Genomic DNA, 113031 nt, shown 5'->3' with positions numbered 1-113031 from the left:
TCGAGCATCAGCTGGCGCTGCTCCTCGGAGAACTTGCTCCACTTGGTGAGCAGGGTGGACGTGAAGCCCTTGATGCCCGTCAGCGGCGAGCGCAGCTCGTGGGCCACCGTCGCCACCAGGTCGGAGCGCTCACGGTCGGCCTGGTTGCGGATGCGGGCGTTGCGGACGCTCACCACGACCCGCTGCACCGGTCCCCCGCGCTTCTCGCGGACCAGCGTCGCGGTGATCAGGTACTCGCTGCCCTTCGGCGACCACCACGACGCCTCGGAGATGCGGGTGCGGATGTTGAGCCCGTCGTAGGGCCGCATGCTGTCGTACCAGGAGTTGCCGTTGAGGTCGTCGAACGGCACCGCCTCGGACAGGTGCATGCCCAGCATCTCGTCGTCCTCCGCACGCGCCATCGACACGATGCGCGGGTTGACGTACTCGACCAGGCCGTCGGGACCGGCAATGATCACGCCGTCGGGATAGTGGTCGAAGTCTGAGCGGTGGGCGGACTCCATGACGGCTGAATCTAGTACCAATGCGCCACTGGTGACGACTCGAACGGACGACGTGGCTCAGCCGTCGAGACGAGCCCGTGCCGTCGCGTACAGGCAGACGGCGGCCGCGGTGGCGAGGTTGAGACTCTCGGCACGACCGAAGATCGGCACCGCGACGACCCGGTCGGCCAGTGAGCGGACGTCGTCGGGCAGGCCCCACGCCTCGTTGCCCATCAACCACGCCGTCGGAACGCGCAGGTCGAGGTCGTCGTCGAACAGGCCGACGTCGCCCTGCCCGTCGGCGGCCAGGATCGTCAGGCCCGCCGCCTGCAGCGCCGCCAGCGACGTGACGACGTCGCGCTCGATCGCGATCGGCACGTGGAACAGGCTGCCGACCGTCGCCCGGACCGACTTGGGGTTGAAGGGGTCGACGCTGTCGCCGACGAAGACGACGCCATCGGCCCCGGCGGCATCGGCGCACCGGATGACCGCACCGGCGTTGCCGGGGTCACGGATGTCGGCGCAGACGACCACGAAGCCGGGCGACCGGTCGAGCAGGGTGGCCAGCGGACGGTCGAGCATCGCGCACCGGGCGACGACGCCCTGCGGCTGCACGGTGTCGGCGATCGCGGCGACCACCTCGTCGGCGACGACGTGCCACTCGATCTCGCCGCGGCGGGCTGCTTCGACGAGATCGGTGTGCTGCTCGGTGGCCGATGCGGTGGCGAAGACCTCGAGCACCGCTCCCCCGTGGTCGAGCGCCTCGCGGACCGCCTGCGGGCCTTCGGCGAGGAACTCGCGCCGATCCGCCCGGAACGCACGAGTGGCGAGCCTCTTGGCGTGCTTCACACGTCCTGAACGGACGGTGAGCTCGCCGGTCCCGTCACCGGGAGGAGGACTCGCCACTACGTGGGTGCTGCTGGGAGGGCAACCGCGGTCAGGCCGCGGCGCCATCCTTCGACTCGGTCTTCGGAGCGTTGACGTCGGCCGGAAGGTTGTCCTTCGCGGTCTGCACGAGCGCCGAGAACGCGGCGGGCTCGTGAACGGCCAGCTCGGCCAGGATCTTGCGGTCGACCTCGACACCCGCGGCCTTGAGGCCCTGGATGAAGCGGTTGTACGTCATGCCCTCGGCGCGGACCGCGGCGTTGATGCGCTGGATCCACAGACGACGGAAGTCGCCCTTCTTGGCCTTGCGGTCACGGTAGCTGTAGACCAGCGAGTGAGTGACCTGCTCCTTGGCCTTGCGGTACAGGCGCGAGCGCTGGCCGCGGTAGCCCGCAGCCCGCTCGAGTGTCTGACGACGCTTCTTCTGTGCATTGACTGAGCGCTTGACGCGTGCCATCTCAGTTCTCCTTCAAGTTGAGTGGACTAGCTAGTCCGTGGGAGGGGGTGGGACGCGGTCAGAGACCGAGCATCTTCTTCACGCGGGGGACGTCGTTCTTGGAGACGGCCGTGGATCCCTCGAGGCGACGCTTGCGGGCCGACGACTTGACCTCGAGGAGGTGACGACGGTTGGTCTGCTCGCGACGCAGCTTGCCGCTGCCGGTGAGCTTGACGCGCTTCTTCATCCCCGAGTGGGGCTTGAACTTCGGCATTTATGCCTCCATGTCTGGGTCGATGTTCTCGGAACGTCGACGGGGCTTCTTGGGTGCGGCGGTTGCCTGGTGGGCCTCGCGGTGTGCCTTGACCTCGGCCTCTTCGGCCTCCTTCTCGGCAGACTTCTCGGCCATGCTCTTGACCTTCTCGGCCTTGACCTCGGCCTGGGCCTCGGACTTCTTCTTGTGCGGCCCGAGCACCATCGTCATGTTGCGGCCGTCCTGGCGAGCGTTGGACTCGATGAACCCGAGGTCCTCGACGTCGGCAGCCAGGCGCTGCAGCAGGCGGTATCCCAGCTCGGGACGGTGCTGCTCGCGACCGCGGAACATGATCGTGATCTTGACCTTGTCGCCGGCCTTGAGGAATCGGACGACATGACCCTTCTTGGTGTCGTAGTCGTGCTGATCGATCTTGGGGCGCAGCTTCATCTCTTTGATGATGGTGTTGGTCTGGTTGCGCCGGGACTCGCGGGCCTTCTGTGCGGTCTCGTACTTGAACTTGCCGTAGTCCATGAGACGGCAGACCGGCGGACGAGCTGTGGGCGCCACCTCGACGAGATCGAGATCGGCTTCCGCCGCCAGTCGCAGGGCATCTTCGATACGAACGATGCCGACCTGTTCACCGCCAGGACCGACGAGGCGTACTTCGGGCACTCGGATTCGGTCGTTGACGCGCAGCTCTGTGGTGATGGATCCTCCTGGAGTCGTGTGGAGGGCCACGGACTGGAAACAAAAAAAGTGGCCCCCGTACGAAACGGACGCCACCGGCCAGACATTCCCGAGATGTGCACGAGAACACGTAACCACCGTCCTCTTGAACACGGTGTACACCGCACACAAAAAGACTCGTACCCCGTGATCAGGAACCACGCAGGTGGGAGGTGACCTCCACTTCGGCCTCAAGGCTATCAGGGCAAGGCGGGGATCGACAAAACGACACGTTGCCTGCGCGAAACACGATGGAATCGGTGCCGCAAAGTCGCGGGGCCAGGATGGACGCATGCTGTGGCGCGTGCGGACGACCCTCGTGGACAGGCCGGGGATCCTGGCCGAGATCGCGCTGGCCTGCGGCCGCGCGGAGGTCAACATCCTGGCGCTGCAGGTCTTCCCCACCAGCCCGCGCGTGACCGACGAGCTCGTCGTCAGCGCGCCAACCGGATGGACCGACGTCATGGTCGCCCAGCTGTTCGAGGCAGCCGGAGGCTCGGACGTCTCGGCGACCCGGGTCAGCGACGCGTCGGTCGCCGATGCCACCACCCGCTACCTGCGCGGCGTCCACGAGGTGCTCGAGGAGGAGCGCGACATCGCATCGGTGCTGCACGAGCTGCTCGAGACCGAGCCGCCGGACGTCGCCGACTACGCCGGCCACGACGTGATGGTGCTCAACCGGCGCAGCGGATCCGAGCTGAGGATCAGCCGTGCCGTGCCGTTCACCGAGGTCGAGCGCGCTCGGGCCCAGGCACTCGTGTCACTGGTGGGCGATGCCGGGGCCGACGTGCCGCTGATCGTCCCGTCGAACCGCGACGCGGTGCCGCTCCTGCGCGTGGCCGGTCTGACCGACATCGAGGCGGTGTCCGCGATGCACGAGCGGTGCAGCATCGACACGCTCTACGAGCGCTACCAGGTGCCCCTCAAGATGCCGATGACCACGCGGATGGCCCGGCGTCTCGTGGTGCCCGACCACGGCACCGCCCTCGTGGTGCAGGTCGGCACCGACGTCGTGGGCCACGGCGTGCTCGAGCTCATCGACGAGACGTGGACCTTCCAGCTGATCGTCGAGGACGCCTGGCAGAGACGTGGCCTCGGCACCCGGCTGATGCGCCTGGCCGCGAGCCATGCCAAGGACGCCGGCGCGGCCAGGCTGACCTTCGTGACGGCGGGATCGAACGACCGCCTGCTGCGGGCCGTCGGCCGTGCCGGGTTCGTGGCCCGCGTCGAGCGCCACGACGGCAACGTGCACATCACGGTGCCGCTGCGCGAGGTGCGCTCGATCGCGGCTACGGGGAGTGGCTGATCCAGGCCAGGCCGACGTCGCTGCTCACGAGCCGGTGGCCGGCGGCGAGGTGCTGCACGTCGTCGTGCTCGATCACCGAGAACGACGGGGCAGCCAGGTCGAGCAGGATGGCGGACGCTCCTTCGTCGATCGCCGCCAGGGCCGCGTCCTTGCCGAGCACCGGCACGGGACGGGCTTGGGGGTCCCACGCCGTCATGGTGGCGACGCTGGTGAACGCCAACAGTGCCTGACGCCCGTCGGCGCCGGTCATCAGCACGGCTGCCATGTCGGCGTTCTTGTCGCCCTCGGCGGGCACCTCGCCGAGCAGCGGGACGATCGGCACGAACACCCGTGCGCCGGGCAGGGCCTGCAGCACCGCGATGTCGTCGCCGAGGGCGCCGGTCAGCGCGGGGTCGACCGAGCCGTCGTCGCCGGGGAACTGCGGGCTCGCCAGCGATCGGCCGTGGTCGCCGGTCATCGCGGCACCCGCGCGCGCAGGTAGGCCACGGCCTCGCGGGCGTACTTTCCTCCGTCGCTGCCCTGGATGGCGAACAGCATGACGCGGTCGTCGTCGGTGGTGACGAGCGTCGGCCACGGAGCGCCCTCGTTCATCGCGAAGCCCTTGATCTCGTGCCACGAGACGTCGTGCCGGCGGTACCCGTTGACGACCTCGACACCCTCCTCGCCCGCGACGACGACGCTGCGTCCGATGCCGTGCAGCAGCACCAGCACCGCCCCGATGATGATCCACAGCGTGATGGTCTCGGCCGTCGTGAAGTAGATCTCGTCGGGCAGCGCGAAGGCGATGACCGCCGTGAGCACGAGCATGATGACCGCGACGGCGTAGGCGACGATGCGTGCGCCTCCGGGACGGAAGGTCCTCAGGTCCGACATGTCGACGTCAGATCCGGCACGCGAGGATGTCGGTGACGAGGATGCCGCGGGCGCCGAGCCCGTACAGGTCGTCCATGACCCTCTGGGCCGTGTCGCGCGGCACCATCGACCGCACCGCGACCCATCCCTCACGGTGCAGGGGCGAGACGGTCGGCGACTCGATGCCGGGCGTCAGCTCGACGGCCTTGTCGACCTGGCCGACCGTGATGTCGTAGTCCATCATCACGTAGGTGCGGGCGACGATGACGCTGTCGAGCCGCCGCTTGAACACCTCGAAGCCCTCCGGTTCCGGCGCGTCGCGACGTGTGATCAGCACCGCCTCGGACGACAGGATCGGGTCGCCGAACACCTCGAGGTCGGCCTGGCGCAGCGTGCTGCCGGTCTCGACGACGTCGGCGATGGCATCGGCCACGCCCAGGCGGATCGACGACTCGACCGCACCGTCAAGGCGGACGACGTCGGCGCTGATGCCCCGCTCGGCCAGGTAGGTGCCGACGATGCCCTCGTACGACGTCGCGATGCGCAGCCCCGCGAGGTCGTCGACGCTCGTGAGCGCGCCGACCGGGCCGGCGAAGCGGAACGTCGACGCACCGAAGCCGAGGGTCATGTTCTCGGCGGCGTGGGCGCCGGAGTCGAGCAGCAGGTCACGACCCGTGATGCCGACGTCGAGCGTCCCCTCCCCCACGTAGATCGCGATGTCACGCGGTCGCAGGTAGAAGAACTCGACGTCGTTGTCGGGGTCGAGGGTGACGAGGTCCTTGGAGTTGCGCCGCTGCCGGTAGCCGGCCTCGGTCAGCATCAGGGCCGCGGCCTCGGAGAGGGCGCCCTTGTTGGGGACGGCGATCTTGAGCATGGGGTGTCTCTTTCGCAGGATCTGGCTGGTCGGAGCCGCAAGGCTCCTCACGGGGACGGGCGAGGGCACGGACGAGCGTCAGCTGGGCAGCCGTGCCGGTCCGTCACAGATGCGCGTAGACGTCGTCGAGGCTCAGCCCGGAGGCGATCATCATGACCTGCGCGTGGTACAGCAGCTGGCTGATCTCTTCGGCCGTGCGCTCGGGGCCCTCGTGCTCGGCAGCCATCCACGACTCGGCGGCCTCCTCGACGAGCTTCTTGCCGATCGAGTGGACGCCGGCATCGAGCTCGGCGACGGTGCGCGAGCCCTCGGGGCGACGGGCTGCCTTGTCGGCCAGCTCGGCGAAGAGGTCGTCGAAGGTCTTCATCGCAGATGAGTCTATCGGTGCGTCAGCCGAGGGTGCGCAGCACGTTCCAGGTGGACAGTGCCGCCTCGACCGCCTCGCGTCCCTTGTCCTCGCGACTGTCGGCCAGACCGGCCCGGTCGAGGGCCTGCGCCTCGTCGTCGGTGGTCAGCAACCCGAAGCCGATCGGCACGCCCGTGTCGAGCGCGACGCGGCTGAGCCCGTCGGTCGCGGCGGCCGAGACGTACTCGAAGTGGGGCGTGCCGCCGCGGATGATGACGCCCAGCGCGATGACGGCGTCGAAGCCCTGACGCGCGTAAGCCTGGCACAGGATCGGCAGCTCGAACGAGCCCGGCGCCCGCGCGACGGTGACGTCGGTGACCTTGGCCTCGGCCAGGGCTGCCTGGGCACCGGCGATGAGGCCGTCCATCACCTCGGTGTGCCAGCGCGAGGCGACGATCGCGACGCGCGCGCCCTCGCCGTCGACGAAGATCGTGGGTGCTCCATTGCCTGACATCAGATGTTCTCCTCGAGTCCGGGAAGGTCGTGGCCCATCCGCTCGGCCTTGGTCTGGAGGTAGCGCAGGCTGTCCTCCGTGGGGGCGATGACCAGCGGCAGACGCTCGCTGACCTTGACGCCGTACGCCTCGAGCGCCGTCGTCTTGTCGGGATTGTTGGTCAGCAGGCGCGCCGACGTCACGCCGAGATCGCGCAGGATCTGGGCGCCGGCGGCGTAGTCGCGCTCGTCCTCGCCGAAGCCGAGCTGCAGGTTGGCGTCGACCGTGTCGCTGCCGGAGTCCTGCAGCGCGTAGGCCTGCAGCTTGTGCAGCAGTCCGATGCCGCGTCCCTCGTGGCCGCGCAGGTAGACCACGATGCCCGCGCCCGCCCGCGTGATCTCGGTCATCGACAGCTCGAGCTGCGGGCCGCAGTCGCATCGGCGCGAGCCGAACACGTCACCGGTCAGGCACTCGGAGTGGATGCGCACGAGCACGTCCTCGGTGCCGGGATCGCCGTGCACGAGGGCGATGTGCTCCGAGCCCTCGATGCGGTCGCGGTAGCCGTGCGCCTGGAACTCGCCGAACTCGGTCGGCAGGCGCGTCGTGGCCAGCCGCTCGACCTGCGACTCGTGCAGGCGGCGGTACACCTGGAGGTCCTCGATCGAGACCAGCGCGATGCCGTGCTCGTCGGCGAAGGCCCGCAGCTCGGGCGCGCGCATCAGCGTGCCGTCGTCGTTGAGCACCTCACCGATCACGCCGGCCGGCGTCAGACCGGCCAGACGGGCGAAGTCGACCGCGGCCTCGGTGTGGCCGGCCCGCTCCAGCACTCCCCCGGGTTTGGCCCGCAGCGGGATGATGTGGCCCGGCTGGTTGAGCTCGAACGGCTCGGTGGCCGAGTCGGCCAGCACCCGGCAGGTGCGGGCGCGGTCGGTGGCCGAGATGCCGGTCGTGATGCCGTCGCGCGCGTCGATCGAGACCGTGTAGGCGGTGCGCATCTTCTCGCGGTTGTGCGGCGTCATGAGCGGGATCGCCAGCCGGTCGAGGATCTCACCGGTGATGGGCGCGCAGATCAGGCCGCTGGAGTAGCGCACCAGGAAGGCCATGAGCTCGGGAGTCGCCTTGCTCGCCGCGAAGATGATGTCGCCCTCGTTCTCGCGGTCCTCGTCGTCGACGACGACGATGGCCTTGCCGTCGCGGAAGTCGGCGATGGCGCGCTCGATGCTGTCGAGGCGGACGCTGTCGTGCTCGGTCATGAGGGCTGTCCTTCGATCGTGGGGTCCGCCGTCCGGGCGCCCAGCAGGCGCTCGACGTACTTGGCGAGGATGTCGACCTCGAGGTTGACCCGGTCGCCCGGGCCCTTCGTGCCGAGGGTCGTGTCGGCGAGGGTGGTCGGGATCAGCGAGACCGAGAACCAGGCGCCGTCGGGGCCGTCGTCGACGACCTGGACGACCGTCAGCGACGTGCCGTCGACCGTGACGGATCCCTTGTCGACGAGGTACCGGGCGAGGTCGGACGGCACCGACACCCGGACGACCTCCCAGTGCTCGCTGGGTGTGCGGTCCAGGATGCGTCCCGTGCCGTCGACGTGCCCCTGGACGATGTGCCCGCCGAGGCGGGCGCCGGCCTGCGTGGCCCGCTCGAGGTTGACCTCCGAGCCGACCGCGAGGTCGCCCAGCGAGGTCTTGTCGAGCGACTCCTGCATGACGTCGGCACCGAACGTGTCGCCGTCCTGCGTCATGACCGTCAGGCAGCAGCCGTTGACCGAGATCGAGTCGCCGTGCCCGGCGTCCGACGTCACGACGGGGCCGCGGATCGTCAGTCGTACCGAGTCGCCGAGCTGCTCGACCGCGGTGACGGTGCCCTTCTCCTCCACGAGTCCGGTGAACATCAGTCGAAGTCCTCTCGTTGCATGCGCCCTGGGGTGCCGATGATGCGGATGTCGGGGCCGATCATCGTGAGGTCCTCGATGACGATCGGGCGCAGGTCGGCCAGCGTGGTCGCCTCGCCCTCGAGCGCGGCGCGCCCCGAGCCGAGCATCGCCGGTGCCATGTAGCCGATGATGCGATCGATCACGCCGGCGTTCCAGAACGCGCCCGCCAGCCGCGGCCCGCCCTCGAGCCAGATGTGCCGGATGCCGTTGTCGACCAGCTTGGCCAGGACCGTGGCGGGATCGCGCGACTGGATCATCAGCGTCGGCGCGACGCGGTCGAACACGCGGAAGTAGTTGGGGATCGTCGTCTCGCCCACCACGACGCGCAGCGGCTGGCGGTCGAACGGTACGGGCATGTCGCGCTCGTCGCGCACGGTCAGCCGCGGGTCGTCGGCCAGCACCGCGCCAGTGCCGGCCACGATGGCATCGGCCTCGGCACGGAAGGTCTGCACGTCGCGGCGCGCCTGCTCGCTGGTGATCCACTTGCTGGTGCCATCGGGGGCCGCGCTCAGGCCGTCGAGGGTGGCGGCGTACTTCCACGTGACGAACGGACGTCCGGCGGTGACGGCGAACGTCCACTCGACGTTGAGGTCGGTGGCCTCCTCGGCCATCACGCCCGCCTCGACGTCGATGCCCGCGGCCCGCAGCGTCGACGCCCCGCCGGACGCCGTGCGGTCGGGATCGATCTGCGCGAACACGACCCGGGCCACGCCCGCGTCGATCAGCGCCTGGGCGCAGGGCCCGGTGCGTCCGGTGTGGTTGCACGGCTCGAGCGTAACGACCGCCGTCGCACCGCGGGCGCGCTCGCCGGCCTGCGTCAGCGCCTCGACCTCGGCGTGCGGGGTGCCGGCACCGTGGTGCGCGCCGACAGCGATCTCGGAGCCGTCGCCCGCCAGCAGCACGCAGCCGACCCGGGGGTTGGGCAGCGTCCTGTCGGTGGCTCCGGCGGCGTCGAGCGCCCGCCGCATCGCCGCGACTTCGACGTCTGATGCCATGTGGTCCTCCGGGTCGTGGTGTGCGCTCACGTGTCCCGGGGACGGTGGTCAGCACGACCACCAGCGTCGCGGCGCCCGGCGCCACGACGCACGCTCCTCCTATCCGGACTTTAACCGTCGGTGCCGGAGTTCCACCGGCTCAACCGCGCCCCACCGAAGTGGGACCGCGGGTCGCGGACTGTGACCGCCGGCTCGGAATTTCACCGACCCCGGAGCATGCGAGCAAGCTTCTGCTCACGAGAACTCTAGCGCGGTCGATCCAGTCAGTGGACGTGACGTCCGGCATGTGAGCCCTGCGCGCTCGCGCCCAGGGCCCGCAGCCGGCTCACCATGTCGTCGGGGTCGTCGGCACCGAAGACGGCCGATCCGGCGACGAAGACGTCGGCACCGGCATCGGCGCAGCGCTCGATCGTCTCGACGGAGACACCGCCGTCGACCTGCAGCCAGATGTCGCCGCCATGCCTCTTGATGAGCTCGCGGGTGCGTCGGATCTTCGGCAGGCACAGGTCGAGGAACTTCTGACCTCCGAAGCCGGGCTCGACGGTCATGATCAGCACCATGTCGAGCTCGGGCAGCATGTCGGCGTACGGCTCGATGGGGGTGGCGGGCTTGAGGGCCATCGAGGCGCGCGCGCCCTTCGCCCTGATCTCGCGGGCCAGCCTGACCGGCGCCGCGGCGGCCTCGACGTGGAAGGTGACGCTGCTCGCGCCGGCCTCGACGTAGGCCGGTGCCCAGCGGTCGGGGTCCTCGATCATCAGGTGGGCGTCGATCGGCTGGCTGGCGACCTTGGCCAGCGCCTCGATCACCGGCGCGCCCAGCGTCAGGTTGGGCACGAAGTGGTTGTCCATGACGTCCATGTGGAGCCAGTCGGCACCGCTGATGCGGGCCGCCTCGGCCTCGAGGTTGGCGAAGTCGCTGGCCAGCATGCTCGGCGTGATCTGGATGCCCATGGAGGGGAGCCTAGCGACGCCGCATCAGCGCGCAGAACATGGCGTCGGTGCCGTCGATGTGCGGCCACCACTGCTGCGTCGACACGACCTCGACGTCGTCGCGCGCCGATGTCACGGCGTCGACGACGCCGGTGGTCTCGCGCACGTGGGGCGAGCACGTGGCATAGGCCACGACTCCCCCGGGCCGGACCAGCTCGAGCGCCCGCGTGAGCAGCGCCTCCTGCAGCGGCACGAGCCCGTCGAGGTCGGCAGGTGTGCGGCGCCACCGCGACTCGGGGCGGCGGCGCAGCGCGCCGAGGCCCGTGCACGGAGCGTCGACCAGCACGCGGTCGAACGTGCCGGCCTCCCAAGGACCCTCTCGACCGTCGTGCACCGTCACGTCGACGTTGCTCAGCCGGCGCACGCCGTGACGCACCAGCTCGGCGCGGTGCTCCTGCACCTCGTTGGCCGTCAGGTGGGCGCCGCGCTCGGCCGCCAGGGCGCCCAGCAGGGCCGCCTTGCCGCCGGGACCCGCGCAGAGGTCGAGCCATCGGGCGTCCGCGCCGTCGAGGTCGGCCTCGGCCAGCGCGATCGCGACCAGCTGCGAGCCCTCGTCCTGCACGCCGGCGCGGCCGTCGCGCACCTCGGCGAGCGCCCCGGGGTCGCCGCCCTCGTCGAGGATGCGGGCGTACGGCGACAGCTTGCCCGGGGTGCCCGGAAGGCTCTCGGGCGTGCTGAGACCGGGGCGGGCCACCAGCGTCACGCGCGGCGGGACGTTGTCGGCAGCGAGCAGCTTGTCGATCTGTGCGCCGTGACCGCCGAGGGCCTGGTGCAGGGCCTCGACGATCCAGAGCGGGTGCGACGTGCGGACGGCGCGCGCCGCATGGCCGTCGAGGCCCTCGGTGACGATGGTGATCCAGCCGTCGAGGTCCTTCTGGCCGATCTTGCGCAGCAGCGCGTTGGCGAAGTGGACCGGCTTGTGCCCGATCTCGCGGCGCACGACGTCGACGGTGGTCGAGACCGCGGCGTGCGCTGGGACGCGCATGCTCAGCAGCTGGTGGGCGCCGAGCCGCAGCGCGTCGAGCACGGGGGCGTCGATCGACCCGATGCCCTTGCTGGCGACGTGGTCGATGATCGCGTCGTAGGTGCCCCGTCGGCGCAGCGTGCCGTGCACCAGCTCGGTGGCGAAGGCCGCGTCGCGTCCCTCGATGTGGTGCTCGTCGAGCATCGCGGGCAGGACGAGGTTGACGTAGGCGTCGTCGTGGCTGACCGCACGCAGGGCGTGGAAGGCGACGGACCGCACCGGATCGGTCACGCGACGGTCCCCTCCGTCGGCGCCGCAGCGTCGAAAGAGGCCCCGTCGAGCGACGTGCCGCGGCCCCAGTCGGCGGCGGCCATGCGCTTCTTGCCCACGGCCTGGACGTCACCGAGCACCAGGTCGGTCGTGGACGTGCCGACCCGCACCTCGCGCTTGCCGGCATCGATGTGCCCGGGCTCGAGGGTGCTCTCGGCGGCGATCGACGCGGGGCCGATCTTGACCCGCTCGCCCCCCAGCGTCGTCCAGGCGCCAGGGGCCGGGGTGCATCCGCGGATGTGCCGGTCGATCGCGAACGCCGGGCGGTTCCAGTCGATGCGGGCCTCGTCGGTCGACAGCTTGGGTGCGAAGGAGATGTTGTCGTCGGGCTGCGGCACCGCGGCGATGTCGCCGTCCTCGATGTGGTCGACGACATCGACGAGCAGCTTGCTGCCCCAGTCGGCGAGCCGCGCGAGCAGGTCGGCGGTGGTGTCGTCGTCGCGGATCAGCTCGGTGATGGTGCCGAGCACGGGCCCGGCGTCGAGCTCCTCGACCAGGCTGAAGACCGTCGCGCCCGTGACCTCGTCGCCGGCCATGATGGCTCGCTGCACGGGGGCTGCGCCGCGCCATGACGGCAGCACCGAGAAGTGCAGGTTGATCCAGCCGAACGGCGGGATGTCGAGGGCCTCACGCCGGATCAGGGCGCCGTACGCCACGATCGGGACGCAGTCGGGCGCCAGCTCGCGCAGGCGGGCCATGAAGTCGGCATCGGACGGCTTGGCGGGCTTGAGCACCTCGATGCCGTGGGCCTCGGCGGCCAGCGCGACCGGCGACGGCGTCACGGCGCGTCCACGACCGGCCGGCGCGTCGGGCCTGGTCACGACGGCCACGACGTCGTGGCGGCTGGCCACGAGCGCCTCGAGGGACGGGAGCGCCGTCTCGGGGGTTCCTGCGAAGACGATTCTCACCCCGCGAGTCTAGGCCGCAGCCCGTGAGCGGTGCGCCAGCGTCCACCGCGGCCGGCTCAGTGGACGCCAACGCACCGCCCCACGAGGGCGCGGGGCTAGAACGTCGGCGGGTCGACCTGGATGCGTAGGCCCGGCAGCTTCGCAGCGCTGCGCTCGGCCGCCACGGCCGCGAGCTGGGCCGCGAGCGTCGCTCCCTCGCGACGTGGTGTGCGCAGGATCAGGCGCTCGCCGGCGTCGGGTGAGCGTTGGTCGACCGGCACGGGCCCCAGCACCTCGGTGTGGGGCGTCCACGTGCGCCGGGCCAGATCGGTGAGGACGTCGTCGGGGCCGTCGACCGTCACGAGTCGCGCGGCGGGCGGCAGGTGCGTCTCGGTGCGACTCGCGAGCTCGCGGGCTGCGAAGCCGGCCGGATCGGCCCGGACCAGCGCCTGGAGCGTCTGTGGGTCGCCGATCGCGACGGCGCGGCCACCCGGCCGGGCGAGGGCGAGCGCGTTGAACCAGCGCCGGTGCGACTCCTCGTCGACCCGGACGTCCTCGCGGCCCAGCATCAACCACGTGTCGAGCAGGATCACGGCGTCGTAGCCTCCCTCGACGTGCGGCTCGGCGCCGGGCGTCGACAGCACGATGCGACGCCCGGCCGGCAGGTCGTCGAGCACCGACGAGCCGCCCGACGTGACGACCTCGCGGTCGGGGAAGGCGCGAGCGAACTCCTCGGCCGTCCGCAGGGCCCCGACCACCGGAGACCGCAGCGACGTGCCGTGGCAGTGCGGGCACTCCCACGGCGACGCCTCGCGCCCGCACCACCGGCACGCGACCGGCGCCGACGCCGACGGCTGCCCCAACGGGCCTTGGCACTCGGCGCAGCGCGCCGGCTCGCGACACGTCTGGCACGCGAGGACGTCGCGGTAGCCGCGGCGCGGCACCTGGATGAGCACCGATCCCTCCGCCGCGCGGATGGCCCTGAACGCCTGCTGCGGCAGACGGACCGGTGCGGCACCCGCGGTCGAGCCGTCGGTGACCTCGAGCTGCGGCCACGCCCGGCGACGCGCGCGCTGCTCGGCGGCCAGCTCGGTGCACCAGCCGCTCTCGACCAGCGACTGCCCCTCGGCCGTGCGGGCGTATCCGCCGATCAGCACCGCCGTCGCCTGACGGGCGGCGCGCAGCAGCAGCACCTCGCGGGCGTGCGGGTAGGGCGCACGCGGCTCGGCGAACAGGTCGTCGCCGTCGTCCCACATCACGACCAGGCCCAGGTCGGCGACGGGTGCGAGGGCCGCGGCACGGGTGCCGAGGACGACCCGGACGTCTCCACGTGCCGCTGCCAGGAACGAGCGGTAGCGTCGCTCGGCGGGCTGCGCCGCCGTGAGCGCGACGTGCCGGTCGGCGCCCAGCACGTCGGTGAACACCGCGTCCCACCGCGCGACGTCGCGCACGTCGGGGACGCAGACCACGGCTCCCCGGCCGGACGCCAGCGTCGCCAGCACCGCCTCGGCGACGAGGCGGGCCGGGTCGGCACCGGGCACCGCGGTCCACCAGGCCCGCGGGCTCTCGCCGGCCTGCAACGAGGTCACGAAGCCGAGCCCGTGGACGTACGTCTGCCAGCCGTCGAGGCTCGCGACCGAGACCGCGTCGTCGCGCCGTGGGCGCGGTGCCTTCTCGGCCCGGGCATGACGCGGCGGGATCGCGAGCCTCAGGACGTCGCCGAGCACCCCGGCGTACCGGTCGGCGACGATCCGGGCGAGGTCGAGCACCTCGGGCGTCAGCACGACCTCGGACGAGACGACCTTCGCGAGGGGTGCGAGCCGGCCGAGGTGCTCGGTGCGGTCGACGCGCTCGACGACGAAGCCGTCGACGAGTCGCCCCGCGAAGCGCACCTTGACGCGGCAGCCCGGCACCGCCTGCAGGTCGAGGTCGGCCGGCACGGCGTAGTCGAAGGGACGGTCGAGGTGGGCGAGCCCGGAGTCGACCACGACCTTCGCGACGGGACGCACGACGGCGGTCGGCCGCGATTCGGGGACGGGTTCGGCCGCGGGAACGGGCACGAGCGACAGCTGCTCGGCCGCGTCGGCCGGCCTGTCCGTCTCCCCCGTCGTCACGCTGCTGTTCTACCAGCCGCCGCCGACACGACGACGCCCCCACCCGGACGGGCAGGGGCGTCGCGAGGACGTGCGATCAGGCGCCGGCAGCGGCCTTGAGCGCCTCGGCGCGGTCGGTGGTCTCCCACACGACGCCCGGCAGCTCACGGCCGAAGTGGCCGTAGGCGGCAGTCTGGGCGTAGATCGGCTTGAGCAGGTCGAGATCGCGGATGATCGCGGCCGGACGCAGGTCGAAGACCTCGAGCACGGCGGCACGGATCGTGTCGACCGGGACCGTCTCGGTGCCGAAGGCCTCGACGTAGAAGCCGACCGGGTGCGCCTTGCCGATCGCGTAGGCGACCTGCACCTCGACCTTGCTGGCCAGCCCGGCGGCGACGATGTTCTTGGCGACCCAGCGCATCGCGTAGGCGGCCGAGCGGTCGACCTTGCTGGGGTCCTTGCCGGAGAACGCTCCGCCGCCGTGGCGCGCGTAGCCCCCGTAGGTGTCGACGATGATCTTGCGACCGGTCAGGCCCACGTCGCCCATCGGACCGCCGATGACGAACTTGCCCGTGGGGTTGACCAGCAGCCGGTAGTCGGAGATGTCGACGTCGAAATTGGCCAGGACCACGTCGACGACGTGCTTCTTGATGTCGACGGCGAGCGTGGCGTCGAGGTCGATGCCGTCCTCGTGCTGCGTCGACAGCACGACGGTGTCGACGCGGACGGGCTTGTCGTTCTCGTCGTACTCGACCGTGACCTGGGTCTTGCCGTCGGGACGCAGGTAGGGCAGCGTGCCGTCCTTGCGGACCGCGGTGAGCTGCTCGGCCAGGCGGTGCGCGATCGTGATCGGCAGCGGCATCAGCTCGGGCGTCTCGTCGCACGCGAAGCCGAACATCAGGCCCTGGTCGCCGGCACCCTGCAGGTCGAGCGGGTCGGCCGATCCCTCGGTGCGGCCCTCGAAGGCCGTGTCGACGCCCTGGGCGATGTCGGGCGACTGCGCGTCGAGGGTGATCTGCACGCCGCACGAGCCGCCGTCGAAGCCCTTGACCGACGAGTCGTAGCCGATCTCGAGCACGCGGTCGCGCGCGATCTTCGCGATGTCGGCGTAGGCCTCGGTGGTGACCTCTCCACCGACGACGATCAGACCCGTGGTGATGAAGGTCTCGCACGCCACGCGGCTCTTGGGGTCCTGCGCGAGCAGGGCGTCGAGGACGCTGTCGCTGATCTGATCGGCGATCTTGTCCGGGTGACCTTCGGTCACGGACTCGGACGTGAAGAAGCGGCTCACATTTTCTCCTGGGTTGATGTCTGTTCGAGAGTGTAACGAGCGAGATGCCGAGGGGTCTTGGTCAATCCAAGCGCTGGACGACGGCGTCCCAGATGCTGTGCGCCAGGACGCTCTTGCTCGCGGGCGGCACCTCGACGACCGTGCCGTCCGCGCCGAGCAACACGGCCTCGGTGGTGTCGAGGCCGAACACCTTGCCGTCGCTGACGTCGTTGACCACGAGCAGGTCGCAGCCCTTGCGGGCCAGCTTGGCCCGGGCGTGCTCTAGCACCGTGGCGGTCGCGTCGCCCGTCTCGGCGGCGAAGCCCACGATGACCGGCCGAGCGCCGGCGGCGCCTCGCGCCGCCACGAGCTCGACGAGGATGTCGGGGTTCTCGACCAGGCGGATCTCGGGAGTCGTGCCGTCGTCGGTCTTCTTGATCTTGGCGTCGACGTGCTCGGCGGGGCGGAAGTCGGCGGGCGCCGCGGCCATCACGACGGCGTCGGCGCCGGCGCTGGCCGCGTGCACCTGCTGGCGCAGCTCTTCGGTGCTGACGACCGGGACGACGTCGACGCCGGCCGGGACCGGCAGCTCGACGTTGGCGGCCACGACCGTGACCCGTGCGCCGCGTGAGACCGCGGCCTCGGCCAGCGCGTACCCCTGCCGTCCGGACGAGCGGTTGCCGAGGAAGCGCACGGGGTCGAGGAACTCACGGGTGCCGCCGGCGGAGACCACGACGTGGCGACCCGTCAGGTCGCGGGGCCGCGCCTCGAGCAGGTCGCGCGCGGCGGCGAAGATCGCCGCGGGGTCGGGCAGACGTCCCTTGCCGGTGTCGGCTCCCGTGAGACGACCGACCGCCGGCTCGACGACCACGTGGCCACGGGAGCGCAGGGTGGCGACGTTGGCCTGCGTCGCGGCGTTCTCCCACATCTCGGTGTGCATCGCCGGGACGAACATCACGGGGCACGTCGCGGTGAGCAGCGTGGTGGTCAGCAGGTCGTCGGCCAGGCCGTGGGCGGCCTTGGCCAGCAGGTTGGCGGTGGCTGGAGCAACCACCACGAGGTCGGCCGAGCGACCGATGCGCACGTGCGCCACCTCGTCGACGTGCTCGAAGACACCGACCTGGACGGGCTTGCCGCTCAACGCCTCCCACGTCGACGTCCCCACGAAGTGCAGGGACGACTCCGTGGGGACGACGCGGACGCTGTGACCGGACTCGGTGAACAGGCGCAGCAGCTCGGCGGCCTTGTAGGACGCGATGCCGCCGGCGACGCCGAGGACGACTTCGGTGGTCATGGACGTGACCGGGGCGGTGCGGCTCAGGCCTTCTCGGCGGCGGCAGCCGCAGCGGCGGCCTCGGCCTCGGGGTCGATGTCCTCGACGGTCAGCAGCTCGGCGTTGATCTCGCGCAGCGCGATCGACAGCGGCTTCTCCTGGACGCCGGTCTCGAGCAGCGGGCCGACGTACTCGAGCAGACCCTCGCCGAGCTGCGAGTAGTACGCGTTGATCTGGCGCGCACGCTTGGCGCTGTAGAGGACCAGCTTGTACTTGCTGTCCGCCTTCTCGAGCAGGTCGTCGAGGGGCGGGTTGGTGATGCCGATGGCGGTGGAACGTGTCGTGGACACAGAGCCTCACAGAGAGAGAAGAGTGGTGGAAAGACGCGGGCGTTCGCTCACGAACGGGCCCGGCCGGAGCCGGAACGGAACAAGTCTACCAATTCCTCGCACGCGGCCTCGACATCGGTGTTGACGATCGTGACGTCGAACTCCGACTCGGCGGCCAGCTCGGTGCGTGCCGTGCGCAGACGACGCTCGCGCTCCTCGGGCCCCTCGGTGCCGCGACCGACCAGCCGGCGCTCCAGCTCCTCGAAGCTCGGCGGCTTCAGGAAGCACATCAGGGCGTCCGGCATGGTGGTGCGGACCTGGCGCGCGCCTTGCAGGTCGATCTCGAGCAGGGCGGGCACACCGGCCGCCAGGTGCTCCTCGACCTGGGCGCGCGGGGTGCCGTACCGGGCCGCGCTGTGCACGACGGCCCACTCGAGCAGACCGTCGTCGGCGACGAGCCGGTCGAACTCCTCGTCGGAGATGAAGTGGTAGTGCACGCCGTCGACCTCGCCGGGTCGGGCCGGCCGCGTCGTGACCGACACCGAGATCCAGATGTCGGGGTGGCGCTCGCGCACGCAGGCGGCGACCGTGCCCTTGCCGACCGCGGTGGGGCCGGCGAGCACGACGAGGCGGGAGCGTCCTGCGCCTGCCGTGTCAGCCACGGTCGGACCGGTCCGACCGCTCGCCGAACTCGGCCAGCAGCGCTGCGACCTGCTTGGCGCCCAGCCCGCGCAGGCGCCGGCTCTCGGCGATGCCGATGCGCTGCATGATCTCGTGGGCGCGCACCGCGCCGACGCCTGGCATGGCCTGCAACAGGTCGACCACGCGCAGCTTGGCCACCACCTCGTCGTCGGTCGCTCGCTGCAGCACCTCGGCGAGCGACAGCTCGGACGTCTTGAGGCGGGCCTTGACGTCGGCCCGCGCCTGACGTGCCGCGGCCGCCTTCTCCAGCGCGGCGGCGCGCTGCTCGGTGGTGAGACTCGGGAGTGCCACAGGGGTCACCTCTCAGATCGGTACGGTCGCCGGGTCACTTCAGCGTGACGTCGCAGGTCTTCTGGACGTCCTCGACCACGGCCTTGCGCTGCTTGGCCGTGTCGTTGAACCGGGCATAGGCCTTCTGGATCGCCTCGACGTCGGCGTCGTCGGCCTCGGCCCGCTTCTCGGGGTCGTTGAGGCCGTCGAAGGTGATGCCGGCCTTCTTCTGCGCCTTCTGCACGCCGCGCATCGCCGTGTCGATCGTGGTCCAGTCTCGGCCGATCTTCTCGGGGTGGGTCGCCGCGATGCGACGCACCGCCCGGGCCTCCTTGGCGAAGGCGACGTCGGTCGCGGCCGAGCCGAAGCTGTTGAGGGCGCGCTGGTTGTCCTTCACGGCGGCGCAGTAGGCGCTGTCGCCGCCGCACCCGCTCAGCACGGCGGCCGCGAGCAGGGTCGTCGCGAGCGCGGCAGCGGTCTTGGTCGTCCGGTGCCTGTTCATTCGGTCTCCTCGGTCGGGCGGCCCTGGGCGGGCCCTCACGACCCTACAAGTTCGGCGTTGACGCGTGACGCGGCGTCGCGCAGGGCCGCGACGTCGGGGCCGGCGGACAGCACCCCGCGGGACGTCGACGGGATGACCTGGTCGATGACGTCGCCGAACAGCCGGCGGATGTCGTCGACGGTGCCGCCTTGGGCCCCGAACCCCGGCACCAGCAGGGGGCCGTTGATCGCGAGGTCCTCCGACGAGCTGCCGATCGTGGCTCCGACCACGGCGCCGTACGATCCCATCGGCGACGCGCCGGCGTTGAGCTCGGCCAGCTGCGCCAGCACCGAACCGGCGACCGTGCGGTCGCCGCGCACGGCGTGCTGCACGTCGGGTCCCTCGGGGTTGGAGGTCAGGGCGAGGACGAAGACTCCGGCATCGTTCTTCTCGGCCACCTCGAAGAACGGCGTCAGCGAGCCGAAGCCCAGGTACGGGCTGACGGTGATCGCGTCGGCAGCCATCGGGGCGTCGTCGTCGAGATAGGCATCGGCGTAGGCCTGCGCCGTCGACCCGATGTCGCCGCGCTTGACGTCGAGCACCACCAGCGAGCCGGTGTGGCGCAGGTCCTCGATCGTCCGTTCGAGGACCACCACTCCCCTGGCCCCGAAGCGCTCGAAGAACGCCGACTGCGGCTTGACGAACGCGACCTGTCCGGCGAACGCCTCGACACATGTTCTCGCGAAGCGGTCGAGGCCCTCGATGTCGTCCGGCAGGCCCCACTGCTCGAGCAGCGACGGGTGCGGGTCGATGCCGATGCAGGCCGGTCCGTACGCCTGCATCGCGACGTGCGCACGACTGCCGAAGCTCATGTCAGCCCCTCGCCTCGGTGACGATGCGGCCCCAGTCCTGCAGCGAGGTGACGCCGATGCTCCCCTCGATGAGCGCCTCGATGCCCTGCACCGCGGCGGCCAGGCCCTGCACCGTGGTGATGCACGGGATGCCCTCGGCGACCGCAGCCGTGCGGATCTCGTAGCCGTCGATGCGCGGGCTGCCGCCCGAGGTGACGCCGTGCGGGGTGTTGATGATCAGCTGCACGTCCTGGTCGTGGATCTTCTCGACGATCGTGCTGCGGACCTGCCCGTCGAGCGGCTCCTCGTTGAGCTTGCGGATGACCGTGGCCTTGACGCCGTTGCGCGCCAGGACGACGGCGGTGCCGCTGGTGGCCAGGATCTCGAAGCCGAGGTCGGCCAGCCGCTTGACCGGGAAGATCATGTGCCGCTTGTCGCGGTTGGCGACCGACACGAACACCTTGCCCGACGTCGGCAGGCCGTTCTGGGCGCCGGCCTGCGACTTGGCGAACGCCTGGCCGAAGCCCGCGTCGAAGCCCATGACCTCGCCCGTCGATCGCATCTCGGGGCCGAGCAGCGTGTCGACGTAGGTGCCCTCGTAGGTGCGGAAGCGGTTGAACGGCATGACCGCCTCCTTGACCGCGATCGGCGCGTTGTCGGGCAGCCGCCCGCCGTCGCCGGTCGCGGGCAGGGCGCCCGCCGCGCGCAGCTCGGCGATGGTCTCGCCCAGCATGAGCCGGGCGGCGGCCTTGGCGAGCTTGGTCGCGGTCGCCTTCGAGACGAACGGGACGGTGCGCGAGGCCCGCGGATTGGCCTCGATCACGTAGAGGATGTCGGACGACAGCGCGAACTGGATGTTGACCAGGCCCCGCACGCCGACGCCGTGGGCGATGGCCTCGGTGGCCTCGCGGATGCGCTGGATCTCGAGGTCGCCCAGCGTGATGGGCGGCAGGGCGCAGGCCGAGTCGCCCGAGTGCACGCCGGCCTCCTCGATGTGCTCCATGACGCCGCCGAGGAACAGCTCGTGGCCGTCGTAGAGCGCGTCGACGTCGATCTCGATCGCGTCGTCGAGGAACCGGTCGACCAGCACGGGCCGGTCGGGCGAGATCTCGGTGGCCCGGCCGATGTAGTCGGCGAGGGTCTCCTCGTCGTAGACGATCTCCATGCCGCGACCGCCCAGGACGTACGAGGGACGCACGAGCACGGGGTAGCCGATCTCGTCGGCGATCTCCTTGGCGTGGTCGAACGTCGTCGCCATGCCGTTCTTGGGGGCGACCAGCCCCGCCTCGGCCAGCACGCGCGCGAACGCGCCGCGCTCCTCGGCCAGCTCGATCGCCGCCGGCTGGGTGCCCACGATGGGCACACCGGCAGCCTCGAGACCCGCCGCGAGGCCGAGCGGCGTCTGGCCGCCGAGCTGCACGATGACGCCGGCCACGGGACCGGCCTGCTGCTCGGCGTGCACGATCTCGAGCACGTCCTCGAGCGTCAGCGGCTCGAAGTAGAGGCGGTCGGCGGTGTCGTAGTCGGTCGAGACGGTCTCGGGGTTGCAGTTGACCATGATGGTCTCGTAGCCGCCGAGCCCGTTGGGCGCGTCGGACAGCGCCATCGCGGCGTGCACGCACGAGTAGTCGAACTCGATGCCCTGGCCGATGCGGTTGGGCCCGCTGCCGAGGATCAGCACGGCCGGACGCGTGCGCGGCGCGACCTCGGTCTCCTCGTCGTACGACGAGTAGTGGTACGGCGTGGTGGCAGCGAACTCGGCAGCGCACGTGTCGACCGTCTTGTAGACCGGACGCACGCCGAGCGCGTGCCGTACGCCGCGGACGACGTCCTCGCTCATGCCGCGGATGCGTCCGAGCTGGACGTCGGAGAAGCCGTGGCGCTTGGCGCGGCGCAGCAGCGACGGCGACAGCTCGGGAGCGTCGATGAGGTCGACCGCGATCTCGTTGATCAGCGCCAGCTGGTCGACGAACCACGGGTCGATCTTGGTGGCGTCGAAGATCTCCTCGGGCGTCGCGCCGGCGCGGATGGCGTCCATGACCTTCTTGATGCGGCCGTCGTGCGGCACCGCGACCTGCTCGAGCAGGGTCTGCTTGTCGAGCTCGACCCAGGTCTTGCTCCAGTCGAACACCGCCTCGGGACGCTCCAGCGACCGCAGCGCCTTCTGCAGCGCCTCGGTGAAGTTGCGGCCGATCGCCATCGCCTCGCCGACCGACTTCATGTGCGTCGTCAGGGTCGGGTCGGCGGCCGGGAACTTCTCGAACGCGAACCGCGGGACCTTGACCACGACGTAGTCGAGCGTCGGCTCGAACGACGCGGGCGTCTTGGCCGTGATGTCGTTGGGGATCTCGTCGAGCGTGTAGCCGATCGCGACCTTCGCGGCGATCTTGGCGATCGGGAATCCCGTGGCCTTCGACGCCAGGGCCGAGGAGCGCGAGACGCGGGGGTTCATCTCGATGACGACGATGCGGCCGTCCTCGGGGTTGACCGCGAACTGGATGTTGCAGCCGCCCGTGTCGACGCCGACCTCGCGGATGATGCCGATCGAGATGTCGCGCAGCCGCTGGTACTCGACGTCGGTCAGGGTCATGGCCGGCGCGACCGTGATGGAGTCGCCCGTGTGGACGCCCATGGGGTCGAAGTTCTCGATCGAGCACACGATCACGACGTTGTCGGCGGTGTCGCGCATGACCTCGAGCTCGTACTCCTTCCAGCCGAGGATCGACTCCTCCAGGAGCACCTCGGTGGTCGGGCTGAGCGCCAGGCCGGAGCCGGCGATGCGGTGCAGGTCGGCCTCGTCGTACGCCAGGCCGGAGCCCGAGCCGCCCATCGTGAAGCTGGGACGGACGACGACCGGGTACCCGCCGAGTCCTTCGACGCCGTCGAGGCACTCCTGCATCGTGTGGCAGATGACGGAGTTGGCCGACTCCGCGCCCCACTCGGGCGGCAGGGTCGCGACGACCTCCTTGAAGCTCTCGCGGTTCTCGCCCTTCTGGATCGCGTCGATCGAGGCACCGATGAGCTCGACGTCGTACTTCTTGAGCACGCCCGCGTCGTGCATCTGGATCGCGGCGTTGAGAGCCGTCTGGCCGCCCAGCGTCGCGAGCAGCGCGTCGGGACGCTCCTTGGCGATGACCTTCTCGACGAACTCGGGAGTGATCGGCTCGACGTACGTCGCGTCGGCGAACTCGGGATCGGTCATGATCGTCGCCGGGTTGGAGTTGATCAGGATGACCCTGATGCCCTCCTCACGCAGCACGCGGCACGCCTGGGTGCCGGAGTAGTCGAACTCGCAGGCCTGGCCGATGACGATCGGGCCGGAGCCGATCACCAGGACGCTCTTGATGTCAGTTCTCTTGGGCATCAGGCACCTGCCTGGACGTCGGCGCCGGTCTTGTCTGTCTGCATGAGCTCCACGAATCTGTCGAAGAGGTAGGCCGCGTCGTGCGGTCCGGCCGCGGCCTCCGGGTGGTACTGGACGCTGAACGCGGGCTGGTCGAGCAGGGCGAGGCCCTCGACGACGTCGTCGTTGAGGCACACGTGGGTCACCCGCCCGGGGCCGAACGGCGTGTCGAACTGGCCCGCCAGCGGCGCATCGACGGCGAAGCCGTGGTTGTGCGCCGTGATCTCGACCTTGCCCGTCGTCAGGTCCTGCACGGGCTGGTTGATGCCGCGGTGGCCGTAGACCAGCTTGTAGGTGCCTCGGTCGAGCGCCCGGCCGAAGATCTGGTTGCCCAGGCAGATGCCGAAGTACGGGATGCCTGCGGCCAGCACCTGCTTGAGCAGGGCGACGGCGTGGTCGGCCGCGGCGGGGTCACCCGGACCGTTCGACATGAAGACGCCGTCGGGGGCGACCGCGGCGACCTCTTCGAACGTCGAGGTCGCGGGCATGACGTGCACCTCGATGCCGCGCTCGGCCATGCGGCGCGGGGTCATGCCCTTGATGCCGAGGTCGATCGCCGCGACGGTGAACCGCTTCTCGCCCACCGCCGGGACGACGTACGTCTGCTCGGTCGTGACGTCGGCGAGGAAGCTGGCGCCCTTCATCGTCGGCGCCGCGTTGACCCGTGCCAGCAGCGACTCGACGTCGGCCGACGACGAGCTGATCGCGCCCCGCATCGAGCCGCGCTCGCGGAGGTGACGGGTCAGCGCGCGGGTGTCGACGCCGGAGATGCCGACGACCCCCTGCGCCGAGAGCTCGTCGTCGAGCGAGCGGTTGGCACGCCAGCTGCTGCGCACGCGCGCGGGATCGCGCACCACGTAGCCGTCGACCCAGATGCGACGCGACTCGAAGTCTTCGTCGTTGACCCCGGTGTTGCCGATGTGAGGGGCGGTCATCGCCACGATCTGCCCCTTGTAGGAGGGGTCGGTCAAGGTCTCCTGGTACCCGGTCATGCCGGTGCTGAAGACGATCTCGCCGATCGTCTCGCCGATCGCTCCGAAGGACTCGCCGCGGAACACGCGGCCGTCCTCGAGCACGAGAACTGCTTCGGTCATGCGCTGACACCTTCCTTGGACAACGGGGTGACGAGTTCGCCGTCACGGACGGTCGGTCTGCCGCGCAGGAACGTCGCGACGACGGTGCCGGGCAGGGTCAGCCCGGCGTAGGGGGTGTTGCGCGACAACGAGGCGGTGTCGCGCGCGTCGATCGTCCGGCTCGCAGCCGGGTCGACCAGCACGATGTTGGCGGGCTCGCCCACGGCCAGCGGACGTCCCTGGTTCGTCACGCGACCGATCGAGGCGGGCCTGGTCGACATCGCCGCAGCCACCTGCTCCCACGTGAGACGGCCGGTGTCGACCATCGTCTGCTGGACCACCGACAGCGCGGTCTCGAGGCCGATCATGCCGAAGGCCGCAGCGGACCACTCGCACTCCTTGTCCTCCATGGGGTGCGGCGCGTGGTCGGTCGCGACGATGTCGATCGTCCCGTCGGCCAGGCCCTCGCGGACGGCCTCGACGTCGTCGTTGGACCGCAGGGGCGGGTTGACCTTGTAGATCGGGTCGTAGCCCCGCACGAGGTCGTCGCTCAGCAGCAGGTGGTGCGGCGTGACCTCGGCCGTCACGTCGATGCCACGGCTCTTGGCCCAGCGGACGATCTCGACCGATCCGCGCGTCGAGAGGTGGCACACGTGCAGGCGCGAGCCGACGTGCTCGGCCAGCAGGACGTCGCGGGCGATGATCGCCTCCTCGGCGACCGCCGGCCAGCCGACCAGCCCGAGCTCGCCGGACAACGGTCCCTCGTTCATCTGCGCGCCCTCGGTGAGCCGCGGCTCCTGGGCGTGCTGCGCGACGACACCGTCGAACGCCTTGACGTACTCGAGCGCACGGCGCATCAGCACGGCGTCCGAGACGCACTTGCCGTCGTCGGAGAACACCCGAACGCCCGCCGCGGAGTCGGCCATCGCGCCGAGCTCGGCCAGCTGAGAGCCCTGCAGGCCGACCGTCACGGCACCGACGGGCTGCACGTCGCAGTAGCCGCCCTCGCGTCCGAGGCGCCACACCTGCTCGACGACGCCGGCGGTGTCGGCCACGGGCTCGGTGTTGGCCATCGCGTGCACGCACGTGAAACCGCCGCGGGCCGCGGCGCGCGAGCCGGTCAGCACCGTCTCGGCGTCCTCACGGCCGGGCTCGCGCACGTGCGTGTGCAGGTCGACCAGGCCGGGCAGGGCGACGAGGCCCGTGCCGTCGATCTCGTCGTGACCGCTGACCTCGGCGGCGGCGCCCGGACCGACGGCCGTGATCACGCCGTCGGCGAACACGATGTCGACCGGATCGTTGCCGAGGAGCCGTGCTCCCCGGATGACGTAGCTGCTCATGACGTTCCTTCTTCACTTGCTTCGGGCTCGCCGGACGCGCCGCCGAGGAGGAGGTAGAGCACGGCCATGCGGACGGCGACACCGTTGGTGACCTGCTCGACGATGACCGAGCGGACGTGGTCGGCGACATCGGCCGTGATCTCCATGCCGCGGTTCATCGGACCGGGGTGCATCACGATCGCGTGCGACGGCAGGCGGCCCAGGCGGGCCGTGTCGAGGCCGTAGCGGCGCGAGTACTCCCGAGCGCTCGGGAAGTACGAGGCGTTCATGCGCTCGGCCTGCACGCGCAGCATCATCACGGCATCGGCCTTCTCGAGCGACGCGTCGAGGTCGTAGGACGTCTCGACGGGCCAGTGCTCGACCCCGACCGGAAGCAGCGTGGGCGGCGCCACCAACGTGACGTGGGCGCCGAGCGTGTGCAGCAGCAGGGCGTTGGACCTGGCCACGCGGCTGTGCAGCACGTCGCCGACGATCGTGACGTTCTTGCCCGCGAGATCGGTGCCCGTCGACTCGACGAGGTGCCGGCGCATCGTGAAGGCGTCGAGCAGCGCCTGCGTGGGGTGCTCGTGGGTGCCGTCGCCGGCGTTGATGACCGCGCCCTTGGTCCAGCGCGCCTGGGCCAGCCGGTGGGGCGCGCCCGAGGAGTGGTGCCGGATGATGACGGCGTCGGCGCCCATGGCCTGCAGCGTCAGGGCGGTGTCCTTGAGGCTCTCGCCCTTGGACACGCTCGAGCCCTTGGCGGAGAAGTTGATGACGTCCGCGCTGAGACGCTTGGCGGCGGCCTCGAACGAGATGCGGGTGCGGGTCGAGTCCTCGAAGAACAGGTTGACGACCGTGCGTCCGCGCAGGGTCGGCAGCTTCTTGATGGGGCGGCTCGCGACGCCGAGCAGCTCCTCGGCGGTGTCGAGGATGCGGATCGCGTCGGTGCGGTCGAGGTCGCCGGCGCTGAGCAGGTTGGTGATCACGACGAGACCTCCGAGCGTCCGGAGTCGGTGATCGAGACCGCGTCGCTGCCGTCGGACTCGTTCAGCCGCACCTTGACCTTCTCGACCAGCGAGGTCGGCAGGTTCTTGCCCACGAAGTCGGCGCGGATCGGCAGCTCGCGGTGCCCGCGGTCGATCAGCACCGCGAGCTGGACGGCCTTGGGGCGTCCCAGCTCGGTCAGGGCGTCGAGCGCGGCACGGATCGTGCGGCCGGAGAACAGCACGTCGTCGATCAGCACGACGACCTTGCCGTCGATGTCGTCGGGGATCTCGGTGTGCTCGAGCGCACGGGCCGGCTTGAGGCGCAGGTCGTCGCGGTACATCGTGATGTCGAGGGCGCCGGCCGTGATGGTGCGCTGCTCGACCTCGGACATCCGCTCGGCGATGCGACGCGCCAGGTGCACGCCTCGCGTGGGGATGCCCAGCAGGACCAGCCCGGCGGAATCACGGTTGCGCTCGAGGATCTCGTGCGTGATGCGGGTCAGGGCCCGGGAGATGTCGTGCTCGTCGAGGACGGTGCGAGCGGCGTCGCCGCTCTCGTGGTCGCGGGCAGTGCCAGCACGCTCGGCGTCGTCGGACGCAGACATGTCTGACCTCCTTCTCCGCCTCTCGGGACGGCCGTTAAAGGATGTCGATGGAACGCAGCCAGACTAGCAGCGGCTCAGCGGTCGTCCGGACGCGGCTCGGCGGGCCGGCGCTCCCCTGCGCGGACTGCTTGCGCGAGCATCGTCGGGGCTACTTCAGCAGGCCCTCGTCCACGAGCCAGTCTCGGGCGACGATCGCCGGGTCCTCGCCGCCGGTGTCGACCTTGGCGTTCAGCGTGAGCATGACCTCGTTGGTCAGCTTCGGGTTGAGCTGGGCGAAGATCTCCTTGAGCTCGGGGTGCTTCCTCAGCACGTCCGAGTCGATGACCTCCGTGAGGTTGTAGAGCGGGAAGAACTTCTTGTCGTCCTCCAGCACCGTCAGGTTCAGGCCCGGGATGCGGCCGTCGGTCGTGAAGACCTCACCGAAGTTGCACGAGCCCTTCGCCGTGGCCGTGTAGACGACGCCGGTGTCGAGGGTCGTGACCCTGCCGATCGCGTCCTTGCTCAGCCCGTAGGCCTCGAGCATCGGCACGAAGCCGTCGTTGCGGGCGGCGAACTCGCTCTCGACGCAGAACGTCAGCTCGTCCTTCGGCAGCTTCTGCAGGTCCGACAGCTTCGTCACGCCGAGCCTCTTCGCCGCCGATGCGCGGATCGCGAAGGCGTACGTGTTGTTCATGGGGGCCGGCTTGAGCCATGTCAGGCCGTTCTCGCGGTCGGCCTCGTCGACGGCCTTCCACTGCTGCTCCTCGCCCTTGACCGGCTTGTCGTTGCCGAGGTAGTTGATCCACCCCGTGCCCGTGTACTCCGGCGAGATGTTGGCCTCGCCGCCCGTCATGGCCGCGCGGGCTCCGAAGCTGCCCGGGATGTTGCTCAGGTTCGTCACGTCGGCGCCCGCGGCGTTGAGGATGATCGAGAGCATGTTGCCCAGGATCTGCTGCTCGGTGAAGTCCTTGGCCGCGACCGTCAGGCTGACGCCCTCGAGAGATTCGTAGTGCTTGATCTGCCCCGGATCGGCGTCCAGCACCGTCCCGCTGGCCGAGCGCAGGCCGCAGCCGGACGTCGTCGCCAGCCCGAGGACGGCGACAGTCGCGAGGACGATCGTGGTGGTGCGGCGCGCGGTCATGTCAGAGCCCCTTCGGTGCGGCGACGAGCTCGACGAGCCGCGCCAGCCAGTCGATGAACAGCGCCAGCGACGCCACCAGTATCGCCCCGACGACGAGCGTGACGTCCTGCTGCAGCTTGATGCCGGTCGTGATGAGGGTGCCGAGTCCGCCGGCACCCGTGAACGACGCAAGCGTCGCCGTGCCGACGATCAGGACGAGGGCCGTGCGGACACCGGCGACGATGACCCGCAGAGCCAGCGGTAGCTCGACGCGAAGGAGGGTCGAGAACGCCGTCATCCCCATGCCGCGGGCCGCCTCGATGAGCCGGGCGTCGACGCTGTTGAGCCCCGTCACCGTGTTCGCGACGATCGGCAGCACGCCGTAGACGGTGAGCGCGACGGCGGCGCCCCAGAATCCGATGCCGAGCAGCACGGCGCCGAGCGCGATCAGCCCGATCGCGGGCGCGGCCTGGCCGAAGCCGGCGACGGTCGTGACGGGCTTGGCGTACCGGCGCATGCGACCACGGGTCAGCAGGATGCCGAGCGGGATCGCGACGACGCACGTCAGGACCGTCGCGGTCAGGCTGAGCGCCATGTGCTGGCGCAGCAGCGTCAGCAGGGCCGACACGCTGAGCGACCGTCGTTCGGTGTCGGAGACCGAGGCCGTGTGGACGTAGACCAACGACGCCACGACGGCGGCGACGCACAGGGCCGGCTGCAGGAGCCAGCGGGCGCGCCCGGGGCGATCGACGCTGACGGTCGACGACCCGTCGGCCGGCCCGGCGACGGGATGTTCGGCGACCTCCGCCGTCATACGACCGGCTCCGCGTCGTCGGCGGCGGCGCGCAGCTCGTTCATGGCGTCCATGATCGTCTCGACCCGGACGACGCCTTGGTACGCATTGCGCCGTCCAGTGACGACCACGACCCCGTGCGAGGCGGTCAGCATCTCGTCCAGGGCGTCGTTGAGGGTCGAGGCCAGGCTGACGGTCTCCAGGTCGTGGTCGCGCTCGACGGCGCGCAGCGAGCCCGGACGCTCCAGGTCGCGCAGCGACAGCCACCGCTGGGGACGCTGCTGTGCGTCCAGCACGATGACGTGCTCGCGACCGATGGCTCGGGCGTCGGCGATGGCGGCCTGCTCGTCGCCGCCGACCTGTGCCACGGCCGCGTCGTGCAGCTCGACGTCGCGGACACGGGTCAGCGTCAGCTGCTTGAGGGCGGCCCCGTGGCCGACGAATCCGCGGACGAAGTCGTCGGCGGGGTGGCTGAGGATCCGCTCGGGGGTGTCGTACTGGACGATCTCGGAGCCGACCTGCAGGATCGCGATGCGGTCGCCGAGCTTGACGGCCTCGTCGAAGTCGTGCGTGACGAACACGATCGTCTTGTGCAGCTCCTCCTGCAGCCTCAGCAGCTCGTCCTGCAGGCGCTGCCGAGTGATGGGGTCGACCGCGCCGAAGGGCTCGTCCATCAGCAGCACCGGCGGATCCGCGGCGAGGGCCCGCGCGACGCCGATGCGCTGCTGCTGACCGCCCGACAGCTCGCGCGGGTACCGGTCGCGGTACTGGCCCGGGTCGAGGTTGACCAGCTCGAGCAGCTCGTCGACGCGATCGCTGATACGCGACTTGTCCCTTTTGAGCAGCTTCGGGACCAGTGAGATGTTGTCGGCGACCGTCATGTGCGGGAACAGCCCAGCGCCCTGGATGACGTACCCGATGTGGCGCCGCAGCTGGTCGGCGTTGCGATCGGTCACGTCGTCGTCGCCGATGAAGATGCGCCCGCTCGTGGGCTCGATCAGCCGGTTGATCATCTTCATGGTGGTGGTCTTGCCGCATCCCGAGGGTCCGACCAGCATCACGATCTCGCCGGCCGGGATCTCGAGCGTCACGTTGTCGACCGCCGCGCGCTCCTGGCCCGGATACCGCTTCGTGACGCCTTCGAGCAGGATGCGCGCACCGCCGGCGCGAGTCGACTCGGACGTGGTCGAGGTGGGTTCAGACACGGATGCCCCTAGGAGTCGTGAGCCGGGTGAAGACGTTCAGCACGACGTCGAGGATCACCGCGAGGACCAGGATCCCCAGGGTGCCCGCGACGATCGAGTTGGTCGCGTTGGCGCCTCCCGTGCGGGAGATGCCGGAGAAGATGTAGCCGCCGAGGCCGGGACCGAGCGCGTACGCCGCGATCGCGGCGATGCCCATCAGCATCTGGCCGGAGACCCGCACGCCCGTCATGACGACCGGCCAGGCCAGGGGTAGCTCGAGCCGCACGAGCCGGGTCCAGCGCCCCATGCCCATGCCCCGGGCCGACTCGACGAGCGTCTGGTCGACGCCGTTCAGACCGACGACGACGTTGCGCAGGATCGGCATGAACCCGAAGAACACGAGCGTCACGACCGACGGAAGGACGCCGATGCTGACCACGCCGACCAGGACGCCCAGCAGCGCGTAGGACGGGATCGTGAGCCCGACCGCAGTGATCGCGTTGCCGAGCGCGACGCCCCAGCCCGAGCGGTAGAGGGCGATGCCCACGACCAGCGCGAGCAGCGTCGACAGCACCAGCGTCTGCACCACCAGGCTCATGTGCTGGTAGGCCAAGAACGACAGCACCGACCACCGGTCCTGCACGAATTCGAAGAAGCTACCCACCGATCGTCCCCCTAGGCGTTCCGTCGACGGTAGTGACCAGAACACCGTCGGGCTACTCGAAAACGTCCTGGTGAGCGCTCGCGAGGGCTTGTGAGGCGATCGTATGGAGCCAGAAAACAGCTGCCGTTGCAGGGTCTATGGCGTCGCCGCTTTCATCGATCGACCCCGCGAAAGATTGTCACGACACGCCCAGGGCGAGCAGCCGTCAGGTGCGGGAGCGGCGCCAGTAGTGCGGCAGGACGTACTTCACGAACACCGGCAGGCACTCGACGATGTAGCGGCGGAAGAGCCGGCTGGGCTCCTGCACCAGCCGGTAGAGCCACTCGACCTTGGCGGCCCGGACCCATCCCGGTGCCATCGTCGCGTTGCCCGTGACCATGTTGACCGCGCCGCCGACGTTGACCACGACGCCGCGGAAGCCCGCCTTGCGGACCTCCTCGCCGATCATGTCGCCGAATGGCGGCGTGACGGCCACGATCAGCAGGTCGACGCCGTACTTCTCGAGCTTCTTGGCGACCCGCTTGGGCTTCCAGTCGCCGCGGTTACCGTGGTCGCGGAACACGACGTGCAGGCCCGAGCCGTGCAGCTGTCCGCGGAAGTCGTAGCCGGCATGACGGTCGGCGCCGAGGATCGCGGCCTTCGTGCCCTGGAACTGCCGGCCCGCGAGCATCCGCTCGAGGAACTCCGAGCCGGTGACCCGGGCGGGGTCGATGCCACGCGACCGCATCAGCGACACGATCGGCCAGCCGTCGGCCGTGATGAAGTCGGCACGGTCGATGGTGCGGGCGAAGTCGTCGGAGCGGGCCGCCAGGGCCAGGTGGTGCAGGTTGACCGTCTGGATGCGCTTGGACCCGTGCTGCAGCACGACGGCGTCGAAGTCGGCGTCGTTGAGGAGGCACTTCTCCGCCATCCGGTCGATCAGCTCTTCGGTGATCACCGCGCACCCGCTCTCTGCCAGGAGACCTCGAGGTCTCACGGGTGCAGAGCGGGTGCGCGCCGGATCATGACGCGGCGGCGCCGAGGTGTGCGTCTCTCAGGACGTCAGCGACGGCTTGAGCTCGACGATGCGGCTGAGCAGACCGTTGACGAACGACGGCGACTCGTCGGTCGACAGGTCGCTCGCCAGACCCACGGCCTCGCTGACGGCGACGGCGTCGGGCACGTCGTCGACGTAGAGGATCTCGAAGGTCCCGATGCGCAGCAGGTTGCGGTCGACCGCGGGCATGCGGTCGAGCGTCCAGTCGTTGGCATTCTCGGCGATGATCTCGTCGAGCCGGTCACGGTGCGCGACGACGCCCTCGATCAGGAGCACGGCGTACTCGTTGACCGGGTAGTCGCCCTCGGCCTGCCGGTCGGCCAGCGTGCCGCCGGTCGGCAGGCTCTGCGCCTCGGACTCGAAGAGGATGTCGAGCGCGCGCTTGCGTGACTTGGTGCGGGCTGACATCAGGACGACACGCGACCGAGGTAGCTGCCGTCGCGGGTGTCGACCTTGATCTTCTCGCCGTTGACGATGAAGAGAGGAACCTGGATCTCCTTGCCGGTCTCGAGGCGAGCCGGCTTGGTGCCGCCGCTCGAGCGGTCGCCCTGCAGGCCCGGCTCGGTGTACTCGACGAGCAGCTCGACCGAGGCCGGCAGCTCGATGTAGAGCGGCACGCCCTCGTGCAGCGCGAGCATCGCGTCCTGGTTGTCGAGCATGTAGTCCTTGGCGTCGCCGACGACGGCCTCGGACACGTTGAGCTGGTCGTACGTCGACTTGTCCATGAACACGTACGAGTCGCCGTCGTGGTACAGGTACTGGAAGTCGCGCTTGTCGACGTTGGCGGTCTCGATCTTGAGGCCCGCGTTGAAGGTCTTGTCGACGGTCTTGCCGCTCATGACGTTCTTGAGCGTGGTCTTGACCATGGCTCCGCCCTTGCCGGGCTTGTGGTGCTGGAACCAGACGACGGACCACAGCTGTCCGTCGAGGTCGAGGACCATGCCGTTCTTGATGTCGTTCGTGGTGGCCATCAGCCGATCTCCAGGAGGTCTTTGGTCATCGTGGTGAGCACCTCGGGGGCACCCGCGGTCACGAGGACGGTGTCTTCGATCCGCACTCCCCCACGACCCGGCACGTAGATGCCCGGTTCCATCGTGAGGACGGTGCGACTGGACAGTTTACCTGCGTGCGAGGCCGCGATGAACGGGTCCTCGTGGATCTCGAGCCCGACGCCGTGCCCGAGGCCCGTCGTGAAGGCGTCGAGCCAGCCGGACGCCTCGAGCGAGGCGCGCGCCGCGACGTCGGAGGCGGCCACGTCGGCGCCGTGCCGGAGCAGGTCGACTCCCGCCTGCTGCGACGCGCGGACGGCCGAGTAGACCTCGCGCTGCCAGTCGTCGGCACGGCCCAGCACGACCGTGCGGGTGCAGTCCGCGTGGTAGCCGTCGACCCGCGCGCCGAAGTCGATCTTGAGCAGGTCGCCCTGGGCCAGGACGCGGTCGGTCGGGTGGTGGTGCGGGACGGCGGTGTGGTCGCCGGTGGCCAGGATCGTCTCGAACGCGATCGCCTCGGCGCCCAGGTCGAGCATGCGGTTCTCGAGGTCGCGGCCCACCTGCCGCTCGGTGCGTCCGACCAGCGGCCCCTCGAGCAGCTGCTCGAGCGCCCGGGTCGAGATGTCGCAGGCGCGGGTGAGCGCGTCGACCTCGTCGTCGTCCTTGACCTCGCGCAGCGACTCGACGACCCGGTCGGCGCCGACCAGCTCGACGCCGTCGAGGCGACCGGTCAGGGACCGGTGGGCGTCGACACTGAGCGTGTGGGTCTCGGCAGCCCATCGGCCGGACGTCATGCGGTGCGCCGCTCCGCCCACGAGATCGCGCCCGATGACGTGGTCGACGTCAGGCAGCTCGATGGCCGCCTGGTCGCGGTAGCGACCGTCGGTGAAGAACACCGGCTCACCCGACGTCGGCACCAGCAGCGCGCCGTTCGATCCGGTGAAGCCCGTCAGGTAGCGGACGTTGACGAGCGTCGTGACGAACACGCCCTCGAGGTGACGCTCGGTGAGCGCGGCGACGAGTGCCGCGCGACGGTCTGCGGCGCTCACGACGCCACCGCCCGGTACGCGTCGAGCAGCAGCGACTCGTCGGGACCGGCGAGGATCACCGGCTGGGCCAACGACTCGAGCACCACGAACCGCAGCTGGTCGCCGCGGGTCTTCTTGTCGAGCCGCATCGTGGTGGCCAGCGCCTCCCAGATGCCGGGCCGGTACGTCGTGGGCAGCCCGACGAGCTCGAGGATCGACCGGTGCCGGTCGAGCAGGTCGCGGTCGATCATGCCCGCTCGGTGGGCCACCTCGGCCACGAAGACCATGCCGATCGAGATGGCCTCGCCGTGCCGGACCCGGTAGTGCTCGAAGCGCTCGACGGCGTGCCCGAAGGTGTGGCCGTAGTTGAGCGCCTCGCGACCGATCGAGCCGTCCGAGCCGGTCTCGCGCAGGTCGCCGGCGACGGTGCGCGCCTTGACCGAGATGCCCTTGGTGATGAGCTCGGCCACGATGTGCGAGGTCGGATCGGCGATCGCCGCCGGGGCGGCCTCGACCAGGTCGAGGATCGACGGATCGGCGATGAAGCCGCACTTGACCACCTCGGCCATGCCGCTGCGCAGCTCGCGCGCCGGCAGGTCGGCCAGCACGTCGAGGTCGCACAGCACGCCGACCGGCTCGTGGAACGCACCGACCAGGTTCTTGCCCTCGTCGGTGTTGATGCCCGTCTTGCCGCCGACCGCCGCGTCGACCATGCCGAGCACCGTCGTGGGCACGTTGACGAAGCGCACGCCGCGCAGCCAGCTGGCGGCGACGAAGCCGGCCAGGTCGGTCGTCGCTCCCCCGCCCAGCCCCACGATGACGTCGGAGCGGGTGAAGCCCGCCCGGCCGAGCACTTTCCAGCAGAACGCCAGCACGTCGGTGGTCTTGGCCTGCTCGCTGTCGGGCACTTCGATGAGGTGCACCTCGAGGTGGTCGGACACGAGCGGCTCGCGCAGCCGGGCCGCCTGCGCGGCCATCGTCGGGGCGTGGATGATCGCGACGCGCATGACACCCATGCCGAAGCCGACGAGTCCCCGCAGCTGTTCGTGCACCCCGTGCCCGATCACGACGTCGTAGGGCCGTGCCGTGGGCACGGTCAGGCGGGTGGTCATGCGGGGTCCTCCTGGATCAGCTGCAGCGCGCGGTCGGTGACCGCGGCGGCGTCGAGGGTGTCGGTGACGATCGTGTAGGTGGCGACCTCCTCGTAGAGGGGACGACGGTGGTCCATCAGGGCCTTCAGGCGTCCCCGGACGTTGCCGAGAAGCAGGGGTCGGTTGCCGTTGACGCCGGCGCGCTTCACGCCCGCCGCCAGTCCGACGTCGAGGAACACGACGCGGTGCCGCTTCAACAGCTCGCGCGTCGCCTCGCTCAGCACGGCTCCTCCGCCGAGCGCCAGAACACCCTCGTGCTCGTCGAGCGCGCGCGCCACGGCCTGCTCCTCGAGCGTCCGGAAGTGCGCCTCGCCGTGGTCGACGAAGACGTCCTGCACCGAGGTGCCCACGTGCTGCTCGATGTCGTGGTCGGTGTCGCGGAAGCCGACCCCCAGCCGCTCGGAGAGCCGCCGGGCGACGGTCGACTTGCCCGCGCCGGGCGGGCCCACCAGGACGACGACCGGACCAGGACGGGTGGTCGTCAACGCAGCCTCAGGTTGGCGAGGTAGCCCTCGACGTTGCGACGGGTCTCCTCGACCGAGTCGCCGCCGAACTTCTCGACGAGGCTGTCGGCCACGACGAGCGCGACCATCGCCTCGGCGACGATGCCGGCCGCGGGGACGGCGCACACGTCCGAGCGCTGGTGGTGGGCGCGCGCCTCCTCACCGGTCTGGACGTCGATCGTGCGCAGCGCGCGGGGCACGGTGGCGATGGGCTTCATCGCCGCGCGGACGCGCAGGAGCTCGCCGGTCGTCATGCCGCCCTCGGTGCCACCGGCGCGGCCCGAGACGCGTCGGATGCCCTCGTCGGTGGGGACGATCTCGTCGTGGGCCAGCGAGCCGCGGGTGCGGGCCAGCTCGAAGCCGTCGCCGATCTCGACGCCCTTGATCGCCTGGATGCCCATGAGCGCCTGCGCGAGCCGGCCGTCGAGGCGCTTGTCCCAGTGCGTGTAGGAGCCGAGGCCGGGCGGAAGTCCCTCGACGACGACCTCGACGACGCCGCCGAGGGTGTCGCCCTCCTTGTGGGCCAGGTCGATCTCGGCGACCATGGCCGCGCTCGTGGCGGCGTCGAAGCAACGCACCGGATCGGCGTCGAGGGCGTCGACGTCGGCGTGACCCGGGATCGCGCCGGCCGGCGCGCGGACCGTGCCGAGCTCGACGACGTGCGACACGATCGTCGCGCCGGTGGTCTGCTGGATGAACTGGGCCGCGATCTCGCCGAGGGCCACGCGAGCGGCGGTCTCGCGGGCGCTGGCCCGCTCGAGGACGGGGCGCGCCTCCTCGAAGCCGTACTTCTGCATGCCGGCCAGGTCGGCGTGGCCGGGGCGGGGACGGGTCAGGGGGGCGTTGCGCTTGAGCCCCTCGAGGATCGCCTCGTCGACGGGGTCGGCCGCCATCACCTGGTCCCACTTGGGCCACTCGCTGTTGCCGATGCGCAGCGCGATCGGGCTGCCCATCGTGGTGCCGTGACGCAGGCCGCCGACGATCTCGAGCTCGTCGGCCTCGAAGGCCATGCGGGCACCGCGCCCGTAGCCGAGCCGGCGACGCGCGAGGGCGGCCTGGATCTCCTTGCTGGTCACCTGCACGCCGGCGGGCAGCCCCTCGAGGACGGCGACAAGAGCGGGGCCATGGGACTCACCAGCGGTCAACCAACGAAGCATGTCGATGATTCTCCCATGCCAGGACGGCCGGCCCGCCACGCGTCCGGCGCAGGGCGCACCGGCACGGCTCAGCGGTAGATCGCGGGTCCGAAGGCAGCCCCCAGGACGGCCCCGGCGACCATGTACGGGCCGAAGGCGAAGCCCTGGGGGTCGACGATGCGCAGCCTGGAGAGCACGACGCCCAGCACGGCACCGAGGATGAAGCCGGCATACATCCCGACCAGCACCTCGTCGGTGCCGAGGGCTCCGAGCGCCGGCGCGAGCACGCCCGACAGACGCACGTCGCCGTAGCCGAACGCCCCGCCCGCGAACCGGTTGCCGGCCCAGTGCAGCAGCCGGAACACGCCGTAGACGACGACGTTGGCCACGAGAGCGTGCACCAGCACGTCGCGATCGTCGAGCAACAGGGCGCCCAGCCCGACCAGGGCGATCGTCACGACGTACAGCGGTGCCACGATCAGGAACGGCAGCAGCCGGGTGTGCCAGTCGACGAACGACAGCAGGGCGCCGACGCCCGCCACGACGACCCACACGGGAAGCAGCTCGGGCTCGTCGATGCGCCAGGCGACGACCGCTGCCATCGTGGCCGCGGCGGCAGCCAGGCCGAGCCGGAGCAGACGGAACTCGGCCAGCACGGCGTACGGCAGCTTGTCGTCGTCGGGCACCGGCGGCTCAGGCACGCGCCGCAGGATCTCAGGACCCAAGGCACCGATGAGAGCCGCGCACAGCGCGGCGACGACGATGGTCACGAGCCGACCCTAGCGAGACGCGAGCGCACCGAGCGCGGCGTCGCGCAGCAGCTGTGGAGGGACCGACGAGCCGGTCATCAGCTCGACCTGCAGCGCGCCTTGGTGGGCCAGCAGGTCGATGCCCGACACGACCCGGACACCGGCTTCGTCGGCGGCGTGCGCCAGCGGGGTGGGCCACGGGTCGTAGACGACGTCGAAGACCGCCGCGCAGGCGTCGACCAGCTCGTACGCCCGCGAGCCGACGGCATCGCCCGGCACGGTCGAGACCAGCAGGTCGACGCGATCGATCAGGGGCTCCTCGAGCAGCCGGACCGTCACGCCGATGCCGCGACCGCGCACGACGGCCTCGGCCTCGGCCGCGCGCGCCGCGTCGCGGACGACGAACTCGACCTCCTCGACCCCCAGGCGCACGAGTGCCAGGGCCATCGACGCCGCCGTGGCGCCTCCGCCGAGGATGCGCGCCGTGACGGGGGCGCCGACACCGCGCTCCCCCAGAGCCGCGACGGCTCCGGGCACGTCGGTGTTGTGCGCCGAGATCAGGCCGTCCTCGACGACGAGCGTGTTGGCGACGCCCAGCACCTCGACGTCGCCCGTGCGCTGGTGGCCGACCTGCGCGGCCTCGCGCTTGAGCGGTGCCGTGACCGACAGGCCCCGCACGTCGTCGCCGAGCGCCCCGACGAACTCGGCCAGCGCACCCTCCGCGACCTCGACCGGCTCGTACGTCCAGTCGAGGTCGAGCTGTGCGTAGGCGGCCCGGTGCATGACCGGCGACAGCGAGTGGGCGATCGGCGAGCCCACGACGGCACAGATCATCGACGCGATCCGCTCATCCGCAGACGCCCTCGGGCGCCGTCTTGCAGTACTCCCGCAGCTGGGCGACGGCACGGTTGTGCTCGGCCAGGGTGTCGGAGAACACCGTCTTGCCGGTCTCGAGGTTGACCGCCACGAAGTACAGCCACGTGCCGTCGGCCGGGTTGAGGGCGGCCTCGATCGTCTTCTCGCCCGGCGAGCCGATGGGTCCCGGAGGCAGGCCCTGGTTCTGGTAGGTGTTGTACGCCGACTCGGCGTCGCGCTCCTCGGGCGTCGTGAAGACGTCGCCCTTGCGGCCGCTGACGTACGACACCGTCGAGTCGAGCTGCAGCGGCATCCCCCGGTCGAGGCGGTTGTAGAGCACGCGCGCCACCTTGGCGTAGTCCTCGTCGTTGTTGGCCTCGTACTCGAGGATGCTGGCGACCGTCAGGATCTGCTCGCCGGTGTAGCCAAGCGCCTTGGCCCGGGTGCTGATGTCGAGGTCGGACGCCACGGCGACGGTCTTGGCCGCCATCTGGCGCAGCAGGTCGAGCGCCGTCGTGCCGGGCGGGACGTCGTACGTCGCCGGGAACAGGTAGCCCTCGGGGTTGCCCTTGGCGACGGCCGGCAGGTCGAGCTTGCCGGGGTCGTCCAGCACGGCCTGCAGATCAGCCTTCGTGATCTTGGTGTTGGCCGCGATGATGTCGACGACCTGGTCGAGCCGCGCGCCCTCCGGGATCGTGACCTTGCCCTCGACCCGGTTGCCCTTGTCGACCAGCGCGCCGAGAGCGGCGTCCGACGACATCTCCTTGCGCAACGCGAAGTTGCCGGCCTGGACGGCGGCGAAGCGATTGTCGTTGAGGCTCAGCTGGTAGAACGCCTCGGCACTCTTGACCACGCCGGCCTTCTTCAGGATGTTGGCGATCTGCTGGCCACCCGCGCCCTCGGGGATCTGCACCGTGACCGAGCCGGAGCCCTGGCCGGTGTAGTCCTCGGCGCTCGAGAAGAACCGGTCCTTGACCTTGCCACCCACGACGACGACCGCGGCGACCAGGACGACCACCACGACCAGCGCGACGATGCGCCGGCCCCACGGCTTGCGGGGCGGGGTGTCGGCGCGCCGACGCCCTGGGCCCCTCGGTCCCTCGGGCTCGCCCATCACCAGATCGAGTCCGCTATCAGTCATGCCATGTCCTCACACGCTCTCGCCGGGGGCTGACCCGCGGGTTCGTTCGGCATCGAGTGCCGTTTGAAGGATCACCGTAGCGGCAGCCTGGTCGATGATGCTGCGCTTGCCCCGTGCGGAGCGCCCGCTGTGCCGCAACATGGCGTCGGCCGACACCGTCGTCATGCGCTCGTCGAACAACCGGATCGGCACCGGGTCGATGGCCTCGCCGAGCTCGGCGCAGAAGGCGCGCACCTTCACCGCGGCCGGGCCCTCGCGCCCCGACAACCCCATCGGCAGCCCGACGACGCACTCGAGCACCTCGTGCTCGAGCACGAGGGCCGCGAGGCGTCCGATCGCCGACGGCCCGGCCGCGACCGTCTCGACCGGCGTGGCCAGGATGCCGTCCGGGTCGCTGACGGCCACGCCGATACGGGCGTCGCCGACGTCGACACCGAGTCGGCGTCCTCGCCTCATCGCGCCAGGGCGGCCTCGACCGCGGAGAGCGCCGCGGGGATGCCTGCCACGTCGGTGCCGCCGCCCTGCGCGACATCGGCCTTGCCGCCGCCCTTGCCGCCGATCTGCGCTCCCACGACCTTGATGAGGTCGTTGGCCGACAGCCCGCGCTCCTGCGCGGCCTCGTTGAGGGCCACCACCGCGGCCGGCTTGTCGCCGGCGTCGCCGATGACGACCACGACGGCCGGACGATCGGCGAGCCGCTTGCGGATGTCGAGCGCGATCGTGCGCACGTCTCCCCCGGCGGCACCGGCGGCGTGGTGACCGACGTAGGCCACGCCACCGACGTCGCGCGCGGACGCGGCGACGTCGCCGGCCGCGCCCAGCAGCTGGGCGGCCTTGATCTTCTCGGCGGCCTTCTCGGCGGCCTTCAGGCGCTCGAGCAGGTCGTTGACGCGTCCGGGGACGTCCTCGGGCTGGGTCTTGAGCAGGTCGGTGAGCTGCCGGACGACGTCGCGCTCCTTGGCGAGGTACTGGAAGCCCTCGATGCCGACGAGCGCCTCGACGCGCCGGTTGCCCGCGCCCACCGAGCCGTCGGACGTGATGACGACGGTGCCGATCTGCGACGACCGGTCGACGTGCGTGCCACCGCAGAGCTCGCGCGACCACGGGCCGCCGATCTCGACGACGCGCACGTCCTCGCCGTACGTCTCGCCGAACAGCGCGAGCGCACCCCACTCGCGCGCCTCGGGCAGCGACATGGTCTTGGCCGTGACGGGCAGGTCGGCGCGCAGCGCCCGGTTGGACGCCTCCTCGACGCCGTGCAGCTGGTCGGGCGACAGCGCGCCGCTCCAGCCGTAGTCGAGGCGCAGGTAGCCGGGACGGTTGTACGAGCCCGCCTGCAGCGCCGTGGGTCCGAGCACCTCGCGCAGCGCGGCGTGGACGACGTGGGTGCCCGAGTGGGCCTGGCGGGCGCCGAGACGCCACTCGGCGTCGACGACGGCCTCGACCGGCGCGTCGAGCGTCAGCTCACCGTCGAGCACACGCACCTGGTGGACCACCAGCCCGCGCACGGGGCGCTGGACGTCGAGCACCTCGGCGCGGCCCCCATCCCACTGCAGGTGTCCGGCATCGGCGTGCTGGCCGCCCGACTCGGCGTAGAACGGGGTGCGGTCGAGCACGACCTCGCCGACCGAGCCCGCGCCGAGCACCGGGACGGTCGCGCCGCCGGCGATCAGCGCCTGGACGCGCGACTCGGTGGTCAGGGTCGTGTAGGCCTGCCAGTCGGTGGGGCCGTTGGCGTCGAGCGCGGAGCGGTAGACCGTCGTGTCGGCGTGGCTGCCCTTCTTGGCCTTCGCGTCGGCCTTGGCGCGGGAGCGCTGCTCGGCCATCAGCGAGCGGAAGCCCTCCTCGTCGACGCTGAGGCCCTTCTCGGCAGCCATCTCCAGCGTGATGTCGATCGGGAAGCCGTACGTGTCGTGCAGGGTGAACGCGGCCTCGCCCGACAGGCCCGAGCCTCCGCTCTCCTTGACCTTGACGGCGGCGCTCTCGAAGATCTGGGTGCCCTTGCCGAGCGTCTGGCGGAACGCGTCCTCCTCGGCGTACGCGATCTGCTCGATGCGCGGGAAGTCGGCCTCGAGCTCGGGGTACGACGCCTTCATGCGCTCGAGGCTCACCGGCAGCAGCAGCGGCAGGGCCGGGTCCTCGAAGCCGAGCAGGCGCATCGACCGCACGGCGCGGCGCAGCAGGCGACGCAGGACGTACCCGCGGGCCTCGTTGCCGGGCGTCACGCCGTCGCCCATGAGCATCAGGCCGCTGCGGACGTGGTCGGCGACCACACGGAACCGCACGTCGTCGGCGTGGTCCTTGCCGTACGTGCGACCCGAGACCTCCGAGGCCTTCTCGATGACCGGGAAGACCTCGTCGATCTCGTAGAGGTTGCCCTTGCCCTGCAGCAGGTAGGCGACCCGCTCGAGGCCCATGCCGGTGTCGATGTTCTTGTTCGGCAGCTCGCCGATCACGTCGAACTGGTCCTTGGCCCGGACGTTGGCGATCTCCTCCTGCATGAACACGAGGTTCCAGATCTCGAGGAAGCGGTCCTCGTCGACGACTGGGCCGCCGTCGGGGCCGAACTCCGGCCCGCGGTCGACGTAGATCTCGCTGCACGGGCCACCCGGGCCGGGCACGCCCATGTGCCAGTAGTTGTCGAGCAGCCCGCGGTCCTGGATGCGCTCGTCGGGCAGCCCCGCGACGCGCCTCCAGATCTCGCGCGCCTCCTGGTCGGAGTGCAGCACCGTCACCCAGATCTTGTCGGCGTCGATGCCGAGACCGCCGTCGGCCACGGAGCCCGTGATGAGCCGCCAGGCATGCGTGATGGCGCCTTCCTTGAAGTAGTCGCCGAACGAGAAGTTGCCGTTCATCTGGAAGAACGTGCCGTGGCGCGTGGTCTTGCCGACCTCCTCGATGTCGAGGGTGCGCACGCACTTCTGGACGCTCGTGGCGGTCTGCCACGGCGGCGTCTCCTGGCCGAGGAAGTAGGGCTTGAACGGCACCATGCCGGCGTTGACGAACAGCAGGTTGGGATCGTCGAACAGCAGCGGCGCCGAGGGCACGACCGTGTGTCCTGCCTGCTCGAAGTGGTCGAGGAAGCGGCGGCGGATCTCCGCAGTGTGCATCAGGTGGCCTTCGGATCGGGGTGGGTCACATCGGGACGGATGGTCTCGGGGAGCTCGTGGTCGGGTCGGGCCTCATCGAGGCGAAGCGCATCGGCGGCCGGGGCGTCTGCGAGCTGGCGGGCGATCTGCCGCTCACGGGCGAGCATCCCGTCGCGCACCTCGGCGCTGAGCTCGCGCCAGCCGAGGCCGAGGGCAGCGGCCTGGTCGACGACGCCCGGGGCCGAGAGGCGGTAGGCCGCGCGGCGGGCCTTGGCAGCGGTGTAGACACCGGCCGCCGACCCGGCGACGAACCAGACGAGACGAGACCTCATGAGCCCAGCCACTGGTCGGACGGCGGCGTGGGGCGCGTCGAGCGCACGGCGCGGCGCCCGGCCTGCAGCCGCTCGCGCCGGCGCCTGCGGAACTCACGGCGCATCAGGGCGGTGATGCGGTCGCGGCTCTCGGCCCGCAAGGCGTACGTGACTCCGTGCAGCGCGATCGACAGGCGGACGCCCGGGCGCCCGAGGGCGGCCTGCACGACCTGGTGCTGGGTGGGCGGCACGACCAGGCGGCCCTCGACGACGCGGGGCTCAAGCTCGGTCGGCAACGACGTGACGACGGCCTCGTGGACGATGACGTCGGCGGACGGTGCCGGCGCGTCGCGGGTGGCGGGGGTCGCGGGATCCTCGACGGGCTGGGTGGCGATCGTCCCGACCCGGCGCACGGCGCGGACGGCGATGACGGCAGCGCAGATCGCGACCACGGCCAGAACCGCGGTCGCCGCGAGGATCCACACCTCTGTCGACATGACGTCGAGCCTATCGCGGGGGCGGTCGGACGACCTGCGTGGCCGGGGCGGTCAGCGGTCGCGCAGGATCGAGCGGATCATCGCCAGACGCTCGCCCAGGCGGGCCTCGAACCCGTGCTCGGTCGGCTCGTAGTAGGTCGAGCCGTCGACGTCGTCGGGCGCGTACTGCTGCCCGACCACGCCGCGGGCGTCGTTGTGCGGGTATCGGTAGTCGTGGCCGTGGCCGAGCTTCTTGGCGCCCGAGTAGTGGGCATCTCGCAGGGCCGGCGGCACCGCACCGACCTTTCCGGCCCGTACGTCGGCCAGCGCGGCGTCGATCGCGGTGATGACGGCGTTCGACTTCGGGGCGGCGGCGAGATGGATGACCGCCTGCGCCAGGGGGATGCGCGCCTCGGGGAAGCCGATCATGGCGACGGCCTGGGCCGTGGCGGTGGCCAGCGGCAGCGCGGTGGGATCGGCCATGCCGATGTCCTCGCTGGCGTGGATCATCAGGCGGCGGGCGATGAACCTCGGGTCCTCGCCGGCCTCGATCATGCGGGCCAGGTAGTGCAGGGCGGCGTCGACGTCCGATCCGCGGATCGACTTGATGAACGCGCTGATGACGTCGTAGTGCTGATCGCCCTGACGGTCGTAGCGCACCGCCGCCTTGTCGACGGCCAGCGCGGCGTCCTCGACGTCGATCGCGTGCTTGCCCTGGCTCGTGGCCGCCCCGGCCGCGGCCTCGAGGTACGTCAGCACGCGGCGTCCGTCACCGCCGGCGAGCCGCACGAGGTGCGAGCGGGCCTCGTCGGTGAGGGTGACGACCCCGGCCAGGCCGCGCTCGTCGGTCAGCGCGCGGTCGACCAGCACGCCGATGTCGTCGTCGGTGAGGCTCTCGAGCGTCAGCAGCAGGCTGCGGCTCAGCAGCGGCGAGATGACGCTGAAGTGCGGGTTCTCGGTGGTGGCGGCGACCAGCGAGACCCAGCGGTTCTCGACGCCCGGCAGCAGGGCGTCCTGCTGCGACTTGCTGAACCGGTGCACCTCGTCGACGAACAGGACGGTCTCGACGCCGCTCTGGGCGAGCGCGCGTCGTGCTCCGGCGATCGTGTCGCGCACCTCCTTGACCCCGGCCGACACCGCGGAGACCTCGACGAACCGGCGGTCGGTGTGCGCGCTCAACAGGCTCGCGATCGTCGTCTTGCCGGTGCCGGGCGGACCCCACAGCAGGATCGTGAGCGGCTGGTTGCCGTCGATCATCTGCCGCAGCGGCGACCCCGGTGCCAGCAGGTGCTGCTGGCCGACGAGCTCGTCGAGCGTCCGGGGTCGCATGCGCACGGCCAAGGGCGCGGAGGAGTGCGTGTTTCCGCTCAGCGAGCCCGAGCACGACCCCGTGGATACGACGGGATCGGGGATGTCGAACAACCCGTCAGAGCTCATGGGTCGAGCCTATCCGCCCGTCCCGACGCCGCGGTTTACCACGCCGGGAGGGCAAACTCGGTCCGGACGCGGACGGCTTGCCGCGCCGGGATGAGGCCTGCCCTGCCGGCGTGGTGAACCGACGATCTGGAGCTCAGCCGGCCTGGCTGACTCCCCCGTCGGGCGCATCGCCGTCCGGGAGCTTCTCGGCCTTGGGCTTGGCATCGACGCCGGCGTCACGACGCTGCTCGGGCGTGATGGGCGCGGGCGCGGCCGTCAGCGGGTCGTAGCCGCCGCCGGACTTCGGGAACGCGATGACCTCGCGGATCGAGTCGGCACCGGCCAGCATCGCGCAGATGCGGTCCATGCCGACGGCGATGCCGCCGTGCGGCGGGGCACCGAAGGTGAAGGCGTCGAGCAGGAAGCCGAACTTCTCCTGTGCCTCCTCCTCGCCGATGCCCATCAGCGCGAACACGCGCTTCTGGACGTCCTCGCGGTGGATACGGATCGATCCGCCGCCCAGCTCGCTGCCGTTGCAGACGATGTCGTAGGCCCAGGCCAGGGCGTTGCCCGGATCGGCGTCGAAGCCGTCGATGTCCTGGGGCGACGTGAACGCGTGGTGCACCGCGGTCCACGCGCCGGCGCCGACCGCGACGTCGCCGGAGGCCACGGCGTCGCCGGACGGCTCGAGCAGCGGGGCGTCGACGACCCACACGAACTCCCAGGCGTCCTGGTCGATGAGTCCGCACCGATCGCCGATCTCGAGACGGGCCGCACCGAGCAGCGCGCGGGTCGACTTGGTCGCGCCCGCTCCGAAGAAGATGCAGTCGCCGGGCTGGGCGCCGACGTGGGCGGCGAGGCCCTCGCGCTCGGCATCGGTCAGGTTCTTGGCCACCGGACCGCCGAGCTCGCCGTCCTCACCGATGGTGACGTAGGCGAGTCCGCGGGCCCCGCGCTGCTTGGCCCACTCCTGCCACGCGTCGAACTGACGACGCGGCTGCGACGCACCACCCGGCATGACGACGGCGCCGACGTACTCGGCCTGGAACACGCGGAACGCCGTGTCCTTGAAGTAGTCGGTGCACTCGACGAGCTCCTGGCCCATGCGCAGGTCGGGCTTGTCGGAGCCGAACCGGCGCATGGCGTCGGCGTAGGTCATGTGCGGGATCGGCGTCGGGATCTCGTAGCCGATGAGCGCCCACATCTTCTTGAGGATGTCCTCCATCAGCGCGACGATGTCGGCCTGGTCGACGAAGCTCATCTCGATGTCGAGCTGCGTGAACTCGGGCTGACGATCGGCCCGGAAGTCCTCGTCGCGGTAGCAGCGCGCGATCTGGTAGTACCGCTCCATGCCGCCGACCATCAGCAGCTGCTTGAACAGCTGAGGGCTCTGCGGCAGGGCGTACCAGCTGCCCGGACGCAGGCGCGCCGGCACGAGGAAGTCGCGCGCGCCCTCGGGCGTCGAGCGGGTCAGCGTGGGCGTCTCGATCTCGACGAAGTCCTTGGCGCCGAGCACCTCGCGGGCCGCGGCGTTGACCTTGCTGCGCAGGCGGATCGCGGCAGCCGGACCGCTGCGGCGCAGGTCGAGGTAGCGGTACTTGAGGCGGGCCTCCTCGCCGACGGAGCCGGCCGATGACGAACCGGCGTCGTCGATCGGGAACGGCAGGGGCGCCGCGGCGCTGAGGATCTCGACGTCGTCGGCGATGACCTCGATGTCACCGGTCGGGATGCCCGCGTTCTCGTTGCCCTCGGGGCGCTTCTGCACGGTGCCGACGACTTTGATGCAGTACTCGGCCCTCAGCTGGTGCGCGACCTCCTCGCGGACGACGACCTGGACGACGCCCGAGGCCTCGCGCAGGTCGATGAAGGCGACGCCGCCGTGGTCTCGCCGTCGCGCGACCCATCCGGCGAGCGTGACCTGCTGACCGATGTGGTCGGGGCGCAGGCTTCCGGCGTCATGGGTGCGGATCACGAGAGTTGCTCCTTGGTGAGAATGGTCGGGGTGAGGTCTTCGAGGGGTGGTGTCCACGTGGTCGGGTCGGCGTCGACCTGCTCGCCCGACCGGATGTCCTTGACCGACGAGGGCGGGAACCAGACGTACGGGATGCCGCGCTTCTCGGCGTACTGGATCTGCTTGCCGAACTTCGCTGCCGCGGGGGCGACCTCCGTCGGGATGTCGCGGTAGCGCAGCGCCCCTGCGATCGTGTCACTGATAGAGCGGGACTCCTCGGCGTCGACCGCGACGAGCACTGCCGACGGCACCGAGCGGGACGCGGCCAGGGCCAGCGGCACGAGCAGGCGGGAGACGCCCAGCGAGATACCCACGCCGGGATAGGTCGAGCGACGGTCTTTCGCGAGCTCGTCGTAGCGTCCGCCCGAGCAGATCGAGCCGAGGTGCTCCCACCCCTCGAGGCGGGTCTCGAACACCGTGCCGGTGTAGTAGTCGAGGCCGCGCGCGATGCGCAGGTCTGCGGTGACGGTGACGCCGTCGACGTCCGAAGCGCCCTTGACGACCTGGGCGAGCTCGGCGAGTCCTTCGGCCAGCAGCTCGTGCTCGACGCCGAGTGCCTCGACCCGCTGCACGAACGAGGTGTCGGTCGTGACGATCTCGGCCAGGGCGAGGATCCGTTCGGCCTGCGGGGCGTCGAGGCCCTGCTCGAGCAGCAGCTCGCGGATGCGCTCGGCCGGCACCTTGTCGAGCTTGTCGACGACCTGCATGACGGCGGTCGGATCGGCCACGCCGAGCCCCAGGTAGAAGCCCTCGAGGATCTTGCGGTTGCTGATCTGCAACGTCGCCCGCGGGATCGGCAGCCCGGCCAGCGCCTCGGCCATGACCCGCGCGACCTCGACGTCGAAGTGGAACGGCAGCACGTCGCGGGCCACGATGTCGATGTCGGCCTGCGTGAACTCGCGGAAGCGTCCCTGCTGCGGACGCTCGCCGCGCCACACCTTCTGGATCTGCCAGCGGCGGAACGGGAACTCCAGCTTGCCGGCGTTCTCGAGCACGTAGCGCGCGAACGGCACGGTGAGGTCGTAGTGCAGGGCCAGCTCGGCCGGCTCGGCGGGATCGGCGGCCAGCCGCTTGACGGCGTAGACCTCCTTGTCGATCTCGCCCTTGCGCAACAGGACGTCGAGCGGCTCGACGGCACGGGTCTCGACGTTGGCGAAGCCGTGCAGCTCGAAGGTGCGGCGCAGGTGGTCGAGCACCTGCTGCTCGACAATGCGCTCGCGTGGGAGGAACTCCGGGAACCCCGACAGCTTCTTGCTCATGAGGCGACCTCAGCCAGGAACGGGTTGGTGGCACGCTCGCGACCGATCGACGTCTGGCCGCCGTGCCCGGGCAGCACCACGACGTCGTCCGGCAGCGGCAGGACACGGTCGCGCAGGCTGGCCTGCATCTCGTCGTGCGAGCCGCCGGTGAGATCGGTGCGGCCGATCGAGCCCGCGAACAGGAAGTCGCCGGAGAACATGATCTGCGAGACGTCCTCCGGCCCGTCGTAGTCGACCCGGTAAAACACCGTGCCGGGGGTGTGGCCGGGCACGTGGTCGACGGTGAACGTCAGCCCGTCCACCTCGATCTCGGCCCCGTCGACGGCATCGCGGACGTCGGCGGGCTCGGCGAACTCAGGCATGTCGGTCATGCCCAGCTGTGAGCGCAGCATCGCGGCCGACTGGCCTGAGATCGCGGCCATCGGATCGCTCAGCAGGTGGCGATCGGCCGGGTGGATCCACACGGGGCAGTCGTACTCGGCCGCGACGTCCTGCGCGTTCCACATGTGGTCGAAGTGGCCGTGGGTCACGAGGACGGCGGCGGGCCTCAGGTTGTGCTCGGCCACGACCTGGCGGACGCCCTCGAGCGCATCCATCCCGGGGTCGACGATGGCGCATCCGGCTCCGGGGCCACGCGAGACGAAGTAGCAGTTCGCCTGCAGCGGACCGGCCGGGAATGACGTGAGAAGCACGTCCGCCAGGGTACGCGAGACGGGCGGACGCCCTCCATGCAGTCGTCGCCCCGGTCGTCGCCCTAGACTGTCGCCCATGAGTTCTGCGCCCACGAACCCCTGGGGTCGTGTAGACGACGACGGCAACGTCTACGTCAAGACCACCGACGGCGAACGACTGATCGGCCAGTGGCCCGGAGGTGACCCCGCCGAGGCGATGTCGTTGTACGTCCGCCGCTTCGAGGGCCTCGAGACCGAGGTCGGTCTGCTCGAGGCGCGGCTGAAGGGCGGCACGGTGTCCCCCGACGACGCCGCCAAGGCCGTCACCAAGGTCCGCAACCAGCTCGTCGACGCCCAGGCGATGGGCGATCTCGCCTCGCTCGTCACGCGCCTCGACGCGCTGCAGCCGGCGATCGACGCGCAGCGCGAGCAGCGCAAGGTCGAGCGTGCGGCCAAGGTCGCCGAGGCGCAGACCGCCAAGACGCGCATCGCCGAGGACGCCGAGAAGATCGCTGCCGGAAACGACTGGAAGAGCGGCGCCGACAAGCTGCGCGCGCTGCTCGACGAGTGGAAGGCGCTGCCGCGGCTCAGCAAGTCCGCCGACGACGAGCTGTGGCACCGCTTCAGCTCCGCGCGCACCACGTACACCCGACGTCGCAAGAGCCACTTCGGCGAGCAGTCGACGCTGCGCGACGCGGCGAAGGTCGTCAAGGAGAAGCTGATCGTCGAGGCCGAGGCGCTGTCGACGTCCACCGAGTGGGGCCCGACGGCCGGCAAGTACCGCGACCTCATGACGGAGTGGAAGAAGGCCGGCTCGGCACCCCGCAACGTCGAGGACAAGCTCTGGAAGCGCTTCCGCGCCGCTCAGGACGCATTCTTCACGGCTCGCGACGAGGCCAACAGCGCGCTCGACGCCGAGTATGAGGTCAATGCCGAGAAGAAGATCGAGATCCTCGCCGAGGCCGAGAAGCTGCTGCCGATCACCAACGTCGACGCCGCCCGCAAGGCGTGGCTCGACATCGCCGACCGCTGGGAGGCCGCCGGCAAGGTGCCGCGCGGCCGGATCAGCGAGCTCGAGGGGCGCATCCGCAAGGTCGAGCAGGCCATCAAGGACGCGACCGACAGCATCTGGAAGAAGACCGATCCCGAGAAGTCGGCGCGCGCCGACGACATGATCGGCAAGCTCCAGCGCGCGATCGACGAGGTGCAGGACAAGCTCACCGTGGCCGAGGCCAAGGGCGACGCCAAGAAGGCCAAGGACCTGCAGAAGGACCTCGAGTCCAAACAGGCCTTCCTCGAGATGGCCAAGAAGGCCCAAGCCGACTTCTCCTGACGCTGACGCGTGGGTTGCGCCCCGCTGACGCGTGGGTTGCGCCCCGCTGACGCGTGGCTTAGGCCCCGCTGACGCGTGGGTTGCGCCCCCCTCACGCGTGGGTTGCGCCCCGCTGACGCGTGGGTTGCGCCCTGTCGCCGCGTGGTTGTGGACGAACGGTTCGACGCCAGCCCCCGGGCGCTCTTTGATCGGTGACGTGTCTGAGCTCGTCAACGACGGATATCCGTTCACCGTGCTGCAGGGCCGCGATCTCGGGCTCCACCCGAAGCACCTGCGGTCCATGTTCGCCCTCGGCGCCCTCCGCCGAGAGTTTCGCGGCGTGTACGTCGACGCTCGCGTTCCCGACTCCCGCCGGGGCCGCATGCGGGCACTCCGCCTCGTGACGCCGTCGAACGCGGTCGTGTGCGATGAGACGGCTGCGTGGGTCATGGGTCTGGACGTCTTCGCGCCCGGCGACAGGCACGACTTCACCCCCGCCATGGTGCTTCAGCACGGTGGATCGCGCATCGTCCGACCTGGGAGCCGCGGCAGGCAGGCCATCCTGCGCTCGGAGGACATCGACTTCGTCGATGGCATCCACCTGACCACGCCGCTGCGCACGGTGTCGGACCTTCTTCGCTCGATGTACCGGCCGTACGCACTCGCCGCGGCGGACGCCTTCGCGGCAGCCGGGCTCGTTCGCGCACCCGAGGTCGTCGACTACGTCGCGCGCCTCAACGGGTATCGCGGCATCGTGCAGGCGCGGAGCCTGGCGGCTGTCATCGAGCCCAAGACACAGTCCCCCGGCGAGTCGTGGCAGCGCCTGCGAATGCTCGACGCGGGGTTCCCGCCGCCCGAGGCCCAACACGAGGTGGTCGACGACTTCGGGCGAACCTTCTTCATCGACCTGTCGTACCCGGAGCGCCTCATCGGCAGCGAGTTCGACGGTCGGGAGTTCCACACCGATGCCGGCCACCGACAGCACGACGACGACCGGCGCGGATACCTGACCGACGTGTACGGGTGGCGTTGGATCAATGCCACTCGGGGTCGGATCTTCGGCGCCGACACCTCGTTCGAGGACGAGCTCGGCGCCGCGCTCGGGATGACACCCTTGGCCCGTCGCTGGGGAGCTCGCGGCTGAGGTAGGGCGGAACCCACGCGTCAGTGGGGCGGAACCCACGCGTCAGCGTTACTGGGTGAGGCGGTAGACGTCGAAGACGCCCTTGACCGTGCGGACGGCCGACAACACGTGGCCCAGGTGCTTCGGATCGGCCATCTCGAAGGTGAACTTCGACTTGGCGACCCGGTCGCGACCAGTGCTCAGCGACGCCGACAGGATGTTGACGTGCTGGTCGGAGATGACCCGTGTGATGTCGCTGAGCAGGCGCGGACGGTCGAGGCCCTCCACCTGCACGGCGACGAGGAAGGTGCTCTTGCCCGTCGGTGCCCACCGGACGCCGACGAGCCGCTCGGGCTGGCTGCGCAGCGACAGCAGGTTGACGCAGTCGGTGCGGTGCACCGAGACGCCGTCGCCGCGTGTCACGAAGCCCTGGATGTCGTCACCCGGCACCGGCGTGCAGCACCGGGCCAGCTTGATCAGGACGTCACCGTCGAGACCGTCGACGATGACGCCGGCGTCGCGGTTCTCGTTGCGCGGGCGCCGCGCCCCGATGCCCGGCAGCGTGGTGGCCTCCGCGAGGTCCTCCTGCGCCCCCTCGCGCCCACCGGCCAGGTCGATGACGCGCTCGACGACGCTCTGGGGCCCGACGTTGCCCTCGCCGACCGCGGCGTACAGCATCGACACGTCGGGAAGGTGCAGCTCTTGGGCCACCGTCGACAGCGTCTCGTGCTTGAACAGCCGGTGGAGCGGCAGCCCCTCCTTGCGCATCTGCTTGGCGATGAGGTCCTTGCCGCGCTCGATGGCCTCTTCGCGCCGCTCCTTGGTGAACCACTGGCGGATCTTGTTGCGGGCGCGGGGGCTCGCGACGAAGTCGAGCCAGTCGCGGCTCGGCCCGGCGTCGGCCGACTTGGACGTGAAGATCTCGACGACGTCGCCGCTCTCGAGCGTCGACTCGAGCGAGACCAGCCGTCCGTTGACGCGCGCGCCGATGCAGGCGTGACCGACCTCGGTGTGCACGGCGTAGGCGAAGTCGACCGGTGTGGCCTCGGCCGGCAGCTGGATGAGGTCGCCGCGCGGCGTGTAGGCGTAGACGCCCGCGTTGTTGATCTCGAAGCGCAGCGAGTCGAGGAAGTCGACGGAGTCCTCGGTCTCGGACTGCCAGTCGAGCACCTCGCGCAGCCACAGCATGTCGTTGCCGTCGGAGCCCTTGGCACCCCTGCCGCCGGCGGTCGCGTCTTCCTTGTACTTCCAGTGCGCGGCGACACCGTACTCAGCACGACGGTGCATCGCGTACGTGCGGATCTGCAGCTCGACGGCCTTGCCCTGCGGGCCGATCACCGTGGTGTGCAACGACTGGTACATGTTGAACTTCGGCACCGAGATGTAGTCCTTGAACCGTCCCGGGATGGGGTTCCAGCGCGCGTGCAGCACGCCGAGGACGCCGTAGCAGTCGGCCACCGAGTCGACCAGGATGCGCACGCCGACGAGGTCGAAGATCTCGGAGAACTCGCGGCCGCCGACCAGCATCTTCTGATAGATCGAGTAGTAGTGCTTGGGGCGGCTCGACACCGTCGCCTTGAGCTTGACGTGCCGCAGGTCGGACTCGACCTCGCTGGTCACCCGCTCGAGGAACTCGCCGCGGGACGGCGCGCGGTCGGCCACAAGACGCACGATCTCGTCGTAGACCTTGGGGTGCAGCGTCGCGAACGCGAGGTCCTCGAGCTCCCACTTGATCGTGTTCATGCCGAGCCGGTGCGCCAGCGGGGCGAAGATCTCGATGGTCTCGCGTGCGATGCGCTCCTGCTTGTCCTGACGCAGGTAGCGCAGGGTGCGCATGTTGTGCAGCCGGTCGGCGAGCTTGATGACGAGCACGCGGATGTCGCGGCTCATCGCCACGACCATCTTGCGGATGGTCTCGGACTGCGCCGAGTCGCCGTACTTGACCTTGTCGAGCTTGGTCACACCGTCGACGAGGTGCCGCACCTCGTCGCCGAAGTCGGCCGTCAGCTGCTCGAGCGTGTAGGGCGTGTCCTCGACCGTGTCGTGCAGCAGGGCCGCGCACAGCGTCGGCGAGGTCATGCCGAGCTCGGCCAGGATGGTCGCGACGGCCAGCGGGTGCGTGATGTAGGGGTCGCCGCTCTTGCGCTTCTGGCCGTCGTGCATCCGCTCGGCGATCTCGTACGCCTTCTGGATGGCGGCGACCTCGCCCTTGGGATGCGTCGCCCGGTAGACCTTGATCAGCGGGTCGAGCACGTCGACCGAGCCGGCGCGGCTGCCGCCGATGCGCGCCAGGCGATTGCGCACGCGCGCAGATGTAGGCACCGAGTCGGTGTTCTTCGACTCGACCGACGGGGTCTCGATGCGATCAGCCACGCGCTCTCCTCACTGTCTGCTCAGTCTAGTCGGACGGTGTGCACGGTCGTTCGGTCAGACGAGCTCGCCGAGCAACGTCGCGGCGGCACCCAGCACGAGGATCGCCACCAGGACGAGTGCGACGACGCGGACCTGTCGGGGGTTCATGCGGTCTCGATTCGGTCGGTGGGAGGGATTCAGTAGCTGCGAAGCGACTCGCAGCCGGCGGCGCCGATGCGCTCGCGGCCGCCGAGGGCGGACAGCTCGATCAGGACGAGGTTGCCGGCCACGCTCGCGCCCGCTTGGGCGACGAGGTCGGCCGCTGCCAGCAGCGTCCCGCCCGTGGCCAGGACGTCGTCGACGACCAGCACCCGGGCGCCCGGGACGACGGCGTCGACGTGCATCTCCATGGTCGCCGAGCCGTACTCGAGGTCGTACGACGTCGACAGCGACGTGGACGGCAGCTTGCCGGCCTTGCGCACCGGCACGAACCCGACGCCCAGTCGCAGCGCGATCGACGGGCCGAAGATGAAGCCTCGCGCCTCGACGCCCAGCACGGCGTCGACCGGGCCGGCTTTCTCAGCCAGGAGGACCAGACCGTCGATCACGGCCTCGAAGGCGACGGGGTCGGCCAGCAACGGGGTGATGTCGCGGAACGTGACGCCCGGCTCGGGCCAGTCGGCGATGGGACGTACGAGTCGGTCGATCGCGGCGTCTAGCTCGGTCACGAAGATCCTTCCGGGTGGGCGTGCTGTCGGGGCGACCCGCGGGGCGGGGTCTGGTGGCGTCAGCCTGCGCCGAGCTCGACGCCGCACACGTCCTTGGCCTGCTTGCCGATCTCGGTGCGCGCCTCGGCGAAGGTGTCGTTGTTGAGCTTCTGCAGGTCGGCCGCGAAGGCGGTCAGCTTCTCGACGCTGACGCCCTCGGGCAGCTTGCCGGCCTGGATGTCGGGCAGGTCGTCGAACGTCAGTCCGGCCTCCTTGAGCTTGTCCTCGACCGAGTCGGCAGCGTCGTCGAGCACCTTCCACTGGTCCTTCAGCTCGTCGGGCGCCTCGTCGGCCAGCCGGTGGAAGGTCGTGAACCCCTTCTCGAGCTCGGACAGATCGCCCGAGGCGAGGGTCTCGAAGGTCGGCTTCGCGGCCTTGATGTCCTTGCAGTAGCTGCTGCCCGCGTCGTCTCCCCCGTCGCTGCTGCCGCTGCAGGCTGCCAGGCTCGCGCCGATGAGGACGGCGCCGACCAGCGCCTGAGAGATCTTCACGTGTGCTCCTCGTGCAAGGGGTGCGGAACCGGCCCGCGCCGCCGACCAAGTGTCGTCAGCATGATGTCACGCGCCGGTGACCCCCTCGGTCAGGAACCCCCCTTGCCCCGCTGCGAGCGAGGCTTGCGTGAGGGCTGCGCGCGCTTGGCGGCCCCCGACGACTGCACGGGCCTCGCCGGCGCCGCGGGCGCGGACGCCGCGGTGGTGACCAGGGCACCCTCCTTGGCACGCCGGGCGAGCACACGCTTGGCCTGGGCCTGCATGGCCGGCTCGTGCTCCTTGAGCTGCGAGACCAGCGGGGTCGCGATGAAGATCGACGAGTAGGCGCCGGCCGCCATGCCGACGAACAGCGCCAGGGCGAGGTCCTTCAGCGGGCCGGTGCCGAGCACGCCGGCTCCGACGATCAGCAGTGCGCCGACCGGCAGCAGGGCCGTGATCGAGGTGTTGATCGAGCGCACGAGGGTCTGGTTGACGGCCAGGTTGGCCTGCTCGGCGTACGTCTTGGACGTCGACGACAAGATCCCCTTGGTGTTCTCGCGCACCTTGTCGAACACCACGACGGTGTCGTACAGCGAGAAGCCGAGGATCGTCAGCAGGCCGGTCACGGTGGCGGGGGTGACCTCGAAGCCCGACAGTGCGTACACACCGGCGGTGATCACGAGGTCGTGCACGAGCGCGACGATGCCGGCGACGGACATCCGCCACTCGCGGAAGTAGGCCCAGATGAACAGGACGATCACGACCAGGAACACGATCAGTCCGGTCAGCGCCTTGGTCGCCACCTGCTTGCCGTAGGTGGGACCGATCAGGTTCTGGCTGACCTCGGTGGCACCGGCCTTCTCGAGCGACTTCGAGACCTTCGTCGCCTCGTCCTGCGAGAGGGCGCGGGTCTGGATGCGGATCAGGTCGGAGCCGGACGTCTGGACGGTCGGATCGCCCGCGTCGGGCGCCCCGGAGTCCTCGACGGCCTGGGTCAGGCGGTCGGACGTCTCGCTGTTGGCGACCTTGACCGTCGCGGTGAACTCGACGCCACCCTTGAACTCGACGCCGTAGTTGAAGCCTCGCACCATGAACGCCAGGGCAGCGAGCACGACGATGCCGGCCGAGATGGAGTACCAGAGCTTGCGCCGTCCGACGAAGTCGAAGGCGATGCGCCCCTCGTAGAGGTGCTGACCGAATGTGCTGATGCGACCCATCAGATGGCCTTTCCGGGGGTGCTGGGCTTGGCGGCGCGAGCGATCTCGCTGACCTTGCGGCCGGTGATGCCGAGGTGCGACGCGTCCAGCCCGGAGAGCTTGTGGCCCTGGCCGAAGAACTTCGTGCGTGCGAGCAGCGACACCAGGGGCTTGGTGAAGAAGAACACCACGAACACGTCGATCAGCGTGGTCAGGCCCAGTGCGAAGGCGAAGCCGCGCACCACGCCGATCGCGAAGATGAACAGCGTCACCGCGGCGATGATCGACACCGCGTCGGCGGCGAGGATCGTGCTGCGGGCGCGCACCCAGCCCGCCTCGACGGCCAGCCTCAGCGACTTGCCGTCGCGCACCTCGTCGCGGATGCGCTCGAAGAACACGATGAACGAGTCGGCCGTGATGCCGATGGCCACGATGAGTCCGGCGATGCCCGGCAGCGTCAGCGTGAAGCCGACGCCCTGACCGAGCAGCAGCACCATGACGTAGGTCAGCGCCGAGGCCACCAGCAGCGAGCCGATGATGACCAGGCCCAGCCCGCGGTAGTAGAGCAGGCAGTAGACGACGACGAGCAGCAGGCCGATCGCGCCGGCCGCGAGGCCGGCGTTGAGCTGCGTGCCGGCCAACGACGGCCCGATCTCCTCGCTGCCGTTGACGCTGAACGTCAGCGGCAGGGCGCCGAACTTGAGCTGGTTGGACAGCTGCTTGGCGGTGGTGGCCGTGAAGCCGCCCTGGATCGACGACTCACCGTTGGTGATGGCCGCCTGCGAGGCCAGCGTCGAGATGGTCTCGCCGTCCAGCACGATCGCGAACTGGTTCTGTGCCTTCGACAGCTCGGTCGTGACGGCCTTGAAGGCTCCCTTGCTGTCGCCCTTGAGCTTGACGGCGATGGTCCACTGGGCGCGCTGGCTGTCGTACTGGGGCTCGGCCTTGGCGATGTCGGAGCCGGGCACCACCGTGGGGCTGAGGATCTGGACGTCACCGGTCGACGTGTCGCACGTGACCAGGGGCTTGTTCGCGACGTCGTCGACGTCGACGCCCTTGGGGTCGCACACGAACCCGGCGGCTTCCTCCTGCAGGGCCTTGATGGCGGGCTGCACGTCGGCGGGCAGGGTCTGCAGGCCCTGCGTCTCGGCCGTGATCATCTGGTCGAGGCTGACCTTCGACCAGTCCACCTTGTCGACGACGGCTTTCTGCGCGCTCACGTCGGCCGGCGTCGTCGCGCTGGGCAGGTTGCCGGCCCACACGAGGCGGAACCGCAGCTGCGCGGTCTTGCCGACCTCGTCGACGATGTTGGCGCGCTTCTCGCCGGGGATCTCGACGATGATCTGGTCGCCGCCCTGCGTCGTCACCTCGGCCTCGGCCACACCCGACGCGTTGACACGCTGGTCGATGATGTTGCGAGCCTGCTCGAGCTTGGGCGCATCGACCTTCTTGCCCGGCTCGGCCTTGGCCTCGAAGGTGATGCGGGTACCGCCCTCGAGGTCGAGCCCGAGCTTCGGGTGCCAGGGGCTGTCGTCCTTCTTCGAGCCGGTCGCGCCGATCAGGGCGACGAGTGCGTAGAGCGCGACGATGACCGCCAGGAAGATGACGACGGTACGCATCGGGCGCGCCCGGTTGGAGCTGCGCTGAGGTTTGGTGGCCATCAGAGGTCTGTACTCGTTTCGTTCTCGGACGCGGGCGTGACGACGCGCGAGACAGCGTGCCGGTTGACGGTCACGACGGTCTGGGCCGCGATGCGCAGCTCGATCGTCTCGTCGCCGATCGTCACGATCTCGCCGAAGATCCCGCTGGCCAGCATGACCTGCTGGCCCGGGGCCAGCGTGCTCTGCAGCTGCTGGAACTGGCGCCGGTTGGCCCGGGCGGGCCGGATGACCAGCACCAGGAAGGCGATGACCAGGATGACGAGGGGGAGGATGGACGCCCAGTCGTTCACGGTGGATGCTCCGTCGTGGATGTGAGAGTGCCCGCCGGAGCGGGAGGTGGCCGGTGGGCCGCCGGATAGTTTAACCCGGCAACCGTTCAATGGTGCTCCCCCGCACGGTGTGGCGTTCAGCCAGGGTCGTCGGGCAGTGCCAGCTGCTCGGTGCCGGCCGGCACGGCGAGCCCGAGGTGGCGCCACGCCGCAGCCGTCGCGACCCGTCCCCGGGGCGTCCGCGCGAGGAATCCGAGCCGGACGAGGAAGGGTTCGGCCAGCTCTTCGACGGTCTCGCGCTCCTCGGCCACCGCGACGGCGAGCGTCGAGATGCCGACCGGTCCCCCGTTGAAGCTGCGGCACAGCGCCGTGAGCACGGCCCGGTCGAGCCGGTCGAGCCCGAGCTGGTCGACCTCGTACAGCGACAGTGCGTCGCGGGCGACGTCGTGGTCGACGACTCCCCCGGCGCGCACCTCGGCGTAGTCGCGCACGCGTCGCAGCAGACGGTTGGCGATGCGCGGGGTGCCGCGCGATCGCGAGGCGATCTCGCGCCCGCCGTCGCCGGTGACCTCGAGGTCGAGCAGCCCGGCCGACCGGACGACGATGCGGTGCAGCTCGTCGGTGTCGTAGTAGTCGAGCTGGGCCGTGAAGCCGAAGCGGTCGCGCAGGGGGCTGGGCAGCAGGCCTGCGCGGGTGGTGGCGCCCACAACCGTGAAGGGCGGGATCTCGAGCGGGATCGCTGTCGCGCCCGGTCCCTTGCCGACGATGACGTCGACGCGGAAGTCCTCCATCGCCATGTAGAGCAGTTCTTCGGCCGGGCGCGACATGCGGTGGATCTCGTCGATGAACAGCACGTCGCCCTCGTTGACGCCCGACAGGATGGCGGCGAGGTCACCGGCGTGCTGGATCGCCGGGCCGCTCGTGATGCGCAGCGGCGCACCGAGCTGGTTGGCGATGATCATGGCCAGGGTCGTCTTGCCCAGGCCCGGTGGGCCCGACAGCAGGACGTGGTCGGGGGTGCGCCCGCGCGCGACGGCCGCCTCGAGCATCAGCGACAGCTGCTCGCGCACGCGCTCCTGCCCGACGAGCTCGTCGAGCGTGCGAGGACGCAGGGCGGCTTCGAAGGCGCGGTCCTCGGGGCCGGCCTCGGCCACGATCGCCTCGAAGCCGTCGTCCACGTACCCGTCCCCCATAGGGCCAGTGTGGTCCATCAGCGCGTCTTCGCGAGCGAGCGGAGGGCGTCGCGCAGGATCGTCGAGACGTCGGGCACCTCGCCCGGCGGCAGCTCGGCCGCGACGGCGTCGAGCGCCGCGTCGGCGTCGCGGGTGGACCAGCCGAGACCCAGCAGCGCCTCGTGCACCTGGCCGCGCCACGAGGACGCACCGGCGGCGACCGTCGTGGTGACGCCGACCCGGTCCTTGAGCTCGACCACGATGCGCTCGGCACCCTTGCGTCCGATACCGGGGACGGTGGTGAGCGTCGCGAGGTCGCCCTGGCCGATGGCCTGGCGCAGCCGGTCGGGGTCGAGCACCGCGAGCATCGCCTGCGCCACCTTGGGCCCGACGCCGCTGGCGGTCTGGACGAGCTCGAACATGTCGCGCTCGTCGGCAGTGGCGAAGCCGAAGATGGTCAGTGAGTCCTCGCGCACCACCATCGAGGTCGACAGCTGCACCTCGCGCCCGATGCGCAGCGTGGCGATCGTGCCGGGGGTGCACATGACCTGCAGACCGACGCCTCCGACGTCGAGCACGGCCGAGGTGAGGGTGACGGCGGCGACGGGGCCGCGGACGTGGGCGATCATCGTGCTGCTGCCTTCCGGGTGGCCTGCTCGGCCTTGGCGATGGCCTCCTGCAGGCGGTTCTGCGCTCCCCCGCGCCAGATGTGACAGATGGCGAGGGCCAGCGCGTCGGCGGCGTCGGCGGGCTTGGGGGCCTCGGTCAGGCGCAGCAGCCGGGTGACCATGCCGGTCACCTGCGCCTTGTCGGCGCGTCCGCTGCCGGTGACGGCCGCCTTGACCTCGCTGGGGGTGTGCAGGTGGACGGGGATGCCGTGACGCGCCGCCACGAGCATCGCGATGCCGCTGGCCTGGGCGGTGCCCATGACGGTGCTGACGTTGTGCTGGCTGAAGACGCGCTCGACCGCCACGACGTCGGGACGGTGCAGCAGCACGCTGGCCTCGACCATCTGCTCGAGCTGGTGCAGACGACGGGCCGTGTCGAGCTCGGCCGGCGTGCGGAACACGCCGACGTGCACCATCGAGAGCGTCCGGCCGACACTGCCGTCGACCACTCCGACGCCGCAGCGGGTGAGGCCGGGATCGATGCCGAGGACCCTCATGCGGGCGTCACCCAGGTAGAACGCATGTTCGACAGCCTAGTGGGGCAGTACGTCAGACCGCTGGAGACTCGCCGGGGTCGCGTAGGCGTCCGAGGCGAACGTGGTCGGCGAGCGCGTCCATGCGGCGGTGCGAGCTGCCCCAGCCGCGCACGGCCTCGGCGCGGACGAGTCGATCACCGTGCCAGACCTCGATGGGCCACCGAGCCACTGTCGCCGCTCGCAACACCACGAACAACGGCAACAGGAGAAGCAGCAGGAACAGCTCGGCCACGAGGACGGCCAGGACGGCCACGAAGGGCACGACGACCAGGAGCACGAGGACGCCGACGAAGATGGCCAGGCCGATCAGCAGGTCGTCCGCATCGGCGCCCCCGCCGACGTCCGGGGCATCGGTGAAGTCCGAGGGATCCCGTCGGCGCAGGCGCCACGGCAACCAGCGCCGCTTGATCCGCCAGGCCGCGCCGGACGGATCGTCAACGTGCACTACTGCACCTGGGCCATGACCTCGTCGGAGGCGTCGAAGTTGGCGAAGACGTTCTGCACGTCGTCGCTGTCCTCGAGGGCGTCGATCAGGCGCATGATCTTGGTGGCTGCGTCGACGTCGACGTCGACGGTCATGGTGGGGACGAACGAGGCGTCGGCCGAGTCGTAGTCGAGGCCGGCCTCCTGCAGGGCCGTGCGGACGGCGACGAGGTCAGTGGCCTCGCAGATGACCTCGAACGAGCCATCGAGGTCGTTGACCTCTTCGGCGCCGGCGTCGAGCACGGCCATCAGGATGTCGTCCTCGTTGGTCGGGCCGCCCTCCTGCTCCTCGGGGACGATGATGACGCCCTTGCGGTGGAACATGTACGACACCGATCCCGGATCGGCCATCGTGCCGTTGTTGCGGGTCATCGCGGTGCGGACCTCCATCGCGGCCCGGTTCTTGTTGTCGGTCAGGCACTCGACCAACAGCGCGACACCGCCGGGGGCGTAGCCCTCGTACATGATCGTCGTGTAGTCGACGGCATCCGCGCCGACGCCGCCGCCGCGCTTGACCGCGCGATCGATGTGGTCCTTCGGCACGGACGACTTCTTGGCCTTCTGGATCGCGTCGTACAGCGTGGGGTTGCCGTCGGGATCGGGTCCGCCGATGCGGGCGGCGACCTCGATGTTCTTGACCATCTTGGCGAACATCTTGCCGCGCTTGGCGTCGACGATCGCCTTCTTGTGCTTGGTGGTCGCCCACTTGGAATGGCCTGACATGGCTGATGCCCCTTACTGAACTGGCAGTGACTGCGACGACTGCTTGACGAGGTCGACGAAGTAGCGATGGATGCGATCGTCGTCGGCGACCTCCGGGTGGAACGAGGTCGCGACCAGGTTGCCCTGGCGGACCGCGACGATTCTACCGGCTGCCGGCCCCGACGGGATGGTGGCAAGCACCTCGACCCCTGCTCCAGCCTCCTCCACCCATGGGGCGCGGATGAACACCGCGTGCACGGGGTCGTCGAATCCGTCGAAGGCGATCTCGCCCTCGAAGGAGTCGACCTGACGACCGAAGGCGTTGCGACGCACCGTGATGTCGAGGCCGCCGAGGGTCTCCTGCCCGTCGATGCCGTCGCGGACGCGATCGGCCAGCATGATCATGCCGGCGCACGTGCCGAAGGTCGGCATGCCCGCGCCGATGCGTCGGGCGAGGGGCTCGAACAGGTCGAACGTGCGCGCGAGCTTGTACATCGTGGTGGACTCGCCGCCGGGCAGCACGAGGCCGTCGCAGCGCTCCAGCTCTTCGGGGCGGCGCACCGTGAACGCGTCGACCCCGAGTCTCGTGAGCACCTGGACGTGCTCGCGGACGTCGCCTTGCAGCGCGAACACGCCGATCGAGGGGGTCTGGTGGGTCGTCACGGGCACTCCTCCACCCTAGCGATGCGGCCGGTCGGCTCGTGACGACGGCGGTGACGCGAGAGGACCGGAGTCCCCCAGGGGATGCGTCACCGCCGTCGCTGCTCCCTCTCGGATGTCCCTCCCGATCGGGTCTTCACGAGGGTTGGGCCGTCGATCGACGCGAGCGCCGAGAACAGCCGTGCCCCCTCAGGCCGGTCCGCGTCGTGAGGCACTCCCATACCTCGCGCGGACCAACGCCCAGAGCATACTCTCCCCCGCCCCACACGTCACCGCCCGCAGCGAGCGAACGCCAAGCAACCCGGACGAAGCCCGGGAGAGCGCGAGGGACGAGCGCGAGGCGGCGGAGCCGCCCCGCCTACCAACCGCGCTCGGCCAGGCGGTGGGGCTCGGGGATCTCGTCGACGTTGATGCCGACCATGGCCTCGCCCAGACCGCGCGAGACCTTGGCGATGACGTCGGGGTCATCGAAGAACGTCGTGGCCTTGACGACCGCTGCCGCACGCTCGGCGGGGTTGCCCGACTTGAAGATGCCCGAGCCGACGAACACGCCCTCGGCGCCGAGCTGCATCATCATCGCGGCGTCGGCGGGGGTCGCGATGCCACCGGCGGTGAACAGCACGACGGGCAGCTTGCCAGCCTCGGCGACTTCCTTGACCAGGTCGAACGGCGCCTGCAGCTCCTTGGCCGCGACGTACAGCTCGTCCTCGCTCAGCGACTGCAGGCGGCGGATCTCGCCACCGATCTTGCGCATGTGACCCGTCGCGTTGGAGACGTCGCCGGTGCCGGCCTCGCCCTTGGAACGGATCATCGCGGCACCCTCGGTGATGCGACGCAGCGCCTCGCCCAGGTTGGTCGCGCCGCACACGAACGGCACCGTGAAGTTCCACTTGTCGATGTGGTTGACGTAGTCGGCGGGCGTCAGGACCTCGGACTCGTCGATGTAGTCGACGCCGAGCGACTGCAGCACCTGCGCCTCGACGAAGTGACCGATGCGGGCCTTGGCCATCACGGGGATCGACACCTCGGCCACGATGCCGTCGATCAGGTCGGGATCGGACATGCGCGCCACGCCGCCCTGCGAGCGGATGTCGGCGGGCACCCGCTCGAGCGCCATCACGGCCACCGCGCCGGCGTCCTCGGCGATCCGCGCCTGCTCGGCGTTGACCACGTCCATGATCACGCCACCCTTGAGCATCTCTGCCATGCCGCGCTTGACGCGCGCCGTGCCGGTGCCGACTGACGTTGCTTCGTTGCTCACTACGGTGTCCTTCGTTGTGCTGGAGGTCGTCATTTCAGTCTACTCCCGGGGCTCCTGCGGCGATCCGTCGGACACATGACGGACAGCCGGCTCAGCGACGGGCGAGCCAGGGCCGTCGGCGGGGTGGCACAGCGGGTGCAGCCGCCTCGAGCATCGCACCGAGCCGGACGATCTTGCGGCGTGGACGCCCCTCGCTCCGGCCGTCCTCGCGCTCGCGGGCGTCGATCGACCGCCACCCCGTCAGGTCGATCGCTCCGGTGACGCGGCCCGCGGCGAGTCGCCGGAACGCCCCTGCCGATGCGGCCGGCGCTGGCAGCAGCCCGGCATTGTCGTCGGCGACGAGACAGTCGACCGTCTCCTGCGCGCACGACCGGTTGGTGCCGATGAATCCGCTGGGCCCGCGCTTGATCCAGCCCGCGACGTACGTGCCCGCCATGCCGTCGACGCGGCCGCCGGTGTGCGGCACCGTCGAGGACTCGGCGTCGAAGGGAAGCCCCGGCACGGCCACGCCGCGGTAGCCGATCGAGCGCAGCACCAGCCCCGTCTCGACGACCTCGGCCTCCGTCGTCGCGACGGCACGAGGGACTCCTGCGGCGTCCGTCACGAGGTCGTTGCGGGCCAGCACGACCCCGCCGACCCGGCCGCCTGCCGCCTCCTCGATCGCCACGGGCGAGGCCGCGAAGCGGAACACGATCGTGCGGGCACCGGGACGTCGCGGCCTCGTGGCTGCCTCGCGCAGCAGCCCGATCTTGCGAGCCGTCATGGTGTCGGTGCCGCCGGGCGTGATGAGCGGGTCGCCGCGCACCTCGACGTCGATGTCGTCGCGCTCGACCAGTCCCACCAGCTCGGGCAGCGTGAACGCCGCGTGCTCGGCGCCGCGGCGTCCGACCACCTCGACCTCTCGCACGGACGACGCTCTCAGCGCTGCCAGCGCATGGTCGGCGATGTCGGTGGCGGCGAGCCACTCGGGATCGGTCGCGAGGATGCGGGCCACGTCGAGTGCGACGTTGCCGTTGCCGATGACGACCACTCTGCGGCTGGAGAGGTCGAAGCTCCTGTCGGCGTGCTCGGGGTGGCCGTTGTACCAGGCCACGAAGTCCGTGGCCGTCGTGCTGCCGACGAGGGACTCCCCCCCGATGTCGAGCCTGCGGTCGCGCGAGGCACCGGTCGCGTAGACGACGGCGTGGTGGTGGGCGGCGAGCTCGTCGTGCGTCACGTCGACGCCGACGTCGACGCCGAGCAGGTAGGAGAACCCGGGCTGGTCCTCGATGTGGCGGAACAGCCCCTCGACGGTCTTGGTCGACGGGTGGTCCGGCGCCACGCCTGCGCGCACCAGCCCGTGCGGGGTGGGCAGACGGTCGATGACGGTCACCTGCACGCCCGGCCGCTTGAGCAGCTCGTCGGCAGCGAACAGAGCGGCGGGACCAGCCCCGACGATCGCCACCCGCATCGGGTCGCTGGAGGTGCGCGCGACGAGGGGCGGGACGGGAGCCTGAGCCGGGTGCGAGCGGGGCGTGGAGTGGAACAGGGCGTTGATGTCGACGAACGGCAGCTGCGGCTCCGTCAGCTTGTCGTGGGCACTGATGGCCCCGACGGGGCACGCCGTGACGCACGCTCCGCAGTCGACGCACGACACCGGGTCGATGTAGAGCATCTCGGCCAGCGCGAAGTCGGGCTCGTCAGGCGTCGGGTGGATCGCGTTGACCGGGCAGGCGAAGACGCACGAGGCGTCGCCGCAGCAGGCCTGCGTGACGACGTGGGGCACGCGTCAGTCGTGGATCGGCGCGAACACGACGGGCGGCTCGCTGCGGTAGCGCGACGGACGTCCGTCGATGCCGCACAGCCGCCACATCAGGCGCGAGGCACGGCTGCGTCGCAGGTCCGCCTGGTCGGCGAGCATCCGCACGTCGCCGAAGAGCTCTCGCAGGCGCGACCGCGACTCGGGCGCACGCCAGTAGATGTCCTTCATGACCGAGCGGGGGATGCCGAACTCTCGGCGGAACGACCTCGACGGCACCATGATGACGTCGCACAGCACGCGCATGATGACCGGGAAGAGCAGCGAGATGACGACCTTCTCGACGCGACCCAGTCGCGGGGCGTTGCGCCTGATGTAGTGGTGCGCGAACGAGATGTGGCGGGCCTCCTCGGCCACGTGGATCTCCATGATGCGGCGCAGGATGGGCGGCAGGTCCTTGCCGCTGCGCAGGACGCCCTTCTGCGTGTGGTCGATCGGCTCCTCGCCGGCCAGGACCCCGATGAAGAACCCGTAGGGCGCGAGCGAGCCGGCCCACGGCAGCAGCGCGGCCAGACGTCGCATGAGCCACGGCATGCCCTCGACCGGCGCACCGATGCGGTTGACGGTCTCCTGGAACATCTGCGTGTGGTGGCACTCCTCGGTCGCCTCGTGCGTGAGGTAGCGGTACTCGGGCGAGCCGTTCGGCAGCGTGAAGACGTACTGCATGATGCCGCGGATCAGGATGTTCTCGAACTGCAGACCGACCTTGAGGATGTTGGCCTGCCGCCACTGGCCGATCGCGATCTGCCGCTCGAGGGGCTGCGCCTGGTACCAGGGGTGGGCTCCCAGCGGGTCGACGTCCGCCGGCAGCACCCACCGGGGGTCGTCGGCGCGCACGTCGAAGTCGGGGTGGTCCCACGGCACGTCGACGAAGGCGTCGAAGTGCCGGTCGACGGAGGCCTGCGACAAGCCCCGCAGGATGTCGGCGTACTGCTCGGGCGTGACGTCGACGGGGACGTCAGGGACGTCGGCGACCGGCGAGCCGGACGGACGGTCGTGCATGGTCTGCGACATGGGAGCTCCTCGGCGTGGCGGTCCTCACAGCATGTGGGATACCGAGGGTATGTGTCAATGCTGATGTCACATCCGTGTCGTCACATCGACACTGTCACGATGGGAGGGTCACAGCGCCGGGTCGTCGACCGTCTGCTGGTAGACGATGCGCATGCGCTGGAAGACCGTGATGAGGCTCGCGATCGCCAGCACCCACAAGGTGATCTCGCGCAGGAAGGGCAGGTCGAGCAGTCCCGCGAAGCCCGTCATCACGAGGATCGAGACGAGCCGGTCGGACCGCTCGGCGATGCCACCCTTGGCGGTCATGCCCAGGCTCTCGGCGCGGGCGCGCGCGTATGACGTCAGGTTGCCCAGCACCAGGCAGGCGAGGCTCAGGTAGAGGTACAGGCGCGGGTCGCCGAGGTCGGCCTGGGCGTCGGACGTCGTGTAGTAGAGCATGATGCCGCCGAACACGGCGGCATCGCCGACGCGGTCGAGCGTCGAGTCGAGGAAGGCCCCCCACTTGGACGCCTTGCCGAGCTTGCGGGCCATGTAGCCGTCGATCAGGTCGCTGAACACGAAGGCCGTCACGACCATCACGCCGATGAAGAACTGCCCGCGGGGGAAGAACCACAGGGCGCCGGCGCTGACGCCCAGGGTGCCGACGACCGTCACCTGGTTGGGCGTGATGCCGAGCCTGAGGAACAGGTCGCCCAGCGGGGCCCAGATCATGGTCCAGAACTGGCGGAATCGTTCGAGCACAGGGTCCTCTACTTCGTCGGCCAGGCGGCCGCGAACAGCTCGCGGGTGTCGCCCAGCAGCTGCGGCATGGTCTTGGTACGCCCGATGACGGGCAGGAAGTTGGCGTCGCCGCCCCACCGGGGGACGATGTGCTGGTGCAGGTGGGCCGCGATGCCGGCGCCGGCGACATCGCCCTGGTTCATGCCCAGGTTGAAGCCCTGCGGGCTCGTGACGTCACGCATGACACGCATCGCCGTCTTGGTGATGGACGCGACCTCGGTCGTCTCGTCGTCGTCGAGCTCGGTGTAGTCGGCGACGTGACGGTACGGGCAGACGAGCAGGTGACCCGCGTTGTACGGGTACAGGTTGAGCACGGCGTACGCGTGCTCGCCCCGGTGCACGATCAGCCCCTCGGCGTCGTCCATCGAGGGGATGCGGCAGAAGGGGCAGTCGACGGCGTCGGAAGTCGTCGGCTTCCCCTCACCCTTGATGTAGTCGACGCGGTGCGGGGTCCACAGCCGTTGGAAGGCGTCGGGCTCCCCCACGCCGTCCTGACCTGCATCGCCGGGATGACCCTCCGAGGTCATACCTGCACCCGGGAGCGGATCGCCTCGACGATCCGCTCGACCGCGTCGTCGACGGGCACGCCGTTCTCCTGGTCGCCGCTGCGGTAGCGGAACGAGACCCCGTCGCCCTCGACGTCGTTGTCGCCGGCGATGAGCATGAACGGCACCTTCTGCAGCTGCGCGTTGCGGATCTTCTTCTGCATCCGCTCGTCGGAGTCGTCGACCTCGACGCGCACGCCCAGCCCCTTGAGCCGCTTGGCCAGCTCGTACAGGTAGTCGGCGTGCCGCTCGGCGACCGGGATGCCGACGACCTGGACGGGGGCGAGCCACGGGGGGAAGGCGCCGGCGTAGTGCTCGACGAGCACGCCCATGAACCGCTCGATCGAGCCGAACTTGGCGGAGTGGATCATCACGGGCTTCTGACGGGATCCGTCGGCGGCCACGTACTCGAGATCGAACCGTTCGGCCGACGGCATGTTGAAGTCGTACTGGATCGTGGACATCTGCCAGGTGCGACCGATGGCGTCACGAGCCTGCACCGACACCTTGGGGCCGTAGTAGGCGGCTCCACCTGGATCGGGCACGAGCTCGAGGCCGGTCTCGAGGCACACGTCCTCGAGCACCTTCGTGGCCACCGCCCAGTCGTCGTCCGATCCGATGAACTTGTCGGGCTTGGAGTCGTCACGGGTCGACAGCTCGAGGTAGAAGTCGTCCATGCCGAAGTCGCGCAGCAGGCTGAGGACGAAGTTCAGCAGGTGGCGGATCTCGTCGGGCGCCTGCTCGGGCGTGACGTACGAGTGCGAGTCGTCCTGCGCGAAGCCGCGCACGCGGGTCAGACCGTGGATGACGCCTGACTTCTCGTTGCGGTAGACGTGCCCGAACTCGAACAGACGCAGGGGCAGCTCGCGGTAGGACCGCTGGCGTGACCGGAAGATCAGGTTGTGCATCGGGCAGTTCATCGCCTTGAGGCGGTACGGCTGCCCGTCGAGGTCGAGCGGGGGGAACATGTTGTCGCCGTAGTACGGCAGGTGGCCCGACGTGTAGAACAGCTCTTCGCGCGAGACGTGCGGGGTGCCGACGTACTCGAAGCCCTCCTCGATGTGGCGGGCGCGGACGTAGTCCTCCATCTCACGCTTGATGACGCCGCCCTTGGGGTGGAACACCGGCAGGCCGGAGCCGATCTCGTCGGGGAACGAGAACAGGTCGAGCTCGGTGCCGAGACGACGGTGGTCGCGTCGCTGCGCCTCCTCGATGCGGTGCAGGTGCTCGTCGAGCGCCTCCTTCGACTCCCAGGCGGTGCCGTAGATGCGCTGCAGCTGCTTGTTCTTCTCGTCGCCGCGCCAGTAGGCCGCGGCACTGCGCATCAGCTTGAACGCCGGGATGCGCTTGGTGGTGGGCAGGTGCGGGCCGCGGCACAGGTCGCCCCAGGCGACCGAGCCGTCGCGCTTGAGGTTGTCGTAGATCGTGAGGCCGCCCTCGCCGACCTCGACGCTCGCACCCTCGGCGGCACTCTCCATGCTTGTGTCGGCGGCCGTCGACTTGAGGCCGATCAGCTCGAGCTTGTAGGGCTCGTCGGCCAGCTCGGCACGGGCCGCGTCGTCGCTGATCTCGCGACGGTCGAACTTCTGGCCCTCCTTGACGATCTTGCGCATGCGCGACTCGATCTTGACCAGGTCCTCGGGCACGAACGGCTCGGGCACGTCGAAGTCGTAGTAGAAGCCGTCGGTGATCGGCGGGCCGATGCCTAGCTTGGCCTGCGGGAACAGCTCCTGCACGGCCTGGGCCATGACGTGCGCGGTCGAGTGGCGCAGGATGTCGCGGCCGTCCTTGGAGTCGATCGCGACGGGCTCGACGACGTCGCCGTCGGTGAGCTCGTAGGCGAGATCCTTCAGGGCCCCGTCGACACGGGCGGCGATGACGTCGGGCGACTCGGCGAACAGCTGCCAGGCCTTCGTGCCCGCCTCGACAGACCTGGACTCGTCGACGACGGTGATCTGGATGTCGGACACGGTGGCGCTCCTCGTTCGGTGTGACGCGCCCTACGGATGGCGCGTGCTGCTTGGCCCCACCCTAGCGTCCGATGGCTGCCGGTCCGCGAGTGGCGCAGACCACCCACCGACCGGCGCAACGTCGTGCGACACGCCGTCCCAAGAAGACGGAACTGCGCCACTCCCCCGCTATCGGGAGGTGCCCCCAACGGAGAGGTCGGCGGCTCGCGGGGGCACGGCCGGCACCGGCAGCAGCAGGGCGGCGGGTGCGCCCATCGGCACGGCCGGTGCGACCGGCGCGACGACCGGCACGCGGACGTACGGCTCGCCCACGGGAGGACGGGCGTCCGCTTCTCCCCTGTTGGGCCACAGCGCCATCGCGCGCTCGGCCTGTGCCGTGATGGTCAGCGACGGGTTGACGCCGAGGTTGGCGCTGATCGCAGAGCCGTCGGAGATGTGCAGGCCGTCGTAGCCGAACACCCGCTGGTACGGGTCGATCACCCCGGTCTCTGCGCTGGCGCCGATGACGCAGCCGCCGATGAAGTGCGCGGTCATGGGGATGCCAGCCAGGTCGGCGGTCGAGCTGCCGGCGTTGCCGCCGATCTCGGTCGCCAGGTCGCGAGCGACCCGGTTGGCCATCGGGATCCAGCTGGGATTGGGGTCGCCGACACCCTGCTTGCTGGTCATCCGGCGTCCGAACAACCCCTTCTTGACGTAGGTCGTGATCGAGTTGTCGAGGGTCTGCATCACCAGCACGACGATCGACTGCTCGGCCCACCGCCGCGGGTTGTGGATCGCCAGCGCCCGGCGCAGGCCCAGGGCACGATAGGCACGCCAGACGGCCTTCAGCTGAGAGCCACCGTGACCGCCGTCGACCAGCGGCGCATTGATCAGGCCCAGCGCGCTCGACCCGTGTCCGTAGCGGCACACCTCGACATGGGTGTGCTCGTCGGGGTGGAAGGACGACGTGATCGCGATGCCGGGCGTGTAGTCGGCGTCCTTGCGCATCGAGCGCGCCGTGAGCACCGCCTCGGAGTTGGTGCGGCTGAGCTCGCCGATGCGTGCCGACAGCCGGGGCAGGGTCGTGGCCCGCAGCTCGTGCAGCAGACGCTGCGTGCTGAGCGCGTTGCCGGCGAAGACGACCTGCTCGGCCGAGAAGGTGCGCCGGCGCAGCGGGTTGCCGGTGCGCCGGGTCGTGACGTCGTAGCCCCCGCGAGAGCGTGGGCGCACCCCCGTGACGGTCGTGAGCGGATGCACCACCGCGCCCGCGCCCTCGGCCAGGTGCAGGTAGTTCTTGACCAACGTGTTCTTGGCGTTGTGGCGGCAGCCCGTCATGCAGGCGCCGCAGTCGATGCACGCGTTGCGCGTCGGCCCAGCGCCGCCGAAGAACGGATCGGGCACCTCGTCGCCCGGTGCGGCCCCGTGGTCGGCACCGAACAGCACGCCGACGTCGGTGGCGTGCGCGGTGTGCTCGACCCCGTAGTCCTTGGCGAGCGCGCGCAGGTGCTCGTCGGCCGGGCTGTCGCCCGGGTAGGTCGTGACGCCCAGCATCTTGCGGGCCTGGGCGTAGTGCGGCGCGAGCTCGCTCTTCCAGTCGGCGAGGTCGGCCCACTGGCGGTCGCGGTAGAAGGCGTCGAGCGGCTCGTAGAGCGTGTTGGCGTAGACGAGCGAACCTCCGCCGACGCCGGTGCCGCTCGCGATCAGCACGTCCCGCAGCAGCGTGATGCGCATGATGCCGAAGCAGCGCGCCCACGGGGCCCACAGGTAGCGAGAGGCGTGCCACGACGTCTTGGGCAGCTCGTCGTCGGCGAACCGGCGGCCGGCCTCCATCAAGCCGACGCGGTAGCCCTTCTCGGTCAGCCGAAGGGCGGCGACGCTGCCGCCGAAGCCGGATCCCACCACCAGGACGTCGTAGTCGAAGTCGCTCATCCCCCGAGCATACGACGTTGTTGACACTCTGCCAATAGCCGGTGAGACTGGACGCATGGCCATCCCACGATCACGCCTGGCACCGGCGGAGCGGCGTCAGCAGATCATCGACGCCGCGCGTGAGCTCTACGTCGACCGCCCGTACGACGCCGTCTCGTCAAGCGAGCTCGCCGATGCTGCGGGCGTCGCCCGGGGACTCATCAACCACTACTTCGGCGACAAGCGCGAGCTGTTCCTGGCCGTGATGCGCGAGTCGATCATGATGCCCGAGCGGGCCCTGCCCGAGCTCGACGGCAAGACGCTCGAGCAGCGGGCCGCGATGACGATGGACTGGATCCTCGAGGCCGCCACCACGTACGGCCAGGCCTGGGTCGCTGCCAGCGGCGCGGCCAACCTGCACGGCAGCTCCGACATCCAGCAGATCGTCGACGAGGCCGACGACCGCGCGGCACGCCTGGTGCTCGACGCCCTCGGGCTGCCCGACACACCTCACCTGCGCGCCCGCCTGCGGCCCATGGCGGCCCTCACCAAGGCCGTGTGTCGCGAGTGGCTCCAGCAGGAGACCTTCACCCGCGACGAGGCGCTCACGCTGCTCACCGAGAGCGTGCTGCTGTTCGCGCAGCACCCGTATCCGTCTCCCACCCCTCCCACGGAAGGCACCGACTCATGACCTCGATCGGCATCATCGGCTCAGGATTCGGCGCCCTCGCCGTCGCGATCGAGCTCAAGCGCGCCGGGCACACCGACCTGCGGCTGTGGGAGCGCGCGGACGGCATCGGCGGCGTCTGGCGCGACAACACCTACCCGGGTGCGGCGTGCGACGTCCCCTCGCCGCTCTACTCGTTCTCGTTCGAGCCGTCGGCCGAGTGGTCGTCCCGCTACGGCGTGCAGCCGGAGATCCTGGCCTACATCCGCGCGACCGCCGACAAGTACGGCATCACGCCGCTGGTGCAGCTGGGGCGCGACGTCGTGGCAGCGCGGTGGGACGAGGCGAGCTCGACGTGGACCGTGGGCTTCGACGACGGGGACGAGCAGACCGTCGACGTGCTGGTGTCAGCCGTCGGGCAGCTGTCGCAGCCCGTGCTGCCGAGCATCCCGGGGGTCGACACCTTCGAGGGCGCCGCCTTCCACTCGGCCCGGTGGGACCACGACGTCGACCTGACCGGCAAGAAGGTCGCGGTCGTCGGCACGGGCGCGAGCGCCATCCAGTTCATCCCGCAGATCGCCGAGCAGGCGTCCGAGCTGGTGGTGTTCCAACGCACCCCGTCGTACATCCTGCCCAAGCCCGACCAGCGGTTCGGGCCCGTCTACCGCCGGATGCTGCGGCACGCGCCGGGCGCCCTCAAGGCCGAGCGCGCCGGGTCGTGGGGCATCGCCGAGCAGTTCTCGCGGGCCCTCGACGACGACTCGGTGATGGGCAAGACCATCAGCCTGATCGCGCGCAAGCACCTCGAGAGCAAGATCGCCGACCCCGAGCTGAGGGCCAAGCTGACGCCTGACTACCCGGTCGGCTGCAAGCGCATCCTGTTCGCCAACACCTACTACCCGGCCATCGCGCAGCCCCACGTCAGGCTCGTCGCCCACCCGATCACCGCCGTCACCCCCACCGGGGTGCAGACGGCCGACGGGACGGTGCACGAGGTCGACGTCGTCATCTACGCCACGGGCTTCGACGCGCAGGAGTTCCTCGAGTCGATCGACATCACCGGCACCGGCGGACGCAAGCTCGCCGAGCAGTGGGTCGACGGGGCCCGGGCCTACCTCGGCATCTACATGCCGGGCTTCCCGAACCTGCTCGTCACCTACGGCCCCAACACCAATCTCGGCGGCGGCTCGATCGTCTACATGCTCGAGGCGCAGGCGCGCCACATGCGGCAGGCCGTCGACCGTCTCGAGGCAGGCTCGTACCGCACGGTCGAGGTGACGGCCGAGGCCGAGCAGGCCTATGACCACGATGTCCAGCTGCGACTCTCGCACTCGGTGTGGGCGCACTGCGACAGCTGGTACCGCCACGCGTCCGGCCGCATCACGTCCAACTGGCCGGGCTCGACCCATCCGTACGCCCAGCGCACCAAGGTGCTCGAGCCGGAAGCGTTCCACTGGTCATGACGACATATCCCCCCGAGCCCTGGGACCTGCACGGTCACGCCTACATCGGCGCGTGGCTCGTGCCCGTCGCCCACCTGCCGGCACCGCACTACCCCGCCACCCGGCCGATCACGATCTTCGGGCGCGGCATCGTCGGTGCGGCGTTCTTCGTCTACGAGCAGCCGAGCCCGCTGACCTACAACGAGATCATGGCGACCGTGCTGGTGCGGCAGGGCTGGCGCGTGCGGGTGTCGATCACGCACATCTGGGTCGACAGCGAGGCGTCGCGCGACGGCGGACGCGACCTGTGGGCCATCCCCAAGCAGCTCGCCGACTTCGACGTCGTGCCGCACGCGTCGTACGCCGCGCACGACATCGGCTCGCTGGTGCTGCGCCGCGTGCGCCGACTGCCGTGGATGCTGCCGGCCGGGTTCAGGATCGCCCAGGACCAGCGCGGGAGCCTGCTGGTGTCGCCGGTGACGGGACGCATGCGCCTCGGCACGGCATCCGCCCGGTGGTCGTTCGCCGCGGACGGACCGTTGGCCTTCCTGCACGGACGTCGTCCGCTCGTCACGCTGGCCTCGCGACCGTTCCGCCTGCTGTTCGGACGTCGCTGAGTCAGTCGTTGCGCGAGCTCTTGCGCCGGGTCTGTCGCGATCGCGTGCCGGCCACCGTCTCGCCGGCGAGCCACACCACGCCGGCGACGAGCACGACCGCCGCGGCCGACCCGAACCCGATGCCGAAGGCCCACGTGGCCCACCGACCCCGCAGCGATCCGTCCACGACGAGATCGACGCCCGCGAGCAGCCAGCTCACCAGCACGCAGGTCGACGCGACCTTGATGGCGGCTCGTGTGACGCGCCGCGCCTGCTGGGCCCAGTCGGGCAGCGGCGGGTCCCCTGGTTGGTTCACGCGGTCTCCTGCCTGACGCCTCTCACCCCGCACGTGCGGGCTGTACCTCCAGCATGGCGCACCGAGCCGCCGGGGCGGTGACCTACTCGCGATGCTCCTGCGGACGCCGACATGGTCGCGGTCAGCGCCGGAGACAGCGACCGACCGTCAGTGCCTGCGCACGGAGAGCAGCTGCCACCCGTCGGGGATGCGAGTGCTGAGCCGGGCGTAGGCGGTGTCGTAATCAGCCGCCTCGGAGGTGATGACGTCCATCCTGAGGCTGTCGATGTCGTCGGCCGCGGGGTCGGGGATGGTGCGGACGGTGGCGGTGAGCTGCATTCGATCGACGCTAGCCACGGGGTGCGACAGAAGCGCCGTGTCGCTCCGACCGTGACCAGTCCCGGGACGAGGCCCGCAGAGGAACCCCTGCCCCCAGGCGGACGAGCAACGGTGACTCGCGACGCGTTGAACCAGCCGACCGGCGAAACACCGGCGTCGCTGCGGAGGCCGGCGCCGAGCGCCGACGACAGTCGTGGCTCAGGCTCCGGACGAGGCCCGACCGAGATTGCGGAATCCGAGGCGACCCTCCGAGTGCTCGTACGCCAGGCACGGCTCAGCGAGCTGGAGCACGACGCATGAATCTGCGAGCCGCCTGAAAACGAAGAGCCCCCGGAATCCAACAGGATTCCGGGGGCTTTCTCGTGTGGGCGATACTGGGTTTGAACCAGTGACCTCTTCCGTGTCAGGGAAGCGCGCTACCGCTGCGCCAATCGCCCGTGGATATGAAATTGTACCTGCGAGGTGGGTACGGGATTTGAACCCGTGTAAACGGATTTGCAGTCCGTTGCCTCGCCTCTCGGCCAACCCACCGCTGGATGGGTATGGAGACCCTCTCCGAGCGGACAACGAGATTCGAACTCGCGACCCTCACCTTGGCAAGGTGATGCTCTACCACTGAGCTATGTCCGCAACCGGCCCGCTTGGCGGGCCGAGATGAAACATTAGCGGATGCTTCCCGTACACCCCAAACCGGGGTCGGCGTAGCGTGGAGGCATGCGCACATGGGTCAACGGACGCCTCCTGCAATCCCCGGACGAACCGGCGATCAGCGTCCTCGATCACGGCATGATCGTGGGTGACGGAGTGTTCGAGACCGTCAAGATCGAGGACGACAGACCGTTCGCGCTCACGCGTCACCTCGACCGTCTTGTGCGATCTGCCGCCGGCCTGGGCATCGGAACCCCCGACCTCGGCGCCGTCCGCGACGGCATCGCCGCGACGATGGACGGCCAGTCGATCGGCTTCGGTCGCGTCCGCGTCACCGTGACGTCCGGCCCCGGGCCGCTCGGCTCCCCGCGGGGGTCGGGAGCGCTCACGCACACGGTCGTGGCCGAGCCGTGCGACCGACCCCCACCGGTCTCGAGCATCGTCACGGTGCCGTGGCCGCGCAACGAGCGCGGGGCGCTCACCGGCCTCAAGACGACGTCGTACGCCGAGAACGCACTGATGGTCGAGCACGCTCACGCTTACGGCGCGTCCGAGGCCGTCATGCCGAACACGCGTGGCGAGCTGTGCGAGGGCACGGGGTCCAACGTGATGTACGTCGTCGGCGACCGCCTCATCACCCCGACGCTCGGTGCCGGGCCGCTCGCGGGCGTCACCCGCGCTCTGGTGCTGCAGTGGTGCGCCGGCGAGATCGACGTCGTCGAGCAGGACGCCCCCATCGAGGTGCTCCGCACGGCCGACGAGGTCATCCTCGTCGGGACGACGCGGGACGTGCAGGCCATCAGGCGGGTCGACGACCGCGAGCTGCCCGCGCCGGGGCCGGTCACGCGACGCGCCCAGCAGATCTGGGCCCGCGAGGCGGCCAAGGACGTCGATCCGTGACGAGGCGGCGACCTCGCTGGTGGCGGACGTCGGCCGTAGGTTAGTGTTTCTGTCGCACGTCAGCGGGCGATTGGCGCAGTGGTAGCGCGCTTCGTTCACACCGAAGAGGTCACTGGTTCGAACCCAGTATCGCCCACCGCAGGCAAGCCCCGGACTCCGACGAGTCCGGGGCTTTCGTCGTCTCGGCCACGAGACCTCGCGCCGATGGGCAACTTCCAGATACCATCGGTACGCCGTCCCCGCCTCACCTCCCCTGGAGGGCGGGGGCGGCCCCGTTGTTGGGTCGGAGTTCACCCGTGGTTGGTGGTGCGGGTGCCGCGACGCCCGTAGCGTCGGAGACGAGCCGGTTGGTCACGCACGACCGGTGCACAGCGATACGGCAGGGCTTCCTCCATGTGCCCGCCGGTCGCGACCGAGCCCCTCCGCCGCCCACCCCGGCCGAGGGGCTCCGTCACGTGTTCGCCGGTCTGAGCAGCGTCTCATCATTCGAACACCTGTTCGACACGACGCTCGAAATACGGCATAATGATCATCACGAGGGCGAAGAAGACGCGGGAACCCTCGACGTGACACGAGATCCGACGAGCGATCGAACATGACCGGTCCGTGACGCATCGACCCTGGATGCGACACACCTGACGGGGCCAGGGGTGCGACGACCTACCTCCTTTGGATGTCCTCGTGTCCCTCGCCGTCGTCGAGCAGCTCCCCCACCCGCTGGTGGGTGGGGTCGCAGCGCTTGAAGCGGCTCTCGACCAGATGCCGATCGACGGCTGGCCAGGGCTCGAGCCCGACGCCCTGCGATCTGCTGCCGAGCGACTGATGCGTGTCGAGGCCCGCGTCAAGGCTCACCTGATGGCCGCGACCCGTGCGCTGGACGCCTCGGGGGTCGCCAAGAGCGCTGGTGCCACCTCGACCGGAGACCTGCTCGCCGGCGCGTTCGGCGGCGATCGACGAGCAGCGGACGCGATGGTGCACCGGGGCAATAAGCTCGGTGCGGCACCCAGCACCCAGGACGCGCTGGCGGCCGGTCAGATCGGTGCCGCCCAGGCGGACATCATCGCGGGCGCGATCAGCGGCCTGCCTGACGACGTCTCGGCCGACGACCGCCAGGCGTGCGAAGACACGCTGATCGGCGATGCCGGCCGGCTCTCGCTCAAAGACCTGCGCACGCGGTCCAAGCGCATCGCCGATCAGTTCACGCCCGAGCCCGGGGTCGACCGCTCCGAGAACGACGACCTCGAGGCCACCGAGAAGAAGTCCTGGGCCGCATCGACGTTCTGGATGCGTCCCAACGCCGACGGCACCACCAGCGGCGGGTTCACGATCCCCGACGCCCAGGCCGACATGCTCGAGACGGCGCTCAAGGCGATCTGCGCCCCCAAGCGAGACCATCTGCGCGACCACCCGGGAGCGGCGGCCCCCGAGGCGACCACGTCGGTGTACGACCGCGACCTCGACCACCGCACCCGCCTCGGCATGGCCTTCGCCGAGCTGTGCGGTCACCTGCCCGGCAACCTGCTGCCCGGCCGCTCCGGCTTCGGCGCGACCCTCATGGTCCACCTCGACCTGGCGACGCTCACCGAGGGAGTCAAGGCGGCGACGCTCTCGACCGGCACACGCATCAGTGCCTCGCAGGCGCGGCTGATGGCGTGCTCCTTGGGCATCATCCCTCAGGTCTTCGGAGGCAGGCCGGTCCCGCTCGACCACGGGCACGAGCAGCGGCTCTTCACCCGAGCGCAGAAGCAGGCCCTCGCCCGACGAGACGGCGGCTGCACCTTCCCCGGGTGCGACAGACCCCCCGAGCAGACCGAGGCACACCACTGGCGATCTCCTTGGTCGCACGGTGGCACCACCACCCTGGACGACGGCGTGCTGATCTGTCCGCACCACCATCGCGTGGTGCACGCCGACGACTGGCAGCTGCGCGAAGGTCCGGACGGCCACATCCAGTACCGCCGGGCAGGCACCACGGCGTGGCTCGCGAACCATCGCTGGCGGCCATGACGCCACAGTCACTCATGGCACACGTGCGCTCAGGCGACCGGTTCGGCACCCCACCGCGAGTCGTCGACGCCTGCCTCCACCGCAGCGTTGATGGCAGCGCCGATCAGCACCGAGATCGACAGCACGTACAGCCACAGCAGCACCGCGATCGGGGCGGCCAACGGCCCGTAGATCGACATGCCGCCGGTCGAGAAGCCGAGCGCCCAGCGCACGAAGTAGCTGCCGAGGATCCACAGCACCAAGGTGAACGCCGCACCCGGCAGACCCGACCGCCACTTCTGCCGCACGGGAACGGCCAGGTGGTAGAGGGTCGTCAAGAAGCCGAGCGACAGCACCAGCACGGCCGGCCAGTAGAACATGCGCAGGAACGCCCACCGGTCGGAGAGGATGTCCGCCGCCAGCTCGGGCCCGATCAGCACGAGCGGCACCAGCACGATGCCCACCAGGAGCGCCGCGATGTACAGCGAGAACGACAGGGCGCGCGTCTTGACGATGCCGCGCTGCCCGCCCATCCCGTAGATGATCGAGATCGTGTCGAGGAAGACGTTGAGGGCTCGCGACCCCGACCACAGGGCGAGCACGAAGCCGATCGAGATGACGTCGATGCGTCCCGATCCGAGCACCTCGTCGAGGGTCGGTGCGATCACCTTGTCGACGGTGCTGTCGGTCAGGGCCTTCGACGACAGCTCGATGATCCGGTCCTTCAGCACGTCGACCTGGGCGACGTCGTAACGCTCGGCGATGAAGCCGATCGTGCCGGCGAGGCCGAACACCAGCGGTGGCAGCGACAGGATCGCGAAGAACGCGGCCTCGGCCGCCAGGCCCGTGACCCGGTAGCGCAGGCAGCTGCTGACGGTGCGGGCGACCAGCCTGCTCATCAGCTCGGCGAGGCGCGGTCGGCCTACCGGTTGCGCCACCATGGCTCTACCGTAGCGACATGCATCCCCCTCACGACGCATCCGGTGACCGGGCGCGCACGACGTCGCGATCGAGGTCCTGATGGGTCGGCGCCTGGTCGTCGCCGGGCTGATGTCCGCGCTGACGACGCTCGTCGCCGCGATGGCGCTGAGGGCGGCCGAGGCGACGCTCGCCGTCGTCGCCGTCGCGGCCGTCGCGGCCCTGCTCACCTGGTACGCCCAGCTGCACTCCTCCGACGACGAGTCGGCGCTCGGTCTTGCCAACCCTGCCGCTTCGGTGACCCTGGCGGCCGTCGGCCGGCGACCGTGGTCGACCCTGCTGCCCGAGATCGCCGCTCACCTGGTGGGGGGCGTCCTCGGCGGGCTCGCCGCGATGGGGCTCGAGGACCAGCTGGGCGACACGCTGGTGCTCAGCGCGCCCGGCCTCGTGCTCGCCGGCGCGGGATCCGCCGTCGTCGGCCTCATCGTGGCGTGGACGACGCTCGCGATCGACGCCGGCGGGCCCGAGGCCACGGCAGCCGTGCCCGTGCTCGTCGGAGGTGCCGCACTCCCCCTCGGACTGCTGACGGCCTTCCAGCCCGCCGCTGTGATGGGCCTGGCCACGGCGGGCATCCTGCCCTGGGACGTCGCCCTGGTGGCAGCTGGCGCAGCCATGGCCGGAGCCGTGGTCGGCGCCTACGCCGTCTCGCTGCTCGTGCCGAGGTCGTGACCCCGCCCACAACAGCCATCCCTTTTTACCGTGATACCGGTACCGGAGTTCACCATGTGGACAGGCGTCCCATATCGCGAGACCGCTGCTTGTCGTGGACGATCGTCGTCAGCAGACTGAACACATGCTTTCGGCGCAGACCCTCTGGCTCGTGGGACGACTTCACGTCGACCTCGGTCGCGCCCGCAACATGATGTGTCGCTGATCAACGCGCGACCTCTGCACTGATCTCGAGCACCATCCGTCGAATCAATCCAGGCGCGCGGCGACCACCGTGACGAGCCTGTCCTGGTCGCCGTGTGCCCTGCCCCAAGGGACTCTCATGGCTTCAGCACCCGGTACCGACACCCCCGCCCGTCGCCCGCGCCCCAAGCGCGGCGAGGGCCAGTGGGCGCTGGGCTACCGCGAGCCGCTCAACGCCAACGAGCAGTCCAAGAAGGACGACAACCCGCTCAACGTGCGGGCCCGCATCGAGAACATCTACGCGCACCACGGCTTCGAGTCGATCGACGGCGGCGATCTGCGCGGCCGGTTCCGCTGGTGGGGGCTCTACACGCAGCGCAAGGAGGGCATCGACGGCGGCAAGACCGCGACGCTCGAGCCGGAAGAGCTGGACGCCGACCGGTTCATGATGCGCGTGCGCATCGACGGCGGACAGCTCAGCCTCGAGCAGCTGCGCACCGTCGCCGACATCTCGGTCGAGTTCGCTCGCGACACCGCCGACCTCACCGATCGCCAGAACGTCCAGTACCACTGGATCGACGTCCGCGACGTGCCCACGATCTGGAACCGCCTCGAGGCCGTCGGGCTCTCCACGCAGGAGGCGTGCGGAGACTGCCCCCGGGTCATCCTCGGCTCCCCCGTCGCCGGCATCTCCGCCGACGAGATCATCGACGGCACGCCGGCCGTCGACGCCATCGAGTCGACCTTCATCGGCGACCGCGCGTTCAGCAACCTGCCCCGCAAGTTCAAGTCGGCGATCAGCGGCAACCCCGACCACGACGTTGTCCCGCAGATCAACGACATCGCCTTCACCGGCGCGGTGCACCCCGAGCACGGCCCGGGCTTCGACCTCTGGGTCGGCGGCGGGCTGTCGACCAACCCGATGCTGGCGCAGCGCGTCGGCGTCTGGGTGCCGATCGACGAGGTGCCCGAGGTCTGGAAGGGCGTCGTCAGCATCTTCCGCGACTACGGCTACCGCCGCCTCCGCACCCGCGCCCGGCTGAAGTTCCTGGTCGCCGACTGGGGCATCGAGAAGTTCCGCGAGGTGCTCGAGACCGAGTACCTGGAGCGCAAGCTCGTCGACCTCGACGCTCCCCCGGCCCCCGAGACGCCGGCCGACCACGTCGGCGTCTTCCCTCAGAACGACGGCAAGTTCTACGTGGGCGTCGCAGCAACGGTCGGACGCATCTCGGGCACCCTGCTCAACCAGGTCGCCGACATCGTCGAGGCCCACGGCAGCGACCGCGTCCGCACGACGCCCATGCAGAAGCTCGTCGTGCTCGACATCGCCGAGGACAAGGTCGAGTCGCTGGTCGCGGCCCTCGACGAGATCGGGCTGCACGCGCGGCCGTCGCAGTGGCGTCGCAACACGATGGCCTGCACCGGCATCGAGTACTGCAAGCTCGCGATCGTCAACACCAAGGACACCGCGCGGACCCTGATCGACGAGCTCGAGCAGCGGGTGCCCGAGCTCGACACCCCCATCACGGTCAACGTCAACGGCTGCCCCAACTCGTGCGCGCGCATCCAGACCGCCGACATCGGCCTCAAGGGCATGCTCGTGCTGGACGAGCACGGCAACACCGTCGAGGGCTTCCAGGTGCACCTGGGCGGCGCCTTGGGCCTCGAGGCCGGCTTCGGTCGCAAGCTGCGCCAGCACAAGGTGACCGGCGAGCACCTGCCCGAGTACGTCGAGAAGCTCTCGAAGACCTACCTGAGCGAGCGGGACGGCGACGAGTCGTTCGCCCGCTGGGTTGCCCGCGCCGACGAGGAGGCACTGCGTTGAGTGCTCGCGCCGTCCCGTTCCACTGCCCCTACTGCGCCGACGACAGCCTGCGCCCGCACGGCGAGAAGCACGGGGAGTGGGAGTGTCGCTCCTGCTTGAGGGCGTTCCGGCTCGGCTTCATCGGCCAGCTCTCCCCCACCGACCTGACCACCCATTGATCACAGCACCACCCCCTGGAAGGAGGCACGCATCATGACCGCACCAGCACTCATCGCTCTTGCGCACGGCAGCACGGATCCCCGTTCCGCCGCCACCATCACAGCCCTCACGGAGATGGTCGCGTGCATGCGCCCCGACCTGCGTGTGGCGCCGGCATTCCTCGACCACGTCGGTCCGGCCTTCGACGAGGCCGTCGACCAGCTCGTGGCCGAGGGCCACCAGGAGATCGTCGTCGTGCCTCTGCTGCTCAGCGAGGCGTACCACGCCAAAGTCGACGTCCCCCAGGTCGTCGCCGCGGCCATGGCCCGTCACGACGGCATCAAGGTGCACGCCACGAACGTCCTCGGCATCGAGGCCGCGTTCTTCCACGTGCTCGACAAGCGCCTGCGCGAGGCGTTGTCGAAGCACCGCGTGCGCGAGCTCGACGCGCTCGTGCTGGCCGGGGCCGGCTCGTCCGACCCCATCGCCAACGCGGCGATCTCCCGCGCGGCTCGTGCGTGGGGTTCCCACCACCGGCTCCCGACGATCGCCGCCTTCGCGTCGAGCGTCCCGCCGGCCGCGGGCGAGGCCGTCCGCCAGCACCGCGCCGACGGACGTCGTCACATCGCGGTGGGCCAGCTGTTCCTCGCGCCGGGCGTGCTGCCCGACCGGGTCGCCGAGCTGGCGTACGAGGCTGGAGCGGTCGCCGTCGCCGAGCCCCTGGGCGTCGACGTCGAGGTCGCCCGCGTGATCCTCGCTCGCTACGCGGTCGGCGCGGTCGACCTCGTTCCGCTCGAGGCACTGTTCGCCTGACGCACCGCACCTGATCGGTCGACCCCGGACCGGGCACCTCCTCCCTGAGGCGGAGGTGCCCGGTCCTTCCGGTGCGGGGATCGGCCCCGCAGGTGGATGTCGGACGTCCGCCGGCTGCCTAGCGTCGAGGCATGGTCACCACCGCTGCCGTTCCACCGACCCGCCGCGAGACGTGGCCCGACGTCGCCAAGGGCGTCTGCATCGTCCTGGTCGTGCTGTGGCACGTCGTCACCAAGCACTACCAGCGGATCGACTGGGACACGTCGGTCCCGTGGTCGGCCGCGTGGGGCACGCTCGGCGAGCAGCTGCTGCCCCTGCGGATGCCGCTGTTCTTCACGATCTCGGGACTGTTCGCCGTCGGCGTGGTCGCGCGCCCCTGGCCCGTGCTGACCCGCACGCGGGTGGCGGGCTTCTTCTACCTGTACGCGGTGTGGCTGCTGATCCACACCGCGGTGATGTGGTGGACGCCGACGTTCGACACGGCCCGCGCCCGCAGCGCCGGCGACCTGCTGGAACAGCTGACGATCAGCCCGACCAACCTCTGGTACCTGTTCGCCCTCGCGGCATACTTCGCGATCGCCCGCGCGACGCGGCGCGTCCCGACCGCATGGCTCCTGACGGCGGCAATGGTGCTCTCAGCGGTCGCGGCGGCCGACCTGCTGCCCGTCGTCAGCAATCGCGGGCAGGTCTACCAGAACCTCGTGTTCTTCCTCGCCGGGCTGCGGCTTCGCCCGGCCATCGAGTCATTCGCCTCGGCCTCGTCGGTGCGACGCCTGGTGGCGACCTGCACGGCCTACGTCGCGGCCCTGGCCGCCATGGCAGCTCTCGGCGCGCAGCGCTGGCCGGGCGTCTGGCCGGCGGTGTCGGTGCTGGCCATCGCCGTCGGCGTCGTCGCGGCCGTGATGGTCGCGCGCCACCTGACGCGGACCACCCGTGCCCTGAGCGGGCTGGGCAGGCGCACCCTGCCGGTGTACGTCATGCACCTGCCGCTGCTGGCGGTGGCCGATCGTCTGCTGCGCGGCCCTCTCGCCGTGCTGGAGCCACGTACCGCGCTGGTCGCGGCGCTCGAGCCCGTCGTGCTGACCGGGGTGCTGATCGCGGTCTGCCTGCTGCTCGAGCGGATCGTGCGCCAGGTGGGCGCCAGGTGGCTGCTCGAGATGCCAGGCTCCAAGCGTCCGGCAGCGGTCGCCCGGTCAGCCGGCTGAGCGTCACATCGTCGCGAGTCTGGCCTTCTCCGCCTCGACGTCGAAGTCGGGGTCGGGCCACGCCAGGTCGAGAGCCCGTAGGTGCTCGAGCAGCAACGTCGCGACCGCCCAGTTGCGGTACCACTTGCGTCCGCTCGGCACGACGTGCCACGGGGCGGACTCGGTCGAGCACCGCTGGATCGCGATGGCGTAGGCCTGCTGGTAGTCGTCCCAGAGCTGGCGCTCGTCGAGGTCGGCCGGGTTGTACTTCCAGTACTTGGTCGGGTCGTCGAGCCGAGCCGCGAGGCGGTCCTTCTGGTCGTCGGCCGTGATGTGCAGGAAGCACTTGACGATGACGCCCCCGGAGGCGGTGAAGGCCTGCTCGAAGTCGTTGATCGCCGCGTAGCGTCGCGCGATCTCCTTCTCGCCCACGAGCCGGCGCACCCGGCCGATGAGGACGTCCTCGTAGTGCGACCGGTCGAAGATGCCGATCATCCCCGGCCCGGGAAGGGCCTTCTCGACGCGCCACAGGAAGTCGTGCTCGAGCTCCTCGGGCGTCGGCCGCTTGAACGACGTGATGGCCAGCCCTTGCGGGTCGGCGAGCCCGGCGACATGGCGGACGATGCCGCCCTTGCCCGACGTGTCCATCCCCTGCAGCACCAGCAGCACGCGGGTGCTGCTCGCACCGGAGCGCCCGTTGGCGAACAGCCGCTCCTGCAGGTCGTCCAGCTCGTCCCCGATGCCGGCCAGCGCGGCCTTGCCCTCGGCCTTGCTGCCGTCGAAGCCGGTCGTGGCCCGTGAGTCGAAGGTCGACAGGTCGACGTGTCCGGCGACCGCGAGCTGCGACGAGAGTGATGTGTCCTGGTGTGACGTGCCCATGCACGAAGTATGCCGGTCGGACGGTCGGCACCTTGGGCGTGACGATCGGTACCTCAGGCTGATCCGTCCGGGCTGACGTCTTCGTAGCGTCGATGACATGACGATCCTGATCTCCGACCCCCGCGTGGTCGGCATCCCCCTGCGCGAGATCGACGAGCCCGTCGTCGACCTGCTCGACCTGGCTCCAGGCGCCACGGGCCTCGCTCGTCTCGTGCGACGCGGCGTGCGTGACCGCCTGGTGGCCGCGGCGCGCGCCCTGCCTGACGGCATCGGCCTCAAGGTCGTCGAGGGCAGCCGTGCCTCCGACGTCCAGCTGGCGATCATCGAGGCCTACTCGGAGCGCCTCCGGCAGGACCGTCCGGCGGCGACGCCCGAGCAGATCCGACACCTGGCCAGCCGTCACGTCGCGCCGCTGCAGGCCGCACCGCACGTCGCGGGAGCCGCCGTCGACCTGACCCTGGTCGACGCGGACGGGCGCGAGCTGTGGATGGGGTCGGCCCTCGACGCGACCCCGGAGCAGAGCCAGGGTGCCTGCTACACCGACGCGCCAGGTCTCGACGCCGTGGCACGGGCACACCGCACGATGCTGGTGACGGCGCTGGAGGCGACCGGACTGGTCAACTACCCGACCGAGTGGTGGCACTGGAGCTACGGCGACCGCTACTGGGCGCACGTGACGGGCGCCGAGCACGCGATCTACGGCCCCCTGCCGATGACGGCCGCCGCATGACCGAGCCCGCGCACGTGGTGCGGCCCGAGCCCTCCCTGCCGGGGCCGCGGCTCGAGATCGACCTCGAGGCGATCGCCGACAACACCCGGCTGCTCGCGGACCGCGCCCGCGGCAGCCTCATGGCCGTCGTCAAGGCCGATGGCTTCGGGCACGGCCTGCTCGACGTGGCGACCACGGCGCTGACGCACGGAGCGACGTCCCTCGGCGTGACCTCGCTGGGCGAGGCGATGGCGCTGCGCTCGGCCGGCATCGCCGCACCGGTCCTCAGCTGGCTCAGCCCGCCGACTGCCGACTTCAGGCCTGCGGTCGCCGCCGGTGTCGAGCTGGCGGCGCCGAGCCTCGAGCACCTGCGGGCGATACGGGCCGCAGCGGACGCCGTGGGACGTCCTGCTCTCGTGCACCTCCACGCCGACACCGGCCTCGCGCGGGACGGGGCGTCACCCGACGCGTGGCAGCAGCTGTGCCAGGCGGCGGCGGTGGACCACGGTCGCGGACGCCTGCGCGTCGTCGGACTGATGGGCCATCTCGCCTGTGCCGACCGACCCGGCGACCCGGCCAACGCCGTCGGCCGCGAGGCCTTCGCCCGCTTCGTGGCGACGGCACGCGCCGCCGGGCTGGACGAGGCCCGCTGCCACCTGGCCGCGACCGCAGCCACGCTGACCGATCCGTCGAGCCACCACGACCTGTGCCGCGTGGGCGCAGGCCTGGTCGGCATCGATCCGTCCGGCACCACGATGCTGCGCTCGGCCATGACGCTGCGCGCGCCGCTCGTCAGCGTGCGCTCGGTGCCCGCAGGCACCGGCGTGGGCTACGGCCACACCCACGTCACCGAGCGACGCACGAGCCTCGGCCTGCTCCCGGTCGGCTACGCCGACGGCATCCCGCGGTCGTCGTCCGGTCGCGGCGAGGTGCTCGTCCACGGACGTCGCTGCCGCACGCTCGGCCTGGTCTCGATGGACCAGACCGTCGTCGACCTCGGCGACCTACCCGCCCGTCCGGGCGACACCGTGACGGTCATGGGCCCCGGCGACGACGGCGAGCCCACCGTGACCGAGTGGGCAGCGTGGTCGCAGTCGCTCCCCCACGACGTCGTCACCGGCTTCGGCCCACGGGTCGCGCGAACCATCCATGCGGCTCGGTCCCCGCGACTGCGGGCCGTGTCCGCCCTCGACGTCAGGAGCCGTCCATGACCACCACCGCTGCCCCGCGCCGCGTCGCCGTGATCGGCGGTGGCCAGAGCTGCGAGCACGACGTGTCGCTCGCGTCCGCCGCCGCCGTGGCCGCGGCGCTCGACCCCGACCTCTTCATCGCGATCCGCCTCACGATCGGCCTCGACGGGCGATGGCACCTCGGGTCGGTCCCGCTCGGCGCGACACCCGCCGCCAGCCTCGCCGGCGCGGTCACGGTGCTCGCCGAGTGCGACGTCGCCTTCCCGGCCGTGCACGGTCCGGTCGGCGAGGACGGCACGCTCGCCGCCCTCTGCCGGCTGGCCGGCATCCCCTGGGTCGGCAGCGACCTGCGCGCCGGTGCGCTGGCCATGGACAAGGTGACGACGAAGCTCGTGGCCGAGTCGCACGGCATCGCGACAGCTCCCGGCACGCTCGTGACGGCGTCGACCGCGTCCTCGGCTCGATGGGACGGACCGGTCGTGGTCAAGCCCGTCGCCGCCGGGTCCAGCCATGGCGTGTCGCTCGTGACCGCGGCGGACGACCTCGCCCCGGCGATCGACTCCGCGCTCGCCCTGGACGACCGGGTGCTCGTCGAGCAGCTCGTCGAGGGCCGCGAGGTCGACGTCGCGGTGCTCGAACGGGTCGACGGCAGCCGCCTGGTGGGCCCCGCGCTCGAGATCGTCTCACCGGAAGGCTCGGTGTTCGACCTCGACAGCAAGTACGACGGGTCGGCCGACTTCCGGCTGCCCGCCGCGCTCGACGACGTCCAGCGCAAGGAGCTCGCACACGCCGCGCTGACGATGTTCGACGCGCTGGGCTGCGCCGGCGTGGCGCGGTTCGACTTCTTCGTCACGCCGATGGGTGTCGTGCTCAACGAGGTCAACACGATGCCCGGGATGACCGCGGAGTCGCAGGTGCCGCGCATGTTCGCCGCCGCGGGCACGAGCTACCGTGACCTGCTGTCCGAGCTCGTGCTCGGCGCCGCGCAGACGGTGCGGTGACCGCGCGCGAGCGGTGTGCGATCCTCGGTCTGTGCCGCACGGAGACCGCAGGGTGACGACGCTGCGAGCGTGGCTGCCCGACGTGCTGCTGGGCTCGGCGGTCGCAGCCTTCGGCATCGCCGACGTGTCGTATCAGTTCAACGCGACGTCCTACGTGACGACGGCCCAGTGGCTGGTGACGCTGGGCTGCGCGCTCTCGGCCACGCTGTTTCGCCACCAGCCGGGCTGGGCCCTGCTGGCGTTCTGGCTCACCTGCCTGGAGCTGGTGCTGTCGTCGACCCCGCTGCTCGCGGTGATGCTCGTCGTCGTGCTGGTCGGCTTCGGCACCGGTCGCTACGGCACGCCGCTGGTCGTGTGGCTCAGCGGGCTGTCGATCCCGCTCGGGGCAGCGCTCGCCGCCCTCGTGGTGCGCCGCGACGGCTACCAGGTCGTCGCCCGCATCTACGACCCCATCCTGTCGATCTACGATGGCGGACGCATCGGCACCTTCACCCTCGTCGCGATCGGGCTCGTCGTGTTCGCGATGCCCTGGCTGCTCGGGCTGCTGGTGCGCAGCCTCGCCCAGACCGAGGAGTCCAAGGAGCAACGCATCGCCGCTGAGTCGCTGCAGCGCGAGGCCGAGGCGGGCCTGGCCCAGGCTCGTCAGATCGCCGACCTGCGAGCCTCGCAGGCGCGGCTGGCCAACGACGTGCACGACGTCGTCGGGCACTCGCTGGCCGTGATCCTGGCCCAGGCCGAGTCCGCCCAGTTCCTCGGCGACGACCAGACCCCGCAGATCCGCGAGACACTCCAGAACGTCGCCAGCTCGGCGCGCCAGTCGCTCCAGGACGTCCGTGCCGTGCTGTCGTCCGCGCAGTCCGACGCCCCCACCGGCTCGACGACCGCGGGGCTCGACAGCCTGGTCGACGGGCTCACCCGGTCGGGCCACGACGTCCGGTCGGAGGTCGTCGGGCAGCCGCGGCCGCTCCCCCCGGAGATCGAGGCCGTCGCCTTCCGGGTGCTGCAGGAGATGCTGACCAACGCCCTGCGTCACGGGCGACGGGGCCTGCCGGTGCTCGTCGAGCGGCACTGGGAGGAGCAGCTGCGCATCGAGGTGCGCAACGCCGTCGACGCGGTCGACGCGACGCGGGTCGTCGAACCGGACGGCGAGGGCGGCCTGGGCATCGACGGCATGCGACGCCGTCTCGAGTCCGTCGGCGGCCGCCTCGCCACGCGGCAGCGCGACGACCTCGAAGGCGTCAGCTTCACGGCGACGGCATGGATCCCGACCCGGGCAGGGGCCTCGTGAACGTCCCGATCCGCGTCGTCCTCGTCGACGACCAAGAGTTGTTCAGGGCCGGCGTCGCCGTCATCGTCGGAGCCCAGCCCGACATGGAGATCGTGGGCGAGGCCGCCGACGGACGCGAAGCCGTGCAGGTGGTGGACGAGCAGCAGCCCGACGTCGTGCTCATGGACATCCGCATGCCCGAGCTCGACGGCGTCGAGGCCACCCGCCTGATCTTCTCGCCCGACCGCACCGCCCGCCGGGCCCGTCCCGTGCGGGTCGTCGTGCTGACGACGTTCAACCTCGACGACAGCGCCGCCACGGCGATCCGGCACGGTGCCAGCGGGTTCCTGCTCAAGGACGCGACCCCGGCGATGCTGTGCGACGCGATCCGCACGGTCCACGCCGGCAACGCGGTGCTCGCACCCGCCGATCTCACCTCGCTGCTCGCGGGCACGTTCCGCGAGCGACGTCCCGCACCACCGGGCTTCGAGCAGCTCACCGCCAAGGAGCGCGAGGTGCTGTCGGCCGTGGCGCGCGGGCTGAGCAACGCCGAGATCGCCGACGAGGTCTTCGCCAGCGAGTCGACGGTCAAGACCCACGTCGGCGGCATCCTGCGCAAGCTGGGGCTGCGCGACCGGGTGCAGATCGTCGTCCTCGCCCACGAGCACGGCCTGACGGACCCGCCCCCGTAGGGTTCGACCCATGCCCCTGGACGTCACCGAGATCGAGCGCCTCTACGCCTACCCCACCACTGATCGTCCCTGGGTGCGCAGCAACTTCGTGGCCACGATCGACGGCGCCGCGCACGGTGCGGACGGCGTGTCGGGCACGCTCGGCGGCGACGTCGACCACCAGGTGTTCGGGGTGCTGCGCGCACTCGCCGACGTCGTGCTCGTCGGCGCAGGGACCGCACGCGACGAGGGCTACGGGCCGGCCGACGTGCCGATCGCCGTCGTGTCGCGACGTCTCGACGTCCCCGAGCAGCTGCTGGTGCCGGGCACGCTCGTGGTCACGACGGCCGACGCCCCGGCCGACCGGCTCGACGAGCTGCGCTCCGCGGTCGACGTCATCGCCCTCGGCCAGGGCGCCATCGACTGGCCGGCGGTGCTCGACGCACTGGCCGATCGCGGCCTGGTCCGCGTGCTGTGCGAGGGCGGGCCGTCCCTGCACGGCGAGCTCGTGGGGCACGACCTCGTCGACGAGGTCTGCCTGACCGTGGCACCCGTCCTGGCGTCCGGATCGGCTCCCCGCATCGCGCACGCCACCGTCGCGGTCGACCGGCCGATGACGCTCGGGCACGCGATCGCGTCCGACGACGTCCTGCTGACGCGGTGGGTCCGCGCCCGCGCGTAGGGTGGAGACGACGAAGGGACCACCTATGTTCGACGTGTCACTGCTCATCGAGCGCCAGCTCAACGCCCTCGACGCCGACCAGGTCGTCGCCCTCCACGAGGGGCTCGACGACACCGTCCGCTACCACCTCCTGCTTCCGGTCGAGAACTCGTCGACGCTGCTGATGTCGTCGATGGGCGCCCTCGGCGGCCAGGTCGTGCCCATCAGCGAGCCGGGCGCGATCGCCGACGTCCAGGAGTCGATCGACCGGGCCGGCCAGGACGAGCTCACGGCCAGCGCCGCCCTGCTGAGCGACCGCGGCCAGGAGGTGACCGCGACGATGACGGAGGACGACCCCATCGAGGCGCTGCTCGCGCTGGTCAGGAGCACGTCGTCGTCGGAGGTCATCATCCTCACCGAGCCGCACGTCGTGAAGGAGTTCCTGCACATCGACTGGACGTCCCGTGCGCAGCGCAAGCTCGACGTGCCCAGCGTCCACCTGCTCGAGCACGTGCCGTTCGACGCCCAGCGCTGACCCGTCCGCTGGGCCCGGCGGACGCTGGGCCGCGCGCGTAGGCTTGAGGCATGAGCAAGCAGAGCGAGAAGACCTACGCCGTCGACAAGACCGACGCCGAGTGGAAGGCCGAGCTGAGCCCGGCCGAGTACCAGGTGCTGCGCCAAGCGGGCACCGAGCGGCCGTTCAGCTCGTCGTACGAGACCGACCCCACGGTGGGCGTCTACTCGTGCCGGGCGTGCGACGCCGAGCTGTTCCGCAGCGAGACCAAGTTCGACGCCCACTGCGGCTGGCCGGCGTTCTACGCTCCGCTCGCCGAGGACCGGGTCGAGTACATCGAGGACCGCTCGCTGTTCGGCGGTGTGCGCACCGAGGTGCGCTGCGCGACCTGCGGCTCTCACCTCGGGCACGTCTTCGAGGGCGAGGGCTTCGGCACCCCCACCGACCAGCGCTACTGCATCAACGGCGTGGCCCTCAAGCTCCAGGCGGATGCCTGAGCCGAAGGCCGCTCGCGGCCGAAGCGCTCAGGCAGGTTGAGCGTGCGCGGCGGGGCCGCCGGTAGACGAAACCCGGTGAGAGATCGGGATCGGTGGGCCTACGGCCAGAGGTCGGCGAGCTCGCTGACCGTCAGTGCCCGGCCGGTGTAGAACGGGATCTCCTCGCGCACGTGGCGTCGCGCCTCGGTGGCGCGCAGCTCGCGCATGAGGTCGACGATGCGGTAGAGCTCCTTGGCCTCGAACGCCAGGATCCACTCATAGTCGCCCAGCGCGAACGAGGCGACCGTGTTGGCGCGCACGTCGGGGTAGTCGCGCGCGGCCATCCCGTGCTCCTTGAGGATCGCGCGGCGCTCGTCGTCGGGCAGCAGGTACCAGTCGTACGAGCGGACGAACGGGTAGACGCAGACGTACGGCTGCACCTCCTCATCGGCCATGAACGCGGGGATGTGCGACCGGTTGAACTCGGCCGGACGGTGCAGGGCCATCTGCGACCACACCGGCGCCAGGCGCGAGCCGAGGGCCGTGCGCCGGAACGCGTTGTAGGCCTGCTGTAGCGCGTCGCTGGTCGGGGCGTGCCACCAGATCATGAGGTCGGCGTCGGCGCGCAGCCCGCTGACGTCGTAGGTGCCGCGCACGATCGTGTCGTCGGCGGCCAGCGACGCGATCAGGGCGTCGACCTCGGCAGCCTCGGCCTGCCGGTCGGCGTCGCCCATCGGGCGGTCGAGCCGGAAGACCGACCACATCGTGTAGCGGATGGTCTCGTTGATCTCCTTGGCCAGCTTTCCCGCGTTGGGGATGCGGCCGGTGTCGGTCGGCGAAGTCATGACTCGATCATCCCAGCGTCGAGCAACCGGCGAGCAGCCGCCCGCCCGGACGCGATGACGGCCGGGATGCCGACGCCGCGATAGGCCGCGCCGCACACCTCGAGGCCGGGGACGGTCGCCACCGAGCGCTCGACGGTCTCGACGCGGTCGAGGTGGCCGACGTCGTACTGCGGCAGCGCTCCGCCCCACCGCTGGACGAGCTGGTCGGCCGGATCGGGCAGCGTGCCGAGGGCCGACCGCAGGTCGGCGAGGGCGCGACGGCCCAGGTCGCCGTCGTCGTGCTGCAGCAGCGTCGTGTCGCCGGCACGACCCACGGACGTCCGGATGACGGTGCGCCCGCTGTCGCCCACCCAGCCCCACTTGTTGGACGACACCGTGGCGGCCTTGATGAACGTGCGGTCGACCGGCGGCACGAGGAATCCGGAGCCCTCCGGCACCACGGCGTCGTCGAAGACGAAGGTGATGATGGCCATGCTGGCGTAGTCGACGGCTGCCAGCGCGAACGCCGCGTCGGGAGCCTCCTCGGCGAGCAGGCGAGCTGCCGCAGGAGCCGGCACGGCCACGACGACCGCGTCGACCACGACCGTCTCGACATCGGTCGTCGGGCCGACCGACAACCGCCATCCGTCGGCCGTGCGCGTGGCGTCGCGCACCGTCGCCGACAGCCGCACCTCGATGCCGTCGGCAGCAGCGACCGCGGCGGGCAGCTGACCGACGCCGCCGACGAGGCCGGCGAAGACCGGTCCGGTGGCCGTCGCGGCGGCGCGGTGCTCGGCCGCCGCCGCCACCAGGTCCTCACCCAGCGCAGCGATCTGCGGGGTGGTCGCACGTAGCGAGAGCTGGTCGGTGTGGCCGGCGTAGACGCCGCCCAGCAGCGGCTCGACCAAGCGGTCGAGGACGTCACGTCCGAGACGCTCGGTGACGAACTCGGCGACCGACACGTCGTGGTCGGGGACGGGCAGGACCCGAGCCTCGGGCATGTCGGCGATGCCGGACGCGGCGAGCGCGGCCGGGTCGGCCGGGATGCCCATCACCGTGGGCGGCATGGGGCGCAGGGCGCCGTGCGTCCAGATCGACGCCGTGATGGTCTCGGGGTGGACGACACGGTCGTCCAGGCCGACGCCGCGGATCAGGTCGAGTCCCTCGGGGCGGCGGGCCAGCACCGACTCGGCACCGAGGTCGAGGGTGAGACCCCCGACCTCGCCGAGCCGCAGCTTGCCCCCGAGCCGGTCGGACCCCTCGAGCACGACGACCTCGGCGCCCGACGTCGCGAGCTCGTGGGCGGCGGCGAGGCCTGCCATGCCACCTCCGACGACGACGACCCTCATGCGTCGGACGGCTGGTACGCGTGCACAAAGTCGACGAGGCGGGTCAGCGCGTCCGGATCGGTGGCCGGCAGCACCCCGTGACCCAGGTTGAACACGTGCCCCTCGGCCGCGCGTCCCGCCTCGATGACCTCGGCCGCGCGGGCGTGGACGAACTCGGTCGGCGCGAACAGCGTCGTGGGATCGAGGTTGCCCTGCACGGCCCTGCCGGGCCCGATGCGCGTGACGGCGTCGTCGAGCGGCACCCGCCAGTCGACGCCCACCACGTCGGCGCCCGCGTCGCCCATCGCGTGCAGCAGCTCGCCGGTGCCCACGCCGAAGTGGATGCGCGGCACGCCGAGGTCGGCGACCGACTCGAGCACCGCCGTGGAGTGCGGCTTGACGTAGGTCTCGTAGTCGGCAAGCGACAGGTGGCCGGCCCACGAGTCGAACAGCTGGATCGCCGACGCCCCGGCCTCGACCTGCATGCGCAGGAACTGACCGGCGATGACCGCCATGCGTCCGAGCAGCGCGTGCCACAGCTCGGGATCGGAGTACATCAGCTGCTTGGTGAGCCGGTGGTCGCGCGAGGGCCCGCCCTCGACGAGGTAGGACGCCAGCGTGAACGGTGCTCCGGCGAAGCCGATCAGCGGCGTCGAGCCCAGCTCGCCGACCAGCGCCGTGACGGCATCGGTGATCGTGCGGACGTCGTCGGGCTCGACGTCGCGGAACTGCGCGAGCTGCGCGGCCGAGCGGACGGGCTCGGCGACGACGGGGCCCGTGCCCGGCACGATGTCGAGGTCGACGCCGATGGCCTTGAGCGGCACGACGATGTCGGAGAAGAAGATCGCCGCGTCGACGCCGTGGCGGCGGACGGGCTGCATCGTGATCTCGACGACCATGTCGGTGCGGAAGCACGAGTCGAGCATCGCCGTGCCCTCGCGGATCTTGAGGTACTCGGGCAGCGACCGGCCCGCCTGCCGCATGAACCACACGGGCGTGTGCGCCGGGCGCTCACCCCTGCAGGCTTGCAGGAACGCGCTGTCAGTCAGTGTCGATGTCACTGCCTCAGTCTCTCAGGTCGTGCGGAGTGTCGCGCCCGGGACCTGGCGCCGTCGCCTCTACCATCACAGGGTGGCAGTCCGCAGCGAGATCGATCGCACACCGGCCCAGTTCACCGACGCGGTCGAGCAGGTCCGCCAGGCGGTCCTGCGACCCGAGGTGGTCGTCGACGAGATGCCCGCGCCGCAACGCATCGCCCCCCACGCCTATGCCATGAGCGGCGACGTCGTGGTCGACGACGAGGAGCTCGCGACGGGCCGGTTCATCCTGCTGCACGATCCCGCCGGCAACGACGCCTGGGGCGGCACCTTCCGGTGCGTCACCTTCGCGCGCGCCGACATCGAGGCCGACATGGCCGCCGACCCCTCGCTGCTCGCCGTCGGCTGGAGCTGGCTCACCGAGGCGCTCGACGCCTACGGCAGCGACTACTCGGCCGCCAGCGGCAGCGTCACCGTCGTGCGCTCCGAGGGCTTCGGCGAGATGGCCGAGGACGGCGGCGACGCACAGATCGAGGTCCGCGCCTCGTGGACGCCGCACATGCCCGTCCCCGCCACCACCACCGGCGGTCACGCCGGGGCCTGGTCCAACCTGCTGTGCGCGATCGCGGGCCTGCCGCCGCTCGCTCCTGGCGTCATCCCGCTGCAGCGCAGGCGCGGTGTCCGGTGACCCCTGCCGACCCGACGCCCCCCACCGACGCCGGCACCGAGGCTGACGCCGGTACCGAGCCGGTCGTCGCCGAGGCCCCGCGCCTCCAGCTGCGCGATCCGCTGCCGCCCGTCGTCGACACCGCCGCGGCCCTCGACGACACGTGCGCCCGCATCATGGCCGGCACCGGACCCATCGCGCTCGACGCCGAGCGCGCGTCCGGCTACCGCTACTCCCAGCGCGCCTACCTGATCCAGGTGCGCCGCGAGGGGTCGGGCACGCACCTGGTCGACCCCATCGCCTTCGACAGCCTCGTGCCGCTCGACACCGCCTTCGACGGCAACGAGTGGATCCTGCACGCGGCGACGCAAGACCTCATGTGCCTGGCCGAGGTCGGGCTCTACCCCGAGCACCTCTTCGACACCGAGCTGGCCGGACGCCTGCTCAACCTGCCTCGCGTCGGTCTGGCCGCCCTGGTCGAGCACTACCTCGGGCTGAGCCTGGCCAAGGAGTTCTCGGCCGCCGACTGGTCGACGCGCCCGCTGCCCGAGCCGTGGCTCGTCTACGCGGCCCTCGACGTCGAGGTGCTGGTCGAGCTGCGCGACCTGATCGACGCCGATCTCCAGCAGGCCGGCAAGCGCGCCTGGGCGGCCGAGGAGTTCGAGTCGCTGCTGCTCTTCCAGGGCCCGCCCGAGCGCAAGGAGCCGTGGCGCCGCACCTCGGGGCTGCACAAGGCACGGGGACGGCGGGCTCTCGGCATCGTCCGCGAGATCTGGCACGCCCGCGACGCGATCGCCGAGAGCCGCGACACGACGCCCGGACGCGTCCTGCCCGACGCGTCGATCCTCGAGCTGGCCACCGCGCCGCCGAAGGACCTCAACGCCCTCAAGAGCCTGCGCATCATGCGCAACCGTGGGCCGCGGCGCTTCGTCGAGACCTGGTTCGAGGCGGTCGAGCGCGGGCTTGCGCTCGACGAGGCGCAGCTGCCGACCACCAACCAGCGCGTCGACGGTCCTCCCCCGCCTCGCGCCTGGGCCGACAAGAACCCCGCCGCGGCCGAGCGGCTCGGACGCTGCCGCGAGGTCGTCACCGCCCTGGCCGAGGAGCACGACCTGCCGAGCGAGAACCTGATCAGCCCGCAGCTCGTCCGCAACCTCGCGTGGGAGCCGCCCGCCGACGTGTCGCCCGCGACGGTCTCGCAGGTGCTGCGCCAGCAAGGGGCGCGTCAGTGGCAGGTCGACCTCGTCCTCGACCAGCTCGTCGAGGCGCTCGCCGCCTGACCAGGTCTTACCGACATCACAGTCTCGACGGGCTGTGGTGAGCATTGCCTTGCCTTAGGCTTCACAGGTGCTAGCCAACTTCCTGATCGGACTGCGCGAGGGCCTCGAGGCCAGCCTCGTCGTCAGCATCCTGATCGCCTACCTGGTCAAGACCGACCGGCGTCACGACATCCGCTACATCTGGGGCGGGGTCGTGACGGCGATCGTCCTGGTCGTCGCCACGTTCACGGCCATCAACATCGCGATCGGCTCGCTGCCGTTCCGCACGCAGGAGCTGGTGGGCGGCACGCTGTCGATCCTCGCGGCCGGTCTCGTGACGTGGATGATCTTCTGGATGCGCCGCACCGCCCGCGGGCTCAAGAGGGAGCTCGAGAGCGAGCTGGCCTCGGCCGTGACGCTCGGCCCCGTCGCCGTCGCCGTCGTCGCCTTCCTGACGGTCGGCCGCGAGGGCCTCGAGACCGCCGCCATCATGTACGGCACGGTCGCCGACGCCTACACGCCCCGGCCGTTCCTCGGCGCCGCTGGTGGCCTGCTCGTGGCCGTCGTGCTCGGGTACCTGATCTACCGGGGCGCCATCACGGTCAACCTCGGCAAGTTCTTCACCATCACGGGCTACCTGCTGATCGTGGTCGCGGCCGGCGTGCTGGCCTACGGCATCTACGACCTGCAAGAGGCCGGCTTCCTGCCGCGCCTGACCGGCGACGTCGGCGGCATCTCCCACCTCGGCAACGCGGTGTTCGACATCTCGTCGACCATCCCGCCCGACAGCTGGTACGGCACGCTGCTGAAGGGCACCGTCAACTTCCAGCCCAATCCGTCGTGGCTGCAGGTGATCGGCTGGGCCTGCTACCTGTTCCCCGTGCTGTGGCTCTACTCGCGCAGGCCCAAGGCCGCGGCCGCTCCTGTCGCGGGTGCGCCGACCACGGTCGACGCCGGTCGCTGATCGACCTGCCCGGCTGTTGCGACTCACGGCTACCGTGATCGCATGACGTCGGACGCCGGGACACTCGACCCTCGTTTCGCACCACTGGCCGATCTGCTCCACGACAACGTCCGCTCGGGCGTCGAGCGCGGAGCGAGCCTGTGCGTCGTGCAGGACGGCGAGGTGCTGGTCGACATCTGGGACGGCTGGTCCGACCTCGAGGGCACCGTGCCGTGGCAGCGCGACACGATCGTGCCGGTCTGGTCGATCTCGAAGGTGATGACCAACCTGGCGGCTCTCGTCGCCGTCGACCACGGGCTCGTCGATCTCGACGAGCCGGTCGCCACGTACTGGCCCGAGTTCGGCGCCGCCGGCAAGCAGGACGTCACCGTCGGCCACCTGCTCGGTCACACGTCAGGCGTCTCGGGCTGGGCGCAGCCCGTGAGCGTCGACGACCTCTACGACTGGGACCGCTCGACGGCGATGCTCGCCGCGCAGGAGCCGTGGTGGACGCCCGGCACCGCCTCCGGCTACCACCTGCTCGACCAGGGTCACCTCGTCGGTGAGGTGGTCCGCCGCGTCACCGGCACCTCGGTGGGTGCGTGGTTCGCGCGCGAGGTCGCCGCGCCCCTCGGCGCCGACTTCCACATCGGCCTGCCCCCGTCGCACGACGACCGGGTCTCACAGCTCCGCGGCTGCCCGAGCTCGAGCCGTTCGACGACCCCGACGACGTCTCGCTGCGCACCATGACCGGGCCGTTCCTGCGGGCGACCGAGTGCAACACCGAGCGGTGGCGGCGTGCCGAGATCCCCGCTGCCAACGGGCACGGCAACGCCCGCTCCATCGCGCGCGTGCAGGCCCTGGTGTCGCACGCCGGCGAGGTCGACGGCGTCCGTCTTCTCTCCGCCGAGACCGTCGAGCGGATCTTCGAGGTGCGAGCCAGCGGCGTCGACCGGGTGCTCGGGCTGCCCCTGACGTTCGGCACCGGCTGGGCGCTGCCCGATGCTCACTCCATGCCGTCCGCGGCACCCGGACGACGCTGCTTCTGGGGCGGTCTCGGCGGCTCCGTCGTCGTCAACGACGTCGACCAGCGGCTCACGATCGCCTACGCCATGAACCGGATGGTCATGGAGCACGCCCCGGGTACCCGCATCGTCCGCCCGTGCGGCGACTCCCGCTTCGACGCCTACGCCGAGGTCGTCGCCGAGGCTCTGGCATGACCGGCAGCACTCTCATGCGGACACCTCCGTACCGTGCGCTTCCCACGGCGGTGACCGCATGAGCGACTTCAAGCGGCCGTCGCTGCCCGGGGCCGCGCTGTTCGAGGCGCAGGCGGGCGGCGACGACCCTGCCGAGCTGGCCGCGGCCGGTCACCGCATCGCCACCTTGCTGGTCCGCGGTCCGCGCACCCCCGCCGACGAGGGGCTCGTCGAGCGGGTGCTGCACCTGGCCGACGAGGAGGGCCTCGGTGTCATCGCCGACCTGTGGGCGACGGCCCCGGCCGACAGCCTGCCCGGCGCCCTGTGGCGCCTCTACCTGCTGCGCACCTGGGTGCACCGGCAGCCCGACCAGGCGGCCCGCGAGTACGCGTCGGGCAAGGCTCACGCCCCCGTGCACGAGGTGCTGGCGGGCGTGGTCGACCCGCCGGGACCGGCCGAGGTCATCGCCCTGGCCGACACGGTGGTGCGGGGCATCGTCACCAGCGACCTCGACGTGACCCTCGACCGTGCCGCGTCGTTCGCGCACATCGTCGGCGTGGGCCGGGCGCAGCTCGACAGCGGCGATCCGCACAGCGCCGCCAAGCTCGTCGACACCGCCGTGCACCTGCGCCGAGCAGCCGAGCTGGAGCGCCACGGCGAGCTGAGCTGACGTGTCGGTGCCATCTGCCGTCCGGGGTTGTCCGCTCCGTTAGGCTGGGCGACGCGTCGGGCTGCGGTAGCCCCGGGTCCCAAAAATAGCCGCTACGAGCGGCCATGCGCCGTGAGGCGCTTCCCAGCCCGACGCTCGACTTCCGGCCTGATCCTCCTCGGTGGGCCACGTGTCATGGCTCGAATGAGTCATTTGTCCAACACCACACCGGATTTCACCCGCGAACCGGTCCGAACCACCGCCCTCATCGTCTAGCGTGATGCGGTGCCCATGGGCAGCCAGACCGGTCGGCGGACGTTCCAGGGGCGATCGCCGGCCGGTCATCTCACGTCGGCGCGTAGGTCGTGTACGACTGGGTCGGCGCTCCGAGCTGCGCCAGGTCGGCGAGATCGTGGGCCGTCGGCTTCCACGCCGCGGCGGCCACGTTGGCCCGCACCTGCTCGGGGCGCGTTGCTCCTGCGATGACGCTCGAGACCGCCGGCTGGGCGGCCAGGCCACCCATCGCCAGCTCGAGCAGCGAGATGTCGCGCTCGTCGGCGAACGTCTGCAGCGCGTCGATGCGGTCCCAGTCGGCGCCGGCGAGGCGCGCGGTCTGCTGGGCCAGGCGCGTGCCCTCGGGAGCCTGCTCCCCTTGGCGGTACTTGCCGGTCAGGAGGCCGTACGCGAGCGGGAAGTAGGGCAGCAGGCCGACGCCCAGCTCGAGGCACGCCGGCACCAGCTCGACCTCGGCCGTGCGGTTGTAGAGGCTGTACTCGTTCTGCGCCGTCGCGAACGACGCCAGGTCGCGCGTCTTCGAGCGCCAGGCCGCATCGACGAGCTGCCATGCCTGCAGGTTGGACGAGCCGATCGCCCGCACCTTGCCCTCGGTGACGAGCTCGGTCATCGCCGCCAACGTCTCCTCGATCGGGGTCGACGGATCGGGCGTGTGCAGCTGGTAGAGGTCGACGTGGTCGGTGCCGAGGCGGCGAAGGCTGGCCTCGATCGCCGTGCGGACGTAGGCACGCGTGCCACGACGTCCGCCGTCGTCTCCGTTGACGCCCTTCATGTCCATGCCGAACTTGGTCGCGATGACGACCTCGTCGCGACGTCCCGCCAGCGCGGCGCCGAGCAGCTCTTCGCTCTGGCCCGTCCCGTACGAGTCTGCGGTGTCGAAGAAGGTGACGCCCTCGTCGATCGCGGCGTCGACGACGGCACGGGTCTGCTCGAGGTCGATGCGTGAGCCGAAGGCGTTGCAGCCGATGCCGACGACACTGACGTCGATTCCGCTGTGACCGAGGGGGCGCGTGGAGGACATGCCCCCACGATAGGCAGACCCCTCGTCGTCGTCCGACTCGCGTAGACTCTGCGGATGCTCACGAGGACCGCGACGCGCAGGTCTGCTGCCGTCGTCATGGTGGCGCTCGTCGCCATGCTCCTCGTCGCGACCGGCGGCTCGGCACGAGCCGTGCAGGCACGCACCAGCGCCGGAACCGGACACGTGGCGGGCACGCCGCACCACGGACGCCAGGTCACCGCCGTCGCGCCGTCGTCCCACGACCACTCGCACCTGCACCTCGACCTCGCCACGACACCGCCCGACGACCAGGCGTCGCCGGCTCTCATCGTGGCCGATCAGGTACCCGCGCACGCCGACTCCTACGTCGCAGCGGCCACGGTGACGGCAGACGGACGGGCACCGCCGGCTCTCTGAGCCCGCACCCGTCCCGTCCGTCCACGCCCACCGGCGTCACCCGAAAGATCTCCCATGCCCTCCCGTGCCCCCATGTGGCGCGCGATAGCCGCCTTCGCGGTCATCGCCGTCTCCTTGCTCCTCGCCCTGACCAGCAAGGCCAATCTCGGCCTCGACCTCAAGGGCGGCACCCAGATCGTCCTCGAGACGAAGGACTCCGAGCGCGTCAAGGCCGACGCCGAGTCGACCGACCGCGCCCTGACCGTCATCCGCGGACGCGTCGACGCCCTCGGCGTCGCCGAGCCCACGCTCGCCCGTTCGGGCTCCAACCGCATCATCGTCGAGCTGCCCGGCGTGCAGGACCCGCGCGAGGCCGCCGAGGTCATCGGCCAGACCGCTCAGCTGTCGTTCCACGAGGTGCTGTCGATCCCCGCCGAGGGCTCACCCGCGCCGGCCGAGGGGCAGCAGCTCATCGACGACGAGGACGGCAACCCGTTGCTCCTCGGCCCCCAGCTGCTCGACGGCAACGGCGTCAGCGACGCCTCGGCCGGGATCCCCGAGGGCGGCATCGGCCAGTGGGTCGTCGACGTCTCGTTCAACAAGCAGGGGCGCGGCGGGTGGGCCGACCTGGTCGGTGCCGCCTGTGCCAACCCAGCCGCAGGTCAGCGGGTCGCGATCGTGCTGGACGGCAACGTGATCTCGTCGCCGGGCGTCGAGCCGTCGCTGTGCCAGTCCGGCGGCGGCGCGCGGACGTCCATCACCGGCAACTTCACGCAGGCCACGGCCGACGACCTCGCGATCCTCATCAAGGGCGGCGCGCTCCCCGTGCCCGTCGAGACCGTCGAGCAGAGGACCGTCGGGCCCACGCTCGGCAAGGTCGCCATCGACGCCTCGATCGAGGCCGCCATCATCGGCATCGCCCTCACGGGCCTGTTCATCGTGCTCGTCTACCGCCTCGTCGGCTTCCTCGCCACGATCGCGCTGGCCACGTACGCACTCATCTCGTACGGGATGCTCGTCTGGCTGGGAGCGACCCTGACGCTGCCGGGACTGGCGGGCTTCGTGCTGGCCATCGGGTTGGCGATCGATGCCAACGTGCTGGTGTTCGAGCGAGCCCGTGAGGAGTACGCCGAGCGGGCGTCCGCGGGGCTCTCCCCCGCCCTCACCACGGGATTCAACAAGGCGTGGTCGGCGATCATCGACTCCAACGTCACGACGCTGCTCGCCGCCGCCCTGCTGTTCTTCTTCGCGTCGGGCCCCGTCAAGGGCTTCGGCGTCACCCTGTCGATCGGCGTCGTGGCCTCCATGGTGTCGGCGCTCGTCGTCGCCCGCGTGCTGTGCGAGTGGGCGGTCAAGCGCTCGTTCGTCAAGGGCCGTCCGGCCATGTCGGGCCTCGCTGGCACGGGCCGCATCCGTCAGTGGCTGACCGAGAGCGGTCCCGACCTGATGAAGCGCAGCGGCACCTGGATCGTCATCACGCTGGTCGTGGCCGTGGTCTCGGTCGGCGGCATCGCCATCAAGGGACTCAACCTCGGCGTCGAGTTCACCGGCGGACGCCTGCTCGAGTACTCGACGTCCAAGCAGGTCGATGCCGAGGAGGCCCGTGTCGCGGTCAGCGACGCCGGGTTCAGCCAGGCCGTGGTGCAGTCGTCGTCGGGTGAGGGCGGACGCGAGAACATCAGCGTCCGTCTGGACGACATCACCAACGAGGAGGCCGTGCAGGTCGAGGACGCCTTGGCCGGCATCGCCGGTTCGGTCGAGAAGGAGCGCGACGAGCTGATCGGGCCGAGCCTCGGCAAGGAGCTGCGCGACAAGGCGCTCATCGCGTTCGCGATCGCGATCGCCGCGCAGATGCTGTACCTGGCCTGGCGCTTCCGCTGGACCTATGCGGCGGCCGCGGTGCTGTCGATGTCGTCCGTGGTGCTGACGGTGGTCGGCGTGTTCGCGTGGTGGGGCAAGCCGATCGACGGCGTGTTCCTCGCAGCAGTGCTGTCGATCATCGGTCTGGCGGTCAACGACACGATCGTCGTGTTCGACCGCATCCGCGAGTACACGGCAGCCAACCGCAAGAAGCCGCTGCGCGGTGTCGTCAACGAGGCGATCCTGCAGACGATCCCCCGCACGATCAACACGGGGCTCGGCGCGATGTTCATCCTGGCGGCGCTCGCCGTCCTGGGTGGCGACTCGTTGACGGACTTCGCGATCGCGCTGCTGCTCGGCCTGTCGGTCGGCATCCTGTCGACGATCTTCACGGCGTCGGCGGTGGCGATCGTGCTCGAGGAGCGCTGGCCGTACGACCCGTCCGAGGGGCCCAAGAAGGTCATCGACCCGTACGCGAACGTCGACGACGGTCGCACCACCACGGGCGCGATCCTCTAACCCTCCGGCTCGCCGCCCTTGCGTCATACCTTCTGGGGGTCCTGACCCTCAGAAGGTATGACGCTGCGGAGTTACCCACAGGCTGTCTCGTAGGGGCTGACAGAACGGGCGGGATTTCGGTACTTTCGGGCCATGCGATTCGGGGGAATTGTCGTGGCCGCTGCCTTGGTGCTGTCCGCCTGCTCGTCGGACCCCACTCCCAAGGAGCCCGATCCGAGCAAGGCCGCCACCCCCACCACCCCGGCCGTCGCCGTGCCGACCATGCCGCCCCAGGCCTCCGAGGACTCCCCCGAAGGCGCCGCCGCCTTCGTCAAGCACTACGTGGACGTCTTCAACTACGCCGCCGCCACGGGCGACGTGAAGGAGCTGTCGGCGATCTCGTCGAAATGCAAGCCCTGCAGCGAGTATGCCGAGGATTTCTCGTCCCTCCAGCCGTCGTCTCGACCGCAAGGCGACGCGTGGGAACTTGGCGACGTCGGAGTCTCGACCGAGGCGGGCAATCGACGAGTTCAGGCGTCGATCTCTTCACTGGGCGACGCCGATGGGTCGTATGAGCTGCTCTTCGAACTGTCATCGCACCCTCCGTTCCAGGTGCTCGACATAAGAGATCGGACAAAGTGATGCGAGCACTGCTCTCGACTCTCACGGCTGCAGTTTTCTTTTTCGCGGCTACTCCAGCCTCGGCTCAGTACCGGTCCTCCGGCGACGTGGATGTGAAGCCGTCACCGTGGTCACCGAAGGTGCACATCGACGGGGAGAGAGCGAAGTGGCCGTCCACTGGTCGGCCGCAGTCCGGGGCAGCACCCACCACCAACAACCCGATCGTGTCGAATGAGCCCGCCTACGAGTCCGTGGTGCCGTGCCGGATCGAGCCGGAGATCGGGATCTACGGGTGCCGCACCGATGCGCCCGACCCCGACCCGGACGACGACGAGCGCGAGCTGACGCCCGGCGACGTCCTGCGGGCGGTGCGCGAGATCGGGCTGCCGAGCCTGCAGGTCAAGGTGCAGCCGGGCGGCGGCACGTTGGTCAACGTCCCGACGATCTTCTACGCCGAGCCTCAGCCGTTCGAGCGCCGCGTGCGGCTGCTCGACTTCGACGTCGACCTCGTCGCCGAACCGGTCGGCTACCAGTGGGTCCACGGCGACGGGACCACCGCCGCGACCGACACACCGGGGCGGCCCTACCCGGCGATGGACGTCGTCCACCGCTACGCGAAGCCGGCCGACGGCCTCCAGGCACGCGTCGACGTGACGTACCGCGTGCGGTTCCGGGTCGACGACGGTCCGTGGCAGACGATCGGCCAGACGCTGGTCGCGTCCGGTCCGCCGGCCGCGCTCGACGTCGACGAAGCGGCCCCGGTGATGACCAGACCGTGAGTGCAAGAATGGCGACATGCCCATTGCAGACCACATCGTCGACCTGATCGGCAACACCCCGCTGGTCAGGTTGAACTCGGTGACCACCGCTGGATCAGCCACCGTCGCCGCCAAGATCGAGTACCTCAACCCCGGCGGCAGCGCCAAGGATCGCATCGCCGTCAGGATGGTCGACGCCGCCGAGGCGTCCGGCGCGCTCAAGCCCGGCGGGACGATCGTCGAGCCGACCTCCGGCAACACCGGCATCGGCCTGGCCCTCGTCGCCCAGCAGCGCGGGTACAAGTGCATCTTCGTGTGCCCCGACAAGGTCGGCGAGGAGAAGCGCAACGCCATGAAGGCCTACGGCGCCCGCGTCGTCGTGTGCCCGACGGCCGTCGCACCCGAGCACCCCGACAGCTACTACAACGTCTCCGACCGCCTCGTGCGCGAGACCGAGGGCGCATGGAAGCCCGACCAGTACTCCAACCCTGCCGGGCCCCAGAGCCACTACGAGACCACCGGGCCCGAGATCTGGGAGGCCACCGACGGCAAGGTCACGCACTTCGTGGCCGGCGTCGGCACCGGCGGCACCATCACCGGCGTCGGTCGCTACCTCAAGGAGCAGAACCCCGACATCAAGGTGATCGGCGCCGACCCCGAGGGCTCGGTGTACTCCGGCGGCACCGGTCGCCCCTACCTGGTCGAGGGCGTCGGCGAGGACTTCTGGCCCAGCGCCTACGACCCGAGCATCCCCGACCAGATCATCGCGGTCTCCGACGCCGACTCCTTCGACATGACGCGGCGTCTCGCCCGCGAGGAAGGCCTGCTCGTCGGTGGTTCGTGCGGCATGGCGACCGTCGCCGCTCTGCAGGTCGCCGCCGAGGCCGGCCCGGACGCCCTCGTCGTCGTGCTGCTGCCCGACGGCGGTCGCGGCTACCTCGCCAAGATCTTCAACGACGACTGGATGTCGTCGTACGGCTTCCTGCGCGAGCCGCTCGACGGCACGACCGACCAGATGGCGGTCGGCGACCTCCTGACCAGCAAGACCGGCGGCATGCCGGCCCTCGTGCACACGCACCCGTCCGAGACGATCCGCGACGCCATCGAGATCCTCCGCGAGTACAACGTCTCGCAGATGCCGGTCGTCGGCGCCGAGCCGCCGGTGGTCATCGGCGAGGTCGCCGGCAGCGTCAGCGAGCGGGCCCTCATCAGCGCCGTCTTCGAGGGCCGGGCCCAGCTGACCGACCCGGTGTCCAAGCACATGGAGGCTCCCCTCCCGCTCCTCGGATCCGGCGAGACCCTCGACGACGCCCTGAAGGCGCTCAGCAGCAGCGACGCGGTGATGGTCGTCGAGGACGGCAAGCCACTGGGCGTCCTGACCCGCCACGACCTGCTGGGGGTGCACGTATGAGCGAGCCCTTCGACCACCTGACCAGCCCCGACGAGCACGTGGGGCAAGGGTTCGCGACGCGGGCCATCCACGCCGGCTACGAGCCCAACGCCCAGAACGGCGCGGTCAACGTGCCGATCTACGCCAGCTCGACCTTCGCGCAGGACGGCGTCGGCGGCATGCGAGGCGGCTTCGAGTACGCCCGCACCGGCAACCCGACCCGGGCGGCGCTCGAGGCCAACCTGGCCGCGCTCGAGCAGGGCACGTACGGACGGGGGTTCAGCTCCGGCATGGCTGCGACCGACTGCGCCCTGCGCTCGCTGCTGCGTCCTGGCGACCATCTCGTGATCCCCGACGACGCCTACGGCGGCACGTTCCGGCTCATCGACAAGGTCTTCAGCCAGTGGGGCATCACCTACACCGTGGCCGCCGTCAACGACCTCGACGCGATCCGCGCCGCCGTCACCGACGCCACCAAGGCGATCTGGATCGAGACACCCACCAACCCGCTGCTCAACGTGGGTGACGTCGCCGCGATCTCCGAGATCGCCCACGCGGCCGGTGCGACGTTCGTCGTCGACAACACCTTCGCCTCGCCCTACCTGCAGCAGCCGCTGACGCTCGGCGCCGACGTCGTGCTGCACTCCACCACCAAGTACATCGGCGGGCACTCCGACGTCGTGGGCGGCGTGCTCGTCACCGACGACGACGAGCTCGACGCCGCGTTCGCGTTCCTGCAGAACGGGTCCGGCGGCGTGCCCGGACCGTTCGACGCCTACCTGACGATGCGCGGCGCCAAGACGCTCGCCGTCCGCATGGACAAGCACTGCGACAACGCCGAGGCGGTCGTCGACTTCCTGCAGGGTCACCCCGCGATCGAGTCGGTGCTCTACCCGGGCCTGCCCGAGCACCCCAACCACGAGGTCGCGGCACGCCAGATGAAGCGCTTCGGCGGCATGGTCTCGGTGCGGCTCAAGGACCAGCAGGCCGCGCTCGACTTCTGCGCGCGCACCGAGCTGTTCACGCTGGCCGAGAGCCTCGGAGGCATCGAGTCGCTCATCGAGCACCCGGGCGCCATGACCCACGCGTCGACCGCCGGCTCGCAGCTCGAGGTGCCCGACGATCTGGTGCGCCTGTCCGTCGGCATCGAGGACGTCGCCGACCTGATCGGCGATCTCGAGCAGGCCCTGAGCTGAGGTCACCGCTCCCCCTCGTCGGGCAGGTCGTCTGGGCGCTGCAGCCGATCTACGTCCTCGTCGAGGTCGCGGTGGGGCTGCAGGCGTCCGCCGACTACACGTTCGCCGGCAGCACCGTCAGCGACCTCGGCGACACCGCGTGCCGCCAGGTGCGCGGCGACGTGCTGTGCTCACCGTGGCACGCCGGGATGAACGTCGCATTCGTCTGGTTCGGCTGCACCCTGCTGATCGGCGCACTGCTGCTCGGCACACGCGTGCTGAGGGGCCGCACCGGGACGGCCGCGGTCGTGGCGTGGTGCGTCTCGGGCCTCGGCTCGATCGGCGTGGGGCTCTTCCCGGTCAACGAGGACGCAGCGATCCACGGGCTCGTGGCGCTGCCGATCTTCGTCGCGCAGCCCCTCGCCGTGCTGTTGACGGGCCTGAGCCTGCGTGCGTCCCGCCCAGCAACGGCGCGGGTCGGATACGTCCTGGCGGCCCTGTCGGCCGCCGGCGCGATCGGATTCGGGCTCACGGTCGGCACCGACTCCGGCGCCATCGGGGCCCTCGAGCGGCTCGCCCTTTGGCCCGGCTACGTCTGGGTGTCGGTGGTCGCCATCGGCTCAGTCGCGCGCGGGCACGCACAGCACGGGACGCGACGACAGGTGCAGTAGCTTGTGCGGCGTCGAGCCGAGCACCGCGCCCTTCAGCGGGCTCTCGCCCCACGACCCGACGACGATGACCCGGGCGTCGTAGTCGTCGGCGACCTTCAGCACCGCCTCGGCGGGCTTGGCGTCGACGAGCTCGACCGACGTCGGCACCCCCGCCTCGTCGGCCGCCGCGACGGCCGCCGAGAGCGCCGCCCGACCGGCCGCCTCGAGGGCCGCGCGGTGGCTGCGGTACTCCTCGCCGAGCCCGCCGGGTGCCCCGACGCCGTGGACGATCACGAGCGGCTCGCCGAAGGCCGACGCGACCTCGATCGCCGCCTCGAGCGCGCGAGACGCACCGGGCGACTCCTCGTATCCGAGCACCACCGCCATGTCAGGCCTCCTTGCCGTGGACGAGTTCGGGATCGGCCACGCCGGGCCGCTCCTGCCAGAACCGGGGCGACACCACGCGCCACCACAGCATGATGACGACACCGGTGAGGGCGATGCCGATGCCGATGACGAGCGGCGGTCCGAGACCGAACCACGACGTCTGGCTGTACGAGTTCGCCGGGTCGGACAGGTCGCGCACCGACGCGACCAGCAACCAGGCCAGCAGCAGCGCACCGACGACGGGGCCGAGGCCGATCAGCACGAAGTTGCGGACGCTCTCGGTGAGGTGGCGCCGGTAGTAGACCGCGCACGCGATCCCGGTGAGGGCGTAGTAGAAGGCGATGAGCAGCGACAGGGCCGACAGCGAGTCGAACAGCGCGTTCTCGCTGAGCTGGTTGACCACCAGATACCAGGCGATCGCGATGCCCGCGACCCACCACGTGCTGACGTCGGGCGTGCGGAAGCGCGGGTGGACGTGGCCGAAGCTCCTCGGCAGCGCCGCCCGGCGCGCCATCGACAGCGCCGTGCGGGACGCCGGGATGATCGTGGTCTGCGTCGACGCGATCGCCGACGTGGCCACCGCGAAGTAGACGATCCAGTCCCACTGGCCCAGCACCTTGGTCGCGAGCAGCGGGAAGATGAACTCCTCCTCGTCCGCGTTGTCGACGAGGAACTGGGTGCCCGCGTAGGCCACGACCGCGAAGGCCACGGCGAGGTAGGTGGCCAGCAGGATCACGGTCGACCAGATGCCCGCGAGCCCCGGGGCCGATGCCGCCCCGCTCGTCTCCTCGGTGAGGTTGACCGCCGACTCCCAGCCCCAGTAGATGAACACGCCCAGCAGCAGGCCGGACGTCAGGGCCGCTCCCCCGACGGCGAACGGGTTGAGCCACTCGAGGCTCGGCCGCACGGAGTCGAGCGAGCTGGTGTCGGCGTAGACCCGGTAGACCGCCACCGCGGCAAAGACCAGCAGGAAGACGACCTGCGCCAGGATCAGCACATTCTGCAGCTTGGCCGAGCCCTCGGTGCCGGCCACGCAGATCGCGGTCATGGCGAGGATCAGCAGCACCGCCAGGCTCTGGCGGATCCAGGCGGTGTCGGCGGCGGCATCGAGCCCGAAGCCCCGCAGCGTGAAGCTGACGCCGACGTCGGCGAGCGATCCGACGACCAGGACACCGGTCATCGTGATGGCCCACCCGCCGAGCCAGCCGGCCCAAGGGCCCATCGACCGGGTGACCCACGAGAAGGTCGTCCCGCAGTCCTTGTCGACCTTGTTGAGGTAGTAGAACGCCGACGCGATGAACAGCATCGGCACGAACGACGCGAGCATGACCCCCGGCGCGTGCACGCCGGCGATGACCACGAGAGGCCCGATCACGGCGGCGATCGAGTAGGCCGGCGACGTCGCGTTGAGCCCGATCACGAGCGCGTCGACGAAGCCGATCGCGTCGGCCTTCAGCTCCTCGCGGGGTTCTTCGTCCACCTGGGCCACGGCGCCACCTCTCCACACGTGCGACCGGCACCGTGCGGCGCCGCGTTGTCAGGACACCTCACCGCACCGACGTCGGTGCTGTCCAGGGAACGGCCGAATCGGTCGCGGGACGAGGTGTCGGACGCCCCGTCTAGGCTCCAGGCATGCGGATCCTGCACACCTCCGACTGGCACGTCGGGCGCACCTTCCACGGGCACTCGACGCTCGCGGCGCTCGACCAGGTCGCTGGCGCCGTCGTCGAGGTCGTGCGCGAGCAGCGCGTCGACGTCGTGCTCGTCTCCGGCGACGTCTACGACTCGTCGACCCCCTCGGCCGAGGCAGTCGAGCTGCTCAACTCCATCCTGCTGCGGGTGCGCGAGGCGGGAGCCGTCGTCGTCATCACGAGCGGCAACCACGACTCCCCCGCCCGCCTGGGCTCCATGTCGGCCTTCGCCGCCGCAGCCGGCGTCCACGTCATCACCACACCGGCGCAGATCACCCGGCCCGTCACCCTCACCGACGAGCACGGGCCCGTCCACGTGTACGGCATCCCCTTCCTCGAGCCCGCCCGCCTGCGACACGTGTGGACCGACGCCCCGATGCGCTCGCAGAAGGACGTCGTCGGCCGCGCCATGCAGCTCGTGCGCGACGACCTGGCCACCCGCGCCGGACGCTCCGTGGTGCTGGCGCACACCTTCGTGCAGGGGGCCGACGGGGAGTCGTGCGACTCCGAGCGCGACATCGTCGGCACCACGGTCGGCGGCGTCGACAAGGTGCCGGTGCCGACCTTCGACGGCGTCGACTATGCGGCACTCGGCCACATCCACGGTCGGGCCCGGCTCTCCGAGCACGTCCGCTACAGCGGGGCGCCGCTGCACTACTCGTTCTCCGAGGCCGGCAAGCCTCGCGGTGGCTGGCTGGTCGACCTCGACGCCGACGGCCTGGCCGACGTCACCTGGGTCGACCTGCCCGTGCCACGTCCGCTCACGGTCGTCACCGGCACGCTCGACGACCTCCTCGCCGACACGTCGCTCGACGCCGTGGCCGATCACTGGGTCAGCGCGGTGCTCACCGACACCACCCGCCCGATGGACGCGATGCGCAAGCTGCAGACGCGGTTCGCCCACTGCGCGCACCTCGAGTTCCGTCCCAGCCGCGTGCACGACGACGGCGGGCGCAGCTATGCCGAGCTGGTGCGCGGCAAGACCGACGACCAGCTCGTCGACACCTTCCTCACCAAGGTCCGCAACGGCGAGGGCTCCACCGACCTCGAGACCACGCTGGTGCGCGACGTCATCGCCGAGCGCGAGGCGAGGGCGTCGTCGTGAAGATCCACCAGGTGACCATGACGGGCTTCGGCCCCTACCGCGACACCGAGGTCGTCGACTTCGACGCCTTCGATGACGACGGCATCTTCCTCATCACGGGCCGCACCGGCGCCGGCAAGACCTCGATCCTCGACGCCGTCACGTACGCCCTGTTCGGCAGCATCCCGCGCTACGAGGGCGGGGCGGGCGAGAAGGTGCGCAGCGACCACATCGGCCCCACCGACCCGTGCCAGGTCACGATCGAGCTCAGCACCGCCGACGGACGGTTCCGGGTCACGCGCAGCCCGGCGTACCAGCGCCCCAAGCAGCGCGGCACCGGCACCACCACGGCGCCGCCCACCTTCGAGCTGGCCCGACTGGTCGGCGACGGCTGGGAGGTCGTCGAGTCCAAGACCGGCAACGCCGAGGTGCGTATCGAAGAGATCGTGCGGCTGTCGGCCAAGCAGTTCCAGCAGGTCATCCTGCTCGCCCAGGGGCAGTTCCAGGAGTTCCTCGTCGCCACGAGCGACAAGCGGCGCGAGCTGCTGCGCATGCTGTTCGACACGCGCCGCTTCGCCGACTACAGCGAGGCGCTCGACGCTCGCGCGCGCACGCTCGGCGAGCGACTGGCCTCGTCGTCGACGGCGATCGGCACCTACAGCGCGTCGCTGGCCGGCGAGACCCAGCACGAGCTGCCCGACACGGTCGACACCACGACCGGCGAGGGCGTCGAGGCCTGGGTCGACGACGTCGTGCGCCAGCACGCCGACGTGCTCGAGCAGGCCATGACCGAGCGCCAGGCCACCGGGGCCGCGCTCGAGCTCGCGCGGGTCGCCTTCGACGAGGCCAGGTCCATCCGCGAGCGCCAGGACCGTCGCGCCGAGATGCTGCGCCGACAGGCCGATCTCGAGCTCGTCCGACCCGAGATCGACGAGCTGCGCCTGCGGTTGGCCGAGGCGACGCGCGCGGCGCACGTGTGGCACCGCGTCGAGGCCGAGCGCGAGGCCCGCCGCGCTCACCACGACGCGCAGCTGCGGCACCGCACCGCCGATGAGTCGTTCCGCCGGCTGCTGCCCGACGAGGCGACCGACCCCGACACCCTGGCCGGGTCCGTGCAGCAGTGGTCCGAGCTCGTCGGCTCGCTGCGCGACAGCGCCGACCGCGAGAAGGGCCTCGGGGGCCTGGCCGAGGCGGTTCGCGTCGCCGCCGACGCCCTGGCCACCTTCGACGAGCAGGTCGAGCTCGACGCGCAGGCACGGGTCGACCTGCGTGCCGAGCGCGAGACGGTCCGGGCGACGCTCCCGGCGCTCGACGAGCGCGCCGCCGCGCTGCGCGGCGTCGAGCAGGCCGTCACGTCGTTGCGCGCGCGGCTCACGGCGGCCGAGACCGCCGACCGCACGGCCGTCGAGATCGACGAGGCCCAGCAGCGTCAGCTCGACGCAGGCCGCGAGGTCACGCAGGCGTCCACGCGCCGCGACGACCTGCGCGCCCGCCAGCGGGCCGGCTTCGCCGGGGTGCTCGCCCAGCGGCTCGAGCCCGACGAGCCGTGCCCCGTGTGCGGCTCGTCGGCCCATCCGGCGCCGGCGGTGCTGACCGAGGGCCACGTCGACGACGGCGACGTCGAGCAGGCCGAGGCCGACTACGTCAGGGCCGTCCGACGGTCGCAGAAGTGCGATGGCGAGGTCGACGACCTCACC

At 70.6% G+C, this 113031-nt stretch carries 116 protein-coding genes, 4 tRNA genes and 1 riboswitch (2 of these 121 running past the window's edge); of the genes, 37 read left to right on the top strand and 83 right to left on the bottom strand.

Annotated elements, in window-relative coordinates:
* From DX116_RS12765 to infC, 5 genes are all read right to left on the bottom strand, one after another.
* A protein-coding gene (locus DX116_RS12765; protein ID WP_119704644.1) for an ATP-binding protein crosses the window boundary here: on the bottom strand, positions 1 to 503 show its beginning. Its footprint begins 556 nt before the window's first position; 503 of the gene's 1059 nt are visible here — the first part of the coding sequence; it begins with the start codon at positions 501 to 503; the stop codon falls past the left edge of the window.
* A gap of 57 nt (positions 504 to 560) precedes the next feature.
* Positions 561 to 1331 carry a TrmH family RNA methyltransferase gene (locus tag DX116_RS12760; protein WP_233556739.1) on the bottom strand — a complete coding sequence of 257 codons (771 nt, stop codon included), beginning with the start codon at positions 1329 to 1331 and terminating at the stop codon, positions 561 to 563.
* 88 nt (positions 1332 to 1419) lie between these two features.
* Positions 1420 to 1824, bottom strand: a complete 405-nt coding sequence (gene rplT, locus DX116_RS12755) for a 50S ribosomal protein L20 (RefSeq protein WP_119704642.1) — start codon at positions 1822 to 1824, stop codon at positions 1420 to 1422.
* Positions 1825 to 1882: 58 nt separating this feature from the next.
* On the bottom strand, positions 1883 to 2077 hold the full coding sequence (gene rpmI / locus DX116_RS12750) for a 50S ribosomal protein L35 (protein WP_119704641.1): 195 nt from the start codon (positions 2075 to 2077) through the stop codon (positions 1883 to 1885).
* Positions 2078 to 2731, bottom strand: a complete 654-nt coding sequence (infC, locus tag DX116_RS12745) for a translation initiation factor IF-3 (protein ID WP_233556737.1) — start codon at positions 2729 to 2731, stop codon at positions 2078 to 2080.
* Between the two features lie 346 nt (positions 2732 to 3077).
* Here infC and DX116_RS12740 point away from each other — a divergent pair, with 346 nt between their 5' ends.
* The gene (locus tag DX116_RS12740) at positions 3078 to 4091 is read left to right on the top strand and encodes a GNAT family N-acetyltransferase (RefSeq protein ID WP_119704640.1); all 1014 of its coding nucleotides are present in this window, start codon (positions 3078 to 3080) and stop codon (positions 4089 to 4091) included.
* Here DX116_RS12740 and DX116_RS12735 read toward each other — a convergent pair.
* From DX116_RS12735 to DX116_RS12510, 46 genes are all read right to left on the bottom strand, one after another.
* Positions 4075 to 4548, bottom strand: coding sequence for an SseB family protein (locus DX116_RS12735; RefSeq protein WP_119704639.1), 474 nt, complete (start codon positions 4546 to 4548; stop codon positions 4075 to 4077). The two genes, DX116_RS12740 and DX116_RS12735, sit on opposite strands and share 17 nt — an antisense overlap.
* Positions 4545 to 4964, bottom strand: coding sequence for a PH domain-containing protein (locus DX116_RS12730; RefSeq protein ID WP_119704638.1), 420 nt, complete (start codon positions 4962 to 4964; stop codon positions 4545 to 4547). Before DX116_RS12730 ends, DX116_RS12735 begins: the two co-directional genes overlap by 4 nt.
* 7 nt (positions 4965 to 4971) lie before the next feature.
* Positions 4972 to 5817, bottom strand: coding sequence for an ATP phosphoribosyltransferase (hisG, locus tag DX116_RS12725; RefSeq protein ID WP_119704637.1), 846 nt, complete (start codon positions 5815 to 5817; stop codon positions 4972 to 4974).
* A 103-nt stretch (positions 5818 to 5920) separates the two neighbouring features.
* The gene (locus DX116_RS12720) at positions 5921 to 6184 is read right to left on the bottom strand and encodes a phosphoribosyl-ATP diphosphatase (RefSeq protein WP_119704636.1); all 264 of its coding nucleotides are present in this window, start codon (positions 6182 to 6184) and stop codon (positions 5921 to 5923) included.
* A gap of 22 nt (positions 6185 to 6206) precedes the next feature.
* Positions 6207 to 6677, bottom strand: coding sequence for a 6,7-dimethyl-8-ribityllumazine synthase (gene ribH / locus DX116_RS12715; protein WP_119704635.1), 471 nt, complete (start codon positions 6675 to 6677; stop codon positions 6207 to 6209).
* The gene (locus tag DX116_RS12710; protein ID WP_119704634.1) at positions 6677 to 7909 is read right to left on the bottom strand and encodes a bifunctional 3,4-dihydroxy-2-butanone-4-phosphate synthase/GTP cyclohydrolase II; all 1233 of its coding nucleotides are present in this window, start codon (positions 7907 to 7909) and stop codon (positions 6677 to 6679) included. The genes ribH and DX116_RS12710 overlap by 1 nt, the downstream gene beginning before the upstream one ends.
* Positions 7906 to 8544 (bottom strand): riboflavin synthase, encoded by a 639-nt coding sequence (locus tag DX116_RS12705; RefSeq protein ID WP_119704633.1) that lies wholly within the window; start codon positions 8542 to 8544, stop codon positions 7906 to 7908. Before DX116_RS12705 ends, DX116_RS12710 begins: the two co-directional genes overlap by 4 nt.
* Positions 8544 to 9581, bottom strand: a complete 1038-nt coding sequence (gene ribD, locus DX116_RS12700; RefSeq protein WP_119704632.1) for a bifunctional diaminohydroxyphosphoribosylaminopyrimidine deaminase/5-amino-6-(5-phosphoribosylamino)uracil reductase RibD — start codon at positions 9579 to 9581, stop codon at positions 8544 to 8546. The genes DX116_RS12705 and ribD overlap by 1 nt, the downstream gene beginning before the upstream one ends.
* A gap of 87 nt (positions 9582 to 9668) precedes the next feature.
* Positions 9669 to 9802, bottom strand: a riboswitch (FMN riboswitch).
* A 42-nt stretch (positions 9803 to 9844) separates the two neighbouring features.
* Positions 9845 to 10531, bottom strand: coding sequence for a ribulose-phosphate 3-epimerase (rpe, locus tag DX116_RS12695; RefSeq protein ID WP_119704631.1), 687 nt, complete (start codon positions 10529 to 10531; stop codon positions 9845 to 9847).
* A gap of 10 nt (positions 10532 to 10541) precedes the next feature.
* Positions 10542 to 11825, bottom strand: a complete 1284-nt coding sequence (locus DX116_RS12690; protein ID WP_119704630.1) for an RsmB/NOP family class I SAM-dependent RNA methyltransferase — start codon at positions 11823 to 11825, stop codon at positions 10542 to 10544.
* The gene (gene fmt / locus DX116_RS12685; protein ID WP_119704629.1) at positions 11822 to 12772 is read right to left on the bottom strand and encodes a methionyl-tRNA formyltransferase; all 951 of its coding nucleotides are present in this window, start codon (positions 12770 to 12772) and stop codon (positions 11822 to 11824) included. Before fmt ends, DX116_RS12690 begins: the two co-directional genes overlap by 4 nt.
* A 95-nt stretch (positions 12773 to 12867) precedes the next feature.
* On the bottom strand, positions 12868 to 14865 hold the full coding sequence (locus DX116_RS12680) for a primosomal protein N' (RefSeq protein ID WP_233556735.1): 1998 nt from the start codon (positions 14863 to 14865) through the stop codon (positions 12868 to 12870).
* Between the two features lie 76 nt (positions 14866 to 14941).
* Positions 14942 to 16135 (bottom strand): methionine adenosyltransferase, encoded by a 1194-nt coding sequence (metK, locus tag DX116_RS12675; protein ID WP_119704628.1) that lies wholly within the window; start codon positions 16133 to 16135, stop codon positions 14942 to 14944.
* Positions 16136 to 16196: 61 nt separating this feature from the next.
* Entirely contained in the window at positions 16197 to 17408 is a 1212-nt protein-coding gene (gene coaBC / locus DX116_RS12670) for a bifunctional phosphopantothenoylcysteine decarboxylase/phosphopantothenate--cysteine ligase CoaBC (RefSeq protein WP_119704627.1), read from the bottom strand.
* 23 nt (positions 17409 to 17431) lie between these two features.
* Positions 17432 to 17737 carry a DNA-directed RNA polymerase subunit omega gene (gene rpoZ, locus DX116_RS12665; protein ID WP_119704626.1) on the bottom strand — a complete coding sequence of 102 codons (306 nt, stop codon included), beginning with the start codon at positions 17735 to 17737 and terminating at the stop codon, positions 17432 to 17434.
* Between the two features lie 47 nt (positions 17738 to 17784).
* Positions 17785 to 18378: a guanylate kinase gene (gene gmk / locus DX116_RS12660; protein WP_199716069.1), complete on the bottom strand. Its 594-nt coding sequence runs from the start codon at positions 18376 to 18378 to the stop codon at positions 17785 to 17787.
* On the bottom strand, positions 18371 to 18709 hold the full coding sequence (gene mihF / locus DX116_RS12655; RefSeq protein ID WP_119704624.1) for an integration host factor, actinobacterial type: 339 nt from the start codon (positions 18707 to 18709) through the stop codon (positions 18371 to 18373). The genes gmk and mihF overlap by 8 nt, the downstream gene beginning before the upstream one ends.
* Positions 18710 to 18743: 34 nt before the next feature.
* Positions 18744 to 19190: a hypothetical protein gene (locus DX116_RS12650; protein WP_119704623.1), complete on the bottom strand. Its 447-nt coding sequence runs from the start codon at positions 19188 to 19190 to the stop codon at positions 18744 to 18746.
* Positions 19191 to 19225: 35 nt separating this feature from the next.
* A complete protein-coding gene (gene pyrF, locus DX116_RS12645) occupies positions 19226 to 20041 on the bottom strand; it encodes an orotidine-5'-phosphate decarboxylase (protein ID WP_119704622.1) in 816 nt (271 codons plus the stop codon).
* Position 20042: 1 nt separating this feature from the next.
* Positions 20043 to 23384 carry a carbamoyl-phosphate synthase large subunit gene (carB, locus tag DX116_RS12640; RefSeq protein WP_119704621.1) on the bottom strand — a complete coding sequence of 1114 codons (3342 nt, stop codon included), beginning with the start codon at positions 23382 to 23384 and terminating at the stop codon, positions 20043 to 20045.
* A complete protein-coding gene (carA, locus tag DX116_RS12635) occupies positions 23384 to 24517 on the bottom strand; it encodes a glutamine-hydrolyzing carbamoyl-phosphate synthase small subunit (RefSeq protein WP_119704620.1) in 1134 nt (377 codons plus the stop codon). The genes carB and carA overlap by 1 nt, the downstream gene beginning before the upstream one ends.
* On the bottom strand, positions 24514 to 25836 hold the full coding sequence (locus DX116_RS12630; protein WP_119704619.1) for a dihydroorotase: 1323 nt from the start codon (positions 25834 to 25836) through the stop codon (positions 24514 to 24516). The genes carA and DX116_RS12630 overlap by 4 nt, the downstream gene beginning before the upstream one ends.
* Positions 25833 to 26798, bottom strand: coding sequence for an aspartate carbamoyltransferase catalytic subunit (locus DX116_RS12625; protein ID WP_199716133.1), 966 nt, complete (start codon positions 26796 to 26798; stop codon positions 25833 to 25835). Before DX116_RS12625 ends, DX116_RS12630 begins: the two co-directional genes overlap by 4 nt.
* Positions 26798 to 27406: a bifunctional pyr operon transcriptional regulator/uracil phosphoribosyltransferase PyrR gene (pyrR, locus tag DX116_RS12620; protein ID WP_119704617.1), complete on the bottom strand. Its 609-nt coding sequence runs from the start codon at positions 27404 to 27406 to the stop codon at positions 26798 to 26800. Before pyrR ends, DX116_RS12625 begins: the two co-directional genes overlap by 1 nt.
* Positions 27407 to 27554: 148 nt before the next feature.
* A complete protein-coding gene (locus DX116_RS12615) occupies positions 27555 to 28526 on the bottom strand; it encodes a glycine betaine ABC transporter substrate-binding protein (protein ID WP_119704616.1) in 972 nt (323 codons plus the stop codon).
* A 1-nt stretch (position 28527) separates the two neighbouring features.
* Positions 28528 to 29319 carry an ABC transporter permease gene (locus DX116_RS12610; protein ID WP_119704615.1) on the bottom strand — a complete coding sequence of 264 codons (792 nt, stop codon included), beginning with the start codon at positions 29317 to 29319 and terminating at the stop codon, positions 28528 to 28530.
* Positions 29316 to 30503 (bottom strand): betaine/proline/choline family ABC transporter ATP-binding protein, encoded by a 1188-nt coding sequence (locus DX116_RS12605; protein ID WP_119704614.1) that lies wholly within the window; start codon positions 30501 to 30503, stop codon positions 29316 to 29318. Before DX116_RS12605 ends, DX116_RS12610 begins: the two co-directional genes overlap by 4 nt.
* A complete protein-coding gene (locus DX116_RS12600) occupies positions 30496 to 31146 on the bottom strand; it encodes an ABC transporter permease (protein WP_233556733.1) in 651 nt (216 codons plus the stop codon). The genes DX116_RS12605 and DX116_RS12600 overlap by 8 nt, the downstream gene beginning before the upstream one ends.
* Before the next feature lie 205 nt (positions 31147 to 31351).
* A complete protein-coding gene (locus tag DX116_RS12595) occupies positions 31352 to 32083 on the bottom strand; it encodes a WecB/TagA/CpsF family glycosyltransferase (RefSeq protein ID WP_119704613.1) in 732 nt (243 codons plus the stop codon).
* Positions 32084 to 32179: 96 nt separating this feature from the next.
* Positions 32180 to 32590, bottom strand: a complete 411-nt coding sequence (nusB, locus tag DX116_RS12590) for a transcription antitermination factor NusB (protein ID WP_119704612.1) — start codon at positions 32588 to 32590, stop codon at positions 32180 to 32182.
* Positions 32590 to 33156 carry an elongation factor P gene (gene efp / locus DX116_RS12585; RefSeq protein WP_199716132.1) on the bottom strand — a complete coding sequence of 189 codons (567 nt, stop codon included), beginning with the start codon at positions 33154 to 33156 and terminating at the stop codon, positions 32590 to 32592. Before efp ends, nusB begins: the two co-directional genes overlap by 1 nt.
* Positions 33153 to 34220 (bottom strand): M24 family metallopeptidase, encoded by a 1068-nt coding sequence (locus DX116_RS12580; RefSeq protein WP_119704610.1) that lies wholly within the window; start codon positions 34218 to 34220, stop codon positions 33153 to 33155. The genes efp and DX116_RS12580 overlap by 4 nt, the downstream gene beginning before the upstream one ends.
* The gene (gene aroB, locus DX116_RS12575) at positions 34217 to 35311 is read right to left on the bottom strand and encodes a 3-dehydroquinate synthase (RefSeq protein WP_119704609.1); all 1095 of its coding nucleotides are present in this window, start codon (positions 35309 to 35311) and stop codon (positions 34217 to 34219) included. The genes DX116_RS12580 and aroB overlap by 4 nt, the downstream gene beginning before the upstream one ends.
* Positions 35308 to 35835: a shikimate kinase gene (locus DX116_RS12570; protein WP_119704608.1), complete on the bottom strand. Its 528-nt coding sequence runs from the start codon at positions 35833 to 35835 to the stop codon at positions 35308 to 35310. The genes aroB and DX116_RS12570 overlap by 4 nt, the downstream gene beginning before the upstream one ends.
* Positions 35832 to 37010 carry a chorismate synthase gene (aroC, locus tag DX116_RS12565; RefSeq protein WP_199716068.1) on the bottom strand — a complete coding sequence of 393 codons (1179 nt, stop codon included), beginning with the start codon at positions 37008 to 37010 and terminating at the stop codon, positions 35832 to 35834. The genes DX116_RS12570 and aroC overlap by 4 nt, the downstream gene beginning before the upstream one ends.
* Positions 37011 to 37078: 68 nt before the next feature.
* Entirely contained in the window at positions 37079 to 37759 is a 681-nt protein-coding gene (locus tag DX116_RS12560) for a prepilin peptidase (protein WP_119704607.1), read from the bottom strand.
* A 9-nt stretch (positions 37760 to 37768) separates the two neighbouring features.
* Positions 37769 to 38572 (bottom strand): shikimate dehydrogenase, encoded by an 804-nt coding sequence (locus DX116_RS12555; RefSeq protein WP_119704606.1) that lies wholly within the window; start codon positions 38570 to 38572, stop codon positions 37769 to 37771.
* Between the two features lie 13 nt (positions 38573 to 38585).
* The gene (gene mltG / locus DX116_RS12550) at positions 38586 to 39734 is read right to left on the bottom strand and encodes an endolytic transglycosylase MltG (protein WP_119704605.1); all 1149 of its coding nucleotides are present in this window, start codon (positions 39732 to 39734) and stop codon (positions 38586 to 38588) included.
* Between the two features lie 9 nt (positions 39735 to 39743).
* Positions 39744 to 40190 (bottom strand): Holliday junction resolvase RuvX, encoded by a 447-nt coding sequence (ruvX, locus tag DX116_RS12545; protein WP_119704604.1) that lies wholly within the window; start codon positions 40188 to 40190, stop codon positions 39744 to 39746.
* Positions 40187 to 42844 carry an alanine--tRNA ligase gene (alaS, locus tag DX116_RS12540; RefSeq protein ID WP_119704603.1) on the bottom strand — a complete coding sequence of 886 codons (2658 nt, stop codon included), beginning with the start codon at positions 42842 to 42844 and terminating at the stop codon, positions 40187 to 40189. The genes ruvX and alaS overlap by 4 nt, the downstream gene beginning before the upstream one ends.
* A complete protein-coding gene (locus tag DX116_RS12535; RefSeq protein WP_147393662.1) occupies positions 42844 to 43155 on the bottom strand; it encodes a DUF6167 family protein in 312 nt (103 codons plus the stop codon). The genes alaS and DX116_RS12535 overlap by 1 nt, the downstream gene beginning before the upstream one ends.
* Positions 43152 to 43631 (bottom strand): hypothetical protein, encoded by a 480-nt coding sequence (locus DX116_RS12530; RefSeq protein ID WP_119704601.1) that lies wholly within the window; start codon positions 43629 to 43631, stop codon positions 43152 to 43154. The genes DX116_RS12535 and DX116_RS12530 overlap by 4 nt, the downstream gene beginning before the upstream one ends.
* A 51-nt stretch (positions 43632 to 43682) precedes the next feature.
* Complete coding sequence (locus DX116_RS12525) at positions 43683 to 45047, bottom strand: replication-associated recombination protein A (protein WP_119704600.1); 1365 nt, start codon at positions 45045 to 45047, stop codon at positions 43683 to 43685.
* A 133-nt stretch (positions 45048 to 45180) separates the two neighbouring features.
* Positions 45181 to 46998 (bottom strand): aspartate--tRNA ligase, encoded by a 1818-nt coding sequence (gene aspS, locus DX116_RS12520; protein ID WP_119704599.1) that lies wholly within the window; start codon positions 46996 to 46998, stop codon positions 45181 to 45183.
* Positions 46995 to 48296 (bottom strand): histidine--tRNA ligase, encoded by a 1302-nt coding sequence (gene hisS, locus DX116_RS12515; protein WP_119704598.1) that lies wholly within the window; start codon positions 48294 to 48296, stop codon positions 46995 to 46997. Before hisS ends, aspS begins: the two co-directional genes overlap by 4 nt.
* On the bottom strand, positions 48293 to 48988 hold the full coding sequence (locus DX116_RS12510; RefSeq protein WP_119704597.1) for an MBL fold metallo-hydrolase: 696 nt from the start codon (positions 48986 to 48988) through the stop codon (positions 48293 to 48295). The genes hisS and DX116_RS12510 overlap by 4 nt, the downstream gene beginning before the upstream one ends.
* Before the next feature lie 76 nt (positions 48989 to 49064).
* On the opposite strand from DX116_RS12510, the gene DX116_RS12505 reads away from it, so the two are divergent.
* Together DX116_RS12505 and DX116_RS12500 are read left to right on the top strand one after the other, a co-directional pair.
* Complete coding sequence (locus DX116_RS12505; RefSeq protein ID WP_119704596.1) at positions 49065 to 50300, top strand: DUF349 domain-containing protein; 1236 nt, start codon at positions 49065 to 49067, stop codon at positions 50298 to 50300.
* A 196-nt stretch (positions 50301 to 50496) separates the two neighbouring features.
* Positions 50497 to 51423, top strand: a complete 927-nt coding sequence (locus DX116_RS12500) for a hypothetical protein (RefSeq protein WP_147393661.1) — start codon at positions 50497 to 50499, stop codon at positions 51421 to 51423.
* A 48-nt stretch (positions 51424 to 51471) separates the two neighbouring features.
* On the opposite strand, the gene DX116_RS12495 is transcribed toward DX116_RS12500, so the two are convergent.
* From DX116_RS12495 to DX116_RS12405, 19 genes are all read right to left on the bottom strand, one after another.
* Positions 51472 to 53706 carry a RelA/SpoT family protein gene (locus DX116_RS12495; RefSeq protein ID WP_119705612.1) on the bottom strand — a complete coding sequence of 745 codons (2235 nt, stop codon included), beginning with the start codon at positions 53704 to 53706 and terminating at the stop codon, positions 51472 to 51474.
* A 245-nt stretch (positions 53707 to 53951) separates the two neighbouring features.
* Positions 53952 to 54482, bottom strand: coding sequence for an adenine phosphoribosyltransferase (locus tag DX116_RS12490; protein WP_119704594.1), 531 nt, complete (start codon positions 54480 to 54482; stop codon positions 53952 to 53954).
* Positions 54483 to 54541: 59 nt separating this feature from the next.
* Positions 54542 to 55012 (bottom strand): hypothetical protein, encoded by a 471-nt coding sequence (locus DX116_RS12485; protein WP_119704593.1) that lies wholly within the window; start codon positions 55010 to 55012, stop codon positions 54542 to 54544.
* A gap of 89 nt (positions 55013 to 55101) precedes the next feature.
* Positions 55102 to 56208: a protein translocase subunit SecF gene (gene secF / locus DX116_RS12480; protein WP_119704592.1), complete on the bottom strand. Its 1107-nt coding sequence runs from the start codon at positions 56206 to 56208 to the stop codon at positions 55102 to 55104.
* Positions 56208 to 57848 (bottom strand): protein translocase subunit SecD, encoded by a 1641-nt coding sequence (gene secD, locus DX116_RS12475; protein WP_119704591.1) that lies wholly within the window; start codon positions 57846 to 57848, stop codon positions 56208 to 56210. The genes secF and secD (DX116_RS12475) overlap by 1 nt, the downstream gene beginning before the upstream one ends.
* The gene (gene yajC / locus DX116_RS19960; RefSeq protein WP_158591990.1) at positions 57848 to 58138 is read right to left on the bottom strand and encodes a preprotein translocase subunit YajC; all 291 of its coding nucleotides are present in this window, start codon (positions 58136 to 58138) and stop codon (positions 57848 to 57850) included. The genes secD (DX116_RS12475) and yajC overlap by 1 nt, the downstream gene beginning before the upstream one ends.
* 116 nt (positions 58139 to 58254) lie before the next feature.
* Positions 58255 to 59310 (bottom strand): Holliday junction branch migration DNA helicase RuvB, encoded by a 1056-nt coding sequence (ruvB, locus tag DX116_RS12465; RefSeq protein WP_233556731.1) that lies wholly within the window; start codon positions 59308 to 59310, stop codon positions 58255 to 58257.
* Between the two features lie 17 nt (positions 59311 to 59327).
* Positions 59328 to 59918, bottom strand: coding sequence for a Holliday junction branch migration protein RuvA (ruvA, locus tag DX116_RS12460; protein WP_119704588.1), 591 nt, complete (start codon positions 59916 to 59918; stop codon positions 59328 to 59330).
* Positions 59915 to 60454 (bottom strand): crossover junction endodeoxyribonuclease RuvC, encoded by a 540-nt coding sequence (gene ruvC / locus DX116_RS12455; RefSeq protein WP_119704587.1) that lies wholly within the window; start codon positions 60452 to 60454, stop codon positions 59915 to 59917. Before ruvC ends, ruvA begins: the two co-directional genes overlap by 4 nt.
* 52 nt (positions 60455 to 60506) lie before the next feature.
* Positions 60507 to 60938 carry a hypothetical protein gene (locus DX116_RS12450; protein WP_119704586.1) on the bottom strand — a complete coding sequence of 144 codons (432 nt, stop codon included), beginning with the start codon at positions 60936 to 60938 and terminating at the stop codon, positions 60507 to 60509.
* On the bottom strand, positions 60938 to 61699 hold the full coding sequence (locus DX116_RS12445) for a YebC/PmpR family DNA-binding transcriptional regulator (RefSeq protein WP_119704585.1): 762 nt from the start codon (positions 61697 to 61699) through the stop codon (positions 60938 to 60940). Before DX116_RS12445 ends, DX116_RS12450 begins: the two co-directional genes overlap by 1 nt.
* A 12-nt stretch (positions 61700 to 61711) precedes the next feature.
* Positions 61712 to 62341 (bottom strand): pyridoxal 5'-phosphate synthase glutaminase subunit PdxT, encoded by a 630-nt coding sequence (gene pdxT / locus DX116_RS12440; RefSeq protein ID WP_119704584.1) that lies wholly within the window; start codon positions 62339 to 62341, stop codon positions 61712 to 61714.
* A 355-nt stretch (positions 62342 to 62696) separates the two neighbouring features.
* Positions 62697 to 63632 (bottom strand): pyridoxal 5'-phosphate synthase lyase subunit PdxS, encoded by a 936-nt coding sequence (pdxS, locus tag DX116_RS12435; RefSeq protein ID WP_119704583.1) that lies wholly within the window; start codon positions 63630 to 63632, stop codon positions 62697 to 62699.
* Positions 63633 to 63690: 58 nt separating this feature from the next.
* Positions 63691 to 65364: an FAD-dependent oxidoreductase gene (locus DX116_RS12430; RefSeq protein ID WP_119704582.1), complete on the bottom strand. Its 1674-nt coding sequence runs from the start codon at positions 65362 to 65364 to the stop codon at positions 63691 to 63693.
* Positions 65365 to 65367: 3 nt separating this feature from the next.
* Positions 65368 to 66411: an AurF N-oxygenase family protein gene (locus DX116_RS12425; RefSeq protein WP_119704581.1), complete on the bottom strand. Its 1044-nt coding sequence runs from the start codon at positions 66409 to 66411 to the stop codon at positions 65368 to 65370.
* Between the two features lie 108 nt (positions 66412 to 66519).
* Complete coding sequence (gene pgsA / locus DX116_RS12420) at positions 66520 to 67152, bottom strand: phosphatidylinositol phosphate synthase (protein ID WP_119704580.1); 633 nt, start codon at positions 67150 to 67152, stop codon at positions 66520 to 66522.
* An 8-nt stretch (positions 67153 to 67160) separates the two neighbouring features.
* The gene (locus DX116_RS12415; RefSeq protein WP_119704579.1) at positions 67161 to 67718 is read right to left on the bottom strand and encodes an HIT family protein; all 558 of its coding nucleotides are present in this window, start codon (positions 67716 to 67718) and stop codon (positions 67161 to 67163) included.
* Positions 67715 to 69706 carry a threonine--tRNA ligase gene (gene thrS / locus DX116_RS12410; RefSeq protein WP_119704578.1) on the bottom strand — a complete coding sequence of 664 codons (1992 nt, stop codon included), beginning with the start codon at positions 69704 to 69706 and terminating at the stop codon, positions 67715 to 67717. The genes DX116_RS12415 and thrS overlap by 4 nt, the downstream gene beginning before the upstream one ends.
* Positions 69707 to 69874: 168 nt before the next feature.
* Entirely contained in the window at positions 69875 to 71614 is a 1740-nt protein-coding gene (locus DX116_RS12405; RefSeq protein ID WP_119704577.1) for an FAD-dependent oxidoreductase, read from the bottom strand.
* 55 nt (positions 71615 to 71669) lie between these two features.
* Here DX116_RS12405 and DX116_RS12400 point away from each other — a divergent pair, with 55 nt between their 5' ends.
* The 3 genes from DX116_RS12400 to DX116_RS12390 are packed head-to-tail and all read left to right on the top strand — an operon-like array spanning position 71670 to position 74319.
* Positions 71670 to 72284 carry a TetR/AcrR family transcriptional regulator gene (locus DX116_RS12400; RefSeq protein ID WP_119704576.1) on the top strand — a complete coding sequence of 205 codons (615 nt, stop codon included), beginning with the start codon at positions 71670 to 71672 and terminating at the stop codon, positions 72282 to 72284.
* Positions 72281 to 73723 carry a flavin-containing monooxygenase gene (locus DX116_RS12395; protein ID WP_119704575.1) on the top strand — a complete coding sequence of 481 codons (1443 nt, stop codon included), beginning with the start codon at positions 72281 to 72283 and terminating at the stop codon, positions 73721 to 73723. The genes DX116_RS12400 and DX116_RS12395 overlap by 4 nt, the downstream gene beginning before the upstream one ends.
* Positions 73720 to 74319 (top strand): acetoacetate decarboxylase family protein, encoded by a 600-nt coding sequence (locus DX116_RS12390; protein WP_119704574.1) that lies wholly within the window; start codon positions 73720 to 73722, stop codon positions 74317 to 74319. The genes DX116_RS12395 and DX116_RS12390 overlap by 4 nt, the downstream gene beginning before the upstream one ends.
* Before the next feature lies 1 nt (position 74320).
* On the opposite strand, the gene DX116_RS12385 is transcribed toward DX116_RS12390, so the two are convergent.
* The 5 genes from DX116_RS12385 to DX116_RS12370 form a co-directional block, all read right to left on the bottom strand.
* Complete coding sequence (locus tag DX116_RS12385) at positions 74321 to 74614, bottom strand: hypothetical protein (protein WP_119704573.1); 294 nt, start codon at positions 74612 to 74614, stop codon at positions 74321 to 74323.
* Positions 74615 to 74761: 147 nt separating this feature from the next.
* Positions 74762 to 74932 carry a hypothetical protein gene (locus DX116_RS19955; RefSeq protein WP_158591989.1) on the bottom strand — a complete coding sequence of 57 codons (171 nt, stop codon included), beginning with the start codon at positions 74930 to 74932 and terminating at the stop codon, positions 74762 to 74764.
* Positions 74933 to 75297: 365 nt separating this feature from the next.
* A tRNA-Val gene (locus DX116_RS12380) sits at positions 75298 to 75369 on the bottom strand.
* Between the two features lie 23 nt (positions 75370 to 75392).
* Positions 75393 to 75463 (bottom strand) — tRNA-Cys (locus DX116_RS12375).
* A gap of 27 nt (positions 75464 to 75490) precedes the next feature.
* A tRNA-Gly gene (locus DX116_RS12370) sits at positions 75491 to 75562 on the bottom strand.
* Between the two features lie 84 nt (positions 75563 to 75646).
* Between DX116_RS12370 and DX116_RS12365 the strand changes: the two genes are divergently transcribed.
* The 3 genes from DX116_RS12365 (at position 75647) to DX116_RS12355 (ending at position 78487) form a co-directional block, all read left to right on the top strand.
* Positions 75647 to 76480: an aminotransferase class IV gene (locus DX116_RS12365; RefSeq protein WP_119704572.1), complete on the top strand. Its 834-nt coding sequence runs from the start codon at positions 75647 to 75649 to the stop codon at positions 76478 to 76480.
* Between the two features lie 64 nt (positions 76481 to 76544).
* Positions 76545 to 76616 (top strand) — tRNA-Val (locus tag DX116_RS12360).
* A gap of 545 nt (positions 76617 to 77161) precedes the next feature.
* Complete coding sequence (locus DX116_RS12355; RefSeq protein ID WP_119704571.1) at positions 77162 to 78487, top strand: HNH endonuclease signature motif containing protein; 1326 nt, start codon at positions 77162 to 77164, stop codon at positions 78485 to 78487.
* Positions 78488 to 78516: 29 nt separating this feature from the next.
* Here DX116_RS12355 and DX116_RS12350 read toward each other — a convergent pair whose 3' ends face one another.
* On the bottom strand, positions 78517 to 79407 hold the full coding sequence (locus DX116_RS12350; RefSeq protein WP_119704570.1) for a YihY/virulence factor BrkB family protein: 891 nt from the start codon (positions 79405 to 79407) through the stop codon (positions 78517 to 78519).
* 79 nt (positions 79408 to 79486) lie between these two features.
* On the opposite strand from DX116_RS12350, the gene DX116_RS12345 reads away from it, so the two are divergent.
* The 5 genes from DX116_RS12345 (at position 79487) to DX116_RS12330 (ending at position 84277) form a co-directional block, all read left to right on the top strand.
* Positions 79487 to 80113 (top strand): hypothetical protein, encoded by a 627-nt coding sequence (locus DX116_RS12345; RefSeq protein WP_119704569.1) that lies wholly within the window; start codon positions 79487 to 79489, stop codon positions 80111 to 80113.
* Positions 80114 to 80435: 322 nt separating this feature from the next.
* A complete protein-coding gene (locus DX116_RS12340; RefSeq protein WP_119704568.1) occupies positions 80436 to 82121 on the top strand; it encodes a nitrite/sulfite reductase in 1686 nt (561 codons plus the stop codon).
* Entirely contained in the window at positions 82118 to 82279 is a 162-nt protein-coding gene (locus DX116_RS20145) for a hypothetical protein (protein WP_199716067.1), read from the top strand. The genes DX116_RS12340 and DX116_RS20145 overlap by 4 nt, the downstream gene beginning before the upstream one ends.
* A gap of 34 nt (positions 82280 to 82313) precedes the next feature.
* Positions 82314 to 83072 (top strand): sirohydrochlorin chelatase, encoded by a 759-nt coding sequence (locus DX116_RS12335; protein WP_119704567.1) that lies wholly within the window; start codon positions 82314 to 82316, stop codon positions 83070 to 83072.
* Positions 83073 to 83203: 131 nt separating this feature from the next.
* Positions 83204 to 84277: an acyltransferase family protein gene (locus DX116_RS12330; RefSeq protein ID WP_119704566.1), complete on the top strand. Its 1074-nt coding sequence runs from the start codon at positions 83204 to 83206 to the stop codon at positions 84275 to 84277.
* Positions 84278 to 84280: 3 nt separating this feature from the next.
* Here DX116_RS12330 and DX116_RS12325 read toward each other — a convergent pair whose 3' ends face one another.
* A complete protein-coding gene (locus DX116_RS12325; RefSeq protein ID WP_119704565.1) occupies positions 84281 to 85135 on the bottom strand; it encodes a PPK2 family polyphosphate kinase in 855 nt (284 codons plus the stop codon).
* Positions 85136 to 85232: 97 nt separating this feature from the next.
* Here DX116_RS12325 and DX116_RS12320 point away from each other — a divergent pair, with 97 nt between their 5' ends.
* The 8 genes from DX116_RS12320 to msrB are packed head-to-tail and all read left to right on the top strand — an operon-like array spanning position 85233 to position 91645.
* On the top strand, positions 85233 to 85865 hold the full coding sequence (locus DX116_RS12320) for a M15 family metallopeptidase (RefSeq protein WP_119704564.1): 633 nt from the start codon (positions 85233 to 85235) through the stop codon (positions 85863 to 85865).
* Positions 85862 to 87055 (top strand): alanine racemase, encoded by a 1194-nt coding sequence (gene alr / locus DX116_RS12315; protein ID WP_119704563.1) that lies wholly within the window; start codon positions 85862 to 85864, stop codon positions 87053 to 87055. The genes DX116_RS12320 and alr overlap by 4 nt, the downstream gene beginning before the upstream one ends.
* The gene (locus DX116_RS12310; protein ID WP_119704562.1) at positions 87052 to 88035 is read left to right on the top strand and encodes a D-alanine--D-alanine ligase; all 984 of its coding nucleotides are present in this window, start codon (positions 87052 to 87054) and stop codon (positions 88033 to 88035) included. Before alr ends, DX116_RS12310 begins: the two co-directional genes overlap by 4 nt.
* 52 nt (positions 88036 to 88087) lie before the next feature.
* Positions 88088 to 89323, top strand: a complete 1236-nt coding sequence (locus DX116_RS12305; RefSeq protein ID WP_119704561.1) for a sensor histidine kinase — start codon at positions 88088 to 88090, stop codon at positions 89321 to 89323.
* Positions 89320 to 89994, top strand: a complete 675-nt coding sequence (locus DX116_RS12300; RefSeq protein WP_233556729.1) for a response regulator — start codon at positions 89320 to 89322, stop codon at positions 89992 to 89994. The genes DX116_RS12305 and DX116_RS12300 overlap by 4 nt, the downstream gene beginning before the upstream one ends.
* Before the next feature lie 10 nt (positions 89995 to 90004).
* Positions 90005 to 90655, top strand: coding sequence for a dihydrofolate reductase family protein (locus DX116_RS12295; protein ID WP_119704559.1), 651 nt, complete (start codon positions 90005 to 90007; stop codon positions 90653 to 90655).
* A 25-nt stretch (positions 90656 to 90680) separates the two neighbouring features.
* The gene (locus DX116_RS12290; RefSeq protein WP_119704558.1) at positions 90681 to 91169 is read left to right on the top strand and encodes a hypothetical protein; all 489 of its coding nucleotides are present in this window, start codon (positions 90681 to 90683) and stop codon (positions 91167 to 91169) included.
* 50 nt (positions 91170 to 91219) lie between these two features.
* Complete coding sequence (gene msrB, locus DX116_RS12285; protein ID WP_119704557.1) at positions 91220 to 91645, top strand: peptide-methionine (R)-S-oxide reductase MsrB; 426 nt, start codon at positions 91220 to 91222, stop codon at positions 91643 to 91645.
* Between the two features lie 98 nt (positions 91646 to 91743).
* Here the strand turns inward: msrB and hemQ are convergent, their stop codons facing one another.
* The 3 genes from hemQ to hemE are packed head-to-tail and all read right to left on the bottom strand — an operon-like array spanning position 91744 to position 94837.
* The gene (gene hemQ, locus DX116_RS12280; protein WP_119704556.1) at positions 91744 to 92469 is read right to left on the bottom strand and encodes a hydrogen peroxide-dependent heme synthase; all 726 of its coding nucleotides are present in this window, start codon (positions 92467 to 92469) and stop codon (positions 91744 to 91746) included.
* Entirely contained in the window at positions 92466 to 93797 is a 1332-nt protein-coding gene (hemG, locus tag DX116_RS12275) for a protoporphyrinogen oxidase (RefSeq protein WP_119704555.1), read from the bottom strand. The genes hemQ and hemG overlap by 4 nt, the downstream gene beginning before the upstream one ends.
* Positions 93794 to 94837 carry a uroporphyrinogen decarboxylase gene (gene hemE / locus DX116_RS12270; RefSeq protein WP_119704554.1) on the bottom strand — a complete coding sequence of 348 codons (1044 nt, stop codon included), beginning with the start codon at positions 94835 to 94837 and terminating at the stop codon, positions 93794 to 93796. The genes hemG and hemE overlap by 4 nt, the downstream gene beginning before the upstream one ends.
* A gap of 70 nt (positions 94838 to 94907) precedes the next feature.
* Between hemE and DX116_RS12265 the strand changes: the two genes are divergently transcribed.
* The 6 genes from DX116_RS12265 to DX116_RS12245 all read left to right on the top strand — a co-directional run bounded on the left by DX116_RS12265 (position 94908) and on the right by DX116_RS12245 (position 99551).
* Positions 94908 to 95501 (top strand): DUF3000 domain-containing protein, encoded by a 594-nt coding sequence (locus DX116_RS12265; protein WP_119704553.1) that lies wholly within the window; start codon positions 94908 to 94910, stop codon positions 95499 to 95501.
* On the top strand, positions 95498 to 96760 hold the full coding sequence (locus DX116_RS12260) for a ribonuclease D (RefSeq protein WP_199716065.1): 1263 nt from the start codon (positions 95498 to 95500) through the stop codon (positions 96758 to 96760). The genes DX116_RS12265 and DX116_RS12260 overlap by 4 nt, the downstream gene beginning before the upstream one ends.
* 67 nt (positions 96761 to 96827) lie before the next feature.
* Positions 96828 to 97703: an iron uptake transporter permease EfeU gene (gene efeU / locus DX116_RS12255; protein WP_119704552.1), complete on the top strand. Its 876-nt coding sequence runs from the start codon at positions 96828 to 96830 to the stop codon at positions 97701 to 97703.
* A gap of 42 nt (positions 97704 to 97745) precedes the next feature.
* Entirely contained in the window at positions 97746 to 98432 is a 687-nt protein-coding gene (locus DX116_RS20360; RefSeq protein ID WP_233556725.1) for a serine hydrolase domain-containing protein, read from the top strand.
* Positions 98429 to 98902 carry a serine hydrolase gene (locus DX116_RS20355; protein ID WP_378018839.1) on the top strand — a complete coding sequence of 158 codons (474 nt, stop codon included), beginning with the start codon at positions 98429 to 98431 and terminating at the stop codon, positions 98900 to 98902. Before DX116_RS20360 ends, DX116_RS20355 begins: the two co-directional genes overlap by 4 nt.
* A 58-nt stretch (positions 98903 to 98960) precedes the next feature.
* A complete protein-coding gene (locus DX116_RS12245; protein WP_119704551.1) occupies positions 98961 to 99551 on the top strand; it encodes a hypothetical protein in 591 nt (196 codons plus the stop codon).
* A 325-nt stretch (positions 99552 to 99876) separates the two neighbouring features.
* On the opposite strand, the gene DX116_RS12240 is transcribed toward DX116_RS12245, so the two are convergent.
* Entirely contained in the window at positions 99877 to 100845 is a 969-nt protein-coding gene (locus DX116_RS12240; protein ID WP_119704550.1) for an aldo/keto reductase, read from the bottom strand.
* A gap of 54 nt (positions 100846 to 100899) precedes the next feature.
* Between DX116_RS12240 and DX116_RS12235 the strand changes: the two genes are divergently transcribed.
* The 7 genes from DX116_RS12235 to DX116_RS12205 all read left to right on the top strand — a co-directional run bounded on the left by DX116_RS12235 (position 100900) and on the right by DX116_RS12205 (position 108193).
* Positions 100900 to 101241: a hypothetical protein gene (locus tag DX116_RS12235; RefSeq protein WP_147393660.1), complete on the top strand. Its 342-nt coding sequence runs from the start codon at positions 100900 to 100902 to the stop codon at positions 101239 to 101241.
* A 54-nt stretch (positions 101242 to 101295) separates the two neighbouring features.
* Positions 101296 to 103599, top strand: a complete 2304-nt coding sequence (gene secD, locus DX116_RS12230; RefSeq protein WP_119704548.1) for a protein translocase subunit SecD — start codon at positions 101296 to 101298, stop codon at positions 103597 to 103599.
* Between the two features lie 153 nt (positions 103600 to 103752).
* The gene (locus DX116_RS12225; RefSeq protein WP_119704547.1) at positions 103753 to 104220 is read left to right on the top strand and encodes a DUF6318 family protein; all 468 of its coding nucleotides are present in this window, start codon (positions 103753 to 103755) and stop codon (positions 104218 to 104220) included.
* 203 nt (positions 104221 to 104423) lie between these two features.
* On the top strand, positions 104424 to 104978 hold the full coding sequence (locus DX116_RS12220) for a hypothetical protein (RefSeq protein ID WP_147393659.1): 555 nt from the start codon (positions 104424 to 104426) through the stop codon (positions 104976 to 104978).
* Positions 104979 to 104994: 16 nt separating this feature from the next.
* Positions 104995 to 106368, top strand: a complete 1374-nt coding sequence (locus tag DX116_RS12215) for a cystathionine beta-synthase (RefSeq protein WP_119704545.1) — start codon at positions 104995 to 104997, stop codon at positions 106366 to 106368.
* Entirely contained in the window at positions 106365 to 107543 is a 1179-nt protein-coding gene (locus tag DX116_RS12210) for a cystathionine gamma-synthase (protein ID WP_119704544.1), read from the top strand. The genes DX116_RS12215 and DX116_RS12210 overlap by 4 nt, the downstream gene beginning before the upstream one ends.
* The gene (locus DX116_RS12205) at positions 107540 to 108193 is read left to right on the top strand and encodes a DUF998 domain-containing protein (RefSeq protein WP_119704543.1); all 654 of its coding nucleotides are present in this window, start codon (positions 107540 to 107542) and stop codon (positions 108191 to 108193) included. The genes DX116_RS12210 and DX116_RS12205 overlap by 4 nt, the downstream gene beginning before the upstream one ends.
* On the opposite strand, the gene DX116_RS12200 is transcribed toward DX116_RS12205, so the two are convergent.
* Both DX116_RS12200 and DX116_RS12195 read right to left on the bottom strand, forming a co-directional pair.
* Entirely contained in the window at positions 108143 to 108559 is a 417-nt protein-coding gene (locus DX116_RS12200) for a universal stress protein (RefSeq protein ID WP_119704542.1), read from the bottom strand. The two genes, DX116_RS12205 and DX116_RS12200, sit on opposite strands and share 51 nt — an antisense overlap.
* Position 108560: 1 nt before the next feature.
* Complete coding sequence (locus DX116_RS12195) at positions 108561 to 110048, bottom strand: APC family permease (protein WP_199716064.1); 1488 nt, start codon at positions 110046 to 110048, stop codon at positions 108561 to 108563.
* Between the two features lie 143 nt (positions 110049 to 110191).
* On the opposite strand from DX116_RS12195, the gene DX116_RS12190 reads away from it, so the two are divergent.
* Both DX116_RS12190 and DX116_RS20430 read left to right on the top strand, forming a co-directional pair.
* Entirely contained in the window at positions 110192 to 111355 is a 1164-nt protein-coding gene (locus DX116_RS12190) for an exonuclease SbcCD subunit D (RefSeq protein ID WP_119704541.1), read from the top strand.
* Positions 111352 to 113031: the 5' portion of an AAA family ATPase gene (locus DX116_RS20430; protein WP_119704540.1), read on the top strand. Its footprint extends 1299 nt past the window's final position; the window shows 1680 of its 2979 coding nt (coding positions 1-1680); the start codon lies at positions 111352 to 111354; its stop codon lies off the right edge, out of view. The genes DX116_RS12190 and DX116_RS20430 overlap by 4 nt, the downstream gene beginning before the upstream one ends.

Origin of the sequence: Aeromicrobium endophyticum (assembly GCF_003586285.1) — a bacterium.
In the GTDB taxonomy this organism is placed as follows: Bacteria; Actinomycetota; Actinomycetes; order Propionibacteriales; family Nocardioidaceae; genus Aeromicrobium; species Aeromicrobium endophyticum.
This window is presented reverse-complemented; position numbering and strand designations above follow the sequence as displayed.

What these genes read in the sequence shown, in the direction of transcription:
- DX116_RS12405 (WP_119704577.1), bottom strand. Translation starts at nt 71,614, where the DNA reads ATGAGCGACTTCGACTACGACGTCCTGGTGGTGGGATCCGGCTTCGGC.
- secD (WP_119704548.1), top strand. Translation starts at nt 101,296, where the DNA reads ATGCCCTCCCGTGCCCCCATGTGGCGCGCGATAGCCGCCTTCGCGGTC.
- hisG (WP_119704637.1), bottom strand. Translation starts at nt 5,817, where the DNA reads ATGCTCAAGATCGCCGTCCCCAACAAGGGCGCCCTCTCCGAGGCCGCG.
- ruvC (WP_119704587.1), bottom strand. Translation starts at nt 60,454, where the DNA reads ATGAGGGTCCTCGGCATCGATCCCGGCCTCACCCGCTGCGGCGTCGGA.
- ruvX (WP_119704604.1), bottom strand. Translation starts at nt 40,190, where the DNA reads ATGAGGCGAGGACGCCGACTCGGTGTCGACGTCGGCGACGCCCGTATC.
- DX116_RS12395 (WP_119704575.1), top strand. Translation starts at nt 72,281, where the DNA reads ATGACCTCGATCGGCATCATCGGCTCAGGATTCGGCGCCCTCGCCGTC.
- DX116_RS12525 (WP_119704600.1), bottom strand. Translation starts at nt 45,047, where the DNA reads ATGAGCTCTGACGGGTTGTTCGACATCCCCGATCCCGTCGTATCCACG.
- ribH (WP_119704635.1), bottom strand. Translation starts at nt 6,677, where the DNA reads ATGTCAGGCAATGGAGCACCCACGATCTTCGTCGACGGCGAGGGCGCG.
- DX116_RS12555 (WP_119704606.1), bottom strand. Translation starts at nt 38,572, where the DNA reads ATGATCTGTGCCGTCGTGGGCTCGCCGATCGCCCACTCGCTGTCGCCG.
- DX116_RS12505 (WP_119704596.1), top strand. Translation starts at nt 49,065, where the DNA reads ATGAGTTCTGCGCCCACGAACCCCTGGGGTCGTGTAGACGACGACGGC.
- DX116_RS12310 (WP_119704562.1), top strand. Translation starts at nt 87,052, where the DNA reads ATGACCACCACCGCTGCCCCGCGCCGCGTCGCCGTGATCGGCGGTGGC.
- DX116_RS12535 (WP_147393662.1), bottom strand. Translation starts at nt 43,155, where the DNA reads ATGAGGTCTCGTCTCGTCTGGTTCGTCGCCGGGTCGGCGGCCGGTGTC.
- DX116_RS12190 (WP_119704541.1), top strand. Translation starts at nt 110,192, where the DNA reads ATGCGGATCCTGCACACCTCCGACTGGCACGTCGGGCGCACCTTCCAC.
- DX116_RS12735 (WP_119704639.1), bottom strand. Translation starts at nt 4,548, where the DNA reads ATGACCGGCGACCACGGCCGATCGCTGGCGAGCCCGCAGTTCCCCGGC.
- hisS (WP_119704598.1), bottom strand. Translation starts at nt 48,296, where the DNA reads ATGAGCAAGAAGCTGTCGGGGTTCCCGGAGTTCCTCCCACGCGAGCGC.
- secD (WP_119704591.1), bottom strand. Translation starts at nt 57,848, where the DNA reads ATGGCCACCAAACCTCAGCGCAGCTCCAACCGGGCGCGCCCGATGCGT.
- DX116_RS12335 (WP_119704567.1), top strand. Translation starts at nt 82,314, where the DNA reads ATGACCGCACCAGCACTCATCGCTCTTGCGCACGGCAGCACGGATCCC.
- DX116_RS12210 (WP_119704544.1), top strand. Translation starts at nt 106,365, where the DNA reads ATGAGCGAGCCCTTCGACCACCTGACCAGCCCCGACGAGCACGTGGGG.
- DX116_RS12710 (WP_119704634.1), bottom strand. Translation starts at nt 7,909, where the DNA reads ATGACCGAGCACGACAGCGTCCGCCTCGACAGCATCGAGCGCGCCATC.
- DX116_RS12415 (WP_119704579.1), bottom strand. Translation starts at nt 67,718, where the DNA reads ATGACCTCGGAGGGTCATCCCGGCGATGCAGGTCAGGACGGCGTGGGG.
- rpe (WP_119704631.1), bottom strand. Translation starts at nt 10,531, where the DNA reads ATGGGCATCCAGATCACGCCGAGCATGCTGGCCAGCGACTTCGCCAAC.
- msrB (WP_119704557.1), top strand. Translation starts at nt 91,220, where the DNA reads ATGAGCAAGCAGAGCGAGAAGACCTACGCCGTCGACAAGACCGACGCC.
- pyrR (WP_119704617.1), bottom strand. Translation starts at nt 27,406, where the DNA reads ATGTCTGCGTCCGACGACGCCGAGCGTGCTGGCACTGCCCGCGACCAC.
- DX116_RS12400 (WP_119704576.1), top strand. Translation starts at nt 71,670, where the DNA reads ATGGCCATCCCACGATCACGCCTGGCACCGGCGGAGCGGCGTCAGCAG.
- coaBC (WP_119704627.1), bottom strand. Translation starts at nt 17,408, where the DNA reads ATGACCACCGAAGTCGTCCTCGGCGTCGCCGGCGGCATCGCGTCCTAC.
- DX116_RS12730 (WP_119704638.1), bottom strand. Translation starts at nt 4,964, where the DNA reads ATGTCGGACCTGAGGACCTTCCGTCCCGGAGGCGCACGCATCGTCGCC.
- ruvB (WP_233556731.1), bottom strand. Translation starts at nt 59,310, where the DNA reads ATGGGGGACGGGTACGTGGACGACGGCTTCGAGGCGATCGTGGCCGAG.
- DX116_RS12240 (WP_119704550.1), bottom strand. Translation starts at nt 100,845, where the DNA reads ATGTCCTCCACGCGCCCCCTCGGTCACAGCGGAATCGACGTCAGTGTC.
- ribD (WP_119704632.1), bottom strand. Translation starts at nt 9,581, where the DNA reads ATGGCATCAGACGTCGAAGTCGCGGCGATGCGGCGGGCGCTCGACGCC.
- DX116_RS12235 (WP_147393660.1), top strand. Translation starts at nt 100,900, where the DNA reads ATGCTCACGAGGACCGCGACGCGCAGGTCTGCTGCCGTCGTCATGGTG.
- pdxS (WP_119704583.1), bottom strand. Translation starts at nt 63,632, where the DNA reads ATGACGACCTCCAGCACAACGAAGGACACCGTAGTGAGCAACGAAGCA.
- DX116_RS12705 (WP_119704633.1), bottom strand. Translation starts at nt 8,544, where the DNA reads ATGTTCACCGGACTCGTGGAGGAGAAGGGCACCGTCACCGCGGTCGAG.
- mltG (WP_119704605.1), bottom strand. Translation starts at nt 39,734, where the DNA reads ATGACTGATAGCGGACTCGATCTGGTGATGGGCGAGCCCGAGGGACCG.
- DX116_RS12740 (WP_119704640.1), top strand. Translation starts at nt 3,078, where the DNA reads ATGCTGTGGCGCGTGCGGACGACCCTCGTGGACAGGCCGGGGATCCTG.
- DX116_RS12215 (WP_119704545.1), top strand. Translation starts at nt 104,995, where the DNA reads ATGCCCATTGCAGACCACATCGTCGACCTGATCGGCAACACCCCGCTG.
- DX116_RS19955 (WP_158591989.1), bottom strand. Translation starts at nt 74,932, where the DNA reads ATGCAGCTCACCGCCACCGTCCGCACCATCCCCGACCCCGCGGCCGAC.
- carB (WP_119704621.1), bottom strand. Translation starts at nt 23,384, where the DNA reads ATGCCCAAGAGAACTGACATCAAGAGCGTCCTGGTGATCGGCTCCGGC.
- alr (WP_119704563.1), top strand. Translation starts at nt 85,862, where the DNA reads ATGACCGAGCCCGCGCACGTGGTGCGGCCCGAGCCCTCCCTGCCGGGG.
- DX116_RS12530 (WP_119704601.1), bottom strand. Translation starts at nt 43,631, where the DNA reads ATGTCGACAGAGGTGTGGATCCTCGCGGCGACCGCGGTTCTGGCCGTG.
- DX116_RS12425 (WP_119704581.1), bottom strand. Translation starts at nt 66,411, where the DNA reads ATGTCGCAGACCATGCACGACCGTCCGTCCGGCTCGCCGGTCGCCGAC.
- aroC (WP_199716068.1), bottom strand. Translation starts at nt 37,010, where the DNA reads ATGCTTCGTTGGTTGACCGCTGGTGAGTCCCATGGCCCCGCTCTTGTC.
- hemQ (WP_119704556.1), bottom strand. Translation starts at nt 92,469, where the DNA reads ATGACTTCGCCGACCGACACCGGCCGCATCCCCAACGCGGGAAAGCTG.
- DX116_RS12350 (WP_119704570.1), bottom strand. Translation starts at nt 79,407, where the DNA reads ATGGTGGCGCAACCGGTAGGCCGACCGCGCCTCGCCGAGCTGATGAGC.
- DX116_RS12330 (WP_119704566.1), top strand. Translation starts at nt 83,204, where the DNA reads ATGGTCACCACCGCTGCCGTTCCACCGACCCGCCGCGAGACGTGGCCC.
- pyrF (WP_119704622.1), bottom strand. Translation starts at nt 20,041, where the DNA reads ATGAGCTTCGGCAGTCGTGCGCACGTCGCGATGCAGGCGTACGGACCG.
- rpmI (WP_119704641.1), bottom strand. Translation starts at nt 2,077, where the DNA reads ATGCCGAAGTTCAAGCCCCACTCGGGGATGAAGAAGCGCGTCAAGCTC.
- ruvA (WP_119704588.1), bottom strand. Translation starts at nt 59,918, where the DNA reads ATGATCGCCCACGTCCGCGGCCCCGTCGCCGCCGTCACCCTCACCTCG.
- DX116_RS12390 (WP_119704574.1), top strand. Translation starts at nt 73,720, where the DNA reads ATGACGACATATCCCCCCGAGCCCTGGGACCTGCACGGTCACGCCTAC.
- DX116_RS12365 (WP_119704572.1), top strand. Translation starts at nt 75,647, where the DNA reads ATGCGCACATGGGTCAACGGACGCCTCCTGCAATCCCCGGACGAACCG.
- DX116_RS12320 (WP_119704564.1), top strand. Translation starts at nt 85,233, where the DNA reads ATGACGATCCTGATCTCCGACCCCCGCGTGGTCGGCATCCCCCTGCGC.
- DX116_RS12245 (WP_119704551.1), top strand. Translation starts at nt 98,961, where the DNA reads ATGAGCGACTTCAAGCGGCCGTCGCTGCCCGGGGCCGCGCTGTTCGAG.
- rplT (WP_119704642.1), bottom strand. Translation starts at nt 1,824, where the DNA reads ATGGCACGCGTCAAGCGCTCAGTCAATGCACAGAAGAAGCGTCGTCAG.
- DX116_RS12340 (WP_119704568.1), top strand. Translation starts at nt 80,436, where the DNA reads ATGGCTTCAGCACCCGGTACCGACACCCCCGCCCGTCGCCCGCGCCCC.
- DX116_RS12650 (WP_119704623.1), bottom strand. Translation starts at nt 19,190, where the DNA reads ATGAACAGGCACCGGACGACCAAGACCGCTGCCGCGCTCGCGACGACC.
- DX116_RS12345 (WP_119704569.1), top strand. Translation starts at nt 79,487, where the DNA reads ATGGGTCGGCGCCTGGTCGTCGCCGGGCTGATGTCCGCGCTGACGACG.
- DX116_RS12200 (WP_119704542.1), bottom strand. Translation starts at nt 108,559, where the DNA reads ATGGCGGTGGTGCTCGGATACGAGGAGTCGCCCGGTGCGTCTCGCGCG.
- DX116_RS20360 (WP_233556725.1), top strand. Translation starts at nt 97,746, where the DNA reads ATGACGTCGGACGCCGGGACACTCGACCCTCGTTTCGCACCACTGGCC.
- DX116_RS12295 (WP_119704559.1), top strand. Translation starts at nt 90,005, where the DNA reads ATGCCCCTGGACGTCACCGAGATCGAGCGCCTCTACGCCTACCCCACC.
- secF (WP_119704592.1), bottom strand. Translation starts at nt 56,208, where the DNA reads ATGGGTCGCATCAGCACATTCGGTCAGCACCTCTACGAGGGGCGCATC.
- aroB (WP_119704609.1), bottom strand. Translation starts at nt 35,311, where the DNA reads ATGACCACCCGCCTGACCGTGCCCACGGCACGGCCCTACGACGTCGTG.
- DX116_RS20355 (WP_378018839.1), top strand. Translation starts at nt 98,429, where the DNA reads ATGACCGGGCCGTTCCTGCGGGCGACCGAGTGCAACACCGAGCGGTGG.
- DX116_RS12325 (WP_119704565.1), bottom strand. Translation starts at nt 85,135, where the DNA reads ATGGGCACGTCACACCAGGACACATCACTCTCGTCGCAGCTCGCGGTC.
- DX116_RS12615 (WP_119704616.1), bottom strand. Translation starts at nt 28,526, where the DNA reads ATGACCGCGCGCCGCACCACCACGATCGTCCTCGCGACTGTCGCCGTC.
- DX116_RS12720 (WP_119704636.1), bottom strand. Translation starts at nt 6,184, where the DNA reads ATGAAGACCTTCGACGACCTCTTCGCCGAGCTGGCCGACAAGGCAGCC.
- alaS (WP_119704603.1), bottom strand. Translation starts at nt 42,844, where the DNA reads ATGCACACTGCGGAGATCCGCCGCCGCTTCCTCGACCACTTCGAGCAG.
- nusB (WP_119704612.1), bottom strand. Translation starts at nt 32,590, where the DNA reads ATGTCAGCCCGCACCAAGTCACGCAAGCGCGCGCTCGACATCCTCTTC.
- DX116_RS12445 (WP_119704585.1), bottom strand. Translation starts at nt 61,699, where the DNA reads ATGTCAGGCCATTCCAAGTGGGCGACCACCAAGCACAAGAAGGCGATC.
- carA (WP_119704620.1), bottom strand. Translation starts at nt 24,517, where the DNA reads ATGACCGAAGCAGTTCTCGTGCTCGAGGACGGCCGCGTGTTCCGCGGC.
- DX116_RS12290 (WP_119704558.1), top strand. Translation starts at nt 90,681, where the DNA reads ATGTTCGACGTGTCACTGCTCATCGAGCGCCAGCTCAACGCCCTCGAC.
- DX116_RS12610 (WP_119704615.1), bottom strand. Translation starts at nt 29,319, where the DNA reads ATGACGGCGGAGGTCGCCGAACATCCCGTCGCCGGGCCGGCCGACGGG.
- hemG (WP_119704555.1), bottom strand. Translation starts at nt 93,797, where the DNA reads ATGAGGGTCGTCGTCGTCGGAGGTGGCATGGCAGGCCTCGCCGCCGCC.
- DX116_RS12630 (WP_119704619.1), bottom strand. Translation starts at nt 25,836, where the DNA reads ATGAGCAGCTACGTCATCCGGGGAGCACGGCTCCTCGGCAACGATCCG.